Source organism: Streptomyces sp. SudanB52_2052 (assembly GCF_964272415.1).
GTDB lineage: Bacteria > Actinomycetota > Actinomycetes > Streptomycetales > Streptomycetaceae > Streptomyces > Streptomyces olindensis.
In genome coordinates, this window is record NZ_OZ186796.1 from 7,048,527 (window position 1) to 7,161,178 (window position 112,652).

102 protein-coding genes, 3 rRNA genes, 3 pseudogenes and 1 riboswitch (2 of these 109 cut by a window edge) are annotated in these 112,652 nt (G+C 71.6%); of the genes and pseudogenes, 53 read left to right on the forward strand and 55 right to left on the reverse strand.

Translation table 11 applies throughout. The features are described 5' to 3' along the window. On the reverse strand, positions 1 to 18 hold the 5' end (the start) of the coding sequence (locus ACSUPV_RS31570) for a GNAT family N-acetyltransferase (RefSeq protein ID WP_031117297.1). 453 nt of this gene lie to the left of the window's left edge; only the first 18 of its 471 coding nucleotides appear in the window; its start codon is at positions 16 to 18; its stop codon lies off the left edge, out of view. Positions 19 to 22: 4 nt separating this feature from the next. After that, entirely contained in the window at positions 23 to 796 is a 774-nt protein-coding gene (locus tag ACSUPV_RS31575; RefSeq protein ID WP_031117296.1) for an IclR family transcriptional regulator, read from the reverse strand. Positions 797 to 928: 132 nt separating this feature from the next. Between ACSUPV_RS31575 and ACSUPV_RS31580 the strand changes: the two genes are divergently transcribed. The 5 genes from ACSUPV_RS31580 (at position 929) to ACSUPV_RS31600 (ending at position 5,672) form a co-directional block, all read left to right on the forward strand. Continuing rightward, on the forward strand, positions 929 to 2,458 hold the full coding sequence (locus ACSUPV_RS31580; protein ID WP_359794382.1) for an aldehyde dehydrogenase (NADP(+)): 1,530 nt from the start codon (positions 929 to 931) through the stop codon (positions 2,456 to 2,458). A 100-nt stretch (positions 2,459 to 2,558) separates the two neighbouring features. Beyond that, entirely contained in the window at positions 2,559 to 3,167 is a 609-nt protein-coding gene (locus ACSUPV_RS31585) for a DUF1349 domain-containing protein (RefSeq protein WP_031117295.1), read from the forward strand. A gap of 65 nt (positions 3,168 to 3,232) precedes the next feature. Beyond that, a complete protein-coding gene (locus tag ACSUPV_RS31590; RefSeq protein WP_031117294.1) occupies positions 3,233 to 3,727 on the forward strand; it encodes a GNAT family N-acetyltransferase in 495 nt (164 codons plus the stop codon). Between the two features lie 73 nt (positions 3,728 to 3,800). Then, positions 3,801 to 4,523: a DsbA family oxidoreductase gene (locus tag ACSUPV_RS31595; protein WP_037756951.1), complete on the forward strand. Its 723-nt coding sequence runs from the start codon at positions 3,801 to 3,803 to the stop codon at positions 4,521 to 4,523. Between the two features lie 96 nt (positions 4,524 to 4,619). Then, positions 4,620 to 5,672 (forward strand): aminotransferase class V-fold PLP-dependent enzyme, encoded by a 1,053-nt coding sequence (locus ACSUPV_RS31600; protein ID WP_436949018.1) that lies wholly within the window; start codon positions 4,620 to 4,622, stop codon positions 5,670 to 5,672. A gap of 330 nt (positions 5,673 to 6,002) precedes the next feature. Here the strand turns inward: ACSUPV_RS31600 and thpD are convergent, their stop codons facing one another. From thpD to ACSUPV_RS31630, 6 genes are all read right to left on the reverse strand, one after another. After that, positions 6,003 to 6,902: an ectoine hydroxylase gene (thpD, locus tag ACSUPV_RS31605; RefSeq protein ID WP_382616465.1), complete on the reverse strand. Its 900-nt coding sequence runs from the start codon at positions 6,900 to 6,902 to the stop codon at positions 6,003 to 6,005. A 16-nt stretch (positions 6,903 to 6,918) separates the two neighbouring features. Continuing rightward, positions 6,919 to 7,317: an ectoine synthase gene (locus ACSUPV_RS31610; RefSeq protein WP_031118884.1), complete on the reverse strand. Its 399-nt coding sequence runs from the start codon at positions 7,315 to 7,317 to the stop codon at positions 6,919 to 6,921. 43 nt (positions 7,318 to 7,360) lie between these two features. After that, positions 7,361 to 8,632, reverse strand: a complete 1,272-nt coding sequence (gene ectB / locus ACSUPV_RS31615) for a diaminobutyrate--2-oxoglutarate transaminase (protein ID WP_031118885.1) — start codon at positions 8,630 to 8,632, stop codon at positions 7,361 to 7,363. 66 nt (positions 8,633 to 8,698) lie between these two features. Continuing rightward, entirely contained in the window at positions 8,699 to 9,205 is a 507-nt protein-coding gene (gene ectA / locus ACSUPV_RS31620) for a diaminobutyrate acetyltransferase (protein ID WP_190049214.1), read from the reverse strand. Between the two features lie 340 nt (positions 9,206 to 9,545). Then, positions 9,546 to 10,079 carry a DinB family protein gene (locus ACSUPV_RS31625; RefSeq protein WP_436949019.1) on the reverse strand — a complete coding sequence of 178 codons (534 nt, stop codon included), beginning with the start codon at positions 10,077 to 10,079 and terminating at the stop codon, positions 9,546 to 9,548. A 59-nt stretch (positions 10,080 to 10,138) separates the two neighbouring features. Further along, entirely contained in the window at positions 10,139 to 11,239 is a 1,101-nt protein-coding gene (locus ACSUPV_RS31630; protein WP_436949020.1) for a pyridoxal-phosphate-dependent aminotransferase family protein, read from the reverse strand. A 131-nt stretch (positions 11,240 to 11,370) separates the two neighbouring features. On the opposite strand from ACSUPV_RS31630, the gene ACSUPV_RS31635 reads away from it, so the two are divergent. Both ACSUPV_RS31635 and ACSUPV_RS31640 read left to right on the forward strand, forming a co-directional pair. Then, on the forward strand, positions 11,371 to 12,462 hold the full coding sequence (locus ACSUPV_RS31635) for an amidohydrolase family protein (RefSeq protein WP_436949021.1): 1,092 nt from the start codon (positions 11,371 to 11,373) through the stop codon (positions 12,460 to 12,462). Between the two features lie 123 nt (positions 12,463 to 12,585). After that, positions 12,586 to 13,093 (forward strand): annotated as a pseudogene (locus ACSUPV_RS31640) (LAETG motif-containing sortase-dependent surface protein); the annotation flags it as partial. A gap of 26 nt (positions 13,094 to 13,119) precedes the next feature. Here ACSUPV_RS31640 and cobC read toward each other — a convergent pair. Genes cobC through ACSUPV_RS31705 form a run of 13 tightly spaced genes read right to left on the reverse strand, consistent with a single transcriptional unit; the run spans position 13,120 to position 30,410 of the window. Beyond that, a complete protein-coding gene (gene cobC, locus ACSUPV_RS31645) occupies positions 13,120 to 14,175 on the reverse strand; it encodes an Rv2231c family pyridoxal phosphate-dependent protein CobC (RefSeq protein ID WP_359795231.1) in 1,056 nt (351 codons plus the stop codon). Beyond that, entirely contained in the window at positions 14,165 to 15,103 is a 939-nt protein-coding gene (locus ACSUPV_RS31650) for a sirohydrochlorin chelatase (RefSeq protein ID WP_037756943.1), read from the reverse strand. The genes cobC and ACSUPV_RS31650 overlap by 11 nt, the downstream gene beginning before the upstream one ends. Next, positions 15,100 to 15,687 (reverse strand): precorrin-8X methylmutase, encoded by a 588-nt coding sequence (locus ACSUPV_RS31655; RefSeq protein WP_037756942.1) that lies wholly within the window; start codon positions 15,685 to 15,687, stop codon positions 15,100 to 15,102. Before ACSUPV_RS31655 ends, ACSUPV_RS31650 begins: the two co-directional genes overlap by 4 nt. Further along, entirely contained in the window at positions 15,684 to 17,384 is a 1,701-nt protein-coding gene (gene cobJ / locus ACSUPV_RS31660; protein WP_436949022.1) for a precorrin-3B C(17)-methyltransferase, read from the reverse strand. Before cobJ ends, ACSUPV_RS31655 begins: the two co-directional genes overlap by 4 nt. Further along, positions 17,381 to 18,640 carry a bifunctional cobalt-precorrin-7 (C(5))-methyltransferase/cobalt-precorrin-6B (C(15))-methyltransferase gene (locus ACSUPV_RS31665; RefSeq protein WP_031118896.1) on the reverse strand — a complete coding sequence of 420 codons (1,260 nt, stop codon included), beginning with the start codon at positions 18,638 to 18,640 and terminating at the stop codon, positions 17,381 to 17,383. Before ACSUPV_RS31665 ends, cobJ begins: the two co-directional genes overlap by 4 nt. Beyond that, on the reverse strand, positions 18,637 to 19,455 hold the full coding sequence (gene cobM, locus ACSUPV_RS31670) for a precorrin-4 C(11)-methyltransferase (protein WP_031118897.1): 819 nt from the start codon (positions 19,453 to 19,455) through the stop codon (positions 18,637 to 18,639). Before cobM ends, ACSUPV_RS31665 begins: the two co-directional genes overlap by 4 nt. A 53-nt stretch (positions 19,456 to 19,508) precedes the next feature. Next, positions 19,509 to 20,240 carry a precorrin-2 C(20)-methyltransferase gene (cobI, locus tag ACSUPV_RS31675; RefSeq protein ID WP_031118898.1) on the reverse strand — a complete coding sequence of 244 codons (732 nt, stop codon included), beginning with the start codon at positions 20,238 to 20,240 and terminating at the stop codon, positions 19,509 to 19,511. Next, a complete protein-coding gene (locus ACSUPV_RS31680) occupies positions 20,237 to 21,715 on the reverse strand; it encodes a cobyrinate a,c-diamide synthase (RefSeq protein WP_436949023.1) in 1,479 nt (492 codons plus the stop codon). The genes cobI and ACSUPV_RS31680 overlap by 4 nt, the downstream gene beginning before the upstream one ends. Beyond that, complete coding sequence (cobO, locus tag ACSUPV_RS31685) at positions 21,712 to 22,320, reverse strand: cob(I)yrinic acid a,c-diamide adenosyltransferase (RefSeq protein WP_037756937.1); 609 nt, start codon at positions 22,318 to 22,320, stop codon at positions 21,712 to 21,714. The genes ACSUPV_RS31680 and cobO overlap by 4 nt, the downstream gene beginning before the upstream one ends. Continuing rightward, entirely contained in the window at positions 22,320 to 24,314 is a 1,995-nt protein-coding gene (locus ACSUPV_RS31690) for a putative cobaltochelatase (protein WP_436949024.1), read from the reverse strand. The genes cobO and ACSUPV_RS31690 overlap by 1 nt, the downstream gene beginning before the upstream one ends. Further along, positions 24,311 to 27,967: a cobaltochelatase subunit CobN gene (gene cobN, locus ACSUPV_RS31695; RefSeq protein ID WP_436949025.1), complete on the reverse strand. Its 3,657-nt coding sequence runs from the start codon at positions 27,965 to 27,967 to the stop codon at positions 24,311 to 24,313. Before cobN ends, ACSUPV_RS31690 begins: the two co-directional genes overlap by 4 nt. Next, complete coding sequence (locus ACSUPV_RS31700) at positions 27,964 to 29,472, reverse strand: cobyric acid synthase (RefSeq protein WP_436949026.1); 1,509 nt, start codon at positions 29,470 to 29,472, stop codon at positions 27,964 to 27,966. Before ACSUPV_RS31700 ends, cobN begins: the two co-directional genes overlap by 4 nt. A gap of 2 nt (positions 29,473 to 29,474) precedes the next feature. Beyond that, positions 29,475 to 30,410, reverse strand: a complete 936-nt coding sequence (locus ACSUPV_RS31705) for a cobalamin biosynthesis protein (protein WP_037756929.1) — start codon at positions 30,408 to 30,410, stop codon at positions 29,475 to 29,477. 98 nt (positions 30,411 to 30,508) lie between these two features. Beyond that, a riboswitch (cobalamin riboswitch) is annotated at positions 30,509 to 30,629 on the reverse strand. A 277-nt stretch (positions 30,630 to 30,906) separates the two neighbouring features. On the opposite strand from ACSUPV_RS31705, the gene ACSUPV_RS31710 reads away from it, so the two are divergent. Further along, entirely contained in the window at positions 30,907 to 35,133 is a 4,227-nt protein-coding gene (locus ACSUPV_RS31710; RefSeq protein ID WP_436949027.1) for an nSTAND1 domain-containing NTPase, read from the forward strand. A gap of 61 nt (positions 35,134 to 35,194) precedes the next feature. On the opposite strand, the gene ACSUPV_RS31715 is transcribed toward ACSUPV_RS31710, so the two are convergent. The 3 genes from ACSUPV_RS31715 to ACSUPV_RS31725 all read right to left on the reverse strand — a co-directional run bounded on the left by ACSUPV_RS31715 (position 35,195) and on the right by ACSUPV_RS31725 (position 37,586). Beyond that, on the reverse strand, positions 35,195 to 35,416 hold the full coding sequence (locus ACSUPV_RS31715) for a hypothetical protein (RefSeq protein WP_031108151.1): 222 nt from the start codon (positions 35,414 to 35,416) through the stop codon (positions 35,195 to 35,197). A gap of 31 nt (positions 35,417 to 35,447) precedes the next feature. Beyond that, positions 35,448 to 36,689 carry an inorganic phosphate transporter gene (locus ACSUPV_RS31720; RefSeq protein WP_359794928.1) on the reverse strand — a complete coding sequence of 414 codons (1,242 nt, stop codon included), beginning with the start codon at positions 36,687 to 36,689 and terminating at the stop codon, positions 35,448 to 35,450. Between the two features lie 144 nt (positions 36,690 to 36,833). Beyond that, positions 36,834 to 37,586: a lysozyme gene (locus ACSUPV_RS31725; RefSeq protein WP_436949028.1), complete on the reverse strand. Its 753-nt coding sequence runs from the start codon at positions 37,584 to 37,586 to the stop codon at positions 36,834 to 36,836. Between the two features lie 196 nt (positions 37,587 to 37,782). Between ACSUPV_RS31725 and ACSUPV_RS31730 the strand changes: the two genes are divergently transcribed. The 3 genes from ACSUPV_RS31730 (at position 37,783) to ACSUPV_RS31740 (ending at position 41,650) form a co-directional block, all read left to right on the forward strand. Continuing rightward, entirely contained in the window at positions 37,783 to 38,514 is a 732-nt protein-coding gene (locus ACSUPV_RS31730) for a class II aldolase/adducin family protein (RefSeq protein ID WP_359794929.1), read from the forward strand. A 373-nt stretch (positions 38,515 to 38,887) separates the two neighbouring features. After that, a complete protein-coding gene (locus tag ACSUPV_RS31735) occupies positions 38,888 to 40,015 on the forward strand; it encodes an alpha/beta hydrolase family protein (protein WP_436949029.1) in 1,128 nt (375 codons plus the stop codon). A 234-nt stretch (positions 40,016 to 40,249) separates the two neighbouring features. Next, complete coding sequence (locus tag ACSUPV_RS31740; RefSeq protein WP_359791763.1) at positions 40,250 to 41,650, forward strand: hypothetical protein; 1,401 nt, start codon at positions 40,250 to 40,252, stop codon at positions 41,648 to 41,650. A gap of 25 nt (positions 41,651 to 41,675) precedes the next feature. On the opposite strand, the gene ACSUPV_RS31745 is transcribed toward ACSUPV_RS31740, so the two are convergent. Then, positions 41,676 to 42,089: a VOC family protein gene (locus tag ACSUPV_RS31745; protein ID WP_436949030.1), complete on the reverse strand. Its 414-nt coding sequence runs from the start codon at positions 42,087 to 42,089 to the stop codon at positions 41,676 to 41,678. 257 nt (positions 42,090 to 42,346) lie between these two features. Between ACSUPV_RS31745 and ACSUPV_RS31750 the strand changes: the two genes are divergently transcribed. From ACSUPV_RS31750 to ACSUPV_RS31760, 3 genes are all read left to right on the forward strand, one after another. Continuing rightward, positions 42,347 to 43,945 (forward strand): ABC-F family ATP-binding cassette domain-containing protein, encoded by a 1,599-nt coding sequence (locus ACSUPV_RS31750; protein ID WP_031118914.1) that lies wholly within the window; start codon positions 42,347 to 42,349, stop codon positions 43,943 to 43,945. Positions 43,946 to 44,280: 335 nt separating this feature from the next. Continuing rightward, positions 44,281 to 44,499 (forward strand): helix-turn-helix domain-containing protein, encoded by a 219-nt coding sequence (locus ACSUPV_RS31755; RefSeq protein ID WP_010037790.1) that lies wholly within the window; start codon positions 44,281 to 44,283, stop codon positions 44,497 to 44,499. 153 nt (positions 44,500 to 44,652) lie between these two features. Further along, entirely contained in the window at positions 44,653 to 45,456 is an 804-nt protein-coding gene (locus ACSUPV_RS31760; RefSeq protein WP_037770253.1) for an enoyl-CoA hydratase/isomerase family protein, read from the forward strand. A 22-nt stretch (positions 45,457 to 45,478) separates the two neighbouring features. On the opposite strand, the gene ACSUPV_RS31765 is transcribed toward ACSUPV_RS31760, so the two are convergent. Further along, complete coding sequence (locus tag ACSUPV_RS31765) at positions 45,479 to 46,192, reverse strand: nucleopolyhedrovirus P10 family protein (protein WP_436949031.1); 714 nt, start codon at positions 46,190 to 46,192, stop codon at positions 45,479 to 45,481. Positions 46,193 to 46,279: 87 nt separating this feature from the next. On the opposite strand from ACSUPV_RS31765, the gene ACSUPV_RS31770 reads away from it, so the two are divergent. Genes ACSUPV_RS31770 through amaP form a run of 5 tightly spaced genes read left to right on the forward strand, consistent with a single transcriptional unit; the run spans position 46,280 to position 48,650 of the window. Then, positions 46,280 to 46,753, forward strand: a complete 474-nt coding sequence (locus ACSUPV_RS31770) for an Asp23/Gls24 family envelope stress response protein (protein WP_031118917.1) — start codon at positions 46,280 to 46,282, stop codon at positions 46,751 to 46,753. 55 nt (positions 46,754 to 46,808) lie between these two features. Further along, the gene (locus ACSUPV_RS31775; RefSeq protein WP_031118918.1) at positions 46,809 to 46,994 is read left to right on the forward strand and encodes a hypothetical protein; all 186 of its coding nucleotides are present in this window, start codon (positions 46,809 to 46,811) and stop codon (positions 46,992 to 46,994) included. Then, positions 46,991 to 47,374, forward strand: a complete 384-nt coding sequence (locus ACSUPV_RS31780) for an Asp23/Gls24 family envelope stress response protein (protein WP_031118919.1) — start codon at positions 46,991 to 46,993, stop codon at positions 47,372 to 47,374. The genes ACSUPV_RS31775 and ACSUPV_RS31780 overlap by 4 nt, the downstream gene beginning before the upstream one ends. Beyond that, complete coding sequence (locus tag ACSUPV_RS31785) at positions 47,371 to 48,066, forward strand: DUF6286 domain-containing protein (protein ID WP_359791769.1); 696 nt, start codon at positions 47,371 to 47,373, stop codon at positions 48,064 to 48,066. The genes ACSUPV_RS31780 and ACSUPV_RS31785 overlap by 4 nt, the downstream gene beginning before the upstream one ends. Continuing rightward, the gene (amaP, locus tag ACSUPV_RS31790; RefSeq protein ID WP_359791772.1) at positions 48,063 to 48,650 is read left to right on the forward strand and encodes an alkaline shock response membrane anchor protein AmaP; all 588 of its coding nucleotides are present in this window, start codon (positions 48,063 to 48,065) and stop codon (positions 48,648 to 48,650) included. Before ACSUPV_RS31785 ends, amaP begins: the two co-directional genes overlap by 4 nt. A 62-nt stretch (positions 48,651 to 48,712) precedes the next feature. On the opposite strand, the gene ACSUPV_RS31795 is transcribed toward amaP, so the two are convergent. The 5 genes and pseudogenes from ACSUPV_RS31795 to ACSUPV_RS31815 all read right to left on the reverse strand — a co-directional run bounded on the left by ACSUPV_RS31795 (position 48,713) and on the right by ACSUPV_RS31815 (position 53,729). Beyond that, positions 48,713 to 49,468, reverse strand: a complete 756-nt coding sequence (locus ACSUPV_RS31795) for an SDR family oxidoreductase (protein ID WP_436949032.1) — start codon at positions 49,466 to 49,468, stop codon at positions 48,713 to 48,715. 5 nt (positions 49,469 to 49,473) lie between these two features. Continuing rightward, positions 49,474 to 51,267 (reverse strand): glycoside hydrolase family 15 protein, encoded by a 1,794-nt coding sequence (locus tag ACSUPV_RS31800; protein WP_382616429.1) that lies wholly within the window; start codon positions 51,265 to 51,267, stop codon positions 49,474 to 49,476. Positions 51,268 to 51,300: 33 nt separating this feature from the next. After that, on the reverse strand, positions 51,301 to 51,612 hold the full coding sequence (locus ACSUPV_RS31805) for a hypothetical protein (protein ID WP_031118925.1): 312 nt from the start codon (positions 51,610 to 51,612) through the stop codon (positions 51,301 to 51,303). Continuing rightward, positions 51,609 to 52,187: a sigma-70 family RNA polymerase sigma factor gene (locus ACSUPV_RS31810; protein WP_031118926.1), complete on the reverse strand. Its 579-nt coding sequence runs from the start codon at positions 52,185 to 52,187 to the stop codon at positions 51,609 to 51,611. Before ACSUPV_RS31810 ends, ACSUPV_RS31805 begins: the two co-directional genes overlap by 4 nt. Further along, positions 52,184 to 53,729, reverse strand: a pseudogene (locus ACSUPV_RS31815) (sodium:solute symporter family protein). The gene ACSUPV_RS31810 and the pseudogene ACSUPV_RS31815 overlap by 4 nt, the downstream one beginning before the upstream one ends. Before the next feature lie 168 nt (positions 53,730 to 53,897). On the opposite strand from ACSUPV_RS31815, the gene ACSUPV_RS31820 reads away from it, so the two are divergent. Both ACSUPV_RS31820 and ACSUPV_RS31825 read left to right on the forward strand, forming a co-directional pair. Beyond that, the gene (locus ACSUPV_RS31820) at positions 53,898 to 54,110 is read left to right on the forward strand and encodes a DUF3311 domain-containing protein (RefSeq protein ID WP_031118928.1); all 213 of its coding nucleotides are present in this window, start codon (positions 53,898 to 53,900) and stop codon (positions 54,108 to 54,110) included. 65 nt (positions 54,111 to 54,175) lie between these two features. Then, positions 54,176 to 56,314 (forward strand): carbon starvation CstA family protein, encoded by a 2,139-nt coding sequence (locus tag ACSUPV_RS31825; protein ID WP_436949033.1) that lies wholly within the window; start codon positions 54,176 to 54,178, stop codon positions 56,312 to 56,314. 137 nt (positions 56,315 to 56,451) lie between these two features. On the opposite strand, the gene ACSUPV_RS31830 is transcribed toward ACSUPV_RS31825, so the two are convergent. The 3 genes from ACSUPV_RS31830 to ACSUPV_RS31840 all read right to left on the reverse strand — a co-directional run bounded on the left by ACSUPV_RS31830 (position 56,452) and on the right by ACSUPV_RS31840 (position 58,626). Further along, a complete protein-coding gene (locus ACSUPV_RS31830; protein ID WP_031118930.1) occupies positions 56,452 to 57,249 on the reverse strand; it encodes an SURF1 family cytochrome oxidase biogenesis protein in 798 nt (265 codons plus the stop codon). Positions 57,250 to 57,298: 49 nt separating this feature from the next. Further along, a complete protein-coding gene (locus tag ACSUPV_RS31835; protein WP_114251243.1) occupies positions 57,299 to 57,532 on the reverse strand; it encodes a hypothetical protein in 234 nt (77 codons plus the stop codon). 101 nt (positions 57,533 to 57,633) lie between these two features. Next, entirely contained in the window at positions 57,634 to 58,626 is a 993-nt protein-coding gene (locus ACSUPV_RS31840) for a DEDDh family exonuclease (RefSeq protein WP_037770276.1), read from the reverse strand. Between the two features lie 235 nt (positions 58,627 to 58,861). On the opposite strand from ACSUPV_RS31840, the pseudogene ACSUPV_RS31845 reads away from it, so the two are divergent. Next, positions 58,862 to 59,713, forward strand: a pseudogene (locus ACSUPV_RS31845) (sterol desaturase family protein); the annotation flags it as partial. A gap of 461 nt (positions 59,714 to 60,174) precedes the next feature. Continuing rightward, complete coding sequence (locus ACSUPV_RS31850) at positions 60,175 to 60,855, forward strand: lysoplasmalogenase (RefSeq protein ID WP_436949034.1); 681 nt, start codon at positions 60,175 to 60,177, stop codon at positions 60,853 to 60,855. Between the two features lie 12 nt (positions 60,856 to 60,867). On the opposite strand, the gene ACSUPV_RS31855 is transcribed toward ACSUPV_RS31850, so the two are convergent. From ACSUPV_RS31855 to ACSUPV_RS31870, 4 genes are all read right to left on the reverse strand, one after another. Next, on the reverse strand, positions 60,868 to 61,836 hold the full coding sequence (locus ACSUPV_RS31855; RefSeq protein WP_436949035.1) for a CopD family protein: 969 nt from the start codon (positions 61,834 to 61,836) through the stop codon (positions 60,868 to 60,870). 51 nt (positions 61,837 to 61,887) lie between these two features. Further along, positions 61,888 to 62,412: a hypothetical protein gene (locus tag ACSUPV_RS31860; RefSeq protein WP_436949036.1), complete on the reverse strand. Its 525-nt coding sequence runs from the start codon at positions 62,410 to 62,412 to the stop codon at positions 61,888 to 61,890. A 101-nt stretch (positions 62,413 to 62,513) separates the two neighbouring features. Then, complete coding sequence (locus ACSUPV_RS31865) at positions 62,514 to 64,040, reverse strand: S8 family peptidase (protein WP_031118939.1); 1,527 nt, start codon at positions 64,038 to 64,040, stop codon at positions 62,514 to 62,516. Between the two features lie 58 nt (positions 64,041 to 64,098). Continuing rightward, on the reverse strand, positions 64,099 to 65,628 hold the full coding sequence (locus ACSUPV_RS31870; protein ID WP_436949037.1) for a S8 family peptidase: 1,530 nt from the start codon (positions 65,626 to 65,628) through the stop codon (positions 64,099 to 64,101). A 253-nt stretch (positions 65,629 to 65,881) separates the two neighbouring features. On the opposite strand from ACSUPV_RS31870, the gene ACSUPV_RS31875 reads away from it, so the two are divergent. From ACSUPV_RS31875 to moaA, 3 genes are all read left to right on the forward strand, one after another. Further along, positions 65,882 to 66,238 (forward strand): DUF485 domain-containing protein, encoded by a 357-nt coding sequence (locus tag ACSUPV_RS31875; protein ID WP_031118941.1) that lies wholly within the window; start codon positions 65,882 to 65,884, stop codon positions 66,236 to 66,238. Next, positions 66,235 to 67,860, forward strand: coding sequence for a solute symporter family protein (locus tag ACSUPV_RS31880; protein ID WP_031118942.1), 1,626 nt, complete (start codon positions 66,235 to 66,237; stop codon positions 67,858 to 67,860). Before ACSUPV_RS31875 ends, ACSUPV_RS31880 begins: the two co-directional genes overlap by 4 nt. Before the next feature lie 171 nt (positions 67,861 to 68,031). Beyond that, positions 68,032 to 69,021 carry a GTP 3',8-cyclase MoaA gene (gene moaA, locus ACSUPV_RS31885; RefSeq protein ID WP_436949038.1) on the forward strand — a complete coding sequence of 330 codons (990 nt, stop codon included), beginning with the start codon at positions 68,032 to 68,034 and terminating at the stop codon, positions 69,019 to 69,021. A gap of 9 nt (positions 69,022 to 69,030) precedes the next feature. Here moaA and ACSUPV_RS31890 read toward each other — a convergent pair whose 3' ends face one another. Together ACSUPV_RS31890 and ACSUPV_RS31895 are read right to left on the reverse strand one after the other, a co-directional pair. Beyond that, positions 69,031 to 69,243, reverse strand: a complete 213-nt coding sequence (locus ACSUPV_RS31890) for a hypothetical protein (protein WP_037770286.1) — start codon at positions 69,241 to 69,243, stop codon at positions 69,031 to 69,033. Between the two features lie 216 nt (positions 69,244 to 69,459). Further along, entirely contained in the window at positions 69,460 to 69,855 is a 396-nt protein-coding gene (locus ACSUPV_RS31895) for a DUF3099 domain-containing protein (protein ID WP_031118945.1), read from the reverse strand. A 244-nt stretch (positions 69,856 to 70,099) separates the two neighbouring features. Between ACSUPV_RS31895 and ACSUPV_RS31900 the strand changes: the two genes are divergently transcribed. Further along, the gene (locus ACSUPV_RS31900; RefSeq protein ID WP_031118946.1) at positions 70,100 to 70,375 is read left to right on the forward strand and encodes a GlsB/YeaQ/YmgE family stress response membrane protein; all 276 of its coding nucleotides are present in this window, start codon (positions 70,100 to 70,102) and stop codon (positions 70,373 to 70,375) included. A gap of 79 nt (positions 70,376 to 70,454) precedes the next feature. Here ACSUPV_RS31900 and tyrS read toward each other — a convergent pair whose 3' ends face one another. From tyrS to ACSUPV_RS31915, 3 genes are read right to left on the reverse strand one after another with little or no spacing between them, the layout of a single operon-like run. Continuing rightward, a complete protein-coding gene (gene tyrS / locus ACSUPV_RS31905) occupies positions 70,455 to 71,723 on the reverse strand; it encodes a tyrosine--tRNA ligase (protein WP_031118947.1) in 1,269 nt (422 codons plus the stop codon). A gap of 43 nt (positions 71,724 to 71,766) precedes the next feature. Continuing rightward, positions 71,767 to 73,161, reverse strand: coding sequence for a metallopeptidase TldD-related protein (locus ACSUPV_RS31910; protein WP_436949039.1), 1,395 nt, complete (start codon positions 73,159 to 73,161; stop codon positions 71,767 to 71,769). After that, on the reverse strand, positions 73,158 to 74,714 hold the full coding sequence (locus tag ACSUPV_RS31915; protein ID WP_031118949.1) for a TldD/PmbA family protein: 1,557 nt from the start codon (positions 74,712 to 74,714) through the stop codon (positions 73,158 to 73,160). The genes ACSUPV_RS31910 and ACSUPV_RS31915 overlap by 4 nt, the downstream gene beginning before the upstream one ends. Positions 74,715 to 74,985: 271 nt before the next feature. Between ACSUPV_RS31915 and fabG the strand changes: the two genes are divergently transcribed. The 3 genes from fabG (at position 74,986) to ACSUPV_RS31930 (ending at position 76,990) form a co-directional block, all read left to right on the forward strand. After that, the gene (gene fabG / locus ACSUPV_RS31920; RefSeq protein ID WP_031118950.1) at positions 74,986 to 75,705 is read left to right on the forward strand and encodes a 3-oxoacyl-[acyl-carrier-protein] reductase; all 720 of its coding nucleotides are present in this window, start codon (positions 74,986 to 74,988) and stop codon (positions 75,703 to 75,705) included. A gap of 5 nt (positions 75,706 to 75,710) precedes the next feature. Next, complete coding sequence (fabI, locus tag ACSUPV_RS31925; RefSeq protein WP_031118951.1) at positions 75,711 to 76,478, forward strand: enoyl-ACP reductase FabI; 768 nt, start codon at positions 75,711 to 75,713, stop codon at positions 76,476 to 76,478. A gap of 161 nt (positions 76,479 to 76,639) precedes the next feature. After that, the gene (locus ACSUPV_RS31930) at positions 76,640 to 76,990 is read left to right on the forward strand and encodes a hypothetical protein (protein WP_037770295.1); all 351 of its coding nucleotides are present in this window, start codon (positions 76,640 to 76,642) and stop codon (positions 76,988 to 76,990) included. Here ACSUPV_RS31930 and ACSUPV_RS31935 read toward each other — a convergent pair. Then, a complete protein-coding gene (locus ACSUPV_RS31935; RefSeq protein ID WP_031118953.1) occupies positions 76,968 to 77,660 on the reverse strand; it encodes a FadR/GntR family transcriptional regulator in 693 nt (230 codons plus the stop codon). The two genes, ACSUPV_RS31930 and ACSUPV_RS31935, sit on opposite strands and share 23 nt — an antisense overlap. Positions 77,661 to 77,730: 70 nt before the next feature. Between ACSUPV_RS31935 and ACSUPV_RS31940 the strand changes: the two genes are divergently transcribed. From ACSUPV_RS31940 to ACSUPV_RS31955, 4 genes are all read left to right on the forward strand, one after another. Next, complete coding sequence (locus ACSUPV_RS31940; RefSeq protein WP_359791802.1) at positions 77,731 to 79,092, forward strand: CynX/NimT family MFS transporter; 1,362 nt, start codon at positions 77,731 to 77,733, stop codon at positions 79,090 to 79,092. A 75-nt stretch (positions 79,093 to 79,167) separates the two neighbouring features. After that, complete coding sequence (locus ACSUPV_RS31945) at positions 79,168 to 79,284, forward strand: SGM_5486 family transporter-associated protein (RefSeq protein WP_104779641.1); 117 nt, start codon at positions 79,168 to 79,170, stop codon at positions 79,282 to 79,284. A 166-nt stretch (positions 79,285 to 79,450) separates the two neighbouring features. Beyond that, positions 79,451 to 79,657 carry a hypothetical protein gene (locus tag ACSUPV_RS31950; RefSeq protein ID WP_031118956.1) on the forward strand — a complete coding sequence of 69 codons (207 nt, stop codon included), beginning with the start codon at positions 79,451 to 79,453 and terminating at the stop codon, positions 79,655 to 79,657. Between the two features lie 65 nt (positions 79,658 to 79,722). Continuing rightward, on the forward strand, positions 79,723 to 80,241 hold the full coding sequence (locus tag ACSUPV_RS31955; RefSeq protein ID WP_031118957.1) for a SixA phosphatase family protein: 519 nt from the start codon (positions 79,723 to 79,725) through the stop codon (positions 80,239 to 80,241). Positions 80,242 to 80,300: 59 nt separating this feature from the next. On the opposite strand, the gene serB is transcribed toward ACSUPV_RS31955, so the two are convergent. Both serB and ACSUPV_RS31965 read right to left on the reverse strand, forming a co-directional pair. Next, the gene (gene serB, locus ACSUPV_RS31960; RefSeq protein ID WP_031118958.1) at positions 80,301 to 81,515 is read right to left on the reverse strand and encodes a phosphoserine phosphatase SerB; all 1,215 of its coding nucleotides are present in this window, start codon (positions 81,513 to 81,515) and stop codon (positions 80,301 to 80,303) included. 129 nt (positions 81,516 to 81,644) lie between these two features. Then, the gene (locus ACSUPV_RS31965; RefSeq protein WP_436949040.1) at positions 81,645 to 83,855 is read right to left on the reverse strand and encodes a streptophobe family protein; all 2,211 of its coding nucleotides are present in this window, start codon (positions 83,853 to 83,855) and stop codon (positions 81,645 to 81,647) included. Positions 83,856 to 84,098: 243 nt separating this feature from the next. Here ACSUPV_RS31965 and ACSUPV_RS31970 point away from each other — a divergent pair, with 243 nt between their 5' ends. Continuing rightward, positions 84,099 to 86,663, forward strand: coding sequence for an FHA domain-containing protein (locus ACSUPV_RS31970; RefSeq protein ID WP_436949041.1), 2,565 nt, complete (start codon positions 84,099 to 84,101; stop codon positions 86,661 to 86,663). A gap of 91 nt (positions 86,664 to 86,754) precedes the next feature. Here the strand turns inward: ACSUPV_RS31970 and ACSUPV_RS31975 are convergent, their stop codons facing one another. The 3 genes from ACSUPV_RS31975 to ACSUPV_RS31985 all read right to left on the reverse strand — a co-directional run bounded on the left by ACSUPV_RS31975 (position 86,755) and on the right by ACSUPV_RS31985 (position 89,598). After that, on the reverse strand, positions 86,755 to 87,483 hold the full coding sequence (locus ACSUPV_RS31975) for a transglycosylase SLT domain-containing protein (protein WP_031118960.1): 729 nt from the start codon (positions 87,481 to 87,483) through the stop codon (positions 86,755 to 86,757). Between the two features lie 370 nt (positions 87,484 to 87,853). Continuing rightward, entirely contained in the window at positions 87,854 to 88,903 is a 1,050-nt protein-coding gene (locus tag ACSUPV_RS31980) for an S-adenosylmethionine:tRNA ribosyltransferase-isomerase (protein WP_382616457.1), read from the reverse strand. Further along, on the reverse strand, positions 88,900 to 89,598 hold the full coding sequence (locus tag ACSUPV_RS31985; RefSeq protein WP_037770310.1) for an SDR family NAD(P)-dependent oxidoreductase: 699 nt from the start codon (positions 89,596 to 89,598) through the stop codon (positions 88,900 to 88,902). The genes ACSUPV_RS31980 and ACSUPV_RS31985 overlap by 4 nt, the downstream gene beginning before the upstream one ends. Before the next feature lie 264 nt (positions 89,599 to 89,862). Between ACSUPV_RS31985 and ACSUPV_RS31990 the strand changes: the two genes are divergently transcribed. The 3 genes from ACSUPV_RS31990 (at position 89,863) to ACSUPV_RS32000 (ending at position 92,072) form a co-directional block, all read left to right on the forward strand. Further along, the gene (locus ACSUPV_RS31990) at positions 89,863 to 91,041 is read left to right on the forward strand and encodes a GAF domain-containing sensor histidine kinase (RefSeq protein ID WP_436949042.1); all 1,179 of its coding nucleotides are present in this window, start codon (positions 89,863 to 89,865) and stop codon (positions 91,039 to 91,041) included. After that, positions 91,034 to 91,675 carry a response regulator gene (locus tag ACSUPV_RS31995; RefSeq protein WP_031118965.1) on the forward strand — a complete coding sequence of 214 codons (642 nt, stop codon included), beginning with the start codon at positions 91,034 to 91,036 and terminating at the stop codon, positions 91,673 to 91,675. The genes ACSUPV_RS31990 and ACSUPV_RS31995 overlap by 8 nt, the downstream gene beginning before the upstream one ends. Before the next feature lie 154 nt (positions 91,676 to 91,829). Next, positions 91,830 to 92,072: a chaplin gene (locus tag ACSUPV_RS32000; protein WP_031118966.1), complete on the forward strand. Its 243-nt coding sequence runs from the start codon at positions 91,830 to 91,832 to the stop codon at positions 92,070 to 92,072. Positions 92,073 to 92,275: 203 nt separating this feature from the next. Here ACSUPV_RS32000 and ACSUPV_RS32005 read toward each other — a convergent pair whose 3' ends face one another. Then, entirely contained in the window at positions 92,276 to 93,064 is a 789-nt protein-coding gene (locus tag ACSUPV_RS32005) for a hypothetical protein (protein WP_078651154.1), read from the reverse strand. A 161-nt stretch (positions 93,065 to 93,225) separates the two neighbouring features. Between ACSUPV_RS32005 and ACSUPV_RS32010 the strand changes: the two genes are divergently transcribed. From ACSUPV_RS32010 to ACSUPV_RS32020, 3 genes are all read left to right on the forward strand, one after another. Further along, entirely contained in the window at positions 93,226 to 94,023 is a 798-nt protein-coding gene (locus tag ACSUPV_RS32010; RefSeq protein ID WP_031118968.1) for an ABC transporter ATP-binding protein, read from the forward strand. 95 nt (positions 94,024 to 94,118) lie between these two features. After that, positions 94,119 to 94,550 (forward strand): NfeD family protein, encoded by a 432-nt coding sequence (locus ACSUPV_RS32015; RefSeq protein WP_037770316.1) that lies wholly within the window; start codon positions 94,119 to 94,121, stop codon positions 94,548 to 94,550. A gap of 131 nt (positions 94,551 to 94,681) precedes the next feature. After that, the gene (locus ACSUPV_RS32020) at positions 94,682 to 95,641 is read left to right on the forward strand and encodes an SPFH domain-containing protein (RefSeq protein WP_031118970.1); all 960 of its coding nucleotides are present in this window, start codon (positions 94,682 to 94,684) and stop codon (positions 95,639 to 95,641) included. A gap of 58 nt (positions 95,642 to 95,699) precedes the next feature. Here the strand turns inward: ACSUPV_RS32020 and ACSUPV_RS32025 are convergent, their stop codons facing one another. From ACSUPV_RS32025 to ACSUPV_RS32035, 3 genes are all read right to left on the reverse strand, one after another. Beyond that, entirely contained in the window at positions 95,700 to 96,206 is a 507-nt protein-coding gene (locus ACSUPV_RS32025) for an HNH endonuclease (RefSeq protein WP_031118971.1), read from the reverse strand. A 211-nt stretch (positions 96,207 to 96,417) separates the two neighbouring features. Further along, on the reverse strand, positions 96,418 to 96,957 hold the full coding sequence (locus tag ACSUPV_RS32030; protein ID WP_031118972.1) for a YbhB/YbcL family Raf kinase inhibitor-like protein: 540 nt from the start codon (positions 96,955 to 96,957) through the stop codon (positions 96,418 to 96,420). Between the two features lie 51 nt (positions 96,958 to 97,008). After that, positions 97,009 to 97,791, reverse strand: a complete 783-nt coding sequence (locus ACSUPV_RS32035) for a sporulation protein (RefSeq protein WP_031118973.1) — start codon at positions 97,789 to 97,791, stop codon at positions 97,009 to 97,011. A 145-nt stretch (positions 97,792 to 97,936) separates the two neighbouring features. Here ACSUPV_RS32035 and ACSUPV_RS32040 point away from each other — a divergent pair, with 145 nt between their 5' ends. The 6 genes from ACSUPV_RS32040 to ACSUPV_RS32065 all read left to right on the forward strand — a co-directional run bounded on the left by ACSUPV_RS32040 (position 97,937) and on the right by ACSUPV_RS32065 (position 106,212). Further along, positions 97,937 to 98,578: a DNA-3-methyladenine glycosylase gene (locus tag ACSUPV_RS32040; RefSeq protein WP_031118974.1), complete on the forward strand. Its 642-nt coding sequence runs from the start codon at positions 97,937 to 97,939 to the stop codon at positions 98,576 to 98,578. Positions 98,579 to 99,105: 527 nt separating this feature from the next. After that, positions 99,106 to 100,630, forward strand: a 16S ribosomal RNA gene (locus tag ACSUPV_RS32045). 310 nt (positions 100,631 to 100,940) lie between these two features. After that, positions 100,941 to 104,062, forward strand: a 23S ribosomal RNA gene (locus tag ACSUPV_RS32050). A 105-nt stretch (positions 104,063 to 104,167) separates the two neighbouring features. Beyond that, a 5S ribosomal RNA gene (gene rrf / locus ACSUPV_RS32055) occupies positions 104,168 to 104,284 on the forward strand. The 16S, 23S and 5S rRNA genes sit together here, the layout of an rRNA operon. A 429-nt stretch (positions 104,285 to 104,713) precedes the next feature. After that, complete coding sequence (locus tag ACSUPV_RS32060; protein WP_436950003.1) at positions 104,714 to 105,517, forward strand: hypothetical protein; 804 nt, start codon at positions 104,714 to 104,716, stop codon at positions 105,515 to 105,517. Beyond that, positions 105,469 to 106,212 carry a tetratricopeptide repeat protein gene (locus tag ACSUPV_RS32065; RefSeq protein ID WP_037770018.1) on the forward strand — a complete coding sequence of 248 codons (744 nt, stop codon included), beginning with the start codon at positions 105,469 to 105,471 and terminating at the stop codon, positions 106,210 to 106,212. The genes ACSUPV_RS32060 and ACSUPV_RS32065 overlap by 49 nt, the downstream gene beginning before the upstream one ends. Before the next feature lie 76 nt (positions 106,213 to 106,288). Here the strand turns inward: ACSUPV_RS32065 and ACSUPV_RS32070 are convergent, their stop codons facing one another. Next, entirely contained in the window at positions 106,289 to 107,581 is a 1,293-nt protein-coding gene (locus ACSUPV_RS32070) for a DUF1015 domain-containing protein (protein WP_037769954.1), read from the reverse strand. 72 nt (positions 107,582 to 107,653) lie between these two features. Between ACSUPV_RS32070 and ACSUPV_RS32075 the strand changes: the two genes are divergently transcribed. The 4 genes from ACSUPV_RS32075 to ACSUPV_RS32090 all read left to right on the forward strand — a co-directional run bounded on the left by ACSUPV_RS32075 (position 107,654) and on the right by ACSUPV_RS32090 (position 111,798). Next, complete coding sequence (locus ACSUPV_RS32075) at positions 107,654 to 108,685, forward strand: HAD hydrolase-like protein (protein WP_436949043.1); 1,032 nt, start codon at positions 107,654 to 107,656, stop codon at positions 108,683 to 108,685. A gap of 106 nt (positions 108,686 to 108,791) precedes the next feature. Continuing rightward, the gene (locus ACSUPV_RS32080) at positions 108,792 to 109,835 is read left to right on the forward strand and encodes a FecCD family ABC transporter permease (RefSeq protein ID WP_031121106.1); all 1,044 of its coding nucleotides are present in this window, start codon (positions 108,792 to 108,794) and stop codon (positions 109,833 to 109,835) included. Next, positions 109,832 to 110,872 carry a FecCD family ABC transporter permease gene (locus ACSUPV_RS32085; protein ID WP_436949044.1) on the forward strand — a complete coding sequence of 347 codons (1,041 nt, stop codon included), beginning with the start codon at positions 109,832 to 109,834 and terminating at the stop codon, positions 110,870 to 110,872. Before ACSUPV_RS32080 ends, ACSUPV_RS32085 begins: the two co-directional genes overlap by 4 nt. Beyond that, entirely contained in the window at positions 110,869 to 111,798 is a 930-nt protein-coding gene (locus ACSUPV_RS32090) for an ABC transporter ATP-binding protein (protein WP_436949045.1), read from the forward strand. The genes ACSUPV_RS32085 and ACSUPV_RS32090 overlap by 4 nt, the downstream gene beginning before the upstream one ends. Positions 111,799 to 111,917: 119 nt before the next feature. Here the strand turns inward: ACSUPV_RS32090 and ACSUPV_RS32095 are convergent, their stop codons facing one another. Beyond that, positions 111,918 to 112,265 carry an SCP2 sterol-binding domain-containing protein gene (locus ACSUPV_RS32095; RefSeq protein ID WP_031121109.1) on the reverse strand — a complete coding sequence of 116 codons (348 nt, stop codon included), beginning with the start codon at positions 112,263 to 112,265 and terminating at the stop codon, positions 111,918 to 111,920. Between the two features lie 42 nt (positions 112,266 to 112,307). Here ACSUPV_RS32095 and ACSUPV_RS32100 point away from each other — a divergent pair, with 42 nt between their 5' ends. Both ACSUPV_RS32100 and ACSUPV_RS32105 read left to right on the forward strand, forming a co-directional pair. Beyond that, positions 112,308 to 112,583 (forward strand): hypothetical protein, encoded by a 276-nt coding sequence (locus tag ACSUPV_RS32100; protein ID WP_037769960.1) that lies wholly within the window; start codon positions 112,308 to 112,310, stop codon positions 112,581 to 112,583. 7 nt (positions 112,584 to 112,590) lie between these two features. Further along, positions 112,591 to 112,652, forward strand: partial view of a TlyA family RNA methyltransferase gene (locus tag ACSUPV_RS32105; protein WP_436949046.1) — the 5' portion only. Its footprint extends 754 nt past the window's final position; 62 of the gene's 816 nt are visible here — the first part of the coding sequence; it begins with the start codon at positions 112,591 to 112,593; its stop codon lies off the right edge, out of view.

The window sequence follows — 112,652 nt, forward strand, 5'->3', positions numbered from 1 at the left end:
TCGGAGTGCGACCTCCATGGATTCAGAGCCTCCGGGTCGCGAGGGTCAGCCGGTCCCTCGCGTCGAACAGCGCGTCCTTCACCAGCTGCTCGTGCGCCGGCGTGAGCCGGGCCACCGGCACGGAGCAGCTGATCGCGTCGCGCGCGGGCGTGCGGTACGGGATCGCCACGCCGAAGCAGCGCAGCCCCAGCGTGTTCTCCTCCCGGTCCACGGCGAAGCCCTGCTCGCGCACCTGGTGCAGCTCCTCGATGAGCTTCTCCCGGTCGGTGATCGTGTTCTCCGTCAGCGCCGGCAGCGTCTCCGGGAGCATCTTGCGGACCTGCTCGTCCGAGTACGTGCTCAGCAGCGCCTTGCCGAGGGACGTGGAGTGCGCGGGCAGCCGGCGGCCGACCCGGGTGAACGGGCGCAGGTAGTGCTGCGACTGGCGGGTGGCGAGGTAGACGACGTTCGTGCCGTCCAGCCGGGCCAGGTGGATCGTCTCGGTCGTGTCGTCCGAGAGCCGGTCCAGCGTCGGCCGGGCCGCCGCGACGACCTCGTCGCCGTCGATGTACGACGTGCCCACCAGCAGGGCCCGCACCCCGATGCCGTACCGGGTGCCCGTCGCGTCCGTCTCCACCCAGCCCAGCTCCACCAGGGTGCGCAGCAGCATGTAGAGACTGGACTTGGGGTACCCGACGGCCTCCTGGACCGAGGCCAGGGAGTGCATACCGGGACGCCCGGCGAAGTATTCGAGCAGTTCAACCGTTCTTACCGCGGACTTGACCTGCGCCCCGCCGCCCGTCTCGCCAGCCGACATCGCCCTTGACCCCTTCGTTCGACGGGAAATAGTCTCCACAGCATATTCATCATCAGAGACAGCGTTCAGTATATCGAACGTGCCTGGTGGATGACCCAGTACTGCGGCATTACATGTGTGGAGGGACCCGCGGTGGCAGCAGCACCAGTCTGGAGTGTCGACCCCCGAACCGGGAAGCAGCGTGAACAGGTTGCGGTGGAGGCCACAGCCCAGGAGGTGGACGCCGCCGTCCGCGCCGCGCACGAGGTGCGCGGCGCACTCGCGGACCGTACCGTCCGCGCGGCCTTCCTGCGCAGCGCCGCCGAGGAACTGGAGGCGGCCAAGGACGGACTCGTCGAGACCGCCGACGCCGAGACCGCGCTCGGCCCGGTCCGCCTGACCGGCGAGCTCGCCCGCACCTGCTACCAGCTGCGGGCCTTCGCCGACATCGTCGACGAGGGCGCCTTCCTCGACGTCGTCATCAACCACCCCGACGACACCGCGACCCCGCCGATCCCCGACCTGCGCCGCTACAAGGTGCCCCTGGGCGTCGTCGCCGTCTACTCGGCGTCGAACTTCCCCTTCGCCTTCTCCGTCGCCGGCGGCGACACCGCGAGCGCCCTCGCGGCCGGCTGCCCCGTCGTCGTCAAGGCCCACCCGGACCACCCGGCCCTGTCCGAGTACGTCGCCAAGGTGCTGCGCCGCGCCGCCGCCCGGCACGACATCCCCGAGGGCGTCGTGGGCCTGGTCCACGGCTTCGAGGCCGGTGTCGAGCTGATCAAGCACCCGCTGGTCGCGGCGGCCGGCTTCACCGGGTCGGTGCGCGGCGGTCGCGCGCTGTTCGACGCGGCGGCGGCGCGTCCGGTGCCGATCCCCTTCCACGGCGAGCTGGGCTCCCTGAACCCGGTCGTCGTCACCGAGGCCGCCGCCGCCGAGCGCGCCGAGGCGATCGGCTCCGGCCTCGCCGGTTCCATGACACTCGGCGTCGGCCAGTTCTGCGTGAAGCCGGGCCTGGTCCTCGCGCCGTCCGGCGCCGCCGGTGACGCCCTGCTGAAGTCGCTGACCGACGCCGTCAGCGACACCGACGCCGGGGTCCTGCTCGACCACCGCATGCGCGACAACTTCGTCGCGGGCGTCGCCGAGCGGGCCGAGCTGCCCGACGTCGACTCCCCGGTCACGCCGGGCGCGGGCGGCGAGCACACCGTCAGCGCGGGCTTCCTCACGGTCCCGGCGAGCAGGCTGGCCCAGGAGGGCGAGCACGACCTGCTCCTGGAGGAGTGCTTCGGGCCGGTCACCGTCGTGGCCCGCTACGAGGACGAGGCCGAGGTGAAGGCGGTGCTGTCGCGGCTGCCGGGCAACCTGACGGCGACGGTGCAGCTGTCCGAGGAGGAGGCGGCGGGCGAGGGCCGCGGCGCGGAGCTGCTGCAGGAGCTGACGCCGCTGGCCGGGCGCGTGCTGGTCAACGGCTGGCCGACGGGTGTCGCCGTCGCGCCGGCGCAGCACCACGGGGGGCCGTACCCGGCTACGACGTCGACGTCCACGTCGGTGGGCGGTACGGCGATCGAGCGGTGGCTGCGGCCGGTGGTTTATCAGAACGCGCCGGAGGCGCTGCTGCCGGCCGAGCTGCGGGACGAGAACCCGCTGGGGCTGCCTCGCAGGTTCAACGGGCAGTTGGAGCGGTAAGCGCCGTAGGGGTGCGGGTGGACTGCCGGCCGCGGGTTCGTTGTGGTTGATCGCGCAGTTCCCCGCGCCCCTTGAGGTCGGAGCTGGGAGACTCGGTCGAATGGAACTGGAACTTCCCGAACTTCCTTTCGCCCTGCGTGCTTACGGGCCCGAGGCGCAGTGGTCCTACGAGGACGGTGTGCTCACCGGGTGGGCCGGTCCGCGGCAGGACCGGTTCGTGCCGCCGACCGGGGAGGGGCTGGACCCCGCCTCCGACGCGCCGCGGCTGCTGGGGGCGCCCGAAGGGGACTTCCAGCTGATCGCCAAGGTCACGGTCGGTTTCGGCGCGGCCTTCGACGCCGGGGTGCTCTACGTGCACGTGGGGGAACGGGCCTGGGCGAAACTCTGCCTGGAGTACTCCCCGGACGTCCCCACCGTCTGCACGGTCGTCACCCGGGGGCACTCCGACGACGCCAACTCCTTCACCGTCGACGGCAGTTCCGTCTGGCTCCGGGTGAGCCGCACCGGCCGCGCGTTCGCCTTCCACGCCTCCCGCGACGGTGAACGCTGGACCTTCGTCCGCCTCTTCACCCTCGGCGACGAGAAGGAGACGGGCGCGGCCCTGGTCGGCTTCATGACCCAGTCGCCGATGGGGGAGGGCTGTGTGGTGACGTACGACCACATCGAGTTCCGGCCGGACTGGCCGAAGGACCTGAGGGACGGCAGCTGAGGGCGGACCGGGAACCGCCCTCGGGACCGGGAACCGCCCTCCGGACCGGGCGCGTCCTCCGTTCCATGATCAAGGACAGAGTGACCTCCGGCCGTGTGATCCGTACGGTGCTGCCCGCCGAGGTGGAGCACGTCGTCGCGCTGCACGCCCGGGCCAGGGCGACGTACTACCCCGACGGGCTGCCGCAGGACGGCACCGACTGGGGCGCCGCCTGGCGGAGCGCCCTCACGCGACCGGACGGCCGGGTGCTGTGCGTCGTCGAGGCGGGGCGGATCGTCGGCGTGGCGTCCTTCCGTACCCCCGACGACGCTCCGCCGGACGTGGTGAAGCTGTTCCAGTTCCACGTCGACCCCGACCACTGGCGCCGTGGTGTCGGAACCGCCCTGCACGCCGCCTGCGTCGAGGAGTGGCAGGCCGACCGCAGGCGGACGGCCGTCCTCGACGTGCACGTGGACAACCGGCGGGCCCAGGGCTTCTACCGGCGGCAGGGCTGGGTGGCAGAACCGGCGGAGCCGGGGGACCATCACCAGCGCATGCGGCTCGGCCTGCCCGGGGAATGAACCAAGCTGCTTGAACGTTCATGCACTCGGCGGAGGGAGTCTCCGTACCGTACGACCTGGAGAGAGCCGACACATGCGCGTCGAGATCTGGAGCGACATCGCCTGCCCCTGGTGCTACGTGGGCAAGGCCCGCTTCGAGAAGGCGCTGCGGGACTTCCCGCACCGTGATGACATCGAGGTGGTGCACCGCTCCTTCGAGCTGGACCCGGGCCGCGCCAAGGACGACATCCAGCCCGTGATCACGATGCTCACCAGGAAGTACGGGATGAGCGCGGCCCAGGCCGAGGCGGGCGAGGACAACCTGGGCGCGCAGGCCGCCGCCGAGGGACTCGACTACCGCACCCGCGGCCGCGACCACGGCAGCACCTTCGACATGCACCGCCTGCTCCACTTCGCCAAGGAGCACGGCCGCCAGGAGCAGCTGCTGGACCTGCTGTACCGGGCCAACTTCGCCGAGGAGCGCTCGGTCTTCAACGACGACGAGCGGCTGGTGGAGCTCGCCGTGGCCGCCGGACTGGAGGCGGAGGCCGCTCGCGCGGTGCTCGCCGACCCGGAGGCGTACGCCGCCGAGGTGCGGGCCGACGAGCGCGAGGCCGCGCAGCTCGGCGCGAGCGGTGTGCCGTTCTTCGTGCTCGACCGCAGGTACGGCGTCTCCGGCGCCCAGCCCGCCGAGGTCTTCGCCCAGGCCCTGACCCAGGCGTACGGCGAGCACGCGCCCCTGAAGATCGTCGACAGCGGCGAGGCCGGCGGCGCCGACGTCTGCGGCCCGGACGGCTGCGCGGTGCCCCAGCGCTGAACGCGCAGCTCGGAGCGCATGTATAAGCGCTCCTTAGCGACATCACGCAGAAATCGGCAATGGACGGGGAGATCCGGGGGGCCGCAGAGTGGTCCCATGGAGACCTTCGAGAACCTCGTCCGTGCCGAGTTCGCCCCGAAGCACACCTACCTCAACACCGCGAGCAACGGGCTCCTGCCCGCCCGTACCGTCACCGCCCTGCACGAGGCGGCGCGGATGCGTGCCGACGGCACGCCCATCGGTCCCCTGTACGAGAACGTGGAGCTCGTCCGCGCCTCCTTCGCCCGGCTCGCCGGGGTGCCGGCCGAGCGCGTCGCGACCGGGGCCTCGATCGCCGAGTACGGCGGGCTGATCGCCGCCGCCCTGCCCGCCGGCGCCGAAGTCCTCACGGCGGAGGGCGACTTCGCCTCCCTGGTGAACCCGTTCCACGCGCGCGGCGACCTCAAGGTGCGGGCCGTCCCCCTGGAGCGGCTCGCCGAGTCCGTCCGGCCCGGCACCGCGCTCGTCGCGGTCAGCACGGCCCAGTCCGCCGACGGCCGCCTCGCCGACCTGCCCGCCGTGCGCGAGGCCGCCCGGGCGCACGGTGCCCGCACCTACGTCGACGCCTCCCAGTCCGCGGGCTGGCTGCCGATGGAGGCCGACGCCGACGACTTCCTCGCCGCCGTCGGCTTCAAATGGCTGCTGGGGCCGCACGGGGCCGCGTTCTTCGTCGCCCCGCAGGACTTCGGCGGGCTGACGCCGCTGCTCGCCGGATGGGTGGCCGGTGAGGTCCCCTGGGAGAGCTGCTACGGCCCCGTCGAGCAACTCGCCCACTCGGCACGGCGGTTCGACATCAGCCCGGCCCTGTTCACCTACGCCGGGCTGCGCGCGTCCCTCGAGCTGGTCGAGGAGATCGGCGTCGACGTCGTCCACGCCCACGACGTCGGCCTCGCGGACCGCTTCCGCGCCGGGCTCGCCGAGCTGGGCCACGAGCCGGTGCCCTCGCCGGGGTCGGCGATCGTGAGCGTGCCGGGGCTCGGCCACCGGCAGGGGGAGCTGAGCCGGGCGGGCATCCAGGTGTCCGACCGGGCGGGGAACCTGCGGGCCGCGTTCCACCTGTACAACACGGCGGCGGACGTGGACCGGCTCCTGGACGCCCTGAAGGCATGAAGGCATGCAAAACCGGGTGGGGCCTCCCGTCCCACACGAGGAGGCCCCACCAGGCAGCTGTGTCACACGGTCACTTCACCGAGGGACCGGTCACCGCACCGGCGTGAAGTCCCGCGCCCCGATGCTGTGTCCCCCGGGGGCAACCCCCGGGCCCCCGGCCGAGGGACCGGTCACCGCACCGGCGTGAAGTCCCGCGCCCCGATGCTGTGTCCCCCGGGGGCAACCCCCGGACCCCCGGCCGAGGGACCGGTCACCGCACCGGCGTGAAGTCCCGCGCCCCGATGCTGTGTCCCCCGGGGGCAACCCCCGGACCCCCGGCCGAGGGACCGGTCACCGCACCGGCGTGAAGTCCCGCGCCCCGATGAACTCCGGTCGGCGCACCGGTGCCGCGAACGGCTCCGCCGCCGGGTTCTCCACGCTGTTGAACACGATGAACACGTTGCTGCGCGGGAACGGCGTGATGTTGTCGCCGGAGCCGTGCATGCAGTTGCAGTCGAACCAGGTCGCCGAACCGGCCTTGCCCGTGAACAACTTGATGCCGTGCTGCGAGGCCAGCTGGGTCAGCGCCTCGTCGGAGGGCGTCCCGGCGTCCTGCATCTGCAGCGACTTCTTGTAGTTGTCCTTCGGCGTGGCCCCCGCGCACCCGAGGAACGTCTTGTGCGACCCCGGCATGATCATGAGCCCGCCGTTGGTGTCGTAGTTCTCGGTCAGCGCGATGGAGACCGACACCGTGCGCATCCGCGGCAGACCGTCCTCGGCGTGCCACGTCTCGAAGTCCGAGTGCCAGTAGAAGCCACTCGCCCCGAAGCCCGGCTTGACGTTGATCCGCGACTGGTGGACGTAGACGTCCGAGCCGAGGATCTGCCGTGCCCGGCCGACGACCCGCTCGTCACGGACCAGGTCGGCGAAGATCTTGCTGATCTTGTGGACCTCGAAGACCGAGCGGATCTCCTTGGACTTCGGCTCGACGATCGACCGCTCGTCGGCACGGATGTCCGGGTCGGTCACCAGCCGGTTCAGCTCGTTGCGGTAGACGGCGACCTCGTCGTCCGTGATGAGCTGGTCGATGGCGAGGAAGCCGTCGCGCTCGTAGGACAGCAGGTCGGCCGGCGCGATCGGGCCCGGGGCGTCCGGCGCGCCCCAGACGACCGGGTCCTGACGCGGGGTCAGCACCTCGGTGGCACCGCGGCTGGGGTAGAGGTCGGGAATACCGGTGGTGGTGTCGGTGATGGTCGTCATGGAAACGTCACACCTCCTCGGTGAGCAGCGGGTATACGCCGTTCTCGTCGTGGTCCTCCCGTCCGGTCACGGGCGGGTTGAACACGCAGAGGCAGCGGAAGTCCTGCTTGACCCGCAGCGTGTGCCTCTCGTGCCCGTCCAGGAGGTACATGGTGCCGGGCGTGATGGTGTACTTCTGCCCGGTCTCGTGGTCGGTCAGCTCGGCCTCGCCCTCCACGCAGACGACGGCCTCGATGTGGTTCGCGTACCACATCGACGTCTCCGTGCCCGCGTACAGGACCGTCTCGTGCAGGGAGAAGCCCACCTTCTCCTTGGCGAGGACGATGCGTTTGCTCTCCCACGTGCCGGACGCCGCCTTCACGTGCCGGTCGGTACCTTCGATCTCCTTGAACGAACGGACAATCACGGTGCTGCGATGCCTCCTAGGTGGGGTGGTGCCGGTTGGTTGGTCAGGCGGTCTCGCGGACGGCGCGGGCCAGCGTCGTCAGGCCCTCGTCCAGTTCCTCGGGCGTGATGGTGAGGGCGGGAAGCAGCTTCACGACCTCGCTCTCCGGGCCGGACGTCTCGATCAGCAGCCCGAGTTCGAAGGCGCGCTTGGCGACCTTGTTCGCGCGGGCCTTGTCGTGGAACTCCATGCCCCACACCAGGCCGCGGCCCCGGTACTCCTTCACGTCGGCCAGGTTCTCCTCCGTGATGGAGATCAGCGCCTGCTCGACCTGCTCACCGCGCTTGCGGGTCTGCTTCTCCATCGCTGACCCGTCCGCCCAGTACGTCTCCAGCGCGGCGGTGGCCGTGACGAAGGCGGGGTTGTTGCCGCGGAAGGTGCCGTTGTGCTCGCCGGGCTCCCAGACGTCGAGCTCGGGCTTGAACAGGCAGAGCGACATGGGCAGGCCGTAGCCGCTGATCGACTTGGAGACGGTGACGATGTCCGGCGTGATGCCGGCCTCCTCGAAGGAGAAGAACGCGCCGGTGCGGCCGCAGCCCATCTGGATGTCGTCGACGATGAGCAGCATGTCCTGCCGCTCGCACAGGTCGGCCAGCGCGCGCAGCCACTCGGGCCGCGCCACGTTGATGCCGCCCTCGCCCTGCACGGTCTCGACGATCACGGCGGCGGGCTTGTTCAGGCCGGAGCCCTGGTCCTCCAGGATCCGCTCGAACCACAGGAAGTCCGGGACCTGGCCGTCGAAGTAGTTGTCGAACGGCATCGGCGTGCCGTGCACCAGCGGGATGCCGGCGCCGGCCCGCTTGAAGGCGTTGCCGGTCACGGCCAGCGACCCCAGCGACATGCCGTGGAAGGCGTTGGTGAACGACACGATCGCCTCGCGCCCCTTCACCTTGCGCGCCAGCTTCAGCGCGGACTCCACGGCGTTGGTGCCGGTCGGGCCCGGGAACATGACCTTGTAGGGCAGGTCGCGCGGGCGCAGCAGCAGGTTCTGGAACGTCTCCAGGAAACGGCGCTTGGCGGTGGTCGACATGTCGAGCCCGTGCGTGACGCCGTCCCGCTCCAGGTAGTCGATCAGCGCACGTTTCAGGACCGGGTTGTTGTGCCCGTAGTTCAGTGACCCCGCTCCGGCGAAGAAGTCGAGGTACTCATGGCCGTCCTCGTCGTACATGCGGCTGCCCACCGCACGGTCGAAGACGGTGGGCCAGCCGCGGCAGTAGCTGCGCACCTCGGACTCCAGGGTCTCGAAGACGCTCAGGTCGGGCTGGGTGATGGTCACGACGAATCGCTCCTCGGTACGTGGGGGAAGTCTGGGGAGTCGGGTGGGACGTCAGGCGTGGGAAAGTCAGTGGGGCAGCGGGCCGATGCGGTACAGGACCTCGGGGTCGTGCGGTCCGTCGGGGAACAGGCCCGTGTCGAACAGCACCTCGCGCTCCAGCCGCGCGCCGTGACGCTCGGCGAAGGACGTGAACAGGCGCTCGGAGGCGGTGTTGCCCGGGGTGATGGTGGTCTCCACCGTCGTCACCCCGCGCTCGGCGACGGTCCGCGCGACCAGACCGTCGAGCAGCGCGGCTGCCAGCCCGCGCCCGCGGTGGGCCTCGTCCACCGCCACCTGCCAGACCAGCAGGGTGCGCGGGCTGTCCGGCCGCACGTACCCGGTGATGAAGCCCATCGGCTCGCCGTGCTCGTCACGCGCGACGGCCGACGTGGCCGCGAAGTCGCGGCACCACAGCAGATAGCTGTAGGACGAGTTCAGGTCGAGAACCTTCGAGTCCTTCGCCATCCGCCACAGCGCGGCTCCGTCAGCCACCGTGGGGCGGTCGATTTGCGGATCTGCTTGTACGGCAGTCATGCGAATTGAACTTACCCAGCGAAATTCAAAATTGCATCGCCGATCGGGGTTACGAATGAGGCTGGTCTGTGTTATCACGCGGGCGCGAGAGCGCGCAGGGGATGGCGGAGCTTTGCCCGGCATTGTCCGGATAATAACGGGCAAAGCTGTCACGGTGTGTAACGCGTCACAGCCGTGTAACCGCCACGAGATCTCCCCGAATTGCCTCGCCGAGTGTCCTCAAAACCTACGCGTTTAGGACCGGGAAAAGCGGGCAGAAGAGTACGGGAAGCTGTTCTTGGAAGAATTCTTAATTGTGTGCCAGCTTACATGCGGGGATGTTGCGGAAAGCACGTGTAATTCAAGCCCCGGTCACTCCGTCGATACGTTCCCGCAGGAGATCGGCGTGACCGTTGTGCCGCGCGTATTCCTCGATCATGTGAATGAGGACCCAGCGCAGACTGACCTCCATCCCGGGCACCGGCCCCTCGGCCACCCGCCCGATGTGGTCCAGCGGCAGCCCGGCGCACAGCTCCCGCCCCCGGGCGATCTCCCGCCGCCAGACGCCGAGCGCCTCGTCGAGTCCCCGCCCGGGATCCAGCGCGTAGCCGGTCTCGTCCTCGAACAGGGGCGGCACGTCGGCGCCGCAGGCCACCCGCTGGAACCAGTTCCGCTCGACCTCGGCGAGGTGCTGCACCAGCCCCAGCAGCGTCAGCCGCGATGGCGGGGCCGAGGGGACCCGTACCTGCGCGTCGTCCAGCCCGGCGCACTTCAGCTCCAGCGTGGCCCGGTGGAAGTCGAGCCAACTCTCGAGCATGGCCCGCTCGTCGCCGGTGAGGCGGGGGACGGGGCGGCCGTCGGGGAGGGTGGTGCCGTGAGGCGGGTCAGTGGTCATGCCGGGAGCATGGCACGGGCCACTGAGATCGCCGGCCCCCGGCGGACCTCAGCCGCGGACTACCGCCACGCTTCCTCGGCGGCCCGCAGTGCCCCCGCCACGTCCACCGACAGTCCCTTGTCCGACAAGGCGACCCCCAGCGCGGCCAGAGACGCCCGCACGGCTCCCGGCGTCGCGTCCGCCCCGTAGTGGTTGACCCGGATCATCTCCTTGGCCAGCGCACCCCCGCCGGCGGCCACCGGCACGGCCGGATCCGCCTCCAGGGCCCGCCCGACCAGCTCCGACGCCACCACCCCGGCCGGCGCCCGCAGCGTCGTCGCGACCGGGGCCGCGTCCCGCGCCTCGTAGACGTACGGCTCCAGCCCGCCCCCGAGCGCGAGCGCCCCGGCCCGGGTGGCCGCCGCGGCCGACGCGTGCCGGGCCATCACCGCGTCCAGCCCGGCCGCCTCGATCCGTTCCACGCACGCCTGGAGCGCCAGCATCTCCAGCTGCGCCGGCGCGTGCGGCAGCGCCTTGCGGCCGCCGTCGATCCACCGCTCCTTCCAGTCGAGGAGCGACAGGTACGACCGCCGCGGTGCCTTCGGGTTCGCCGCCATCCGGGCCCAGGCCCGCTCGCTCACCGACACCGCGGAGACGCCGGCCGGACCGCCCATCGCCTTCTGCGCGCCGATCACGCACAGGTCCACGCCCCACGCGTCGGGCAGCACCGGCTCGGCTCCGATCGACGCCACCGCGTCCAGGTAGAACAGCGCCCCGTGCGCCCGCACCACCTCGCCGATCTCGGCGACCGGGTTGGTGTTGCCGGTCGCGGCCTCCGCGTGCACCAGGGACACGAAGTCGATCTCCGGGTGCTCGGCGAAGGCCTGCCGGATCTGCTCGGCCGTGACCGCCGTGTGGAAGGGCACCGCCAGGTCGACCACCGTCGCGCCGCAGTCCCGCAGCCAGTCGCCGAACGTCTGCCCGTACGGGCCCGTGATGACGTTCAGCGCCGTCGTGCCCGGGCCGGCCGCTGCGCGGATCGCGCCCTCCAGCGGCAGCAGCGCCTCGCCCTGCATGATCACGACGTCCTGGTCGGTGCCCAGCAGCCGCGCCACGCTGTCCTCGATCGCGGCGAAGCGGTCGGCGCCGAGCGGGGCCAGGTCCAGAAACGGATGCGTCACGGCAATGCTCTCTTCACTCACAGGTTCGACGGCATCGAGGGTAACCGGCGTCCCACCCGCCCCTTCGCGGCGGAGCCCCCGCACACCGGGCCCCTTCAGGCCACGACCGGCGGCTCATTAAGGTGCCGTACATGAGCGATCACGCGGTGCTGCACGTGAAGGGACGGGTGCTCGTCGGGCCCGAGGACGTCCGGGACGAACTGTGGGTCGTCGACGGCCGCGTCTCCTACGACCGTCCCGCCGAAGCCCGTGACGTCCGCACGGTCGAGGGCTGGGCCCTGCCCGGCCTCGTCGACGCCCACTGCCACGTGGGACTCGACCGGCACGGCGCGGTCCCGCAGGACGTCGCCGAGAAGCAGGCGCTGATCGACCGGGACGCGGGCACCCTGCTGATCCGCGACGCGGGCTCGCCCTCCGACACCCGCTGGGTCGACGACCGCGAGGACCTGCCGAAGATCATCCGCGCCGGGCGGCACATCGCGCGCACCCGCCGCTACATCCGCAACTACGCCTGGGAGATCGAGCCCGAGGACCTGGTCGCCTACGTCGCCCAGGAGGCCCGGCGCGGCGACGGCTGGGTCAAGCTGGTCGGCGACTGGATCGACCGCGACCTCGGCGACCTGTCGGCCTGCTGGCCCCGCGGCGCGGTGGAGGCGGCGATCGCCGAGGCGCACCGCCTGGGCGCCCGGGTCACCGCGCACTGCTTCGCGGAGGACTCCCTGCGGGACCTCGTCGAGGCGGGCATCGACTGCATCGAGCACGCCACGGGCCTGACCGAGGACCTGGTCCCGCTGTTCGCCGAGCGGGGCGTCGCCATCGTGCCGACCCTGGTCAACATCGCGACCTTCCCGCGGCTCGCCGACGGCGGCGAGAGCAAGTTCCCGCGCTGGTCGGCCCATATGCGGCGGCTCCACGAACGGCGCTACGACACCGTCCGGGGCGCCTACGACGCCGGGATCCCCGTCTTCGTCGGCACCGACGCCGGCGGCGGCCTCGCCCACGGCCTGGCGGCGGCGGAGGTCGCCGAACTGGTCACCGCGGGCATCCCGCCCGTCGAGGCCCTGGCTGCGGGCACCTGGCGCGCTCGCACCTGGCTCGGCCGCCCCGGCCTCGACGAGGGCGCCCCCGCCGACCTGGTCGTCTACGACGAGGACCCGCGCGCGGACGTGCGCGTGCTGGCGGCGCCACGCCGGGTGGTGCTCAACGGGCGCGTGGTCGGGTAGCCATGGGGGTGACGGCGGGGAACGCCTGTGCCCGGGGATTCGAATACAGCGGCGATCTCGCCCCGTTGGGGTGAAGTGGGGCCCGTGGTCCTGGCCGGTGCGAGCCCGGCGCACGCCACCGGCGACGTGGCCCGGGCGACGGCCACCACGACCGCCACGAAGGCCGAGGGCAACGCCACCCCGGCCCACGCCCGCCTGCACGTCCCGAGCCTGCCGCTGCTGTCGCTGATCGAGATCGAGCAGGTCATTTCGACGGCCACCTGCGAGGTGGGCAGGAAGCCGGTCGCCACGACCGACCTGCCCGGCTCGGTCACCGTGCTCGGCAAGCGCGTGAAGCTGACCGCCGGAGGCCCGACCGACGTCACGGTGCCGGGCGTCGGCGCAGTGCGCCTGGACCTGTCGAACGCCCGGACGACGGCACGCTCACCCTGGCCGAGGCGACCTGCAAGACCCCCGGCCCCGCGGCCGAAGCCTCCGACCCGCCCGCCGACACCAAGCCCCAGGGCGCCCCCGCCGAGGCGAACCTGGCGGAGACGGGCGGCAGTTCGGCGACACCGTACCTGGTGGGCGGGCGGTGGCGTTGCTGGCCGGGGGCGGCGGAGCGGTGTTCCCGGCGGGGCTGACGCGCCGCGAAAGCGACCACCCGCGGCCGGGGCGTCAGCCGTGCAGCGCCTGTTCCAGCGCCCGCAGGAAGCCGTCCACGGTCGCGCGGTCCCGCACCGCCAGCCGCAGCCACTCCTCGCCCAGGCCGGGGAACGTGTCCCCGCGGCGCACGGCGTAGCCGAGGTCGCGCAGGCGCCGGCGTACGACGGACGCGTGCGGCAGGCGGACCAGGAGGAAGGGGCCCTCGGCGGGCCCGGCCACCCGCAGCCCGGCCGGGGCGAACCGGGCGAGACCCGCGAGGAGGTGGGCCCGGTCCGCGGCGACGCGGTGGGCGGCGTGCGCCGCCTCGGCCACCGCCCGGGGCCCCACGCACGCCTCGGCCGCCGCCAGCGCCGGCGTCGACACCGGCCACAGCGGCTGCGCCCGCTCCAGTTCCTCGACGCTCTCCGGCGCCGCCAGCACGTACCCGATCCGCAGCCCGGCCAGCCCCCAGGTCTTGGTCAGACTGCGCAACACCACGAGCCCGGGCACGTCGGTCCGTCCGGCCAGGGACTCCCGCTCGCCCGGCACCGCGTCCATGAACGCCTCGTCCACCACCAGCACCCGCCCGGGCCGGGCGAGGGAGGCGATCGCGTCCGCCGGATGCAGCACCGACGTCGGGTTCGTCGGGTTGCCGATCACGACCAGGTCCGCGTCCTCGGGGACGGCCGCCGGGTCCAGCCGGAAGCCGTCCTCCTCCCGCAGCAGCACCCGGTCGACCGTGTGCCCCGCGTCCCGCAGCGCCGCCTCCGGCTCCGTGAACTGCGGATGCACCACGACCGGCCGCCGCACCTTCAGCGCCCGCGCCAGCAGCACGAACGCCTCCGCCGCGCCCGCCGTCAGCAGCACCCGCTCCACGGGAAGCCCGTGCCGGGCCGCCACCGCCGCGCGCGCCGCCCGGCCGTCCGGATAGGCCGCGAGGCCGCCCAGCGACCCGGCGATGTGCTCCCGCAGCCAGGCGGGCGGTGTGTCCGCGCGGACGTTCACCGCCAGGTCCACGAGCGAGCCGCCGTCGTCCCGGACCTCCGCGTCCCCGTGGTGCCGCAGGTCGGGCCCGTCGTCAGTGGGCATGCGAGTGCGCGCCGTGGTGATGCCCGTGCCCGTGGCCATGACCGTGATGGTGCCCGTCGTCGTCCGGATGGAAGTGCGGCTGCTGCGGCATCCCCACCTTGTCCTCGAAGCCCGGCAGCGCGATGCGGTACACGCACGAGTCGCAGTTCATCCGCAGATCGCCCTTGAGGGCCTCCTCGTACCGCTCCCACACCAGGTCGAGCAGCTCCGGCTCCGGCCCGATGACTTCGGCCGAGCGCACCTCGACCTCCGGGTGCGCGGCCGCCCAGCCCTCCGTCTGCTGCCGCACCCGGTCCGGCAGGATGCCCGTGAACAGGAAGTAGGGCAGCACCACGATCCGGCGCGCGCCCAGCCGCACGCACCGGTCGAGCCCGCTCGGCACGTCCGGCGCCGCCAGCGACACGAACGCCGTCTCGACGCCCGCGTAGCCGCGCCCCTCCCACAGCAGCCGCGCCGCCTTGTGCACCTCGGCGTTGGCGTCCGGGTCCGTCGACCCACGCCCCACCAGCAGCACCGTCACGTCGGACCGGTCCCCGGGCGTGCGCCCCGGGCCGGCGCCCAGCGCCTCGTCAAGCCGCCGCTCCAGCACGTTCAGCAGCGCCGGGTGCGGGCCCAGCGGACGCCCGTACGTGTACGAGATGCCGGGGTGCCGCTCCTTCTCCCGGGCCAGCGCGGCCGGGATGTCGCCCTTGGCGTGCCCGGCCGACACCAGCATCAGCGGCACGGCGGCGAACCGCCGCACACCCCGCTCCACGAGTTCGGTCACGGCCTCGCCCAGCGGCGGCGGGGACAACTCGATGAAGCCGCCCGCGACGGGCAGTTCGGGGTGGCGGGCCCCCAGCTCCCGTACGAAGTCGCGGAACGCCTCGGCTCCGGCGTCGTCCCGGGTGCCGTGGCCGGCGATGAGCAGGGCGGGCGGGGTGGTCACAGTTTCTCCTCGGCGGAAGTGGGGTGGTACAGCAAGGCGTTGAGCGCGGCGGCGGCGACCGCCGAGCCGCCCTTCTCGGACACGTTGCTCACGGCGGGCAGCCCGCTCTCGCGCAGCGCGGCCTTCGATTCGACGGCGCCGACGAACCCGACGGGCAGCCCGATGACGAGCGCCGGGTCGGCGTCCAGGGTCAGCAGTTCCTCCAGCGCGGTCGGCGCGTTGCCGATCACCCACAGGGCGCCCGGGCCGACCTGCTCGTAGGCGAGCCGGATCGCGTGCGCGGAGCGGGTCAGCCCCGGACCGGCCTCGGCGTCCCGCAGCCGGCAGACGGTCTCACGGCGGGTGATGCCCGCCCCGACCATCTCCACGTCCACGACGACGGGCGCCCCGGCGTGCAGCGCGGCGTGCGCCTTCTCCAGGTCGGCCTCGGCCATCACGAGGTCGGTGGCGTAGTCGAGGTCGGCGGCGGAGTGGATGACCCGCTCCACGACCGCCCGGGTCAGCGGCGGGAAGTGCGAGGTGTCCAGCCGGGCGCGCAGCCGCCGGTAGGACTCCACCTCGATGGGATGCACGACACGGTTCACCGAGCGCCCTCCTGCGCGGTCTGCCAGCGGTAGCCGCGCGGCGTCACCATGCGCCCCGCGATGTCCCGGGTCGCCGTGTTGCCCACGGTCACGACCGTCATCATGTCGACCGTCGCCGGGTCGAGAGCACCCAGGGTCGTGAGTCGGCTCGCCTCGTCCGGCCGGGAGGCGTTGCGCACGACACCGACCGGGGTCCCGGGCGCGCGGTGCTCGGCGAGGATCGCGAGCGCCTTGGGCAGCTGCCAGTCGCGGCCGCGCGAACGGGGGTTGTAGAAGGTGACCACGATGTCCGCCTCGGCCGCCGCCCGCACCCGGCGCTCGATGACCTCCCACGGCGTGTGCAGGTCCGACAGGCTGATCGACACGTGGTCGTGGCCGAGCGGCGCACCCAGGATCGCGGCCGCCGCCAGGGCCGCCGTCACACCGGGCACACCGATCACGTCGATGTCGTCGGACGCCTCGGCGAGCGCGGGGGAGGCCATGGCGTACACGCCCGCGTCCCCGCTGCCGATCAGCGCGACGGCCTGCCCCTTGCGGGCCTCCTCGACGGCCGTACGGGCCCGCTCCTCCTCGGCCCCGAGCCCCGACTCCAGCACGCGCGTGCCGGGTCGCAGCAGGTCCCGGATCTGGTCGACGTACTGGTCGAGCCCCACGAGCACGGCGGCCCGCCGCAGTTCGGCCTTCGCACGCGGCGTCAGCAGGTCCCGGGCGCCCGGCCCGAGCCCCACCACCGCGAGCCGTCCACGTCCCGGCCGCCGTACGACGGCACAGGTCGCCATCGCCGCGGTGCCGTCGGCGCGCTCCGACTTCCGCTTCGGCACGAGCAGTTCACCGCCGCGCAGCAACGCCGAGGCCTCCGCCACCGAGGGTGTGCCGACGGCGGCGAGGGGCGCGTCGGAGGGGTTCGGCACCTCGACCCCGGACAGCTCCCCGGCCGGGTACGTCATCAGCGGCACCCCGAGCCGCCGCGCGGCCTCGACGATGCCCGGCTCCTCGGCCTTGGCGTCCACGGTGGTGAACTCGGCCAGGCTGCGGACCGACAGGCCCGCCTCCCGCAGCGCCGTCTCGACCAGCCCCAGCACCTCCTCGGCGGGAACGCCCGAGGAGGCGCCCACACCGACGACGAGGGACGGTGGCCGCAGCACCACTTCACGCTCGGCCGCCTCGACGAGCCGGTCGGTCAGCCGGATCGTGTACGCCCCCTCGGCCGCGACCGGGAGCGGCGGCAGCGGCCAGGCCACCTCGGCCCGCAGCGCCACCGGCTCACCGTCGAGCAGCGCCCGCGAGACGGCGGCGACGTCGCCCTCCACGGGCAGGCCGAGCGTGTCCAGCCCGGGCAGGTCCACGGCGTCCGTCGCCGTCGTCACGACGGGCTCGGCGCCCAGCACCTCACCCACCGCGCGGGCGAGTTCATTGGCGCCGCCCCCGTGCCCGCCGGCCAGCGACACGGCGAACCGCCCGCCCTCGTCGACGCACACCACCCCCGGGTCGCTCGCCTTGTCCGCCAGCAGCGGGGCGATGATCCGCACGACCGCGCCGGTCGCCAGGAAGCACACGAGCTGCTCGCACTCCGCGAACGCCCGCCGCACGGCGTCCGCCACGGGCCCTTCGTACAGGCGGGTGCGGTCCGGCCACGCCGCGGCCAGCCGGTCGCGTGCCGCCGCCCCCGCCGCGGTGGCGGAAATGAGGCCGATCACTGGGCAACTCCCTCACGATCCAGGGGTTCACGGACCCCCCACAACAGGAAAACCGGATTGGTCGCCGCCAGCCGGGTCACGTCACCCGGCAGCGGCGCGAGCCGGGACGACTGCAACAGCACCCCGTCGCAGGAGAACCCGGCGCCCGTCAGGGCCGCGCGCGCGGCGGGCACCCGGTCGAGCGCGGCCATCGCGACGACCACCGCGCGCCGGGCCCGCCGGGCGCACGCGGCGACGATCGCGGGCAGATCCCGCCCGCCGCCCCCGACGAACACGGCGTCCGGGTCGTCGGCGAGCCCGTCCAGCACGTCCGGCGCCGCGCCGTGCACCACACGCACGTCCACGCCGTGCGCGGCGGCGTTGGCGCGGATCCGCTCCACCCCGTCGGGCGCCTTCTCCACGGCGACGGCCGCCGCCCCGAGCCGGGCGCACTCCACGGCCACCGAACCGGACCCCGCGCCCACGTCCCACACCAGGTCACCCGGCCGCGGACCCAGCCGGGCCAGGGCCAGTGCCCGCACCTCGAACTTGGTGATCATCGAGTCGCGGTGGGCGAACTCCGCCTCGTCCAGGGCCCAGCAGGCCGGCCGCTCCCCGGGCCCCGCGACCGTCCGCACGGGCCCGAGCGCCCGGCTCTCGTCCAGGCACAGCACCACGCTCACCGCCGCGCCCCAGTCCCGGGCGGCGGCCTCGGCGGGCGTCACCCGCTCCACGCGCTCGGCCGCGGAGCCGAGCCCGGACGCGACGACCAGCACCCGGTCCTCGCCCACCAGCGCGGCACCCAGCTCGGCCGGACCGGCCCCCGGCCCGGTCAGCACGGCCGTCTTCGCCCGAGCCCGGCACACGTTGACGGCCGTCCGCAGCTCCCGCCCGTGGGCGCTGACCACCACGGCGTCGTCCCACGGCAGCCCGATCCGCGCGAAGGCGGCGGCGACGGACGACACCCCGGGCCGCACGTCCAGCCGCTCGGGCCCGAACCGTTCGGCGAGCACGCGCACGATCCCGAAGAACCCCGGGTCGCCGGAGGCCAGCACCACCACCGGACGGTCCTTGCCGACGTACTCCTCGATGGTGTCGAGGGCGGGCGCGAGCGGCCCGAGCACGACCCGCTCGGCTCCGTCGGGCAGCGGTACGGCATCCAGATGCCGCCGTCCGCCGACGACCAGCTCGGCTCCGGCGAGGACGTCGGCGAGGACGTCGGCGGGGACGTCCTCGGTAGGCGATGCCCCCGTCCTCGTGCCGATGACCGTGATCACGTACTCGCCCCCCGCTCGCGCAGCGCCCGGCGGGCCTCAGGGTCGGCCTTGCGGTAGCCGTGGAAGTGCCCCGGGTGGTACAGGTGTGAGCGCGTGCCGTGCGCGTCGAGGGCCGGGCCGACCAGGAACAGCGTGTGCTTCCAGAGCTTGTGCTCCTTGACCGTCTCCTCCAGCGTGCCGATCGTGCACTTCACGACCAGCTCCTCCGGCCAGGTCGCCTGGTACGCCACCACGACCGGGGTCGTCGTCGGGTAGCCGCCCTCCAGCAGCTCCCGCACCAGCTGCCCGCTGCGGGCGGCGGACAGGAAGACGGCCATGGTGGTGCCGTGCTTGGCGAACTCGCGCACTTCCTCCCCCGGCGGCATGGGCGTCTTGCCCCCGCCCAGCCGGGTCAGCACCACGGACTGGGCGACCTCCGGGATGGTCAGCTCGCGCTGCGCCAGCGCCGCCACGGCCGAGAAGGACGACACACCGGGCACGATCTCGGTCGCGATGCCGATCTCGGCGCACCGGTCCAGCTGCTCCTGCGTACCGCCCCACAGGGCCGGGTCGCCGGAGTGGATACGGGCCACCCGCAGGCCCTCGCGCAGGGCACGCTCGTACACGGCGACGACGTCCTCCAGGGACATGGTCGCCGAGTCGAGGATCTCCGCGTCCTCGCGCGCGTGGTCGAGGACCTCGGCCTGGACCAGGCTGGCCGCCCAGATCACGACGTCGGCCTCGGCGATGGCGCGCGCGGCGCGGAACGTCAGCAGGTCGGCGGCGCCGGGGCCGGCACCGACGAAGGTCACTTTGCCGGCGGGGGCGTCGGCCATGGGGTGGGTCCTCTCGTACAGGGGGTGGACGGTGATGAACGGACGCGCTCGGGTCAGAGCTTTCCGCCGCGGCCGCCCTCGCGCCGGGCGGGCGCGATGAGCGTCGACAGATACGGCAGGGGAGCGCCGTCGAGGTCGGCGGCCGGGCGGATCGACTCCTCCGCCAGCCCCAGCGACGAACCCCACACCGCGCCCTCGATCCGCCCGGTCTCGCGCAGCGCCTCGGCGACCTCGTGGGCCTGCCGGCCGAACTTGTAGGCGACGACCGTGCCCGGCCCGGCGAGGGCCTCCTTCAGCACGGTCGCCCCCGCGGTGACGGGCACCAGCGTGAGCGGCTCGGTCCCCTCGGTCAGCACGGCACCCGACCGGGCGGCGAGGTCCTGCATCGCGGTGATGCCGGGCACGGTCCGAACGACGGTCCCCGGCACCAGCTCGGCGATGGTCTGCGCGAGGTAGGTGAAGGTCGAGTACACGTTGGGGTCACCGATGGTCGCGAAGGCCACGGCGTCGTGCGCCCGCAGCAGTTCGGCGACGCGTGCGCCCGCCGCGTCCCAGGCGGCCTCGCGCCGGCCCCGGTCACTGCGCTCGTTCAGCGCGAACACCACCCGGACGACCTTCTCCTCGGGCACGTAGTGCACCACGGTCGCCTCGGCCCGCCCGCGCTCACCCGTGTCCATCACGGGCACGACGACGACGTCGGCCTCCCGCAGGGCGTTGACGCCCTTGACGGTCACCAGCTCCGGATCCCCGGGTCCGACCCCGACTCCGATCAGCCTGCTGCTCATGACGTCCGGCACCTCTCCACGAACCGACGGGCGACACCGGGCTCGGACGCCCAGTGCGTGTGCAGATAACTCGCGTGCACACCGCGCTGTACGAAACCTTCGACCCGGGGCCGGGGGGTGCGCACGCCCCAGGCGGGCTCCGCCCCCGACTCGGGCTCCACGACGGTCCGGTGGAACTCGTGCCCGCGCATCCGCGTCCCGGCCACCGCGAGCACACTGTCGCCGACCGCGACGGCGTCCCGGTAGCCCAGCGTGAGCCGCTCGCTCATCCGCGCCGAGGCGTCCAGCACCCCGCACATCGGCAGCCCGTCCAGCTCCCGGCACAGATACAGCAGTCCGGCGCACTCGGCGGCCACGGGAGCGCCGCTGTTCGCCAGCTCGGCGACGGCCTTCCGCAACGGCTCGTTGGCGGACAGCTCGGCGGCGTACACCTCCGGGAACCCGCCCCCGATCACCAATCCCCGGGTCCCTTCGGGCAGTTCCTCGTCCCGCAGCGGATCGAAGACCACGACGTCGGCCCCGGCGGCGGAGAGCAGCTCGGCGTGCTCGGCGTAGGAGAAGGTGAAGGCGGGGCCACCGGCAACGACGACCCTCGGCCCGCCACCGGCGCCCTTCGGCCCGTCACCGGGGTCCTTCGGCCCGTCACCGGGGTCCTTCGGCCCGGCACCGGCGGCGCCGTCACCGGGCTGTCGGCCCGGCGTCTCGTCCGACCGTGTCGGGTGGTGGGTGGGCGAGGCGACGGCCTCAGCCGCATCCCAAGCCGCACCCGGCACCGCACCCGCACTCCGCGCCAGCGCGGCCAACGCCTCCAGATCACACCCGCCGGCGACCTGCGCCCCCATCGCCGCCACGGCCTCCACCGCAGCGGCCCGCCGCTCGGCGACCGGCACCAACCCCAGATGCCGCGACGGCGTCTCCACCTGCCCGACCCGCCGCAGCACACCCAGCACCGGCACTCCGGCCGAATCCAGTGCCTCCCGCAACAGCTCCTCGTGCCGGTCGGACCCGACCTTGTTAAGGATCACGCCCCCGACCCGCACCTCCGGATCCCAGGACGCGAACCCGTGCACCAACGCCGCAACGGACCGCGACTGCGACGACGCGTCGACGACCAGCACCACCGGCGCCCGCAGCAACTTCGCGACATGGGCGGTGGAGGCCAGCTCCCCTTCCCCCGCCGCCCCGTCGTACAGCCCCATCACGCCCTCGACGACGGCGATGTCACACCCCCGCGCCCCGTGCAGGAACAACGGCCCGACCAGCTCGGGCCCGCACAGGTACGCGTCCAGGTTCCGCCCCACGCGCCCGGTCGCGAGCGCGTGATACCCGGGGTCGATGTAGTCGGGCCCGACCTTGTGCGGGGACACGGCAAGCCCCCGCGCGGCGAACGCGGCCATCAACCCCGTGGCGACGGTGGTCTTGCCGCTGCCCGAGGAGGGCGCGGCGACGACCAGCCGAGGGACGGAAGCACTCACCACTCGATGCCCCTCTGCCCCTTCTGCCCGACGTCCATGGGGTGCTTGACCTTGGACATGTCGGTCACGAGGTCGGCGAAGTCCACGAGCTTCTCGGGGGCGTTGCGCCCGGTGATCACCACGTGCTGGGTGCCGGGCCGGTCGCGCAGGACGTCGACGACCTCGTCGGTGTCGACCCATCCCCAGTGCATCGGGTACGCGAACTCGTCGAGCACGTACAGCTTGTACGTCTCGGCCGCCAGGTCCCGCTTGACCTGCTCCCAGCCCTCGCGGGCCTTCTCCTCGTTGGTCGAGTTGTCACCCTGGATGTCGCGCTGCACCCACGACCAGCCCTCGCCCATCTTGTGCCAGTCGACGGTGCCGCCCTCGCCGGAGTCGCCGAGCACGCGCAGCGCCCGCTCCTCGCCGACCTTCCACTTCGCCGACTTGACGAACTGGAACACCCCGATCGGCCACCCCTGGTTCCAGGCCCGCAGCGCGAGCCCGAACGCGGCGGTGGACTTGCCCTTGCCGACGCCCGTGTGCACCACGACCAGCGGCCGGTTCCGGCGCTGCCGGGTCGTCAGCCCGTCGTCCGGCACCACACTCGGCTGTCCCTGCGGCATTACGCGGCCCTCCTCTGCACGTCCTTCACCAACCCGGCGATCGAGTCCGCCCGCAACTCGTCCAGCGTCACCGCAGTACCGCCCAGCTCACCCGCGAGCTGCCCGGCGAGCCCCAGCCGCACGGGCCCCGACTCACAGTCCACGACCACGGAGGCGACCCCGTCGGCCGCGAACAGCCGCGCCGCACGCCCGGCCAGGGCGACGGGCTCCGGACCACCGGTGGCCCGCCCGTCCGTCACCACCACGACCAGCGGCCGCCGCGCCGGGTCCCGCAGCCGCTCCACGCGCAGCACGTCGTGCGCCCGCAGCAGCCCCGCCGCGAGCGGCGTCCGTCCGCCGGTCGGCAGCGACTCCAGGCGGGCCGCCGCCGCGTCCACCGACGACGTCGGCGGCAGCGCCACGTCCGCGCCCGTGCCCCGGAAGGTCACCAGACCCACCTTGTCCCGACGCTGGTAGGCGTCCAGCAGCAGCGACAGCACGGCACCCTTCACGGCGCTCATCCGCTGCCGGGCCGCCATCGACCCGGAGGCGTCCACCACGAACAGCACGAGATTGCCCTCGCGCCCCTCGCGGGTGGCCTGCCGCAGATCGTCCCGGCGCACCACCAGACCCGGCCCGGACCGCCCGCGTGCCCGCTGGTGCGGCGCCGCGGCCAGCACGGTCGCCGCGAGGTGCAGCTTGGTGAGCGCGCCCTGCGGCCGCCGCGCCCCGGTGGTCCTCCCGTGCTCGGTCCGCGCCCGCGAACGCCGCCCGGCGACGCCCTCACCGATCCCGGGCACGCTCAGCACCTTCGCCCTGAACGGCTCGGAAGCCCGTACGGCCGACTGCTCGCCGCCTCCGGACGGCTGCGGCTGCCCGCCTTCCCCGGCCTCGGGCGAGGCACCGGTGTCACCGCCCTCGGGGCCCTCGCCGGGGTCCGGCTGGCCGCCGCCCCCGCCGGGCCCGTCCGGCCCGGGGCCCGGATCCGGGTCGTCCTCCTCCGAGCCGCCGAACTCCTCCAGCGTCTCGTCGAGCTTGTCCTCGTCCAGCCCGGGCGCGTCGAACGGGTTGCGCCGCCGCCGGTGCGGCAGTGCGAGCAGTGCCGCCTGCCGGACGTCCTCGGCGAGCACGTCCGTCCGCCCGGCCCAGGCCGCCAGCGCGGTCGCGGTCCGGGCCATCACGATGTCGGCGCGCATGCCGTCCACCTCGAAGGCCGCGCAGGTCGCCGCGATCTGCCGCAGCGCCCCGTCGCCGAGCCGCACCGACGGCAGCAGCTCGCGCGCCGCCACGATCCGCGCCCGTACCTCGGCCTCGTCCTCCGCCCACCGGGCCGCGAAGGCGGCCGGGTCGTCGTCGTAGGCCAGCCGCCTGCGCACGACCTCCACCCGCTGGTCCGGCTCCCGGGAGGCCGCGACCTCGACGGTCAGCCCGAACCGGTCGAGCAACTGCGGCCGCAGCTCGCCCTCCTCGGGGTTCATCGTGCCGACGAGCAGGAAGCGGGCCGCGTGGCGCACGGATACGCCCTCGCGCTCGACGTACGAGGCGCCCATCGCGGCGGCGTCCAGGAGCAGGTCGACCAGGTGGTCGTGGAGGAGGTTGACCTCGTCGACGTAGAGGATCCCGCGGTGCGCGTCGGCGAGCAGGCCGGGCTCGAAGGCCTTCACGCCCTCCGACAGCGCCCGCTCGATGTCCAACGCGCCGACGAGGCGGTCCTCGGAGGCGCCGACCGGCAGCTCCACCATGCGGGCGGGCCGTTCGACACCGCCGCCGGTCTCGTGGGGCCCGTCCGGGCACCCCGGGTCGGGGGAGGCGGGGTCGCAGGAGAAACGGCAGCCGGGGACGACCGGCACCTCAGGCAGCAGTTCCGACAGGGCCCGCACCGCCGTCGACTTGGCCGTGCCCTTCTCGCCCCGCACCAGCACACCGCCGACCGCCGGTGACACGGCGTTCAGCAGCAGCGCGAGCCGCAGGTCGTCCTGGCCGACGACGGCCGTGAACGGAAACGGGATGGTCACTTGTCGTCGCCCTCCAAATCGCCTTCGAGCTCCAGGTAGGTGGCGCGCAGCCGCTCCAGCGTCTCGGCGTCCGGCTCGGCCCACAGCCCACGCTCCGCGGCCTCCAGCAGCCGTTCGGTGATGCCGCGCAGCGCCCAGGGGTTGGACTTCTTCATGAAGTCCCGGTTCTCCGGGTCGAAGACGTACTCGGCGCTGAGCTTCTCGTACATCCAGTCGTCCACGACCCCGGCCGTGGCGTCGTACCCGAACAGGTAGTCCACGGTCGCCGCCATCTCGAAGGCGCCCTTGTAGCCGTGCCGCCGCATGGCCGCCATCCAGCGCGGGTTGACCACCCGGGCCCGGAACACGCGGTGCGTCTCCTCGCCCAGCGTGCGGGTCTTCACCTGGTCCGGGGTGGCCGAGTCGCCCACGTACGCCTCGGGGCTGGCGCCCGTGAGGTGACGGACCATGGCGACCATGCCGCCGTGGTACTGGAAGTAGTCGTCGGCGTCGACCAGGTCGTGCTCGCGGGTGTCGACGTTCTTCGCGGCGACCGCGATCCGCCTGAACGCCGTCTCCATGTCCCCGCGCGCGGCCCGCCCGTCGAGCCCCCGCCCGTAGGCGTAGCCGCCCCACACCGCGTACACCTCGGCGAGGTCCGCGTCCGAGCGCCAGTTGCGGGCGTCGATCAGCGGCAGCAGACCGGCCCCGTACGCCCCCGGCTTGGAGCCGAAGATGCGGGCGGTGGCGCGGCGCCGGTCACCGTGCTCGGCGGTGTCCTCGTCGGCGTGGGCGCGGACGTAGTTGGACTCGGCCGGCTCGTCCAGTTCGGCCACCGCCCGCACGGCGTCGTCGATCAACCCCACCACGTGCGGGAACGCGTCCCGGAAGAATCCGGAGATACGGACGGTCACGTCGATGCGCGGCCGGCCCAGTTCCGCCAGGGGAATGACCTCGAAGCCGGTCACCCGGCGCGAGGCGTCGTCCCACACGGGCCGGCAGCCCAGCAGCGCCAGGATCTCGGCGATGTCGTCGCCCTGGGTGCGCATGGCGGAGGTGCCCCACACCGTCAGGCCGACGGACTTCGGGTACTCCCCGGTGTCCTGGAGGTACCGCTGCACCAGCGAGTCCGCGAGCGACTGCCCGACCTCCCAGCTGAGCCGGGACGGGATGGCCTTGGGGTCGACGGAGTAGAAGTTCCGGCCCGTCGGCAGCACGTTGACCAGACCGCGGGTCGGCGAGCCGGAGGGGCCGGCCGGGACGTACCCGCCGTCCAGGGCGCGCAGGATGTGCCCGATCTCGTCGGTGGTCCGCTCCAGCCGGGGCACGACCTCGGCGCAGGCGAACTCCAGCACGGCGACGGCGTCGGGCAGTTCGGTGCCGAGCACCTCGCGGACCAGCGCGGGAACCGCGGCCGCGTTCCAGCCGCGCTCCTCCATGCCCTCCGCGATCCGCCGGCACAGCTGCTCCAGCAGGTCGATCGCGTCGGCGGCGCTGCGGGACGGGCCGTCGACCAGGTCCGTCAGCTCGACGGGCACCTTCACCGGGGCGCCCGGCTCGGCCAGCAGCTCCTTCTCCACGAGCCCGAAGTGCTCCGCCAGCGCGGCCCGCAGACCCGGCAGCGCGTTGGCCTGCCCGCCCCACACCTGCGAGGCGCGCAGCACGGCCAGCACCAGGTTGACGCGCGGCTCACCGACCGGGCCACCGCCCAGGATGTGCAGGCCGTCGCGGATCTGCACGTCCTTGATCTCGCACAGGTAGCCGTCGATGTGCATGACGAACTCGTCGAACTCCTCGTCGTCCGGCTGTTCGTCGACGTGCAGGTCGTGGTGGAGCTCGGCGGCCTTCACCAGCGTCCAGATCTGCGCCCGCACGGCCGGGGCCTTGGCCGGGTCCAGGTCGGAGACGAGCGCGTACTCGTCGAGGAGCTGCTCCAGCTTGGCCAGATCGCCGTAGGTGTCGGCGCGGGCCATCGGCGGCACGAGGTGGTCGACGACCGTGGCGTGCCCGCGGCGCTTGGCCTGGGTGCCCTCGCCCGGGTCGTTGACGATGAACGGGTAGACCAGCGGCAGGTCACCGAGCACGGCGTCCGGGGCGCAGCCGCCGCTGAGCCCGAGGCCCTTGCCGGGCAGCCACTCCATGGTGCCGTGCTTGCCCATGTGGACGACGGCGTCGGCGCCGAAACTGTTCTCCAGCCACCGGTAGGCCGCCATGTAGTGGTGCGAGGGCGGCATGTCCGGGTCGTGGTAGATCGCGATCGGGTTCTCGCCGAAGCCGCGCGGCGGCTGGATCATCACCACGACGTTCCCGAACTGCAGGGACGCCAGCACGATGTCGTCCCCGTCGACGTAGAGGCTCCCCGGCGGCTCGCCCCACGCCTCGGTCATGGCGTCCTTGAGCTCCGGGTCGAGCTTGTCGAACCAGGCCCGGTAGTCGGCCAGTGGCACCCGCGCGGGCGCCGAAGCGAGCTGCTCCTCCGTCAGCCACTCCACGTCGTGCCCACCGGCCTCGATCAGCCGGTGGATCAGCTCGTCGCCGTTGTCGGGGTACCCCTCGACGGCGTACCCGGCGTCCCGCAGGGCGTCCAGCACCCGCACCGCCGAGGCGGGCGTATCCAGTCCGACCGCGTTGCCGACGCGCGAGTGCTTGGTCGGGTACGCGGTGAAGACCAGCGCGAGCTTCTTCTCGCCGTTCTCCTTGTGCTTCAGCCGGGCGTGCCGTGCGGCGATGCCGGCGACCCGCGCCGCCCGCTCCGGGTCGGCCACGTACACGGGCACGTCGTCCGGGCCTTGCTCCTTGAAGGAGAACGGCACGGTGATCAGCCGCCCGTCGAACTCCGGGATCGCCACCTGCATCGCGGCGTCCATGGGGGAGAGGGCGGCGTCCGACTCCTCCCACGCCTGCCGCGAGGACGTCAGGCACAGCCCCTGCAGGACCGGGACGTTCATCTCGGCGAGGGCGCCGATGTCCCAGGCCTCCTCGTCGCCGCCCGCCGAGGCCTGCGAGGCGTGTGTGCCGCCGGCGGCCAGGACGGTGGCGACCAGGGCGTCCGCGCGGCCCAGGATCTCGTACAGCCCCTCGTCCGCGCCGCGCAGCGAACCGCAGTAGACGGGCAGGGCGTTGGCGCCGTGAGCCTCGATCGCGTCGCACAGGGTGTCCACGAAGGCGGTGTTGCCGCTCAGCTCGTGGGCCCGGTAGAAGAGCACGCCGACGGTCGGGCGGCCCGCGTGGTGCGGCCGCTCGCCGTGGACGCCGTACTCGGGCATCTTGCGCGGCGCGGCGAAGCCCTCGCCGGTGAGCAGCACCGTGTCGGACAGGAACCGGGCCAGCTCGGTGAGGTTCTCCGGCCCGCCCTCCACGAGGTACTTCAGCGCCTCCGCGACGACACCGGCCGGCACCGACGACTCGGCCATCAGCTCCGCGTCCGGCACGGCCTCGCCGCCCAGCAGCACGGTCGGGATCCCGGAGGCCTTCAGCGCCGCGAGCCCGTCCTCCCAGGCCCGCTTGCCGCCGAGCAGCCGCACCACGGCGAGGTCGGCGCCGTCGAGCAGCGCCGGCAGCTCCTCGCGCACGTCCACGCGGGTCGGATTGCCGATCCGGTACGAGGCACCGGTGGCGGCCCGGGCCGCCAGCAGGTCCGTGTCGGCGGTCGACAACAACAACACAGTGCTCATGCGGGTGCTCCCGGTGGAATGAAGGGCAGTCCTTGCGGCGCGCCGGACTCGATGAGTCGCCACAGCGCGTCGGTGTCCGCGTGCTGTTCGATCAGGTCGCCGAGCCGGTCGAGCTGCTCCTCGCGCAGCGCGGCGAACGAGGTGTCCGGCGCCGGCACGAAACGGCGGCCCGCGGCGGCCGCCACCTCGCGCAGGAACGCCCGCCGGAACCCGTCGGACTCCAGCGAGCCGTGCCAGTGCGTGCCCCAGGTCTGGCCGACCCGGCAGCCGTCCAGGAAGGCTTCACCGCCCGTGACGTCGGCGACCCCGTGGTGGATCTCGTAACCCTCGACCCGCTCGCCGAGGGCCTCGCCCTCCGGCCGGGTGAGGGTCTTCTCGCGGGCGAACCGCACCCGCACGGGCAGGATCCCGAGCCCGTCGACATGGCCGCGGCGGCTCTCGACGTCGTCCTCGATGTGCTCGCCGAGGAGTTGGAAGCCGCCGCAGACGCCGAGCACCGGCCGCTGCTCGGCGGCCCTGCGCACCAGGGCGTCGGCGAGCCCCCGCTCGCGCAGCCAGTCCAGCGCGCGGACCGTGCCACGGGTGCCGGGCACGACGACGAGGTCGGCGTCGGCCAGCTCCTCGGGCCGGTCCACGAACCGCACCACGACGCCCGGTTCGGCGGCCAGGGCGTCCACGTCGGTGAAGTTGGACATCAGCGGCACGGCGCACACGGCGACGCGCAGCACGTCCTCGCCGAGCGGCGGCGCGACGACGGACTCCCGCACGGCTCCCCGCAGGGAGACGCGCAGCCCGTCCTCCTCGTCGATCCCGAGTCCGTGCCGAAACGGCAGCACGCCGTACGTCTTCCTCCCCGTCAACCCGTGCAGCATGTCCAGGCCCGGCTCCAGCAGGGAGACGTCCCCGCGGAACTTGTTGACCAGGAACCCGGCGACGCACTCCTGGTCCTCGCGGGACAGCAGCGCCACCGTCCCGAAGAACGAGGCGAAGACACCGCCCCGGTCGATGTCGCCGACGACGAGCACCGGAAGCCCGGCGTTGCGGGCGATGCCCATGTTGACGATGTCGGTCCGCCGCAGGTTGATCTCGGCGGGAGAACCGGCCCCCTCACAGATCACCGCGTCATACGTGCCCCGCAACTGCTCCAGGCAGTCCAGCACCGTCCCGAGCAGCTTCTGCTGCCGCCCGCCGTGGTAGCCGCGCGCGCTCAGCTCACCCACCGGCCTGCCCAGCAGCACGACCTGACTGCTCTGCTCGCCCCCGGGCTTGAGCAGCACGGGATTCATCAGCGCGGTCGGCTCGACGCGGCAGGCCTGGGCCTGCATGGCCTGCGCCCGCCCGATCTCGGCGCCCTCCCGCGTCACGAACGAGTTCAGGGACATGTTCTGCGCCTTGAAGGGCGCGACCTTGACGTCCTGCCGCACCAGCCACCGGCAGATCCCGGCCGTCACGACGCTCTTGCCCGCGTCGGAGGTGGTCCCGGCGACGAGAAGCCCACCGCTCATGCTCACTTCCCCCTCTTCAGCAACCGCACGCCGGCGCACACCCCGAGCGCCAGCCAGGTGACGCGCCGCGAGAGCCGCACGGCCCGTTCGACATCGCGCCGGACGACGGCCCGCCCGCCGGTGTTCAGCACGGGCCGGTGCTCCACCCGCCCGCCGTACGACAGGGTCCCGCCCAGCCGCACCCCGAGCGCCCCCGCGAACGAGGCCTCCACGGGCCCGGCGTTGGGACTGGGGTGCTTCGCCGCGTCGGCCCGCCAGGCGCGCACGGCCCCGCGCGGATCCGGCCCGGCCAGCACCGCGAGCACGGCGGTCAGCCGCGCCCCCGGCCAGCCCGCGAGGTCGTCGAGACGCGCGGAGGCCCACCCGTAGCGCCGGTAACGGGCCGACTTGTGCCCGACCATGGCGTCCAGGGTGTTGACGGCCCGGAACCCGAGCAGCCCCGGCACCCCGCCCACGGCCCCCCACACCAGCGCTCCCACGACCGCGTCGGAGGTGTTCTCGGCGACGGACTCGACCACGGCCCGGGCTATCCCGTCGGCGTCGAGGGCCTGCGGGTCCCTCCCGCACAGATGCGGCAGCCGCGCTCGGGCCGCCTCCACGTCCCCCGCCTCCAGGGCACGCCCGACGGCCCGCGCCTCACGGGCGAGTGAAGTCCCCCCGACGACGGCCCAGGTGGCCGCACCGGTGAGCGCGACGGAGGCGACGGCGGAGGACCGCACCGCACGCTCGGCGACGGCCCCCAGCGCGACGGCGCCTCCCGCGCACACCCCGGCGTGCAGCGCGCCCCACCCGCGGTGGTCCCGCCACAACACCCGCTCCACGGCACCCGCGGCCCGCCCGAACACGGCGACCGGATGCCCCCGGCGGGGGTCGCCGAGCAGCAGGTCACCGATCAGGCCGGCGGCGGCGCCGTACGCGAAGACGCGACCGGCACCCATGGGCTCAGCCGGCCAACAGGGCAGGCAGGGGTGGGGTACTGAACCTCGATCGGCAGCCGCGCATGGCGATATGTCCTCACTCAGGGTGTCCACGCCCTGGTTCGACGAGACCGGCGGTGAGAGTTCCTGGCTCCCGGGGGATGGCTACCCCGGTGACAGTGGCGGGACCGCGCCGGACTCACACCGGCTTCCTCTCCTGCCGCCGTACTGGCTCCGGAAGTCCACCACGGCCGCGAACCGCCGTCAACTTGCCCTTGACCTGCGCGGGGAGAGTGTGGAGAACCCCACACCACTAGCACCCCGCCTCGCTCCCGGGACCGAGTCGGGGCGAATTCCCCTGTGCGGGTCGTGTTCCGGCGACCGGCTTGCACCCGCCCGACCCGAACCCTCCAATACCTCGCACAGGGGGATACGCGTACGGAAAGGGCAGAGCAGTGCATGACGCGGCCGAGCCGGTCTTCGTGGACATCACCGACCGCCGTCCGGAGCCGGCCAGGTGACCCGCGGACGTTTCCCGGAGGGGCTCGGCCCCGCGGTGGCCCGCGTGCGGTCGGCCGACGGCACTCCTGTCGGCTCGGGATTCCTCGTCGCACCCGGCACGGTGGCCACCTGTGCCCACGTGGTGGCGCAGGCCCTGTGCAGCGACGAACGGGACACCTCCGCGCCGACCCGCCCCGTGACCGTCGAGTTCCCACTCCAACGGGGCGGCGTCGCCTACGAGGCCTCGGTATCGGCCTGGCGGCCGGTGGCCCCGGACGGCACGGGCGACATCGCACTGCTGCGCCTGCCCGAAAGCGCCACCACGCCGGTCCCGCTGGCAGGCGCGTGCGACGTCTGGGACCACCGCTTCCGCATCCTGGCGTTCCCCGCCACGGCCGAGCACGGTGCCTGGATCGGCGGGCGGCTGCTCGGCGCCGTCGGACAGGGCTGGATCTCCATGGAGGCGGACGGCACCGCACACCACATCTCCCCGGGGTGCAGCGGGGCACCCGTCTGGGACGAGGAACTCGGCGCCGTGGTCGGCATGACGGTCGCGACCGACCGAGGCCGTACGGCCGCCACCTCCTACCTCATTCCCGCAGCCGCCCTCTTGGACCTGCAACCGGGCCTGCGCCGCTGTCCGTACCGAGGGCTCGACGCCTTCCGGGAGGAGGACGCCGCGCTCTTCTTCGGCCGGGAGAAGGAGACGGCACGGCTGCTCGACGCGGTGGACCGGCACCTCGTCGTACCGGTGGCCGGCCCCTCCGGCAGCGGCAAGACCTCACTGGTGCGCGCCGGAGTGCTGCCGCACCTGCGCGCCCAGGGCCACACCGTCTCCGAGATCCGCCCGCTGCCAGGCACCCCTGCCGCGCTCACCCTGGCACGGGCGCTGGCGCCACTGCTGGAACCGGACCAGGGCGTGGCCGACCAGGAACGCGGCGCCCTGAAGCTCGCGGCCCTCCTGGACGCCGGGGGAGGCCGGGCGGCGGCCGGTCTCGGCCAGCGCCTGCTGAACCACTGCGGCCCGCGCGGCCACGTCTTCTTCCTCAACCAGCTCGAAGAGATCGTGGTGGCCGAACCCGCCACCGCACGCGCCTTGCTGGCCTTGGTCGTCGCCCTCGCCTCGGTCCCGGCCGAGGACAAACGCCTGCGCGTCCTCGCCACCCTCCGCTCCGCCTGCCTCGACGACCTCGTGGAGCCCGCCACCGCCGCCGTCCTCAGCGACTGCGCCCAGGTCGTCGCGCCACTGGGGCGCACCGGTCTGCTCCGCGCCGTCGAAGGCCCCGCGTCCCGCGTACCCGGCCTCACCCTCGACCCCGGCCTCGCGGAGCGCATCGTCGACGACGCGGAGGACGAGCCCGGCCACCTGCCCATGGTGGAGTTCGCCCTCACCGAACTCTGGTCCCACGAGCAGGGCATCCGACTCACCCACGCGGGCTACGAGGCCCTGGGCGGGGTCGCCGGCGCGCTGTCCGCCCATGCCGAGAAGCGGGTCGGCGAGATCATCGCGGAGTACGGCGAGAAGCCGGTCCGCAGCCTGTTCACGCAGCTGGCTCGCCCTCACGAAACGGACGGGTTCACCCGGAAGCCGGTACGGCTGTCCCCGTTGCCTCCCGAGGTTCGGTCCGCCGCCGAAGCACTGGCCACGCGCACCCGATTCGTGAGGATCACGCACGGTCCCGACGGCGAACCGATCGTGGACCTGGCGCACGAGGAACTGGTCCGGTCCTGGCCGCGGCTGCGGCGGTGGCTGGAGGACTCCCGGGACTTCCGCATGTGGCAGGAGCGGCTCCTGCAGTCCCTGACGCACTGGCAGGACACCGGTGAGGAGACAGGTGCGCTGCTGCGGGGGACGATGCTGGCCACATCGCTGGAAAGGGCGGCGGACCCGGCCCACCGCGATGGCATCACCCGGACCGAGCACGACTACATCCGGACCAGCCATCGCCACGAGCAGCGCGGCCTGCGACGCTGGCGGTTCGCCGCGGCGATGCTGGTCATCCTCGCGCTGCTCGCCGGTGGTCTGGCGGGGGAGGCGTGGCGCAGGGGTTCGGTGCTGGAGGCACGAGGACAGGCCATCGCCTCCCGCGCTCTGGCGGAGGAGGCGTCCCTTGTCGCCGAGGTGTCCCCGGTGTCGTCCGTGCGACTGGCCCTGGCGGCCTGGCGCAACGCGCGGGGCAAGGAGGCGAGGCAGGCGCTGCTGGACGCCTACCTGATGGGTGCCTCCGTGGTGCACGGGTACCGGGGGCAAGGGGCGGAACAGATCCACGGGTTCGACATGACACCGGACGGCTCCGTCGTGGTGACGACATCGCAGGGACCGGACGGCGCCGGACACGCGCAGGTCTGGAGCGGCGTCTTCGAGGGGCGTGCGCGACCGTGGCCGGTCCGGGGTATCCCCCCGGGCATCCCCCGAGGGGCGGAACTCAGTGACGACGGGCGACTGCTGGCGATCGCCTCCGAAGACGGCTCGATGGGGGTGTGGGACGTACGGCGGCGGACGCGGCTGTGGCTGCGCTCCAGCCCGGCGCTCGGCGCACTCGGGCGGGTCGAGACCTCCGCCTTGGACTTCTCCGCGGACGGCCGTCGGCTGCTGCGTCTCGCCGTCAACCGCACGCGCGGCACGGGACAGGGCAGGCAGCCCACTGCCCTGGTCCAGATCTGGGACGCCCGCAGCGGCCGGACGGTGCCGGCGTCCCAGAAGGGCGTTCCGCCCGGCCCCGAGGCGGCCGGCGCGGCGCTGGTGCGCGATGGCCGCGAGGTCGTCTACCTGAGACGTGACTTCGACGACCCGAGTGCTGTGCAGGAACCCGTCGCGGAACTGCGGCGGGTGGCGGACGGCGCCGTCCGCGAGAGGTTCCCGGAGGCCGAGTGGATCGCCGGGAGAGGCACGGATGTCATCGCGGACGGTGGCTACGGTCGGCACGTGGTGCAGGCGGTGAAAGAACCGGCCGACTCCTCGAAGCGGCGCCTGCTGGCGGTCGAGTCGGCCGGTCCGGATGTCACCGGACGCTACCTGGTGGAGCTCATCGGGTCGCTGTCCGTGACGGACCTCGACACGGGGCTGCGGTACAGCGTCCCCTGCAGCCCGCGTCTGGGCGAGCTCGTCTTCACGCGGGCCAAGAGTGCGGTGGCCGTCCTGCCGGGAGGGAACGGCACTCCGCTCGTGCTCTTGGCCCTGGGCTCCGACCTGTTGGTCCTGGAGACGACGGCCGACCGGGAGTCCCCCTTGCCCGACGTCTCGCCGTACAACTGGTCGAGCGACGACACCTATGTCCGCTCCGCCGACGGCACGTACCGCGCACACTTCGGTGAAACGGACGTCGGGCAAAGACTCGTTGTCGCCCGTCGCGGCCGCGAGCACGCTGCCGACCCTGTGCTGCTCTCCGAGTTCGACGGACCGCCCGCCGGGGCCGGGTTCACACGCGACAACCGCCACCTGGTCCTCTGGAACGGCAACCTGCTGTCGGCCAGGAGTGCGGACCGGCCGGGCGCAGCGGACACGGCGAAGTTCTCGGAGAGCATCAGCAAAGTGGTGCCCGTGTACGGCAGTTCCGTCGTCGTGCTGACGGACAACCAGTTGGTCCGCTACGACGTCGCCTCGAAGCGGCGTCGGGTGCTGGCGGACAACCCGTGCAGCGGGGACGGCATCGCCTGCCGCGACATCGCCGTCCGCCCCGGCCACAGAGAGGTCGCCGTCGCCGACGCTCGGGGCCGGGTTCGTCTCTGGAACGCCGAGACCGGTGACAAGCGCGAGGACACCGGCATCCTGCTGGCCGACGGAGGCGAGTTCCGCTCCAAGTCCATGGCGTTCGATCCACACGGCAAGACCGTCGCCACATCGATCGACAAGACCACCATCGTCCGCTGGGAGGTGGAGAGCGGCCGTCGCGTCGGGCGCACCGTCCGAGGGGGCGCCACCCTCTCGGCACTGCTCCTGGCGGCCGACGGAACGCTGGTGACCGAGGACGAGGAGCAGCTCGCCCTGTGGCGCCCCGAGGACACCCGGGAGCCGTTCCTGAGGTTCCCTTTCGACACGACGTCCGACGATCTCCGGCTGACCCCGCAGCGCCTCGGGCCACGCCACCTCATCGTCGAACAGGCCGACACCCGGATGCGTGTCCCGCTTGATCCCGACAGCTGGCACCAGACCCTGTGCCGGCGCTGGGACGGTGCCTACACGCGGGCCGAGAAGCGCCTCCTGGAACGGGCCGGGGGGACCTCGGAGCCCCCGTGCCCCTGACATGCGTTCGGGTGGGTACGGGACCGCGTCCCGCACCCACCCGGCACCGCTTGCTCGGAACTCAGGCCACGATCAGATAGATCCCGTACCCCACGGCCGCCGCGCACGCCGCGAAGCACGCGTACGCGCCCGTGACGGCGAGGCCCGCGGACCCGCCCTCGGCGACCGCGCGCTCGCGGCGCGACAGGCCGGTGATCCCGAGGGTGAACAGGCCCACGAGGGCCACGGTGACGACGAGGCTCACGCCGAAGACGGAGCCGAGGGCCGCCCAGTCGATCTTCATCTCTGCTTCCTTCTCGCTGCCGGTGGGCGGGTCAGACCGTGGTGGTCGTGGAGGGCGTGCGCTCGGCGGTGGCCTGGGCCGGTATCGGCGGCACGTCGGCGGCGGTGCCGCCCGCCGGCGGCGGCGTCACCGCGGCCATCGCCGTGGTCACCACACCGGCCGGCTCCGCGTCGTCGGTGTCGTTGACATTGGTGTGGTCGACGACCTCACGGCGGGAGATCTTCCAGATGACCGCCGAGGAGGCGACGAGGAAGACGGCCACCACGGCGGTGCCCCAGTCGCCGAAGCCGGTCACGTACTCGGCGAGCGCGGCCACCAGGGCCGCCGCCGGCAGGGTCAGGCCCCAGGCGACGAACATCCGCGTCGCCGTCGACCAGCGGACGACACCGCCCTTGCGGCCGAGACCCGCGCCCATCACCGCACCGGACACGGAGTGGGTCGTGGAGAGGGAGAAGCCCAGGTGCGAGGAGGCCAGGATGACCGTGGCCGCGCTGGTCTGGGCGGCGAAGCCCTGCTGCGGCTGGAGGTCGGTCAGGCCCTTGCCCATCGTGCGGATGATGCGCCAGCCGCCCAGGTAGGTGCCGAGCGCGATCGCGATGCCCGCGGAGAGGATGACCCACATGGGCGGGTCGGAGTCGGGCGCGACGGCGCCGCCGGCGACCAGGGCCAGGGTGATGACACCCATCGTCTTCTGCGCGTCGTTGGTGCCGTGCGCCAGGGAGACCAGGCCCGCGGAGGCGATCTGGCCGGCCCGGTAGCCCTTCTCGGAGGCCTTGCCGTCGGCCTTCCTGCCCAGGGAGTACGTCAGCCGCGTGGCGAGCATCGCCGCGACGCCCGCGACCAGCGGGGCGGCGATCGCCGGGATCAGCACCTTCGTGACCAGCACGTCGCCGTGCACCGCGCCGACGCCCGCCGAGGCGATGGTGGCGCCGATCAGGCCGCCCATCAGGGCGTGCGAGGAGCTGGACGGCAGACCGACCAGCCAGGTCAGCAGGTTCCAGAGGATCGCGCCGACCAGGGCGGCGAAGATGACCTCGGGACGGATACCGGCCTCGTCGACGAGGCCCTTGGAGATCGTGTTGGCGACTTCGACGGACAGGAAGGCGCCGACCAGGTTGAGGACCGCGGACATGGCCACCGCGACCTTGGGCCTCATGGCGCCCGTGGAAATGGTCGTGGCCATCGCGTTCGCGGTGTCGTGGAAACCGTTCGTGAAATCGAACGCGAGTGCGGTTACCACCACAATCGCGAGGATCAGCGAGAAGCTTTCCATTTACCCAGGCAATCGTTCGAGGTCGTTGGCGCGACGACCGTAAGTAACCTGAGTGAACGGAAGATGAACTGGGAGGGGCGCAGGGGTGTCCGCAACAGAAGGTCGGTGTTCCGCCCTGTCCTGGCAGGCCTTGCGCCCCAACGGCTAGGCGCCCCTTGCGAACCGCTTCAGTCGATCGAGTGACCCGCTGAAGAGATTCTGGTCACCCGGAAGGGTGCCGCTGCCGTTGTCGTACTGCCAGAAGGTCCACGACGACCATCCGGCCGGCAGCGTCCCCGCGCTCGCCGAGTCGTAGCGGGCGATCCACAACGGGTGGTCGGCGGCGAAGGCGGAGCTGTTGCCCGTGCACGTCTTCCACCAGTGGGTGGTCGTGTAGATCACCGGGCGGCGGCCGGTGAGCCGCTTGACCTCGTCGCTGAACGCCTTGATCCAGCCGACCATCGCCGCCTTGCTCAGGCCGTAGCACTTCCGCTTCTTGTCGTACGGGTTGTATTCGATGTCCAGCGCGGGCGGCAGCGTCCAGCCGTCCGCGCTCCAGCTGCCGCCGTTGCCCACGAAGTGCGCCGCCTGCGCCGTGCCCGACGACCGGTTCGGCAGGGCGAAGTGGTACGCGCCGCGGACGAGGCCCGCCGCGCGCGAGCCGTTGTACTGCTGACCGAAGTAGGGATTGCGGTAGGTGGTGGACTCGGTCGCCTTGACGTAGACGAACCGGGCGCCCTTCCGCTGCGCGCTCCGCCAGTCGACGTTCTTCTGGTGGGACGAGACGTCGTGCCCCTTCGGGCGGCTCGCCGCCGAGGCCGGCGCCTCGGCCAGCGCCGTCCCTCCCAGAGCGAGTGCCGCCGCGTACACCGCGAGCCATCGGCCGCGGCGTCGGGTCGGTGTGCGGTCACGGGCCATGTTTCCCCCCGGAATGGCAACGTGCACGGCAAATCCCCCAGAGCGTACTGGAAGATCGTTGAATGCCCGAAGATCTCCGGCCAAGAAAGATCGCGCGGCCTTTTGTACCGGTCTGCACTCTTACGGATGGTCGGCTTCCGGCCTAAAGTGCCCCCGCCCGGCGGCGGGTTGAGGAACCGGCTGGCAGGATCGCCGCATGGCTGAGCAGCGAGGTGACGAGCGGGGCGGGCGGGACGCCCGGGGTGACGGACAGGGTGTGGGGGAGCCGCGGCGGAGGAGTGTCCGACCCGAGGAGGCGCGCGCCTGGGAGGACCTCGTCGCCACGGCCCGCAGGACGGTCGCCGAGGGGCTCGTCGTCGGCACGTCGGGCAACGTCTCGGTGCGCGTCGGCGACACCGTGCTGGTCACGCCGTCGGGCGTCCCCTACGACCGGCTGACGCCCGGCGACGTGACCGGCGTCGACCTCGACGGCCGACAGGTCCTCGGCACGCTCGTCCCGACCAGCGAGCTGCCCATGCACCTCGCCGTCTACCGCACGGCCGACGCCCACGCCGTCGTCCACACCCACGCCGTGCACGCGACGGCCGTCTCCACGCTCGTCGGCGAGCTCCCGCTGATCCACTACATGGCCGCCGCGCTCGGCGGGCCGGTCCGGGTCGCCCCGTATGCCACGTACGGCACCGACGAGTTGGCCGAGAACATGCTCCGCGCCCTCGCCGACCGCTCCGGCTGCCTCCTCCAGAACCACGGCACCATCACCTACGGCGCCACCCTCGACCAGGCCTACGACCGCACCGCACAGCTGGAATGGATGTGCCGCCTCTGGCTGACCGCCACGTCGGTGCCGGGCCTGTCCCCGAGCCTGCTGTCCCGCGAACAGCTGACGGAGGTGGAACACCGCCTGCGCGGCTACGGCCAGCGCCGGTGACCGGGCCGCCCGGGCCCAGGAAACGCGGCATCACCGGCCGCTGCCGCCCTCAGGACCCCAGCCGCTCCGCCACAGCCCCTGCGGCCTCCGACCGCACGCCGCTGAAGGTCGGCACCGCGGCCCCGCCTGGATGCCGCCGGAGCCGCGGCTCGGCGTGCACGCCGCTGGGCCGCGGCACCGCGGCCGGCCTGGGCGCCGCCGGGCTCGGCACCGCGGCACCCAGGCGGGGCGCCGCCGGGCGTCGGCCCTGCGCCCCGCCCGCCCACGCGCCCCCCGGACGCCGCACCCCGCCCCACTCGCACGCCGCCTCCACCCCTCACCCCACCGCCGCCCCCCACTGGTCGCGGACCAGGTCCGCCAGGACACTGGACGGGTGCGCACTGTCAAAGCGACGGCCGCTGCCGTCACCGCTGTGATCGGGGCCGGGGCCGCCGCGGTGGCCGCCGGCCGGTTCGCCAGCGACGCCGCGCTGAAGGCGCCTCCCGGCAGGCCCCTGCCCACCGAACCCCGGCTCACCGTGCACGGCACCGCCGCCGGGCAGATCAGCCTCACCCGGGACCTGGCCGCCCTGCGGCCCGGCCGCTACGGTCTGGCCGGCGACGGCTCCCACGCGGTCGTCGGCCCCGTCCTGGCCGACGCCCCGCACGCCGCCGACACCGTCGTACGCCGCCTCGAGAGCGTCACCCACGGCACCCTGCGCCCCGGCGACAAGGCCTGGCTCACCCCCAACGTGTACGTCGGCAACCCCGGCACCGCCCTCGGCCTCGAACACGCCGACGTCGACATCCCCGGCGAACTCGGCCCGCTGCCCGCGTGGTTCGTGCCCGGCGCCCGGGACACCTGGGTGATCGCCGTGCACGGCCTGGGCACCACCCGGGAAATCGCCATGAACGTCATAGAGTTCCTGCACCGCAACCGCTTCCCGGTCCTCGCCCTCGCCTACCGCGGCGACCTCGGCGCACCCCGCCCGCCCGACGGCCTGAACCACCTCGGCGAGACCGAGTGGCGCGACCTCGACGCGGCCATCCGCCACGCCGAGAGCCACGGAGCCCGCCAGGTCGTCCTGCACGGCTGGTCCACCGGCGCCACCATGGCCCTGCGCGCCGCCGAGCACTCGGGGCTCCGCGACCGCGTCTCCGGGCTCGTCCTGGACTCCCCGGTCCTCTCCTGGGAGACCACGCTGCGCGCCCTGGCCGCGGCCCGCCGCACCCCGGGCCCCCTGCTGCCCCTCGCGGTCCGCGCCGCCCAGGGCCGCACCGGCCTGTACGGCGACCGCGCCACGGGGACCGCCCCGTACGACGGAGTCCGCGTCCCCACCCTCCTCTTCCACGGCCCGGACGACACGGTCGCCCCCTGGCGGCTCTCCCGACGCCTCGCCGACGTCCGCCCCGACCTGGTCGCCCTCCACACCGTCCGCGGCGCCCCCCACGGAGCGATGTGGAACGCCGACCCCCAGGCGTACGAGGAGGCCCTGCGGCGCTTCATGACCCCGCTCATGTGACCCCTCCGGCGGTGCCGGCACCTCACGCACCCCCCGTTCACGCCCCCTTCGCCCCCCTGCAACCACGTCCCGCCCGGCTCCCTACCGACCGGTCGTGATGATTCCGTTTAGCGTCGTACCACTGGCCTGTTCCCGGCCCTCGACCACTCCCGGGGACCGGTGCGTTGGCCATCCCCGTCGCCCGCCGTGACATTCCGTTTGGGTTTTCGGACCGTCAACCGGAAGACTGCCCCCGTGACGTCCCGTATCCCGCGCGACTCCAGGCTTCGACTCGTCCGCCCGCGACCCCTGGCCGCCGCCCCCAGAGCGATGAACCAGCAGCGCTCGCGCCGCCCCGCGCCGCGCCCCCCGGAGGGCACCCCGGCACCGGCGGAGCTGGCCAGAATGGCACGCTCCGGCCTGGCCGGCGCCGCCCGCGTCGCCCGCTGGGCCGACGCCGCCCTCGGCCCCGGCGGGGACAGCGCCACCGCCGACGGCAAGGCCACCCTCTCCGACGCGACCGCCGAACGGGCCGCCTCGGACCTGAACCTGACCCCGGCTCAGGTCAGAGCCGACTGGGACACCGCCCGCCTCGCCGGCCTGGTCGAGGTGCACGGCGACAGTGCCCGCCCCGGCTGGCGGCTGCGCGCCTGGAACCGCGACGACAGCGCCGTCCTGCGCGGCTGGGTCGCCCTCTTCGACGCCTGGTCGCTCGCCCATCCGGAACCCGAGGACCACGAGCCCGCCGCCGTCGCCGAGGTCGTCTCGGCCATGCCGCAGGTGCTCTCCTTCCTCCAACTGTCCGCCGGCCCCGTCCCCGTCGAGCAGCTCCTGGACCTCCTGGAGCAGCGCGTCACCGAACTGCGCACCGCCCGCTGCGAGATCCCCTATGGCCCCCAGCCCGAGCCGGCGGCCGAACCGGAGCCCACCGACGCCCCGCTCGCCCCGCTCCTCGACTGGGCCCTGCGCGCCCTCGCCTCCGTCGGCGCCCTCACCTACGGCGACGGCCAGGCCACGCTCACCCCGCTCGGCAGCTGGGCCGTCTGGGTCAAGCTGGAGCAGATCTGCGTCGCCGCGCAGAGCCCCGCCGGGAACATCGAGCAGTCCGCCGAGGACATGCTCCGCGGCTGTGCCCAGCTGCGCCCGAACGCGGCCCGCGCCGAGTACCGCGCCTGGCTCGCCGCCCGGCCCGTCGGCAGCGCCGTCACCGAGCTCCTCGGCGCCGCCCGCGGCGAGGACGCCCTGCTGCGCGGCCTCGCCTTCGAGGCGCTGCGCGTGGTCGGCGCCCCCGCCGAGCCGGATGTCCGCGCCGTGCTGGACGAGCCCACGCTCCGGCCGTACGCCCTGCTGTGGCTCGCGGAGCACGACGGCACCGACCCGGAGGACGCCCACACGGTCCTCACCCGCGAGGAGGCGACCTGGCTGTGGGTGGACACCGCCGCCGCCGTCGCCGACCACGGGGAGGCCCCGCTGCTCGTCCGCCACCTGGAGTCCGCCGTGCAGCCGACCGTCCCGATGCTCCTGGACGAGGTCCGGGCCGTGGGCCACCCGCGCACCGTGCAGGTCCTGGTCGCCCTGGCCGCGGCCCACCCCGACCCGGCTCTGGCCAAGGCCGTGCGCCGGGCTGCCTTCCAGGTGCACACCGGCGGCAGCTAGGACCGGCGCCCGACCCTGGGCGGGATCAGCCCGCCATCTCGGGCGCGTACGTGCCGAAACTCCACACATTGCCCTCGAGGTCCCGGGCCATGTAGTCCCGCGAGCCGTAGTCCTGGTCCGTCGGGGGCATGAGGATCTCCGCGCCGTGGCCGACGGCGCGGCGGTGGTGCGCGTCCACGTCGTCCACCACCACGTACACCCCCGTGGTGCCCGCGTCCTTCATGGCCGCGTCGAACACGCCGCCGCGGCCCTTGCTGCCGACCATCACCGCGCCGTTGCCCTGCGCCAGCTCCGCGTGCAGCACCGAGCCGTCCTCGCCCTCGTACACCGACAGCTCCGTGAAGCCGAAGGCCTCCGTGAGCTGCCGGATCGCCGCCTTCGCGTCGGCGTACAGCAGCGTCGGGTAGACGCTGGGACGCCCGCCGGACGTGCCTGCCATACCGATCACTCCCTTGTGCTCGGTCTTGTGTTCGGTCTTGTGCTTGATCGCCGAAATCCGATGATCCGGTCCTGCCGCTCAGTCTGGCACCCGCCACTGACAACGACCCGGCGAGACGAACCGAACACCCGCGCGCAGAAAAAGTGGTTGCACGGCCCCGTTAGACTGTCCCCCATGGCCTTTCTCCTCGCGCATTAGACGGCGGGAACGTCCTCAGCCGCCCACCCCGCCCCCGCTATCCGCCCTGGAGTCTGTCCGTGATCTCCGCCTCCGGTATCGAGCTGCGCGCCGGTGCCCGCGTCCTCATCGAAAGCGCCACCTTCCGAGTCGCCAAGGGCGACCGCATCGGCCTGGTCGGCCGCAACGGCGCGGGCAAGACCACCCTCACCAAGTGCCTGGCCGGCGAGGCACAGCCCGCCGGCGGCACCATCACCCGCTCCGGCGAGGTCGGCTACCTGCCGCAGGACCCGCGCACGGGCGACCTCGACGTCCTCGCCCGCGACCGCATCCTCTCCGCGCGCGGCCTGGACGTCCTGATCCGCAAGATGCGCGACAACGAACAGCGCATCGCCAACGGCAAGGGCGCCACCCGCGAGAAGGCCCTCAAGCAGTACGAGCGCCAGGAGACGGAGTTCCTCACCAAGGGCGGGTACGCCGCCGAGGCCGAGGCCGCCACCATCGCCGCCGCGCTCAACCTGCCCGACCGCGTGCTCGGCCAGCCCCTGCACACGCTCTCCGGCGGTCAGCGCCGCCGCATCGAGCTGGCCCGGATCCTGTTCTCCGACGCGGACACGCTGCTGCTCGACGAGCCGACCAACCACCTCGACGCCGACTCGATCATCTGGCTGCGCGACTACCTGAAGACCTACCGCGGCGGCTTCATCGTGATCTCCCACGACGTCGACCTGGTCGAGACGGTCGTGAACAAGGTGTTCTACCTGGACGCCAACCGCGCCCAGATCGACGTCTACAACATGGGCTGGAAGCTCTACCAGCAGCAGCGCGAGGCCGACGAGAAGCGCCGCAAGCGCGAGCGCGCCAACGCCGAGAAGAAGGCCGCCGCGCTCCATTCGCAGGCCGACAAGATGCGCGCCAAGGCCACCAAGACCGTCGCCGCGCAGAACATGGCCCGCCGCGCCGACAAGCTGCTCTCCGGCCTGGAGGCGGTCCGCCAGTCCGACAAGGTCGCCAAGCTGCGCTTCCCCGAGCCCGCGCCCTGCGGCAAGACCCCGCTGATGGCCGAGGGCCTGTCGAAGTCCTACGGCTCGCTGGAGATCTTCACCGACGTCGACCTCGCCATCGACAAGGGCTCCCGCGTGGTCATCCTGGGCCTCAACGGCGCCGGCAAGACCACCCTGCTGCGGCTGCTCGGCGGCGTCGAGCAGCCCGACACGGGCGCGGTCGTCCCCGGCCACGGCCTGAAGCTCGGCTACTACGCCCAGGAGCACGAGACCCTCGACCCCGACCGCACGGTCCTGGAGAACATGCGCTCCGCCGCGCCCGACATGGACCTCGTCGAGGTCCGCAAGGTGCTCGGCTCGTTCCTGTTCTCCGGCGACGACGTCGACAAGCCCGCCGGCGTCCTCTCCGGCGGCGAGAAGACCCGCCTCGCCCTCGCCACCCTCGTGGTGTCCTCGGCGAACGTGCTGCTCCTCGACGAGCCCACCAACAACCTCGACCCGGCCAGCCGCGAGGAGATCCTCGGCGCGCTGCGCACCTACAAGGGCGCGGTCGTCCTCGTCACGCACGACGAGGGCGCCGTCGAGGCGCTCCAGCCGGAGCGGATCATCCTGCTGCCGGACGGCGTCGAGGACCTGTGGGGCGCGGACTACGCGGACCTCGTCGCGCTCGCTTGATCGAATGCGTGATCAACGGCGTATGGATCATTCGGCCTAGCGGTGATCCATCATCTGTGTGAGATCTCCTCGTACCGAGGTGTGTCCTACATCGATTTCGCGGCCGAGTCCCCGATTCTTCCGAGCTCGGCCGCGCCGCCTTTCTGACCTGGTATTTCCCGGGGCAATCCGTTCGGCCGTACGGACACTCCTCTTCGGAATTTCCTATTCCGCATGTGGGGATGTGCTCCCGTCGTCACAACCTTGTCTCACGGACCTTGCCGAATGGGTGGCCATCAAGGCCCGGAGGGGTGATCATGAGGAGACCAGAGCGCACTTCCCATGAGGAGGCACGGGTGGCCGAGACTCTGAAGAAGGGCAGCCGGGTGACCGGCGCCGCGCGCGACAAGCTCGCGGCAGACCTGAAGAAGAAGTACGACGCCGGTGCGAGCATCCGGGCGTTGGCCGAGGAGACCGGCCGCTCGTATGGCTTCGTGCACCGCATGCTCAGTGAGTCGGGCGTCACGCTGCGAGGGCGTGGCGGGGCGACACGGGGCAAAAAGGCCACGGCCTGACCCCGGGTGGCCCCACGGCTTCGATGGTGGCCACCCGGTCGGCAGGCTGAGCGGCCGGGTGGTTACTGTGCAGTCACTTAGCTGTGCCGTGGTACGGCGGGACATCCGCCGTCGCACGGTACGGAAGACGACCGCACGCATCGGAGGCGTCCCATGGCTTCGTCCGACCAGGACCTCGTTCCCGTACTCGACAAGGACGGCGTACGGCTCACCGTCGACGACGCGATCGCCACGGTGACGCTGACCAACCCGGCCAAGCGCAACGCGCAGAGCCCCGCTCTGTGGCGGGCGCTGACCGAGGCCGGGCGGCTGCTGCCGGGCTCCGTCCGCGTCGTGGTGCTGCGGGCCGAGGGCAAGTCCTTCTCGGCCGGCCTCGACCGGCAGGCGTTCACGCCCGAGGGCTTCGACGGCGAACCGTCGTTCGTCGACCTCGCGCGGGGCGGCGACGCCGAGTTGGACGCGACCATCGCCGAATACCAGGAGGCGTTCACCTGGTGGCGGCGCAGCGACATCGTCTCCGTCGCCGCTGTCCAGGGGCATGCCATCGGGGCGGGCTTCCAGCTCGCCCTCGCCTGCGACCTGCGCGTCGTCGCCGACGACGTGCAGTTCGCCATGCGCGAGACCAGCCTCGGACTCGTGCCCGACCTGACGGGCACCCATCCGCTGGTGGGGCTCGTCGGATACGCCCGCGCGCTGGAGATCTGCGTGACCGGGCGCTTCGTCACGGCCGAGGAGGCCGTCAGCACCGGGCTCGCCAACGTGGCCGTGCCCGCCGACCAGCTCGACGACACGGTCCGCGACCTCACCGCGGCCGTCCTCGCCGCGCCCCGCGACGCCGTCGTCGAGACCAAGGCCCTGCTGCGCGGCGCCCAGGACCGCACCTACGAGGAGCAGCGCGCCGCGGAACGCCAGTCCCAGGCGCGCAGGCTGCGGGACCTCGCGGGCGTCGGCGACTGAGACCGCCGGACCGGCCCGGCGGTCAGCCGATCGCGCTCACCAGCACCGCCACCGTCGGGTGGTCCGGCAGCGACGTCCTGACCGCCGTACGGACCGCGCGGGCCACGTCCCGGGCCCGGTGGTCCGCGCCCACCGCCAGCTCCACCCGGACATGGCGGTGGGACAGCGCGGCGTCGCCCGGCAGTTCCTCGATGTGCACGGGGTGGCCCAGCGCGCCGGTCAGGTCGAGCACGCCCGGGACCGCGAGGGCCGTCGCCGCCACGCGAGCCTCGTCGCCCTCCTCCGGGCGCGCGGCCCGGGACGGTTCGGGCAGACGTACGGCGGGCCCGGGCTCCGCCTCCTCGTCCAGCAGCCCCGTCACCCGCAGATCCACCTCTCGCACCGCCAGGCCGATCCGCTGTGTCGCGGCGGTCGCCAGCGTCGCCCGCAGCAGGGACGCCGTCGTCGGCAGCGGTTCCGAGGCCGTGGCCGCGAACTCGGCCGTCACCCGCAGCGGGCCGGGCGGCAGCGCGCTCGGCGGAGCGGGCACGGCCGGCTCCCGCGTGTCCGCCGAGTCGGCGAGCACGATGCGCAGCGCGTCGACGCGCACGCCCGGGGCGTCCTCGGCCGCGCGCCGCAGCACCGCCTCGGCCGCCTGCTCGGCGATCCACGCGCCGTCGCGCGCCTCACCCAACGGCAGGAGCCTGCCGAATCCCAGCTGATGTCTCACTGCCCGTGTCCACCGGTCGGCCGTCATTCCTCCAGCCTGCCGCATCAGAGGCGCGCCACCATGTAACCGTGCTTACGGTGGTCCCAGGACGACAACCGAAAAGGACGAACGGCGATGACTGACATGACCGAGAACCGGGGCGGGGACACCGAGAGTCCGGCGGCACGCAGGAGTCCACTGGCCAAGCGCGGCGGCGCGGACCCGGGCTCCCGGGGCCGGACCACCATCGCGGACGGCGTCGTGGAGAAGATCGCCGGGCTCGCCGCACGCGACGTGGACGGCGTACACGCCATGGGCAGCGGACTGTCCCGCACGTTCGGAGCAGTGCGCGACCGCGTGCCCGGCGGCCAGAAGTCGGTGACCCGCGGGGTGAAGGCCGAGGTCGGCGAGGTGCAGGCCGCCCTCGACCTGGAGATCGTCGTGGAGTACGGCGTGTCGATCGCCGACGTGGCCAGGGACGTACGGGAGAACGTCATCACCGCCGTCGAGCGGATGACGGGCCTGGAGGTCGTCGAGGTCAACATCGCGGTGAGCGACGTGAAGCTGCCGGACGAAGAGGAAGAGGAACCGGAGCGCCGGATCCAGTGAGGCCCAGGGGCACCGGACAACACAGCGTCTGCGGAGCTGAGGAGCTGAGGAGCGCATGAGCATGGCCGTGGTCGGCATGATCGCCGGCATGGCGCTGGGCTTCGCCGGGTATTTCGGCGGATTCGGTGCCTTCCTGCTGGTCGCGGCGCTCGGCGCCGTCGGCTTCGTCGTCGGCCGGTTCCTGGAGGGGGACATGGACCTGGGCGACTTCTTCCGCACCCGTGGCGAACGGCGGCGGTGACGTCCGTGAGCACGGGGGCCGGTGAGCTCGACAGACCTCTGACCGTCGTCCCGGCGGAGGAGCGCGGCGCGACCCGGATCGCCGACCGGGTCGTCGCGAAGATCGCCTCCCAGGCGGCCCGCGAGGCCGTCGGGACGCTGCCCCCCGACGCGGGGCGGCCGTCCGCGTCGGTCGTCGTCCACCACCACGTGGTCCACGTCCGCGTGCACGTCGAACTCGACTACCCCTGCGACATCGGCGACCGCTGCCGCCGGGTGCGTCGCCAAGTCGTCGAGCGGGTGGGCGCCCTGGTGGGCATGCAGGTGCCGGAGGTCGTCGTCCACGTGGAGCGGCTGCACCTGAGCGCGGCGCCCGGCGCGGCACACGGGAGGACGCGATGAGCGAACCCCAGGACAGGGAACCCCACGAGTCCGAGGGCACCACACAGCGCCTGCCGGTCCTGGAGAAGTCGCAGGCCGGCACCGGCCCCGACCAGTCCGCGCCGTCGGCCGCCCACGGACCGCCGCCCGCGCTCGACGGCGAGGGCGGCCGCGCGGGCCGCTTCTGGTCGACGCGCCGCATCCCCGCGGGCATCGTCGCCCTGCTGCTCCTGGCCCTCGCCGGGCTGTTCCTCTACGACATCGTCTCCGTGCGCGCCGACCGGCCCGGCATGAGCTGGCGCCGGGAGCTGGCCCGGCAGCTCGCCGAACGGCCCCTCGACGACACCTGGGTGCTCGTCGGGGCGGGGGTCGCCGCCGCCCTCGGGCTCTGGCTGCTGGTCCTGGCCGCCACACCCGGCCTGCGGCACGTGCTCCCGATGCGCCGCACGCACGCCGACGTCCGCGCGGGACTGGACCGGGACGCCGCCGCGACCGCGCTGCGCGACCGGGCCATGGAGGTCGCCGGCGTGCAGTCGGCACGGGTACGGGTGCGTCGGCGCCGCGCGGACGTCCGCGCCCTGTCCCACTTCCGTGAACTGGACGACGTACGAACCGACCTGGACGCCGTGCTCGCCGACGCGGTCCGCGGACTGGGACTGTCCCGGCCGCCCTCGCTGTCCGTGCGCGTCCGGCGCCCCGGCCGGAAGGGGTGAGGCCGGTGCTCAGGATCGTCAACCGCGTGTTCCTCGGTCTGGTGGGCCTCGTCCTGCTGGTGCTGGGCGGCTCCGTCCTGGCCGTCGGCCTCGGCGCCCCGGCGCCCTCCTGGTGGATCCACCACGACCGGCACGACGTGCTGCTGAGCGAGGCCGAACGCACCCGCTGGCGCGACGCCGGCTGGTGGTGGCCGGTCGTCATCGCCGTGCTCGCCGTCCTCCTGCTGCTCGCCCTGTGGTGGCTCGTCTCGGTGCTGCGCCGGCGCCGCCTGGCCGAGGTCCTCGTCGACACCGGCGACGGCGAGGGCGCGCTGCTGCGCGGCCGGGCCCTGGAGAACGTCCTCGCCGGGGAGGCGGCCCGGATCGACGGCGTCGACCGGTCCCGCGCCCACCTGAGGGGCCGCCGCAGCGCCCCGGAGGCCCGCGTACGCCTCGCACTGGAGCCGCACGTCGACCCCGGGGCCGCGTTGGACGACTTCACGGGTCAGGCACTGGCTCACGCCCGGGAGTCCGCCGGGCTGGCGTCACTTCCGGCGGAGGTGCGGCTGAGCGGCGTCCGGCACCACGCGGAGCGGGTGAGCTGAGCGAGGGCCCGGGGCCGCGGGGAACCGCGCGAGCGATCCCCGCGAACCCGCGGCCGGGCCGCTCAGAACCCGTGCCGCGCTCCTCCGTCGACGGGCACCATGACCCCGGTCAGATAGGACGCGGCCGGCGACAGCAGGAACGCGGCCACCCGCCCGAACTCCTCGGGCGACCCGTACCGCCGCAGCGGAATCTTGGACTCCGCCGCCGCCCTGGTCGCCTCCGGGTCCGCCGACAGCCCGTCCAGCTCGCGCACGCGGTCCGTGTCGATCCGCCCGGGCAGCACGCCCACCACCCGGACGCCCCGCGGCCCCAGTTCGTCGGAGAGCGACTTGGCGAAGCCCGCCAGGCCCGGCCGCAGCCCGTTCGAGATCGTCAGCCCCGGGATCGGCTCGTACACCGACCCGGACAGCACGAACCCGATGACACCCCCGGACTCCAGCTCGGCGGCCGCGGCGCGAGCCAGCCGCACCGCGCCGAGGAACACCGACTCGAACGCCGTCTGCCACTGCTCGTCCGTGTTGTCCGCGACGAACCCGGCCGGCGGCCCGCCCACGCTGACCAGGACACCGTCGATCCGCCCGAAGTGCTCCCGCGCGGCCCCGATCAGCCGGCCCGCCGCCTCGGGGTCGGCGTTGTCGGCGGCCACCCCGACCGCGTTCGGGCCCAGCGCGGCCGCCGCTTCGGCGACACCCTTCTCGTCCCGCCCCGAGACGACCACCTTCGCCCCGTTCGCGACGAGCTCACGCGCGGAGGCGTTGCCCAGGCCCCGCGTGGCCCCCGTGACGACGTACACCCGGTCCTTCAGTCCAAGATCCATGGCCCCTATCCTGCCCCGTCCTCCCGGGACAGGGCGAGGGCCGTGTTCACCAGGCCGATGTGGCTGAACGCCTGCGGGAAGTTGCCGAGCTGCCGACCGGTCACCGGGTCGAACTCCTCGGCCAGCAGGCCGACGTCGTTGGCGAGCCCCATCAGCCGTTCGAACAGCTGCCGGGCCTCCCGCGTACGGCCCGTCATGTGCAGGGCGTCCGCGAGCCAGAACGAGCACACCAGGAAGGTGCCCTCGCTGCCGGGCAGTCCGTCGACGTCCGCCTGGTCCGAGTCGGTGGTGCTGTAGCGGCGCAGGAAGCCGCCGTGGTCCAGCTCCTTGCGGACCGCGTCGATGGTGCCGATCACCCGCGGATCGTCGGGCGGCAGGAAACCGACGCGCGGGATGAGCAGCAGCGCGGCGTCCAGCTCGCGCGAGCCGTAGGACTGGGTGAAGGTGTTGCGTTCCGGGTCGTAGCCCTTCTCGCACACCTCGCGGTGCACCTCCTCGCGCAGCGCGCGCCAGCCGTCCAGGTCGCCGTCCAGCTCCGGGTGGAGCTCCAGCGTCCGCACGGCACGGTCGGCGGCCACCCACACCATCACCTTCGAGTGCACGAACTGGCGCCGGCCGCCGCGCACCTCCCACAGTCCCTCGTCCGGCTGCCGCCAGTGCGTGCGCAGGAAGTCCAGCAGGGCCGTCTGCAGCGCCCACACGTCCGGCTGCGGGGACAGGCCCGACTCGCGGGCCAGGGACAGGGAGTCCATGACCTCGCCGTAGACGTCCAGCTGGAGCTGGTTGACGGCGTCGTTCCCGATGCGGACGGGGGTGGACTCGGCGAAGCCGGACAGCCACGGCAGCTCGAACTCGGGCAGCCGTCGCTCGCCCGCCAGGCCGTACATGATCTGCAGGTCCGCCGGGTCGCCCGCGACCGCGCGCAGCAGCCAGTTCCGCCAGGCCTCCGCCTCCTCCTGGTAGCCCGCCGCCAGCAGCGCGCCCAGGGTGAGGGTGGAGTCGCGCAGCCAGCAGTAGCGGTAGTCCCAGTTGCGCACCCCGCCCGGCTCCTCGGGCAGGGAGGTCGTGGCGGCGGCGACGATGCCGCCGGTCGGCGCGTACGTGAGCGCCTTGAGGGTGATCAGGGAGCGGACGACGGCGTCCCGGTACGGCCCGTCGTAGCGGCAGCGCGACACCCAGGCCCGCCAGTCCTCGACGCTGTGGCGCAGCGCGTCGAAGGGGTCGACGAGCGGGGGGCGCGGTTCGTGGGAGGGGTGCCAGGTCAGGACGAAGGCGACCGTGTCCCCCTTCCGGACCGTGAACTCCGCGTGTGTGCCGAAGTCCTCGCCCCAACTGCGCACCTCCGGCTCGCTGCGCAGCCACGTGGAGTCCGGTCCGGCGACGGCGACGCGGTGGCCGTCGGACCGGCGCACCCACGGCACGATCGAGCCGTAGTCGAAGCGCAGCTTGAGGACGCTGTGGAGCGTCACCTCGCCGTCGAGGCCCTCGACGATGCGTACGAGGTCGGGGGCGCGGTCGCGTTGGGGCATCAGGTCGGTGACCCGGACCGCACCCTGCTCGGTCTCCCAGTCGGTGTCCAGGACGAGGGTGTCGCGGCGGTAGGCGCGGCGGGTGCACCGGTCCGCCCCCACGGGGGCGATGCGCCAGTAGCCGTTGTCCTCGTCACCGAGCAGTTTGGCGAAGCAGGCGGCGGAGTCGAAGCGGGGCAGGCACAGCCAGTCGACGGATCCGTCCGTGCCGACCAGGGCAGCGGTCTGCTCGTCGCCGACGATCGCGTAGTCCTCGATGCTGGGATGCACGCAGTGCGGGTTCCCGGCAACTCGGCGTGGCAATCAGGGCAGGGGCCGGGGGAGTGACAGCCCGTCGGCGGCCGCGGCGCCGGTGCCCGAGAAGATCACCCCCGGGTCCGACGGGGCCTGGTTGAGCACCCACAGGCCGATCAGCACCGCCAGCGCGAAGACGACGGTGATCAGCACGGCCAGCACGAGCCGCCGCCGGCGCTCGCGCCGCAGCCACTCCCCGCGTGCCGTGCGGTACGCGTCGGGATCGGGGAGCACCCCGCCCGCCAGTGCCCGCAGCGCCTCGCGCAGTTCCTGCTCGGTCCGGTCGGTGCCGTGCGACGGGGTCGCGTCTCGGTGCGTCATCGCCGGGCCTCCATCGCCTGGGTCAGGGCGGCGATGCCGCGTGCCGTGTGCGTCTTGACGGAGCCGCCGGAGATGCCCATCGCGGCGGCTATCTCGCTCTCCTTGAGCCCGAGCCAGTGCCGCAGCACCAGCGCCTCGCGCTGTCGGGGCGGCAGCTGCTGGAGCGCGTCGATCAGCACGCGCTGGTCCTCGCGGAGCAGGGCGGCGTGCTCGGCGGAGGCGACCGTCTCGTCCGGCGGGTTCTCCTCGTGCCGCCGGGCGACCTGGAGGTGGCGTATCCGCATTCGCGTCAGATTGCAGACGGTGGACCGCAGATAGGCCTCCGCCGCGGCCACGTCCCGCAGGCGCCGCCACTTGCGGTAGATCTGGTAGTACGCCTCGGCCACCACGTTCTCCGGGTCGTCGGCGCCGAGCAGCACGGCCAGGCGCAGCATCGAGGAGTAGTGCAGCTCGAAGAGGTGGGCGACGCCGGCCTCCCGCTCCAGGTCGGCGGGGTCGCCGGCCGGGGAGGCGAGCGGCTCGGCCGGTGCCGGTGCCGCCGCCGGGGGCAGCGTGGGGTTCTCTCTGCGTCTCACGGGTTGTTCGCTCCCGTCTCCGGGCGGCGCCGGACGGTCAGGCGGGACGGCAGGTCGGTGGCGTCGGCGCCGCGCGGGACGCCGAGGCGTTCGAGGGCCGCGGTGCCGCCCACCGCGACGGTCAGGTTGAGCAGCAGGGCGGCGAGCCCGGCGTAGATCTCCAGCGGCCCGGCGCCGGTGCCGAGCGGCACGATCGAGGAGAACCCCTCGCGCACCACCAGGTACGTCCCCGACGCCATGCCCACGGCCCACCCGGCGAGCAGCGCCCGCGGGTGCAGTCGCCCGGTGAACAGCCCGACGGCGACGGCCGGGAAGATCTGCAGGATCCACACGCCGCCGAGCAGCTGGAGGTTGACGGCGTCCTGGTCGCGCAGCCCGAACACGAACGCCACGGCACCCACCTTCGCGGTGAGGGACACGGCCTTGGCGATCCGCACCTGCCGCTTGGGCGTGGCCGTCGGATGGACGTACTCGACGTACACGTTGCGGACGAAGCTCGTGGCCGCGGCGATCGACATCACCGCCGCCGGGACCAGCGCCCCGACGGCGATCGCGGCGAACACCAGCCCGGCGAGCGGCGCCGGCATCAGCCGGTCGACCAGCATCGGCACGGCCGCCTCGGCGCCTCCGCGCGGTGCCCGCACCCCCGCCGCGAGGGCGGCGACGCCGAGGAAGCCGAACAGCGCGAGCAGGCCGGTCCAGGCGGGCAGCGCCACCGAGACCCTGCGCAGGGTGCGTGGCCCGTCGGCGGCGAAACCGGCGGTGAGCACGTGCGGGTACATCAGCAGGGCGAGCGCGGAGCCGAGGGCGAGGGTGGCGTAGGCCGGCTGCTGCTCGGGGGAGAGCAGCAGCGCCGGACCGCCCAGCCGCTCCGCCGCGCCGTCGAAGACCGGGCCCGGGCCGCCGAAGCGTTCCAGCACCAGCCAGGTCACCGCGGTCAGTGACACGAACACGGCCACCGCCTTCAGCGCCGAGATGACCGCCGGCGCCCGCAGTCCGTGCCGGTAGGTGGCCACCGCGAGCCCCGCGAACAGCGCCACCAGCACCAGGTCCCCGGCGGCGCCCCTCGGATACACGCCCCCGGCCGTCAGCACCGCCCGGATGCCGAGCAGTTGCAGCGCCAGGTACGGCATGGTGGCGAGGATCCCGGTCAGGGCCACCACCAGCGCCAGCGGGGACGATCCGTAGCGGCCCCGCACGAAGTCGGCGGCGGTGATGTAGCCGTGCCGCCGGGCCACGCTCCCCAGCCGGCTCAGCAGCACGAAGGCGAGCGGGCAGACGATCACCGTGTACGGCACCGCGGAAGGCGGGAGCGCCGTTGCCGTACGCCAGCCCCGGTACGGCGGTGAACGTGTACGCGGTGAAGATCGTGCCGCCGAGCAGCAGCCAGGTCCAGCCGGGGCCGAGGCCGCGGTCGGCCAGCGCCCAGCCCTCCAGCGAGGGCAGCCGGTCGACCGGACGCAGCCGCCGCGCGGTGACGGCGAGCAGCGACGCCCCGCCGATCACGGCGAGGAACGTCGCGGTCATGGCGCCGTCAGCCATGGGTCACCGTCCTTGGTGTGCCTGTGCCCTCGCGCGTAAGTTGCGCGGACGGCCCGTCCGGAGGACAGGGAACCGGGGAGAAATCTTCTGGAAACGCCGTGTCAACCACTTCCGGCGGGTGCGCAACTCTTGCACAGACCGACAGTGAGCGGGAGAGGAGCGCAGGGCATGGCACGGACCGGGCATCCCCGGCTACGGCGCGTCGCCGTCGCCCTGCTGCTCCTCGCACCCGCGGCCGGGTTGCTGTGGGTCCCGCTGTACGCCGGGGCGGATCCGCGGCTCGCGGGGACGCCGTTCTTCTACTGGTACCAGCTGGCCTGGGTACCGGGCTGCGGTCTGTGCCTGCTCGCCGCGTACGCGCTGACCGAACGACATCGCTGAACGACACCGCACACCGCTGATCCGCACCCCCTGTTTTCACCCACCTGTTGAGGCGAGGAGCCGCCATGCCTACATCAACCCTGCCCGAAACCGGCCCCGAGGTGCCGGAAAAGTCCCGAATGCGGTCGTTCGTGGTGTGGACCGCCGTCTCTCTGCTCGGCGCGGTCGCCTGGGGCGTCCTCGCCCTGGCCCGCGGCGAGCGGATCTCCGCGGTCTGGCTGGTGGTCGCCGCCCTGGGCTCGTACGCCATCGCCTACCGCTTCTACTCCCGGTTCATCGCCCGCCGCGTCCTGAAGCCGGACGACCGACGGGCCACCCCGGCCGAACGCCTGGAGGACGGTGTCGACTTCCAGCCCACCGACCGCCGGGTGCTGCTCGGCCACCACTTCGCCGCCATCGCCGGCGCCGGCCCGCTGGTCGGCCCGGTGCTCGCGGCACAGATGGGCTATCTCCCCGGGACCCTGTGGATCGTGGCGGGGGTGATCTTCGCGGGCGCCGTGCAGGACATGGTCGTGCTGTTCCTGTCGATGCGGCGGGACGGCACCTCGCTCGGACAGATGGCCCGCGACGAGATCGGGCGGCTGGGCGGTGCCGCTGCCCTGATCGCCGTGTTCGCCATCATGATCATCCTGCTGGGCGTGCTCGCGCTGGTCGTCGTCAACGCCCTCGCCCACAGCCCGTGGGGCACCTTCTCCGTCGCGATGACCATCCCCATCGCCCTGTTCATGGGCTTCTGGCTGCACGTCATCCGCCCGGGCCGGGTCGTCGAGACCAGCCTGATCGGCGTCGTCCTGCTGTTCCTCGCCATCGTCGGCGGCAGCTGGATCCAGGAGTCCTCGCTGGCCTCCGCCTTCACCCTGAGCCCGACGACCCTCGTGTTCTGCCTGGTCGGCTACGGCTTCGTCGCCTCCGTGCTGCCGGTGTGGATGCTGCTCGCGCCGCGCGACTACCTCTCCACCTTCATGAAGATCGGCACCATCGCCCTGCTCGCGGTCGGCGTGGTCGTCGCCGCACCCGTGATGCGCGCGGACGCGGTGACCGACTTCGCCTCCTCCGGCGCCGGGCCCGTCTTCGCCGGCGGGCTCTTCCCCTTCCTCTTCATCACCATCGCCTGCGGCGCGCTGTCCGGCTTCCACGCGCTGGTCGCCTCGGGCACCACCCCGAAGCTGATCCGGAAGGAGTCCCAGGTCCGGATGATCGGCTACGGCGCCATGCTGATGGAGTCGTTCGTCGCGATCATGGCGCTGATCGCCGCGGCGACCCTGGAGCCGGGCCTGTACTACGCCATGAACGCCCCGGCGGCCCTCCTCGGCACCACGGCCGAGTCCGCCTCCCACGCCGTCGCCGGCCTCGGGTTCACCATCACGCCCGACCAGCTCACCCAGGCCGCCAAGGCCGTGGAGGAGCAGACGCTCATCGCCCGCTCCGGCGGAGCGCCGACCCTGGCGGTCGGCATGTCGGAGATCTTCTCCGGGGTCTCCGGGGGCGCCGGGATGAAGGCCTTCTGGTACCACTTCGCGATCATGTTCGAGGCGCTGTTCATCCTGACGACGGTGGACGCCGGCACCCGCGTGGGCCGCTTCATGCTCCAGGACATGCTCGGCAACGTCTTCAAGCCCCTCGGCCGGGTCACCTGGAAGCCGGGCATCTGGCTCTGCAGCGCCCTCGTCGTGGCGGCCTGGGGCTACTTCCTCCACACCGGCGCCACCGACCCGCTCGGCGGGATCAACCAGCTCTTCCCGCTGTTCGGCATCGCCAACCAACTCCTCGCCGCGATCGCCCTGGCCGTCTGCACCACGATCCTGATCAAGTCCGGCCGGCTGCGCTGGGCCTGGGTCACGGGCGTCCCCCTCGCCTGGGTCGTCGCGATCACCTTCACCGCGGGCTGGCAGAAGATCTTCTCCGACGACCCGAAGATCGGCTTCTTCGCCCAGCGGGCGCGGTACGCCGACGCCCTCGACGCGGGCCAGGTCCTGCCGCCCGCCAAGAACCTCGACGACATGCACACCGTGGTCACCAACTCCACCGTGGACGGCGTGCTGATCGCCCTGTTCCTGCTGCTCGTCGCCGTCGTGATCGGCAACGCGGCGGTGGTCTGCGTGCGGGCGATCAGGTCCCCGGGCTCCCTGCCGGTGACCGAGGCGCCGTACGTGGAGTCCCGCCTCGACGTGCCGGAGGAGCCGTTGGCGGGGGCGCGGTCGTGAGGGCGACTCGGGTATTGAGCTGGGTGCGGACGGTGCGCTGGTATGTCCGGGAGCTCGCGGAGGTGCTCGACCGGTCGCACCGGGAGGAGTGCCGGCAGGGTCGCTGCTGCTGACGCGGCCGGGGCGACCGGCGGTGGTCACACCGTCGCCGGTTCCGCCTCACTGGCGTCCTGCTCCTTGGTCGCCGCCTGCGCCCGGTCCCGGGCCTCGCGGCGGGCCAGGACCACCCAGCCCACCGGGACGGCCGCGGCGAACAGCCACCACTGGATCGCGTACGCGTAGTTCAGCGCCGCGTCCTCCTTGCCCGGGTTGCCGAGCAGCTCGGGAATGTCGCCCTTGGGCTCGGGGGCCGTCTGGGCGATGTAGCCGCCGAGCACCCGCGCGTCCAGGCGGCGGGCCTCCTGCTCGCTGTTGATCAGCATGATCTGACGGTCGGGCAGGCCCTTGAGGTCCTTGATGCCGCTCGCCGCGGTCGTCTCACTGGGCATCAGCCGGCCCTGGACGGTGACCTCGCCGCTCGGCGGGGCGGGGACCTTGGGGAACGTGGTCTGGCTCGGGCCGTCGGAGGGGATCCAGCCCCGGTTGACCAGCAGGACCTTGCCGTCGTCGAGGACGAAGGGGGTCAGGACGTGGTAGCCGACCTCGTCGTCGGAGTTGGTGCGGCGGCGGACGACGACCTCGTCCTCCGTGTCGAACCGGCCCGTCGCGGTCACGGTCCGGTACCGCTCGGCGCTGGTGACCGTGTGCCCCGGGGCGGTGAGCTTCTCCACGGGCACCGGCTTGGCGGCCAGCGCGTCGGTGACCAGCTGATTCCGGGCGGTGCGCTCCTCGTAGCGGTGCATCTGCCAGATGCCCAGCCTGATCATCGTGGGGATGAGAAGCAGGGCGATCAGCGTGAGGATCACCCACTGCCGGGACATCAGGAAGCGGTACACCCCACGACCGTACAACTCGGTCGTGGGGTGCATTCAGGCGGGTACGGGTTTACACCTTGTCGACAATTCCCACCTTTCCCTCCGCGCGGGCGCAGTGGGCGCCGCAGTACCAGTGGCCCTCGACCTCCACGCCCTGGCCGATGATCTGGACCCGGCAGTGCTCGCAGATGGGGGCCATGCGGTGGATCGCGCAGGCAAAGCAGTCGAAGACGTGCACCGCGCCCTGCGCGTGCACCTCGAAGGTCATTCCGTACTGATTGCCACATACCTCACAGGTCGCCATGCGCCACAGGGTGGGCCGTCACTCCGGCCCGGGCGAGCGGCCGCCGGGCGAGTCGCCCGGCAATCACCCGTCCGTACGGTCGCCCCGCGCCCCGCCCGCGCTCACCCCTCGGACGCCGGCTCCACGTCCGCGAGGAGCTGCCCGAACGCCGCCTCGTCCACCACCGGGGTGCCGAACTGGCGGGCCTTGACCACCTTGGACGTGCCCGAGTCCGGGTCGTTCGTGACGAGCAGGCTCGTCAGCCGGGACAGGCTCGACGCCACGTGCAGCCCGGCCTCGGTGGCGCGGTCCTCCAGCAGCTCCCGCTCGACCGAGGTGTCACCCGAGAAGGCGACCCGCATGCCCTGCTTGAGCCGCCCGCCCGGCTCGTAGCGCCCCGGGTTGGGGTAGGGGCAGGCGGGCCGTTTCCGGGAGGGGCGCCAACTGCCCGCCCGGGACCCGCCGTAGCCCGCCTGCTGCCCGATGCGGGGCGCGGCCGGACGGTCCGACCACTCGGTCAGCGGCCGGCACTCGTGCAGCGGCAGCCGTACGCCGCTCGCCGCCGCGGCCTTGAGGCTCGGCCGGAACGCCTCCGCCAGCACGCGCGCGTCGTCCAGCGCGTGGTGCGCCCGCCGCTGGACCACGCCGAAGTGTGCCGCGAGGGACTCCAGCTTGTGGTTGGGCAGCGGCAGCCCGAGCTCCTTGGAGAGCGCGATGGTGCACAGCCGTTGGCGCACCGGCGCCTCGCGCTCCGCGCGCGCGTACTCCCGGGCGATCATCTGCCAGTCGAAGACGGCGTTGTGCGCGACGAGCACCCGCCCCGCCAGCCGGGCCGTGAACTCCTCGGCGATGTCCTGGAAGAGGGGTGCGCCCTCGAGCGCCTCGCTCGTCAGGCCGTGGATCCACACGGGGCCCGGGTCACGCTCCGGGTTGACCATCGTGTACCAGTGGTCCTCGACCTCGCCGCGCGCGTCCAGCCGGTAGACGGCCGCGGAGATGATGCGGTCGTCCCGGGCCAGGCCCGTGGTCTCCACGTCAACGACCGCGTACCCCTTGGGATACGCGGTCGGCCACGACGTGGGAGAGAAGGCGGCGGTCGTCAGGTCTTCCAGCATGGTCCCTGAGGATACGGGCCGGGACTGACACTCCCGTCCGCCAGGTGCGTCCGACCGGTTCTTCCGACGATCCCTCAGGCGCGTTGTCCGTTCTGTCCGTTCACGAGGCGTACGTCTGAGCGAGGTCCGGCACTCCGTATTGGTGGAGATCGCCAAGAAGCAAGCGCGTACCGTCGGTAATACTTGTCGGTAACAACGTCTGGTGGGAGCCGGACGGCGGTCCTACGGTGCAGACATGCCGAACCTGCCCGATGTCGTGCTGTGGTCGATACCCGCGTTTGTGCTGCTCACCGTGGTCGAGATGGTGAGCTACCGCCTCCATCCCGACGAGGACGCGGAGGGCTACGAGGCGAAGGACGCCGCGACGAGCATCGGCATGGGGCTCGGCAGCCTCGCCTTCGACTTCCTGTGGAAGATCCCGATCGTCGCCGTCTACACGGCCCTGTACGAACTCACGCCCCTGCGCGTCCCCGTCCTGTGGTGGACCGTCCCGTTGATGCTGCTCGCGCAGGACTTCTTCTACTACTGGTCCCACCGCGGCCACCACGTCGTCCGCATCCTGTGGGCCTGTCACGTCGTCCACCACTCCAGCCGGAAGTTCAACTTCACCACCGCGCTGCGCCAGCCCTGGACGTCCCTGACCGTGTGGCCGTTCTACGTGCCCCTCATCGTCGCCGGGGTGCACCCGGCCGCGCTGGCGTTCTGCTCCTCCGCGAACCTCGTCTACCAGTTCTGGATCCACACCGAGCGCATCGACAAGATGCCCCGCTGGTTCGAGTTCGTCTTCAACACCCCCTCGCACCACCGGGTCCACCATGCCTCCCAGGGCGGTTACCTCGACCGCAACTTCGGCGGCATCCTCATCGTCTGGGACCGGCTGTTCGGATCGTTCGTCGCCGAGACCGAACGGCCCCGGTACGGACTCACCAAGAACATCGACACGTACAACCTGCTGAAGGTGGCGACGCACGAGTACGTGTCCATCGCCAAGGACCTGAGGGCGGCGGGGAGTTGGAGCGAGCGCGCCGGACGGGTGTTCCGGGGGCCGGGGTGGGGGCCGGCGCGGCCGCAGACTTCGGCGGCTGGGGCGGGTACGGCGGTGCTACTGGGGACTGACATGGCCGCATCGCCGGTCGGCGAGAACGCGCCGGGTGGGGAGCGCCTGCCGGTTGGGGAGCGCCTGCGGGTCGGTGAGGGTACGCCAGACGCCGAGAGCATGCCCGTGGGTGAGAGCGTGCCGGTCGGTGAGGGCACGCCGGTCGCGCAGGACGCGCCCGTCGGGCAGGACCCGCCCGTGGGCCGGAGCACGCCGGTTGGAGAACGCGGGCCCCTCGGTGAAGGCACGCCAGGTGGCGAGAGCATGCCCGTAGAGAAGAGCGCGCCCGTAGGGGAGAGCGCTCCTGTCGGCGGGAGCAAGCGGGCGGAAGAGCGCATGCCCGTCGACGAGACCATCCCGGCCGGGAAGGGAGCAGCCGCCGCGAAGGGCGTGTCCGCCGGGAATGGCGTGTCCGTCGGGAACGGCGTGTCCGCCGGTGAGGGCGCGTCGGCGTGACCCCCTCGCGCCTTCTCCTCGCCGCCTTCGGTCTCGCCGTCGCCGCCGATCTCCTCTCCCTCGTGGCCGGTTTCGACACCGGGCACGCCGTCGCCAAGCCCCTCCTGATGCCGCTCCTGGCCCTCTGGGCCGCCCGGCGCCGGGCGCCCCGGCCGCTGGTGGCCGCCCTGCTGTTCGGCTGGGGCGGCGACATCCTGCTGCTGTCCGACGCCGAGCCGGCCTTCCTCGCCGGCATGGGCAGCTTCGCCGCCGGACACGTCTGCTACCTCGTCCTCTTCGCGACGCACGGCAGCCGGAACGCGGTCCCACGCGCGCGTGCCGGTCTCCTCGCCCTCGGCTACGCCACCGCCCTCGTCACGACCGTCACGCTGCTGTGGCCGGACCTGCCCGGGGACCTGCGCGTGCCCGTCGCCGCGTACAGCCTCCTGCTGACGGCCATGGCGTACCGCGCCGCCACCCGGCTCGGCCTCTTCGCCGGGCTCGGCGGGGCGCTCTTCCTGCTCTCCGACACACTCATCGCGACCGGCGTCGCCGACTGGCCGCAGCCGCCCGCCCCCGACTTCTGGATCATGCTCACATACGCCGCCGCGCAGGCCCTGCTGGCCGGCGGCACGCTCGGGGCGCTCGACGCGCGCCGGGCACCGGCCGCGACGTACGGCGAGATGCGAGCCGCCTGAGGCCCGCCGGTGTCACCAGCGGATGGGCACCGGAAGCGCCGTCAGCAGCCCGGACACCGCGACCACCAGGCCCAGGACGACGACCTCCGCCCGCGCCGGCACGCACGCCGTCAGCGGGTCGGCCGCCCGGCGCAGCCGGCGCCGCGCCCACAGGGCGAGAGCGGCGACGGCCGCCACGAGGAGCACCTTGGCGAGCAGGGCCCGCCCGTACCCCGTCGCCGTGAGCTGCTCCAGGACCGTCTCCGGCGGCATCCGGCGCAGTGAACTCCACACGCCCGTCGCGGTGATGGCGGCCAGCAGGACGGCCGCCACGCGCGCGTAGCGGCCCAGCAGGGCCGCACCCGCCTCCGTGCCCTGCCGGCCGCGCCACAGCCGCAGGGTGCGCAGCGCGTGCAGCAGCCCGCCCGCCCACAGCGCCGCGCAGGTCAGGTGGACGAGCGTCAGCCCGGACCCGGTCAGCGGGGTGTGCTCGGTCGCGGGGTGTGCGCGCAGGGCCTCGGCGACGATCACGGCGGCGAGCGGCCACACCTGCGTGACCGGCCGGGCGGACACCGCGCACAGCCACGCCACGAGGAACGCGTTGACCTCCAGCAGGGCGAGCTTGCCGTCCCGGGACGCGTAGAGCCCGCCGACGTCGATGTCCGACAGCGCGTCCGGCACGAGATTGCCCGTGGCCACGACCGAGGCGAGCCCCAGGGCGGCGACGAAACCGGCGGCGGCCGCGAAGGGCGACCAACTCCGGGGCACTCCCCACGGCCCGGCCTCCGCGCCCGGCACGGACCGCGCCAGCCGGTTCACGAACAACTCGCCGACCGGTATGCACAGCGCCGCGAACAGCACCGTGCGCAGCAGGGCTATGCCCCCGGCGCCGGGCGCCCGTGCCTCCCCGGTGCCGTGCAGCGCGGTGGCCGGGCCGAGCAGCGGGATCAGCCCGGCCAGCGCCACGAGCACCAGGACGGCGACGGATCTTGTCAGGGTCACCCCGAGATCTTCACCAGCCTTCACATGGCTGGCAAATCCACGAGAACGAACTCAGGCGGCCCCGGACGCGGTCGACCACCACAGCCGCACTTCCGTGCGCGGGTCCGTCGGCCGCAGCTCCCACCCCTGCGCGAGCGCGACCTCGGCGACGTACCAGCCGCCGACACCGCGGTAGTCCCGCAGCGGTATCGCACACTCGACAGAGGGTCTCGACTTCTTCGGATGGCGCGGCGCCGCGGCCCGGGCCGTCCAGTCCCGGACCACCCTGTCCACGCGCGCCTTGTAGTAGTCGGCGTCGCCCTCGTGGAGCAGCTCCGGCCAGGTCACACACCACGAGGCCAGCCCCTTGACGCGCCGCAGGGTCGCGCCCACGAAGTCGACGTAGGCACGCTCGAAGCGGCTGCTGACGACCGCGTCGGCGAACAGTCCGACGACGAAGCCCGCGACAGCGACCGCCACCCACAGCACGCCGACCACCGGGAACCACACCACGCCCCCGGCGAACCGCAGGGCCAGCCGCCACCGCGGCCGGACCGGTTCGGCGGTCCAGGTGGACGGGTCCTCGTACACGTTCATGACCAGGCATCCTGCCGCACAGACGCATCCGCGCCCACTCATGCACACGAGCCGGGCCGGGCAGGTGTCCCCGCCCGGCCCGGCCCGTCTTCACCTCAGCTCTACTTGGTCACCGCGTCCAGCGCGTCCGCGATGCCCCAGCCGTAGAAGCCGTTGCGGTTCTTCGGGCCCTCGCACACCGCGTCGATCTTGCCGTCGGCGTCGATGTCGTACGGGTCCGTGCACGCCTTGGCGTCGGCCTGCGCGTACAGCAGGGCCTTCACCAGGGCGGGGGAGGCGTACGGGTGCGTCGACTTGATGAGGGCGGCGACGCCCGCGACGTGCGGGGACGCCATCGACGTACCGGCCATGTAGCCCCACTTGCCGCCCGGCAGCGTGCCCAGGATCAGCCCGCTCGTGGCCGGCGGCTCCGGCTTCTGGTAGGCCGTCGAGTCGCCGCCCGGGGCGGCTATGTCGGCGACGCCCAGCCCGTAGTTGGAGAAGGACGACTTGATGCCCTTCGCGCCCGTGGCGGCGACCGTGACGACACCCGGCAGCTGCGTCGGGATGTCCAGGCACTTCGAGGGGTCGATGACCCGGTCGCCCGGCGTGGAGTCGTTCGGCGAGGCCGGGTCGGTGATCTCGTCGGAGGCGAGGTCGTAGTTCTCGTTGCCGGCCGCCGCGACGTTGACGGCGCCCTTCTTCTCCGCATACCGCGACGCCCGGGTGACGGCCTCCACGAGCGCCTTCTGGTCCGGGTCGTTCTTGCAGTTGAAGTACCAGGGGTCGGTGTAATAGCTGTTGTTCGTCACGTCGACCCCGTGCTCGGCCGCCCACACGAAGCCGCACACCACGGCCTCCGTGTAGAAGAAGCCGGCCGTGGTCGACACCTTGATGCCCGAGACCTTCACGCCCGGCGCCACACCGGTCATGCCGACGCCGTTCTTGGCGGCGGCGATCTCACCGGCGACGTGCGTGCCGTGCGGGCTCTCCTCGGCGCTCGGCCGCCAGGCCCCGTCGGACGTGTCCGGCTTGCCCGTCACGCAGTTGACCGACGCCTCGCGGTCGAAGTTGGGCGCGATGTCGGGGTGGGTGTCGTCCACACCGGTGTCGATCACGGCGACCGTGACGTCCTTGCTGCCCAGCGACTTCTCGTGCGCCTTGTCCGCCTTGATGGCCGGCAGGTCCCACTGCAGGGACTCCAGCGGGTCCTGCCCGGCCGCCGCCTCCGCCTTCGCGACCTCGGCCGCGCTCAGCACCTTCGGCGCGCCCAGGTCGCCCGTCGACGCCGCGGGCAGCGGCGCGGTGCGGGTGGCCCCGGCCGACTGCACCCCGCGCACCGTACGGATGGTCTTGGCGAAGTCGGGGTTCGAGGAGTGGACGACGATGACGCCGATCTGGTCGTACGACGTCACGATCGTGCCGCCGGCCTTGGCGACGGCCTTCTTCACGTACGCCGAAGTGCCGTGGCCCGGCTTGACGTTGACGACGTAGCTGAGCGAGGTCGCGTCGGCCGATGCCGCGGCGGGGGCCGGGGCGTCCTCGGCGGCCGTGGCCGCGGTGTTCGGCAGGAACGCGAGGGCCGTGGCCATGGCCATCCCGGCCGGGATCGCGACGGCGCGGCGGTGGCGCGCGTGCGGCGCTGTCATGCTGTCTCCAGTTCGTTCGCGGTACGAGCGGGCTGTGCGGAAAGTCGTGAGGACGCGGTCACTTGACCGCGCGCAGCGCGTTGACGATGCCGTGCCCGTAGAAGCCGTTGACGCGCTTGCCGCCCTCGCACACCGCGTCCTGCGTGCCGTCGCCGTCCTGGTCGTAGGACTCGGGGCAGGCGGTCCGGTCGGCCTGGGCCTTCAGCATCATCTGGAGCTGGGCCGGAGACGCCCAGGGGTACTTGGACTTCAGCAGCGCGGCGACGCCCGAGGCGTGCGGCGAGGCCATCGAGGTGCCCTGCAGGAAGGCCCACGCGCCGTTCGGCATGGTGGACAGGATGCGGCCGTCCTTGGAGGGTGTGTCCGGTATCTGGTAGCGGCGGTCACCACCCGGCGCGGCGACGTCCACGACACCCTCGCCGTACGTCGAGTAGTACGACTTGAGGTTGTTGACGCCGGTCGCGCTGACGGTGACGACACCCGGCAGCTGGGTCGGTATGTCGAAGCACTCGTGCGGGTCGACGGTGCGCTCGACGGGCGTGGTGTCGTTCGGGCTGGAGTCGTCGACGATCGCGTCCGCGTCCAGGTCGTGGTTGGAGTTGCCCGCCGCCGCGACGTGCAGCGTGCCCTTCTTCTGGGCGTACAGCTGCGCCCGGTTGACGGCGTCCACGATCGCGCGCTGGTCCGGGTCGTCCATGCAGTTGTAGAGCCACGGATCGACGTAGTAGCTGTTGTTCGTGATCTCGACGCCGTGGTCGGCGGCGAACACGAACGCGCAGACGACGCTCTCCGGGTAGAAGAGGCCGCTCGCCCGGTCGGTCACGTTGATGCTGGACACCTTCACACCGGGAGCGACGCCCGCGACGCCCACTCCGTTGCGGGCGGCGGCGATCGAGCCGGCGACGTGCGTGCCGTGGTAGTCCTCGGGCGTGTACGGCCGCCAGGCGCCCTCGCTGGTGTCGGCCTTGCCGCCGGCGCAGTTGGCGGACTGGGACGCGGAGAAGTTCGGGGCGATGTCGGGGTGGGTGTCGTCCACTCCGGTGTCGATCACGGCGACCGTCACCTTGCGGCTGCCCGGGTTGATCTGCGCGGCCTTGTCGGCGCCGATCGCGCGCAGGTCCCACTGGTCCGCTTCGAGGGGCTCGCTCTCGGGCGTCTGCGCGGAGGCGGCCTCGACCCGCTCGGCCTGCGCGGCCGTCAGGTACTGGGCGGCCCCCTCCTCCTTCGTGCCCGCGGCGGTCAGCGGCGCCGTGCGCGTCGCACCGGCCGACTGGACGCCGCGCACCGAGCGGATGCTCTTGGCGAAGTCGGCGTTCGAGGAGTGGACGACGATCACGCCGATCCGCTCGTAGGTGGCCACGACCGAGCCGCCGGCCTTCCCGATCGCCTTCTTCACCGACGCGATCGTGTGCCGGTCCACCTTGGTGTTGACGACGTACGACAGCCGCGGCGCGTCCGCCGGCCGGGTGGCCGACTCCGCCTGCGGGGCCGCCGACGCGGCGGCCGGCAGGAAGCCCAGCGAGGCCGTCAGGGACAGCACGACGGGCACGGCGAGGGCGAGCCGGCGTCTGGAACGCAGATGAGACATGGGGTCTCCACATCCTCCGGAAACGAAACCGGCCCGAGGCACAGGTGGTGCTCGGGCAGGTACATGACGGGTGGTGCAGGGTGAAGCTATCCCGGCCTCTCGCTGGCCAGCAACGTTTTGTCGAAACGACTTCGGAAAGAACGCGACGCCGTTGAACCGCTCCTCGCGTGCCGCCGTGACGTTGGACAGGGAGCGCGAGGACACTCGCCTCCGTCCCCGTTCACAACCGCTTCCGTCATTGCGAGGAGACTCCGTGGCCACCGACGCACCGCCCCCCTCGAAAGAGCAACACAAACTCCCCTCACCCGAGGAGTTCAGCGAGGTGCAGGAGAGCGCGGAGTTCGGTGAACTGCGCCGCTCCTACCGCTCCTTCGCCTTCCCGCTGACCGTCGCCTTCATCGCCTGGTACCTGCTGTACGTCCTGCTGTCGAACTACGCGGGCGGCCTCATGGGCACCAAGCTGTTCGGCAACATCAACGTCGCCTTCGTCCTCGGCGTCGCCCAGTTCGTCACCACGTTCCTCATCGCCTGGTGGTACTCGAAGCACGCCGCCGCGAAGCTCGACCCCAAGGCCGAGGCCATCAAGTCCCGGATGGAGGGCGGCGCATGAGCACCGCACAGCAGACCCTTCTCGCCGCGAACGAGGCCAGCGAGCACCGCCCGCTGATCATCACCCTGTTCGCGCTGTTCGTCCTCGCCACCCTCGGCATCACGATCTGGGCGGGCCGCCAGACCAAGGACGCCGCCGACTTCTACGCGGGCGGCCGCCAGTTCAGCGCCTTCCAGAACGGCCTTGCCGTCTCCGGCGACTACATGTCCGCGGCCTCGTTCCTCGGCATCGCGGGCGCGATCGCCCTCTTCGGTTACGACGGCTTCCTGTACTCCATCGGCTTCCTGGTCGCCTGGCTGGTCGCCCTGCTCCTGGTGGCGGAGCCGCTCAGGAACTCCGGCCGCTACACCATGGGCGACGTCCTCGCCTACCGCATGCGCCAGCGCCCGGTCCGCACCGCCGCAGGCACCTCCACGATCGTCGTGTCGATCTTCTACCTGCTGGCCCAGATGGCCGGCGCCGGCGTCCTCGTCTCGCTGCTGCTCGGCATCACCTCCGACGCGGGCAAGATCCTCATCGTCGCCCTGGTCGGCATCCTGATGATCGTCTACGTCTCCATCGGCGGCATGAAGGGCACCACCTGGGTCCAGATGGTCAAGGCCGTGCTGCTCATCGGCGGCACCCTTCTGATCACCTTCCTGGTGCTGCTGAAGTTCAACTTCAACATCTCCGACCTGCTCGGCACCGCCGCCGAGAACAGCGGCAAGGGCGCCGCCTTCCTGGAGCCCGGCCTCCAGTACGGCGCGACCGGCACCTCCAAGCTGGACTTCATCTCCCTGGGCATCGCCCTGGTCCTCGGCACCGCCGGCCTGCCGCACATCCTGATCCGCTTCTACACCGTGCCCAACGCCAAGGCCGCCCGTAAGTCCGTGAACTGGGCCATCGGCATCATCGGCGCCTTCTACCTGATGACCATCGCCCTCGGCTTCGGCGCCGCCGCGCTGATCTCCCAGGACGAGATCATCGCCTCCAACCCGTCCGGCAACACGGCAGCGCCGCTGCTCGCCCTGCACCTCGGCGGCGTCGACTCGGCCTGGGGCGCGATCCTGCTCGCCACGATCTCGGCGGTCGCCTTCGCGACGATCCTCGCCGTGGTCGCCGGCCTCACCCTCGCCTCGTCGTCCTCCTTCGCGCACGACATCTACGCCAACGTCATCCGCAAGGGGCAGGCCTCCGGCGCCGAGGAGGTGCGCGCGGCCCGCTGGGCGACCGTCTTCATCGGCGTCATCTCCATCGGCCTCGGCGCCCTGGCCCGCGACCTGAACGTGGCCGGCCTGGTCGCCCTCGCCTTCGCGGTCGCGGCCTCCGCCAACCTGCCGACGATCCTCTACAGCCTGTTCTGGAAGCGGTTCACCACCCAGGGCGCGCTGTGGTCGATCTACGGCGGCCTGATCGTCGCCGTCGGCCTGGTGCTGTTCTCGCCCGTCGTCTCCGGCGACCCCAAGGCGATGTTCCCCGAGGTGGACTTCGCCTGGTTCCCGCTGAAGAACCCGGGCATCATCTCCATCCCCTTCGGCTTCCTCATGGGCTGGCTCGGCACGGTCCTGTCCAAGGAGGAGCCGGACGTCAAGAAGTACGCCGAGCTGGAGGTCAGGTCCCTGACCGGCACCGGCGCCCACTGAGCACGACGGTCCACCCGCGGCCGCGTCGTAGGAACCTCCAGGTTCCCGCGGCGCGGCCGCGTCCCACGTCGTGGGATCGGGCCTGTGGAGTTGTCAGTGGGGTCACGTAGGCTCACAGGTGTCGGAGAACCAGTGCTCCGGGCACGATCCGCGTCTAGGGAGGGGGCCCACGTGCTCATCGACACCTACGGCCGAGTGGCCACCGACCTGAGGGTCTCGCTGACCGACCGCTGCAATCTGCGGTGCACGTACTGCATGCCCGAGGAGGGCCTGCAGTGGCTGGCCAAGCCCGACCTGCTGACGGACGACGAGATCGTCCGCCTGATCGACATAGCGGTCACGTCCCTCGGGATCGAGGAGGTCCGCTTCACCGGCGGCGAGCCCCTGCTGCGCCCCGGGCTGGTCGGCATCGTCGAGCGCGTCGCGGCCCTGGAACCCCGCCCGCAGATGTCGTTGACCACCAACGGCATCGGCCTCAAGCGCACGGCGGCGGCCCTGAAGGCGGCTGGCCTGGACCGGGTCAACGTCTCCCTCGACACGCTCCGGCCGGACGTCTTCAAGACCCTCACCCGCCGCGACCGCCACAAGGACGTCATCGAGGGCCTGCACGCCGCCCGCGACGCCGGCCTCACCCCGGTCAAGGTCAACTCGGTCCTGATGCCGGGGCTCAACGGCGACGAGGCCCCGGACCTCCTCGCCTGGGCCGTGGAGCACGAGTACGAGCTGCGCTTCATCGAGCAGATGCCCCTGGACGCCCAGCACGGCTGGAAGCGCGACGGCATGATCACGGCAGGGGACATCCTGACCTCTCTGCGTACGCGCTTCGACCTGACCCCCGAGGGCGAGGAGAAGCGCGGCTCGGCCCCGGCGGAGCGCTGGCTGGTCGACGGCGGCCCGCACGTGGTCGGTGTCATCGCCTCGGTCACCCGCCCCTTCTGCGCGGCCTGCGACCGTACGCGCCTCACGGCCGACGGCCAGATACGCACCTGCCTGTTCGCCCGGGAGGAGACGGACCTGCGCGCCGCCCTCCGCTCCGGCGCCCCCGACGAGGAGATCGCCCGCATCTGGCGCCTCGCGATGTGGGGCAAGAAGGCGGGAGCGGGCCTGGACGACCCGACGTTCGTCCAGCCGGACCGCCCGATGTCGGCGATCGGCGGTTGACGCACCCCGTTAGGCGCTCTCTTCCCACTCCTCGAGAAGAACGACGTCCTTCAGGAACCCCCGCACACCGAGGAACTGCGACAGATGCTCGCGATGCTCCTCACAGGCCAGCCACGTCTTGCGCCGCTCCGGCGTGTGGATCTTCGGGTTGTTCCAGGCAAGTACCCACACCGCGTCGGCGCGGCAGCCCTTCGCGGAACAGATGGGCGTCTCGTCACTCACAGCTTCGTCTCACCACTGCACACAGAAAAGGCGACGCCGAGCAGCCACGGGGGGAGCTGCCCGGCGTCGGTCCGTCGCTCCGACGGGGGATGCGGAGCGCGTACGAAGTATGTCACGGGTAACCCCGGGCCCGGCACCGGAACAACATGATTGATCTGAGCTTTTCTTGAGCTTGGCGGGAAGATGACTTCCGTTTGTGATCACCCGCGGACGGCCCTACCGCTCGTGCGACTCGGTCCGCGCACCCGGCACCGTCCCGGACACGGCGTCTTCCGCGACGGATTCCGCCGGCCCGTCCTGGGCCTCCGGCGGCGCGATCATCGGACGCACCGGCGGCGCCACGAACGTCGACGGCAGGGACGGCGCGTTCTCGCGCCCGGCGTTCGCGATCACCACCGCGATGTACGGCAGGACCAGCCCGAGCACCAACGCCACGATGGCCACGTGCCGTTCGACATTCCACAGGGTGGCCGCGAGGATCACGGAGATCGTGCGGATCGTCATCGAGATCACGTACCGGCGCTGCCGCCCGCGTACGTCCTCCTGGAGCCCCGCCCGGGCGCCGGTGATCCGGAAAACCTGGACGTTGCCGCCGCCATGCTGCTTCCGCATCGCATTCCACCATCCGCCCGTATCGGACTCTCCCCGCCCCGTAGCCGTCCCCGGCCGGTCGGGGAACCTGACCAGGACAGCTCCCACGTTACGCCGCGTCTGCGTCCGCTACGAGACCGGGGCCGGTCCGGCCGGTGCGACCGGCCTGCGCCCTACCACGTACGGCCCGCGTCGTAATGCGGCGTACCGCGGCTGGGCCGACACTGGCCGTAGTGCTCACGTCGAGCCGTACGAGGAGGCAGCGATGGGCTGGTTGTGGGCGATCATCGTGGGACTGGTACTCGGCCTGATCGCCAAGGCGATCATTCCGGGCAAGCAGCATGTGCCGCTGTGGCTGACCGTCATCCTGGGCATGATCGGCGCTATCGCCGGCAACGCCATCGCCCGGGCGGCCGGTGTCGACGCCACGGCCGGCATCGACTGGTGGCGGCACGTCTTCCAGCTGGTGATGGCGGTCATCCTCGTCGGTCTCGGCGACCGGGCCTGGACGGCGGCCAGGGGAAGCAGACGAAGGGCCTAACGGGGTGCACGGCCCCTAACGGGGTGCACGGCGAAGGGGGGCGGCCTCCGGCTTCGGAGACCGCCCCCCTTCCACGCGCTCAGCCGCTCGTGACCTCGACCGCCGCCAGATTCTTCTTGCCCCGGCGCAGCACCAGCCAGCGGCCGTGCAGCAGGTCCTCCTTGGCGGGGACGGCGTCCTCGCCGGCGACCTTGACGTTGTTGACGTACGCGCCGCCCTCCTTCACCGTGCGGCGCGCGGCCGACTTGCTGGCCACCAGGCCGACCTCGGCGAACAGGTCGACGACCGGACCGAGCTCGGCGACCTGGATGTGCGGCAGCTCCGACAGGGCCGCGGCCAGCGTCCTGTCGTCCAGCTCCGCCAGCTCGCCCTGCCCGAAGAGGGCCCTGGACGCGGCGATCACGGCGGCCGTCTGGTCGGCGCCGTGCACCAGCGTCGTCAGCTCCTCGGCCAGCGCGCGCTGCGCGGCCCGGGCCTGCGGACGCTCCTCCGTCTGCTTCTCCAGCTCCTCCAGCTCCTCGCGGGAACGGAAGGACAGGATGCGCATGTACCGGGAGATGTCCCGGTCGTCCACGTTCAGCCAGAACTGGTAGAACGCGTACGGCGTCGTCATCTCCGGGTCGAGCCAGACGGCGCCGCCCTCGGTCTTGCCGAACTTGGTGCCGTCCGCCTTGGTCATCAGCGGCGTCGCCAGCGCGTGCACGGTGGCGTCCGGCTCCAGCCGGTGGATCAGGTCCAGGCCGGCCGTCAGGTTGCCCCACTGGTCGCTGCCGCCCTGCTGGAGGGTGCAGCCGTAGCGCCGGTAGAGCTGGAGGAAGTCCATGCCCTGGAGGAGCTGGTAGCTGAACTCCGTGTAGCTGATGCCCTCGGAGGACTCCAGGCGGCGGGCCACCGAGTCCTTCGTCAGCATCTTGTTGACGCGGAAGTGCTTGCCGATGTCCCTCAGGAACTCGATCGCGGAGAGGTTCTGCGTCCAGTCGAGGTTGTTGACCATGACGGCCGCGTTCTCGCCCTCGAAGTCGAGGAAGGGCTCGATCTGGGCGCGCAGCTTGTCGACCCAGCCACCGACCGTCTCCGGGTCGTTCAGCGTGCGCTCCGCCGTCGGGCGCGGGTCGCCGATCAGGCCCGTGGCACCGCCGACCAGCGCCAGCGGACGGTGACCGGCCTGCTGGAGCCGGCGCACGGTGAGCACCTGCACCAGATGCCCCACGTGCAACGACGGCGCCGTCGGGTCGAAGCCGCAATAGAACGTGACGGGACCGTCCGCGAGCGCCTTGCGCAAAGCGTCCTCGTCAGTGGACAGGGCGAACAGCCCGCGCCACTTCAGCTCGTCGACGATGTCCGTCACGGTTCTCGTATCTCCTTGAGTGGGCTCGTAATCAGGTACGAGGTTATACGCCCTGGCTGACAGAGCTCATATTGAAGTCCGGCACCCTCAGGGCCGGCATCGCAGCCCTAGTGAACCAGTCGCTCCATTCCCTCGGCAGCGTCTTTTCCGTCCGCCCGGCCTCCGTGGCCCGCCCCAGCAGACCCACCGGCGACTCGTTGAACCGGAAGTTGTTCACCTCGCCCGTCACCTCGCCGTTCTCGACGAGGTAGACGCCGTCCCGGGTCAGACCCGTCAGCAGCAGCGTCGCCGGATCGACCTCGCGGATGTACCACAGGCAGGTCAGCAGCAGCCCGCGCTCGGTGTCCGCGACCATCTCGTCCAGGGAGCGGTCGGCACCGCCGTCGAGGATCAGGTTCTCGATGCCGGGCGCCACCGGCAGCCCGGTCAGGCCCGCGCTGTGGCGGCTGGTCGTCAGATGCCGCAGCTCGCCCTCGCGCATCCACTCGGTGGCCGCGAGCGGCAGCCCGTTGTCGAACACCGACTGGTCGCCGCCGGAGGAGTGCGCGATCACGAAGGGCGCGGACTCCAGGCCCGGCTCGTTCGGGTCGCTGCGCAGGGTCAGCGGCAGGTCGGTCAGCTTCTCGCCGACCCGCGTGCCCCCGCCCGGCTTGGAGAAGACCGTGCGGCCCTCGACCGCGTCCCGGCCCGAAGCCGACCACATCTGGTAGATGAGCAGGTCCGCAACGGCCGTCGGCGGCAGCAGCGTCTCGTAGCGTCCCGCGGGCAGCTCCACGCGCCGCTCGGCCCAGCCGAGGCGCACGGCCAGTTCGGCGTCCATGGCGGCCGGGTCGACGTCCTTGAAGTCCCGCGTGGAGCGCCCGGCCCACGCGGACCGGGTCCGGTCCGGGGACTTGGCGTTCAGCTCCAGCGTCCCGTTCGGCTGGTCGTGCCGCAGCCGCAGCCCCGTGGAGGTGCCCACGTACGACGACACCAGCTCGTGGTTGGCGAAGCCGTACAGCTCCCGGCCCCCGGCACGCGCGCGTGCGAAGGCCTCGCCGAGCGCCGGCGCGAAGTCGGCGAACACCGCCGAGGACGTCTCCGCGGGTGCCTCCGTGAACTCCGGCGACCGCGGCACACCGGTGACCAGCGGCTGCGCGTCCTCGGCGGGCCCGGCGCCGCGCGCGGCGGCCTCGGCGGCCCGCACCAGGGGCTCCAGCTCGTCGGCGGTCACGGCGGACCGGGACACGACCCCCGAGGCCGTGCCCTCCTTGCCGTCGACCGTGGCGACGACCGTGAGCGTCCGCCCACGGGTGACACCGTTCGTCGTCAGCGCGTTGCCCGCCCAGCGCAGGTTGGCGGTGGACCGCTCGTCGGCGATGACGACACAGCCGTCCGCCCGGGACAGTTCGAGGGCGCGCTCGACGACCTCGTGCGGCTTGCTGGTGTGCCCGCTCATCGACCGGCCTCCTGGGTCGTGTTCAGAATGTTGACGCCCTTGAAGAGGGCCGAGGGGCAGCCGTGCGACACGGCGGCGACCTGGCCCGGCTGGGCCTTGCCGCAGTTGAAGGCGCCGCCCAGCACATACGTCTGCGGGCCGCCCACCGCGGCCATCGAGCCCCAGAAGTCGGTGGTCGTCGCCTGGTAGGCCACGTCCCGCAGCTGACCGGTCAGCCGCCCGTTCTCGATGCGGTAGAAGCGCTGCCCGGTGAACTGGAAGTTGTACCGCTGCATGTCGATCGACCAGGACCGGTCCCCGACGACGTAGATGCCGCGCTCCACGCCCCCGATCAGGTCCTCGGTCGACATCCCGGCCGGGTCCGGCCGCAACGACACGTTGGCCATGCGCTGCACCGGCACGTGTCCGGGGGAGTCGGCGTAGGCGCACCCGTTGGACCGCTCGAAGCCGGTCAGCCTCGCGATCCGCCGGTCCAGCTGGTAGCCGACGAGCGTGCCGTTCTTCACCAGGTCCCAGGACTGCGCCTGGACGCCCTCGTCGTCGTAGCCGATCGTGGCGAGGCCGTGCTCGGCGGTGCGGTCGCCGGTGACGTTCATCAGCTCCGAGCCGTAGCGCAGCCTGCCCAGCTGGTCGAAGGTCGCGAAGGAGGTGCCGGCGTAGGCGGCCTCGTAGCCCAGCGCCCGGTCGAGCTCGGTGGCGTGCCCGATGGACTCGTGGATGGTCAGCCACAGGTTGGACGGGTCGACCACCAGGTCGTACAGGCCCGGCTCGACGCTCGGCGCGCGCATCTTCTCGGCGAGCAGCTCCGGGATCCGCTCCAGCTCGCCCTCCCAGTCCCAGCCGGTGCCTCGCAGGTACTCCCAGCCGCGTCCGGCGGGCGGCGCGAGCGTGCGCATCGAGTCGAACTCGCCGCTCGACTCGTCCACCGCCACGGCGTTGAACACCGGGTGCAGCCGCACCCGCTGCTGCGTGGTCACGGTCCCGGCGGTGTCGGCGTAGAACTTGTTCTCATGGACCGTGAGCAGCGAGGCGTCCACGTGGTCGACCCCGTCGGCCGCCAGCAGCCGTGCGCTCCACTCCGCGATCAGCCCGGCCTTCTCCTCGTCGGGCACGGTGAACGGATCGATCTCGTACGACGAGACCCACGTCTTCTCCGCGTGCACCGGCTCGTCGGCCAGCTCCACCCTCCCCCACTGCCCGAAAGGCGTGGGAGGTGCCCCCACGTCCGAACCGGCCGCCTTGATCACCTGCGCGGACAGCTTGGCCATGGCCACCGCCTGCCCGGCGACCTTGGCGGCGGCGTCCATGCTGAGATCGACGCCTGAGGCGAATCCCCAGGTGCCGCCGTGCACCACCCGCACCGCGTAGCCGAGGTCGGTGGTGTCCGACGACCCGGCGGGCTTGGCGTCCCGGAACCTCCAGGACGCGTTGCGCACCCGCTCGAACCGGAAGTCCGCGTGCTCGGCACCCAGCGCACGCGCGCGTGCCAGGGCCGCGTCGGCGAGGGCGCGTAGGGGGAGGGCCGTGAAGGCCTCGTCGATGGTATGAGGCACCGCCGTCTCTTTCTGTCGAGGTGACCGTGGTTGCCGTGCTCTGTGACTGCTCCGATCATGTCGCCCATCCCGCGCGCGGGCCATGAGTTTCCGAACCGGTGACCGGGGCTTTCTGTAGGGACCCGACAGTCAGTCCGGTACGCCACTGTCGGTGCCCGATTGTCCGCGGGCGTGCCGGGACCGATAGGTTTTCGGGGAAGCCGCCTGTCATCGTCGCCTGTCGTCCAGGCGCCCGGGCGGGGTATCAGACCGCTACCGAAAGGGTGATCCGTTGAGCCGCTCGGTTCTCGTCACCGGAGGCAACCGGGGCATCGGCCTCGCCATCGCCCGTGCTTTCGCCGATGCCGGCGACAAGGTCGCCATCACGTACCGCTCGGGTGAGCCGCCCGCCGCCCTGACAGATCTGGGCTGCCTGGCCGTCAAGTGCGACATCACCGACCCGGAGCAGGTGGAGCAGGCCTACAAGGAGATCGAGGAGAACCACGGCCCCGTCGAGGTCCTCGTCGCCAACGCCGGCATCACCAAGGACCAGCTCCTGATGCGCATGTCCGAGGAGGACTTCACCTCGGTCATCGACACGAACCTCACCGGCACCTTCCGCGTCGTCAAGCGCGCCAACCGCGGCATGCTGCGCGCCAAGAAGGGCCGCGTCGTCCTCATCTCGTCGGTGGTGGGTCTGTACGGCTCGCCGGGGCAGGCCAACTACGCCGCCTCCAAGGCCGCCCTGGTCGGCTTCGCGCGCTCCCTCGCCCGGGAACTGGGCTCGCGCAACATCACCTTCAACGTCGTCGCACCCGGCTTCGTCGACACCGACATGACCAAGGTGCTCACCGACGAGCAGCGTGCCGGCATCGTGTCGCAGGTGCCGCTCGGCCGGTACGCCCAGCCGGAGGAGATCGCCGCGACGGTGCGGTTCCTCGCCTCGGACGACGCCTCGTACATCACTGGAGCCGTCATCCCCGTTGACGGCGGACTGGGAATGGGTCACTGATCACCATGAGCGGAATTCTCGAGGGCAAGCGCGTCCTGATCACCGGTGTGCTGACGGAGGCCTCCATCGCCTTCCACGCCGCCAAGCTGGCCCAGGAGCAGGGCGCCGAGGTCATCCTCACGGCGTTCCCGCGGCCCACGCTGACCGAGCGCATCGCCAAGAAGCTGCCCAAGCCCGTCAAGGTCATCGAGCTCGACGTCACCAACGACGAGCACCTCGCGCGCCTGGCCGACATCGTCGGCGAGGAGCTCGGCGGCCTCGACGGTGTCGTGCACTCCATCGGCTTCGCCCCGCAGGACGCCCTCGGCGGCAACTTCCTCAACACGCCGTTCGAGTCGGTCGCCACGGCCATGCACGTCTCGGCGTACTCCCTGAAGTCGCTGACCATGGCCTGCCTGCCCCTGATGCAGAACGGCGGCTCCGTCGTCGGTCTGACCTTCGACGCGCAGTTCGCCTGGCCGCAGTACGACTGGATGGGCCCGGCCAAGGCCGCCCTGGAGGCCACCAGCCGCTACATGGCCCGTGACCTGGGCAAGCAGAACATCCGCTGCAACCTGGTCTCGGCCGGCCCGCTCGGCTCCATGGCCGCCAAGTCCATCCCGGGCTTCAGCGAGCTGGCCTCCGTGTGGGACTCCCGCTCCCCGCTGGAGTGGGACCTGAAGGACCCGGAGCCGGCCGGCCGCGGCATCGTCGCACTGCTGAGCGACTGGTTCCCGAAGACCACCGGCGAGATCATCCACGTGGACGGCGGTCTGCACGCCATCGGCGCCTGATCCGCCGTACGCCGTCGACGCCCCGTTCCCCGCACCGCGCGGGGAGCGGGGCGTCACCCGTTCGGCCCATCCGGCCGGGCGGGGGAGCGCTGCAACTGGGCACTCTGGAGTACGCGTTCACCACGCGATCCCCTCCCCAGCACGGCCGAGGAGGTCCCCTTGTGCGCTTGTCCCGCCGAACGGCCTCACTGTCCCTCGCCGTCGCTCTCGTGATGACCCTGGCGCACGAGGCGGTGCCCCACGCGCGCGTGCCCGCCGGAGACCAGGAGTCGGCGGAGCCGTTCGGCGCCGCCTGCCGGATCCGCGTCACCGGATCGACGGTGACCGCCCACTGCCACAACCCGTACCCGGAGACCGACCGCGTGAGCCTGCACGTCGAGTGCGCCCGCTGGTGGGACATCGACACCGACAGCTCCCCGGTCGAGGCCGGGCCCGCACAGACCGTGCGGCTGAGCGGACGCTGCTGGAAGGAAGTCGACGAGGTGTGGATCAGTCACCGGCGGGGGAACTGACCCCGCCCAGGCGGCACAGGAACGGATAGCGGGCGGCCTCCGCGGCCGCCTCCGCCGCGTCGCCGGCGCGGATCGCGTCCAGCAGCCGCCCGTGGTCCATGTACGTCTCCGGCGTCAGCTCCTCGCCGACGTCCTCGCGCAGCCAGTCCCGCAGCACCTCGCCCAGGTCCGCGTACATCGCGGTCATCACGTCGTTGTGGGAGGCGGACACCACCGCCAGGTGGAAGGTCGCGTCCGCGGTCACGAACGCCTCCGCGTCACCCGACTCCCACGCCTCCTCACGCCGCAGCAGCAGCGCGTCGAGCTGCTTGAGGTCCTTCTCCGTGCGCCGCTCGGCGGCCAGCCGGGCGGCGGCCGACTCCAGCGTGGAGCGCAGCTCGGCGATGTGCCGGGGGTCGGCGTCGGCGAACCGCCGCTGCATCACGCCCGCCAGCTCGCTCGTCGCCACGACGTACGTGCCGGAGCCCTGGCGGATGTCCAGCAGGCCGTTGTGTGAGAGCGCGCGGACGGCCTCACGGACCGTGTTGCGGGCGACACCCAGCTGCTCGACCAGCTCCGGCTCGGTCGGGATGCGGGAGCCGACCGGCCACTCGCCCGAGGTGATCTGGGCCCGCAGCGCGGCGATGACCTGCTCGGACAGCGCCGAACGACGGGGATGGCTCAGAGGCATGGCACACCTTCCCACGATCGGGGCGCCGGAGCGCAGCCGGGAACTGGACAGCCAATCATCCCATGATTCTATGATGGGCCTCATGGCTGTGGAGGAAACCCGGACGATGACGCCCCCGACCGTACGCGGCTCGGCCGCGCACGACGCCCGGGAACCGGGCGGGACGACCACGCGCGCGTGGACGATGCGACTGCTCGTCCTCGGCATCGTGCTGTCCGCGCTCAACCTCCGCCCCGCCATCACCAGCCTCGGCGCCCTCCTGGAAGAGGTCCGCGACGGGCTCGGCATGAGCGGCAGCGTGGCCGGGCTGCTCACGTCCGTGCCGCCGCTGTGCTTCGCCGTCTTCGGCGTCACGGCCCCGCGGCTCGCCCGCCGCTTCGGCGCGGGCGCCGTCGTGTGCGCCGGCATGGTCGCCATCGCCGCCGGCCTGCTGCTCCGGCCCTACACCGGCGGCACGGCCGGGTTCCTGGCCGCCAGCGCCCTCGCCCTCATGGGCATCGCCGTCAGCAACGTCCTGATGCCGGTCATCGTCAAGCACTGGTTCCCCGACCGCGTCGGCTCCATGACCGGCCTGTACTCGATGGCGCTCGCCCTGGGCACCTCGCTCGCGGCGGCGGTGACGGTGCCCCTCACCGACGCCCTCGGCGGGAGCTGGCAGTCGGGCCTGGCCCTGTGGGCGGGTCTGGCCGTGGCGGCGGTACTGCCGTGGCTGCCGTTCGTACGACGACGCGTGACGGCGCCCGGGGCCGGGGTCCGGGACGCTGCCGGGACAGCGACCGACGGGCGGTCCGCGACGCACGCGCAGGACTCCGCCGGGACGGAACCCGCGCGCGAGGAGCCGCCGACGCTGCGGATCACCCGGAGCCGTACCGCCTGGGCCCTGGCCGTCTTCTTCGGACTCCAGGCCACCGCCGCCTACATCACCATGGGCTGGATGGCGCAGATCTTCCGGGACGCCGGTGTGCCCGCCGGCACCGCGGGACTGCTGCTCGCGGTCACCATGGTCATGGGCGTACCCCTCGCCTTCGTCATACCGCGCCTGGCCACGCGACTGCCCCACCAGGGCCCGATCGTGCTCGCCCTGGGCGTCTGCGGCCTCGCCGGCTACGCCGGGCTGTACCTCGCGCCGGCTGCCGGAGCCTGGGCCTGGGCCCTGCTGATCGGCGTCGCCAACTGTGCCTTCCCGCTCGCCCTGACCATGGTCGGAATGCGGGCCAGGACCGGGCCGGGCGTCGCCCAGCTGTCGGCGTTCGCGCAGAGCACCGGCTACCTGATCTCCATCCCGGGCCCGCTCCTGGTGGGTGTCCTGTACCAGCACAGCGGAGGCTGGGGGCTGCCGATCGCGCTGATGAGCGCCCTGATGATCCCGCAGATGGTGGTCGGCTTCCTGGCGGGCCGCGACCGCACGGTGGAGGACGAGGCGGCCCGCTGAGCCCCCGCGGCCGACGCGGGTCCGTAGGGCCACCCCGGGGCGTCCGGCGCCCGGGGAGGGTGCGAGACTTGGCCCATGCCAGTGCTCGACCCGAATCCCCAGCACGGTCAGAAGAAGATGCTGCTCGTGTTCGGCGCCTTCTTCGCGATCTTCATCGTCATCGCCGTCATCGCGACGCTCGCCTCGCCCTGACCCGGCCCTGCCCGGCCCATGGTGGGGCTAGCCCCCTGTCCCCTAGGGGGCGAGGGTCAGGGTCAAGTGGGTGGATCACCGGATGGGGCGGCGGCAGCGGATTCCGTACCTTCGAGGTGTGGCCACGAATAGCGGGTCACCGACCGTCCGAAGAGCGGAGGCACGCATGTCGGCTCCCACGCACACCCGGCCCCACCCGGCGACCCGCGCCGGCGCCGACAGCCGGCTGCCCTGGTGGGCGCTCGCCCTGCCGATGCTCGCCTTCACCGCACTGCTCGCCCTGATCCTGAACCCGTCCGACGCCCACGCGGCCACCGGCGACCCCGCGCTCACGCACCTCTTCGAGCGGGCGCAGCAGCTGATAACCCGCTGAGCACGGCCGGATCCGCTGGTCAACTCCCTGCGCCCTGTGGCGTGTTTCATGCGAAGCTGGATCTCATGAGCGTCGCAGAACCCCGCAGGATTGTCCTCTTCCGCCATGCGAAAGCCGACTGGCCACAGGTGACCGATCACGAGCGCCCGCTCGCTGACCGGGGCCGAATGGACGCGGCGGAGGCCGGGCGCCGGCTCGCCGACACCGGCATCCCCTTCGACCTGGCCCTGTGCTCCACCGCGGTCCGGACCCGGGAGACCTGGAAGCTCGCCGTCCAGGAGTTCCCGCAGCGGCCGAAAACCGTCTACGAGGAGCGGATCTACGAGGCCTCGCCAGGCGAACTGATCGCCGTGCTCAACGAGACCCCCGACGACGCGCAGAACATCCTCATGATCGGCCACAACCCGGGCATCCAGGGCCTCGCCGACATCCTGGCGGGCTCGGCCGAGGGCGACGCCCGCGAGCGGATGGGCCGCCGCGGGTTCCCGGCCGCCGCCTTCGCCGTCCTGACCTACACCGGCGAGTGGAAGAGCCTGGAGCCGGGCGTGGCCACGCTGCGGGACTACTGGGCGCCCGCCGAGTGACCCCCTCCGCGTGACGAGGGGCCCGGCGCCGGTGCGGTGCCGGGCCCTTCCCGCTCGATTCAGACCGTGTCGACGGTGTCCGCCGCCTCGACCTCTTCGCGCGTGATGCCCAGCAGGTACAGGACCGTGTCCAGGAAGGGGAAGTTCACCGCGGTGTGCGCGGCCTGGCGCACCACCGGCTTGGCATTGAAGGCGACGCCCAGACCGGCCGCGTTCAGCATGTCGAGGTCGTTCGCCCCGTCACCGATCGCCACCGTCTGCGACAGCGGCACACCCGCCTCCGCGGCGAACCGGCGCAGCAGCCTGGCCTTGCCCGCGCGGTCGACGATCTCGCCGGTGACCTTGCCCGTCAGCCTGCCGTCGACGATCTCCAGCGTGTTGGCCTGGGCGAAGTCCAGCCCGAGCCGCTCCTTCAGATCGTCGGTGACCTGGGTGAACCCACCGGAGACGACGCCGACTTGGTAGCCGAGACGCTTCAGCGTACGGATCAGGGTGCGGGCGCCCGGCGTCAGCCGCACCTCGCTGCGCACCTTGTCCACGACCGAGGCGTCCAGTCCCTCCAGCAGCGCCACGCGCGCGTGCAGGGACTGCTCGAAGTCCAGTTCCCCGCGCATCGCGGCCGCCGTCACCTCGGCGACCTCGTCCTCGCAGCCGGCGTGCGCGGCGAACAGCTCGATGACCTCGTCCTGGATGAGCGTCGAGTCGACGTCCATGACGACCAGGCGCTGCGCGCGCCGGTGCAGACCGGCGGCGACGACCGCCACGTCGATGCCGAGCTTCGCCGCGTCGATCGCCAGGGCGGTGCGCAGCGGCTCGGTCTCCACGCCGGAGACGGCGAACTCGACGGCGGTCACGGGGTACTTGGCGAGCCGGAAGATACGGTCGATGTTTCCGCCGGTCTTCGTGATCCGCGCGGCGATCGCCGCCGTCGCCTCGGCGGTAAGCGGGTGCCCCAGCACGGTGACCAGCGAGCGGCCCAGGCCACGCGGCCGGTTGTCACCGAGGCCGGAGATGATCTCCGCCTGCATCTTCATCGACTCGGCCCAGCTGTGGACGGTCGCCCGCAGATCTCCCTCGAGCCCGGGGGGCGGCTCGGTCACGAGCGCGCACAGCACCATTCGGCCACGCGTGACGACCTGCTCGATGTCGACGACGTCGACGGAGTAGGCGGCGAGGGTGTCGAAGAGGCCGGCCGTGATGCCCGGCCTGTCCTTGCCGAAGATCTTCACAAGGAGGGTGGGGACGTCGGAGGACGAGGTCTGCGAAGCGCTCATGGTGGTTCCACCGTATCCGGCAGCCAGCGCATACCGCCCGTGAGGTCCGCCTGGCGGACAGCGAACACTGGGTGTCGCGCCGATGGCGTGAACCTTACGTACCGGTACGGCGTCCCCGTGCCTCCGGGATCACCTCCCGCCGCGTGGTTTCCGCGGCGGCGGGGGAGGGGGCGGCGGAGGCGGCGGCCCGTCGTCCGGCCGGGCCGGCGGCCCGTTCCCGCCCCTGGGCCCGGGCGGCTGCCGGGGACGACGCGGAGGCGGCCCGACCGGACGTGCCACGGTGGGTGCGCCGTAGATGTCGCCGGCGGCCGTGGGGTCGCCGGTCCGGGCGGAGTCATTGGCTTGCGCGGAGGCATTGGCTTGAGCGGAGTCACCGGCCCCCGCGGAGTCACCGGCCCCCGCGGAGTCACCGGCCCCCGCGGAGTCACCGGCCCCCGCGGAGTCGCCGGTCCGCGCGGAGCCACCGTCCCTCACGGAGCCACCGTCCCTCGCGAGGCCACCGCCCGGCCGCGCGGCATCCGAGGGCCTGGACACACCGGGGCGCGGAGCTTCGCCCGGCTGCCGGGGCCGGTCAGGGTCTTCGCCCGGCCGCGGGGGCCGGGCGTGCCGGGCGGCGCCGCCGGGGGGCCGTGCGTCCTCCGGCTCGCGCAGTTCCTCCGGCACCCGGAGGTACGGATTGGTGGCCGGGTTCGGCGGCCGGTGCGGCGCACCCGGCGCGTAGGGGCCGGGCTCCTCCCTGTGCGACGCCGGTGGGTTGCCCGATCCGGGCGAGGCCTGATGCGGCCCGGCGCCGATGCCGTAACCGGCGGGCCCTGCATCAGCCCTGAGCCCCACCCCCCGGGCCAACGGCGCCGCCGCCCGCCCCGCTGCCCCGCTCGCCCACGCCAGCAGCGCCCCGACGGCCCCGGCCCCCGCGCCCCACACCGCGCCCAGCAGCAGTGCCATGCCGAGGTGCCCTTGCAGTTCGATGCCCGCGCCGAACGCGTCGAAGCCGAGCACGGACAGGGACGCGGTCACGGACACCTCCGTCAGCCACGCCAGCAAGGGCAGGGCGAGCGCGGTCGCGATCCCCAGCCGCAGCGCACACCGCCCCGTGAAACCGAGGGCACCCGAACCCCGTACACCCGAGGCACTCCCGGAGCCCACAGCATCCCCGGAACTCTCTGAGCCCCATGAGCCCCCTGAGCCCTCAGAACCCCCGGAGCCCGTCGCCGCCGCCCGCCCCACCGCTCCTACCCCGCCGCCCCCGACCGGCGTCCGCGCCGCCGTCAGCACCCCGGCCAGCAGCATCATCAGGGCCGCCGCCACCCCGAGCAGCCACACCCGGCCGTCCAACTCGGCGAGTCGCCCCAGCGTCACGGGTTGGTCGGAGCCGACCGAGAGCAGGTCGTCCAGCGGGTCCGGCAGGAAGCGGGTCAGCTCCCCGGTCGCCCGCCCGTCCCACGGCACGAGCAGGCCGATCGGGATGCCCAGCCACACCCCGTTCGGCGCCCCGAGCAGCGCCGCCCCGGCGATGCGCCGCGGATGGTCGTCGCCGATCGCCGCGTACACCGCTGCGGCGAGCCCTGCCGCCACCGCCACCAGCAGCACGGTCACCACCGCGGACACGGCCGGCCGTACCACCTGGTGCACGGCTTCCCAGCCCCGCGGCAGCGGCGTGCGGCGCGAGGCCAGCAGAGCGATGACGAGGATCCCGGCCGACCAGCACAGCCCGCCGAGCAGTGTGGGCACGGTGTCGACCGTGAAACCGACCGAGGCCCGCGCGTCGACCAGATCGCCGAGCCGGTCCGGCAGCAGTCCCCCGAGGTCCCCCAGCCCCGGAACCTCGACGCCCCCGCCTCCTCCGGTCACGTCATCCAGCCCCAGCGCACCGCCGTCGATCGTGATGACGTCATGCCCCGCCCAGGCCAGCCCGCCCAGCATCGCCACGAACAGTGCGACCAACGCACCGACGCGCGCGAGGAGTTCGGCGGGCGATACCACAACTCCCGCCGCCCGCAGGGACCGTAGGAAGAAGTACGCCAGCAGCACCGCCCCGACCAGGCTCACGCCCAGTGGCGTGATCTCGATGGCCGTGTCCGCCTCGGCGCTCGTGAGGCCGAACGCCGACACGTCACCGGACGGCGTGACCGAACCCCCCGCGGCGAGAGCCACCACCGCCGCGGTCATCGGCCCCAACGAGCCCGCCGCGTCCGCCTCCAGCAGCCGCAGGCCCAACGCCGCCGTGCCCGCCATGCCGATCAACGCCCAGCTCACGGCGGCCACGGCGGACATCAGCACGTCCCCCCACGGCACGCGCGCGTCGTCCCTCGCCCCGCCCACACCTGTGGCACCACCCATGGCAGACCCCCCGATCCGCTGCGCGGCGGGGAACACCGCGCATGTCCCCCTCGCGTCGAAATACCACTCTCCGGCCCGTTTTCAACCCCGTCAACGGAATCGGCTGATGCGTCCGAACGCGGGCTTCACAAGGCCCGACTTTCGGTCAGGGGGCCGCTCCTGAAATAGTTCCCCCCGATGTTCGACATCCCTAGACTCCCCATGTCGGGGGATAACTCGGGGGACAACTCAGTGGGGCATGGAGTGCCGGAACTCGTACTGGAATCAAACGGACGTACCTGGACGCTCGATCCGTCCAGGGCATACACCCTCGGACGTGATCCGCAGGGGGACGTCGTCTTCGACGACGCCAGGGTCTCCTGGCGCCACGCCACGGTCAGCTTCAACGGCCGCAGTTGGGTCATCGAGGACCACGGCAGCACCAACGGCACGTTCGTGCAGGGGCAGCGGATCCATCACATGGAGCTCGGCCCCGGCTCGGCCGTCAACCTGGGCAACGCGACCGACGGACCGCGCCTGAACCTCTCCGGCGCCGCGGCCTCCGTCGCAACGCCCCAGGCCCAGCCCCAGCAGCAGCCGTACGCCGCGCAGGGCGCGAACCCCGGCTGGGCGCAGCAGGCCCCCGCCCAGCAGGCGCAGCAACAGGCGCCCCACCAGCAGGCGGCACCGCAGCAGCAGGCCCCGCAGGCCGGCTGGCAGCAGCCGCAGCAGTCGCAACAGCCCGCGGCGCACATCCCGCAGCAGCAGGGCCCCGGCGGTGTCGCGGGGGCACCGCCGGTCTACGGCGACCGCAGCCCGACCACGTTCCACCAGTTCTCGCTCGGCCGCGTGATGCGCATCGGTCGTGCCCTGGAGAACGAACTGGTCGTCTCCGACCTCCAGGTCTCGCGGCACCACGCCGAGTTCCACGCCATGCCCGACGGGCGCATGGAGATCCGCGACCTCGGCTCGCACAACGGCACGTACGTCAACGGCCAGCCGATCCCCAAGGGTGGCTCGCAGCTGCTCGGTCCGAGCGACGTCGTCGGCGTCGGCCACTCGACGTTCCGGATCGTCGGCGACCGGCTGGAGGAGTTCGTCGACACCGGTGAGGTGTCCTTCTCCGCGCGCCACCTGACCGTCACGGTCGACGGCGGCAAGCAGATCCTCAAGGACGTCTCCTTCGGCGTCCCGGAGAAGTCGCTGATCGCGGTCATCGGCCCGTCCGGTTCCGGCAAGTCGACCCTGCTCAAGGCGCTGACCGGCTACCGGCCGGCCAACCAGGGCGAGGTGCTGTACGACAACCGCAACCTCTACAAGCAGTTCGCCGAACTGCGCCAGCGCATCGGTCTGGTCCCGCAGGACGACATCCTGCACAAGGAGCTGACCGTCAAGAAGGCCCTGAAGTACGCGGCCAAGCTCCGCTTCCCGGCCGACACCACCGGCGCCGAGCGCGAGGCCCGCATCGACGAGGTGCTGCGCGAGCTGAAGCTCGACATCCACAAGGACAAGAAGGTCACCTCCCTCTCCGGCGGCCAGCGCAAGCGCGTCTCGGTCGCCCTGGAGCTGCTCACCAAGCCGTCGCTGATCTTCCTGGACGAGCCGACCTCCGGCCTCGACCCGGGCATGGACCGCGACGTCATGCAGCTGCTGCGCGGCCTCGCCGACGACGGGCGCACGGTCCTCGTCGTCACCCACTCCGTGGCCGAGCTGGCCCTGTGCGACAAGCTCCTGGTGATGGCGCCCGGCGGTTCCGTGGCCTACTTCGGCCCGCCGGAGGAGGCGCTGAACTTCTTCGGCTACGACACCTGGGCCGACGTCTTCTCCGCCTTCGAGAACTACCGCGACTACGACTGGGCGGGCCGCTGGAAGGGCTCGCAGCACTACCAGATGTACGCCGCGGACATCGACGCCGTCGCGCCGCAGTCCGTACAGGTTCCGCCGATGCAGGCGATGAAGCCGCCGAAGCCGCAGGGCTGGATGTCCCAGTTCGTCACGCTCGTCCGGCGGTACGTCTCGGTGATCGCGTCCGACAAGGGCTTCCTGGCGCTGATGGTGATCCTGCCGGCCGTGCTCGGTGCGGTGAGCCTGCTCATCGACCCCGACCGGGGCCTGCTGCCGAACCCGGAGAACCCGCAGACCGGCCGGATCATCCCCAACGGCACGGCCACCACGGTCCTGTTGATCCTCGCGGTCGGCGCCTGCTTCGCCGGCGCGGCGAACTCCGTCCGCGAGCTGATCAAGGAACGGGTCATCTACGAGCGGGAGCGCGCGACCGGCCTGTCCCGCTCGGCGTACCTGATGTCGAAGGTGTTCGTGCTCGGCATGATCACCGTGCTGCAGGGCCTGCTGGTCGGGGTCATCGGCTTCTCCAGCCGGGAGATCCCGGAGGAGGGGCTCGTCCTCGGCAGCGCGACCCTCGTCGAGCTCTCCATCCCGATCATGGCGCTGGGCTTCACGTCGATGATGTTCGGCCTGATCATCTCGTCGCTGGTGAAGACCGCCGAGAAGACCATGCCGCTGCTGGTGATGTTCGCGATCATCCAGGTCGTCTTCACGGGCTGCCTGTTCACACTGCACGGCTCGATCGGCGTCAACCAGTTCTCGTTCCTGATGCCGTCGCGCTGGGCGGTCGCCGCGTCCGGTGCCACGCTGGACTTCAACAAGATCAGTCCGCCCGAGACGGCCGGCGACAACGACCCGCTGTGGGAGCACACGGTCGGGGCCTGGGCCATGGACATGGGCGCGCTCCTGGCGCTCGGCGTGATCTGCGGCTTCTTCGTGGCCCGCTTCCTGCGCCGCCACGAGCCCGAGGTCATGCGCAAGTAGTCACCAGTCCACCGCGCCCGAAGGGCGGCACCCCGTCAGTGGGGCGCCGCCCTTCGGCGTTCGGTTCAGCGAGCAGAGGTCCGCGCCAGCCTCAGTACGCGCCGAAGACGTTGTCCATGGAGCCGTACTTGTCGGCCGCGTAGTTGCAGGCGGCGGTGATGTTGGCGACCGGGTCGTAGATGTCCCAGGAGGTGCCGGGGACGTGGTAGGCCTTGAAGGTCGGCGGGATGACCTGCAGCAGGCCCTTCGACGGGACGCCGTTGATGGCGTTGATGTCCCAGTTGTTGATCGCCTTCGGGTTGCCCGAGGACTCCCGGATGATGTTGCGCTTGATGCCGTCGTAGGAGCCGGGGATGCCGTGCTTCTTCATGACGTCGAGCGACTCGCGGATCCAGCCGTCGAGGTTGTTCGGGTAGCTCTTCGCCGCGGCCTTCTTGACCTGGGCGCGCTTGGCGTCGCGGCTCGCGGCCTCCTTGGCCTTGCGCGCGGCCTCGGCCTTCTTCTTCGCCGCCTCGGCGGCGGCCTTCTTCTTGGCGGCGGCCGCGGCGTCGGCCTTCTTCTTCGCCGCGATCTGCTCGGCCTTCAGGCTGGCACCGGCCATCTGGTCGGTGACGCTCGCCTTGACGTCCTTGATCTGCTCGGTGCTGAACGCCACCGCAGCCGGCTGAGCGGCCTCGGTCGTGGTCTTGGTCGACGCGCCGCTCGGCACCGCGGAGAAACCGATGGCGGCGGCACCGAGGGTGGCGACACCCGCCATGGCGATCTTGTGGTGACGGGTCAGGGTACGACTGGGGCCACGGCTGAAGATGTTCTTGGGCATGGTGGTGGGACCTCTTCGAATAGCGCGGGAGTCGCTCGGCGTCCGGCGTTGGACGGGTGTGTTTCCGACACGAACGCCGCGGGGGAGAACCCACGGCGCTGAGCGACGCCAGCAATTCTTAGCGGCCGCAAAATGGCGTGGCAAAGGTGTGACGTACGATGCCCGATAGTGGATCAGGGAAGGGCAAATCGGGGCAGATTGGACTGTATGCGCCGCTCAATAGGTGGGGCTTTGTCTCCTACGCACTTTCGTACGTGACGTGCGTCCTATGCGCGGGCTCACATCGGACGACGCACGGTCTCACGGCTAGTTGCACAAGCGATGCTCTGCGTGAGGGTGTGTACGGCTACGGCTACGGCTACGGCTACGGCTACGGCAGGAGGAGGTGCACGTCCCCGAACTCGTGCCACAGGTACCGGCCCCGGAGGGCGGCCTCATAACCCCGCTCGATCGCCGCCCGCCCCGCGACCGCCTCCAGCATCAGCAGATGCGAGGCCTCCGGCTCGTGCAGCCCGGTCAGCAGCCCGTCCACCACGCGGACCCCGCGCTCCGGTGTCACCACCAGATCGGTCCACCCCGCCCGTGGCCGCACGACCCCGTCACCCTCCACCGCCGACTCCACGGCGCGTACCGCCGTCGTGCCGACCGCGATGACCCGGCCGCCCCCGGCCCGCGTGGCGTCGATCAGCCCCGCGGACGCCTCCGGCACCGCGAAACGCTCCGGATACGGCGGCTCGTGCGCCTCCGCCGAGGCCACCCCCGTGTGCAGGGTGACCGGCGCGAACCGCACTCCCCGGCTCACCAGCTCCGTCACCAGCCGCGTCGTGAAGGGCCGTGCCGCACTCGGCATCTCCGCACTGCCCTCTCCGTCCCCGGACGGCAGCGCGAACACCGTCTGGTAGACGGACAGCGGCTGGTCCCGCTCCGTATAGGCGTACCGAATGGGCCGCCCGTGCTCCCGCAGCAGCCCCGGCACTCCGCCCCCGGACACCCGCGCCCACCGCAGCCGCTCGCTCCGCCCGCTCAGCGGCTCCTCCAGGAGCAGCCGTACACCCCCCGGCAGGCGCACCCACACCTCCCTCCCCGCAGGCGTGGCCGCACGCGCGCGCGTGGTGCCCCGCCCGTCCGGTTCCCGCAGCTCCACCGCCCAGCGGCCGTCGTCCCCACGGGTGGAGAAGTGCACCACCACGCGCGCGTGCCCGATCCATCCGTCGACGGCCGCCGCCAGCGTGGCCGAGGTGTTGACCACGAGCAGATCCCCGGCCCGCAGCAGCCGCGGCAGCTCCGAGAACCGGTGGTGCGCCACCTCGGCCCCCCGGGACACCAGCATCCGTACGGCGTCCCGGTCCAGCCCGGGCCCCCGCTGCTCGACGGGAACCCGGGCCGACAACTCCTCCGGCACGCGCAGGGCCAGGGTCATCGGGCCCCGTCCACCAGCGCCGGAGCCCCGTACCGCCCACTCGCCGGCCGCTCGTCCAGCAGCCGCAGGAACCCCGGCACCACGGCGGCGGGCTCCGACCGCGGCTCGCGATCGTCCGGTACGGCCGCCGCATACAGGTCCGTGGCCATGTCCCCGGGATCCACCGCCCAGACCCGCAGCCCCGGCTCCTCCACGGCGAGCACCGCCACCAGGTGGTCCAGTGCCGCTTTGGAGGCCCCGTAGCCGCCCCACGTCTCGTACGCCTCGGCGGCCGCGTCCGAACTGACCGCCAGCACCGCCCCCGCCTGTGAAGCCCGCAGCAGCGGCAACGCCTCCTGGACCAGGCCCAGCCCCGCCACCAGGTTCACCTCCAGCGCCCGCCGGAGTCCGTCGAGGGGCAGCTCCTCCAGCCGCACCAGTGGCTCGGCGCCCAGCGCGCTCGCGTTGTGCACCAGCAGGTCGACCCCGCCCAGCCGCCACCCCGCCGCCACCAGCTCTGCCCGGTGCGCGGCGTCCGTGACGTCCCCGGGCAGGGCCGTCACGCGCGTGCCGTGCGCGGAAACGGCCTCGGCGGCGTCCGCCAGGGCCTCGGCGCCCCGGGCGTCGAGCACCAGATCCCAGCCGCGCCCGGCCAGGGCCTCGGCCAGCGCCCGGCCCAGCCCCTTCGAGGCCCCCGTGATGATCGCAACCGGCATGATCAGCTCCCTCGTCGTGATCGCGTGCCCTCAACGTAGGAACGGGACCGCCAAGGCCGCCTCGGCCCCGGGCCGCAACCCACCAGGTCCCTTCGCCCTACGCCACGGGCCCGCCGCCCTTGGACCTAGGGCCTGTCATTCGGATCACGCCGCGAACGCGGGGTCCGGGACTCCGCCTCGGCCCCGCGACCTAGGTCCACCGGCCGGGCCTCCACCGTCACCGGTCCGATCCGCGCTGTCACAGCCCGCCGGTACCGTGAGGACATGAGCCACGGTCCCCGGTCCGGCCTCGCCGCGGTGAGCTCCGCGTTGCTGGCCATGAGCAGGCATCTCGAGGTGCGCGACGTCCTCAAGACGATCGTCACCTCGGCCCGCGAGCTGCTCGACGCGCAGTACGCCGCGCTCGGCGTCCCGGACGACCACGGCGGCTTCGCCCAGTTCGTGGTCGACGGCGTCAGCGAGGAGCAGTGGAAGGCCATCGGCCCCCTGCCGCGCCAGCACGGCATCCTCGCCGCGATGCTGCACGAGGCCAGGTCCGAGCGCCTCGCCGACGTCCGCAAGGACCCCCGCTTCGAGGGCTGGCCCAAGGCCCACCCGGACCTGGTCGACTTCCTGGGCCTGCCGATCAGGGACGGCGACGAGGTCATCGGCGCGCTGTTCCTCGCCAACAAGCTGCGTCCTGTGGGGGGACACCCCCCACACCCCCCGGGCCCGAAGCCCGAGGGCGGCTGCGGCTTCACCCAGGACGACGAGGAACTGCTCGGCATCCTCGCCCAGCACGCCGCGATCGCCCTCACCAACGCCCGCCTGTACGAACGCAGCCGCGAACTGACCATCGCCGAGGAGCGCTCCCGCCTGGCCCACGAACTGCACGACGCGGTCAGCCAGAAGCTCTTCTCCCTCCGCCTGACGGCCCAGGCGGCGGCCCGCCTGGTGGACCGCGACCCCTCCCGCGCCAAGGGCGAACTCCAGCAGGTGGCGGCCCTCGCCGCCGAGGCCGCAGACGAACTTCGCGCGGCGGTCGTCGAGTTGCGCCCCGCAGCCCTGGACGAGGACGGCCTGGTCGCCACTCTGCGCACGCAGATACAGGTCCTCGACCGCGCCCACAGCGCCCGCGTGACCTTCTCCGGCCACGGCGTGAAGGCCCTGCCCGCCTCCCAGGAGGAGGCCCTCCTGCGCGTCGCCCAGGAAGCCCTGCACAACGCCCTGCGGCATTCCGGCGCCGACCACGTCGACGTGACCCTGGACCGCCGCGGCGGCGGAGCCGTCCTGCGGGTCACGGACGACGGCAGCGGCTTCGACCCGCAGGCGGTCCGCCGCGCGGGGCGCCACCTCGGCCTGGTCTCGATGCGGGACCGGGCCAGCGGGGCCGGAGGCACGCTGACCGTGGAATCGGTGCCCGGCAAGGGCACCACGATCGAGATGGAGGTCCCCGGTGGCTGACGCGATCAAGGTGCTGCTCGTCGACGACCACCAGGTCGTCCGCCGGGGCCTGCGCACGTTCCTCGAGGTGCAGGACGACATCGAGGTCGTCGGCGAGGCGGCCGACGGTGCCGAAGGAGTCGACCGCGCCGAGGAGTTGCGGCCCGACGTCATCCTCATGGACGTCAAGATGCCGGGCATGGACGGCGTCGACGCCCTGCGCAGACTCCGCGAACTCGACAACCCAGCGCGGGTGCTGGTCGTCACCAGCTTCACCGAGCAGCGCACGGTGGTCCCCGCCCTGCGCGCGGGCGCCGCCGGCTACGTCTACAAGGACGTCGACCCCGACGCCCTCGCCGGAGCCATCCGCTCGGTCCACGCCGGGCACATCCTCCTCCAGCCGGAGGTCGCGGGCGCCCTGCTCTCCCAGGAGGAAGCCAACTCCGGTCCCGGCAGGGGCGGTTCACTCACCGAGCGGGAGCGCGAGGTGCTCGGCCTGATAGCGGACGGCCGCTCCAACCGGGAGATCGCCCGCGCACTCGTCCTCTCCGAGAAGACCGTCAAGACCCACGTCTCGAACATCCTCATGAAACTCGACCTGGCCGACCGAACGCAGGCCGCGCTGTGGGCCGTACGCCATGGCGTGACCGGCTGACACGCTCACCACGACAACGCGGAGGGTTCCATTCCGGACCGAGATTCATACTGTCGTGGGAACGTCCCTCACATGGCGCATCCTCGGTGGATCTCCGCCGTTCTCCAGTGCGTGCTGCGGCGCCTGCCGCGGCAATCGCAAGGAGGGCTCAGAAGTGAAGAACCTGAAGAAGGCAGCGGCCGTGACGATGGTGACCGGTGGCCTGCTGGCCGCGGGCGCGGGCATGGCCTCCGCCACCAGCGCGCACGCCGACGGCCAGGCCGTGGGCTCCCCGGGTGTCGGCTCGGGCAACGTCGTCCAGGCCCCGGTGCACGTCCCGGTCAACGTCTCCGGCAACAGCGTGAACGTCGTGGGCATCCTGAACCCCGCCTTCGGCAACTCCGCCGTCAACCACTGACACCCCACCTCCGCCCCCGAGCCGGAGGTGACACCGGCCTCCCGGGCACGCCTGGGAGGCCGGTCAGGCCTTGAGTGCTGTGCAGCGCCGGTGAGTGTGATCCAGCGTCCGGCGCTTGAGGACGAGGCCGTTCAGGCCGACGGGGATCTGGGGGCGAAGCCCCCAGGTACCTCGCGGCAACGCCGGCTACGAGAAACCGACACTCACCGCACCCCCCGCTCCCGCTCCTCCACAACGGAGTTGTACGCCGCGACCTGCGCCCGCCGAGCCGTCCGCTCCACCGGCCGCAACGCCTCCCGCCGAGCGAAGATCTCAGCCGAACTCACCGCACCCCCGTGCCCACTCTCCGTGGCCACCCCGATCAGCGTCCCCACCCGCTGCGCCAGCTCCAGCACCCGCACCGCCCGCGGCGGATACCCCGGCGCCAGCACCTCCCGCCCCCGCTCGGCCCGCGCCCGGTACGCGTCGATCGCCGCCTCCGCCACCGGCCCCGACCCGGCGACATCCAGCCGCGTCAGCACCTCGGTCGCCTCCCGCAGGGCCTCCGCGAGCTCCCGCTCCGCCTCACCCAGCGATGGCACATCCGCAGGCGGCGCCTCCCGCACCGGCAGCACATGCCACACGACCTCGACGTGCACATCACCCTCGGGCCCGGCCTCGTGCACCTCCGGCACCAGCCCGAACGCGGCCCCGTAACAGACCACCGCCTCCTCGGCGTCCAGCGCCCGCGCGTTGAACTCCGGCGGCCCGCTCAGCCCCAGCGGATGCCCCGGCGCGGGCAGCGCCACCCGCAACCCGGTCACCCCGAGCGCCCGCAGCCGCCCCAGCGCCAACGTGAGCCCGACGGGCGCCGACTCCCCGGGCAGCCCCTCCACCCGGTGCACCGCGTCCTCGCCCACGATGGCGAGCACGGCGTCATCCGGCGAGACAAGTCCGGCCAAAAGGGCATTTCCCCAAGCTGCGAGACGTCCAGCGCGCGGTTCCGTGAGCATGCTCCCACCCTAGGACCCTCCAAGGACCGGACCGAGGGAATGTCCCGGCCGACCGGTGGCGTAGATTTCATGGAGGGCTGCGCCCACCGGCGCGGCGGACCGAGCCACAGGCGTACGCGACAGCCGAGACCGGCCACACTGCAAGGGGAGACAACGCGCTCATGAGCGATGTTCTGGAGCTTCAGGACGTATCCGTGGTCCGCGAGGGCCGGGCTCTGGTGGACCAGGTCTCCTGGTCGGTCAAGGAGGGCGAGCGCTGGGTCATCCTCGGCCCGAACGGCGCGGGCAAGACCACCCTCCTCAACCTCGCTTCCACCTACCTCTTCCCCAGCTCGGGCACCGCCGCCATCCTCGGCGAGACCCTCGGCAGGCCCGGCACCGACGTCTTCGAGCTGCGTCCGCGCATCGGCATGGCCGGCATCGCCATGACCGAGAAGCTCCCCAAGCGCCAGACGGTCCTGGAGACGGTCCTGACCGCCGCGTACGGCATGACCGCCACCTGGCACGAGGACTACGAGGAGATCGACGAGCAGCGCGCCCGCGCCTTCCTCGACCGCCTCGGCATGAGCGAGTACCTGGAGCGCAAGTTCGGCACGCTCTCCGAGGGCGAGCGCAAGCGCACCCTCATCGCCCGCGCCCTGATGACCGACCCCGAGCTGCTGCTCCTCGACGAGCCCGCCGCCGGCCTCGACCTCGGCGGCCGTGAGGACCTCGTCCGCCGCCTCGGCCGGCTCGCCCGCGACCCCATCGCCCCCTCGATGCTCATGGTCACCCATCACGTCGAGGAGATCCCCCCGGGCTTCACCCACGTCCTCATGATCCGCCAGGGCAAGGTCCTCGCCGCCGGCCCCCTGGAGCTCGAACTCACCTCCCGCAACCTCTCGCTCTGCTTCGGCCTCCCCCTCGTCGTCGAACAGGTGGGCGACCGCTGGACCGCGCAGGGCCTCCCGCTGTCCTGACCGGCCCTCGCGCCCCACAAATCCCAGGGTAAGAACGGCATTTCACACGCAGGGCGCCCTGTCCGCGACAGGGTCCGCGGACCTACCATGACCATGTGGAAATCGACGCATGGCTGTGGTGGCTGATCGGCGCGGCAGCGCTCGGCATCGCGCTCGTGGTCACCGCGATGCCCGAACTCGGCATGCTCGCGGTGGGCGCCATCGCCGCGGCGGTGGCCACCGGCGTCTTCGGCGGCGGGGCCGTCGCCCAGGTCGTCGTCTTCGCCGTCGTCTCGACCGCGGGCATCGCGGTCGTACGCCCCATCGCGAACCGACATCGCGCCCAACGACCCCAACTCGCCACCGGCGTGGACGCGCTGAAGGGCAGACAAGCCGTCGTCCTGGAACGCGTCGACGCCTCCGGAGGCCGGATCAAGCTGGCCGGAGAGGTCTGGTCGGCCCGCGCCCTCGCCACCGACCGCGCCTACGAAGTAGGCCAGGAAGTGGATGTCGTGGACATCGAGGGAGCGACTGCGATCGTCATGTGACCTCGCACGACGTAACTGGTGAGAACTCCTCGCGAGGTACGCGACGGTCTGTCAGACTCGACCAGCAAGATCTTCAACAACCATAAGATCTGCCGAAGGCGCCGAGGCGGAGAAGGGTACGGGGAACGACGATGGAACCGGTCATCATCGTCCTGATCATTCTGGTGGTGTTGGTCTTCATCGCCCTGATCAAGACGATCCAAGTCATCCCACAGGCCAGCGCGGCCATCGTGGAGCGGTTCGGCCGCTACACCCGGACCCTGAACGCGGGCCTCAACATCGTCGTCCCGTTCATCGACACCATCCGCAACCGCATCGACCTGCGCGAACAGGTCGTCCCGTTCCCGCCGCAGCCGGTGATCACCCAGGACAACCTGGTCGTCAACATCGACACCGTCATCTACTACCAGGTGACCGACGCCCGGGCCGCGACCTACGAAGTCGCCAGCTACATCCAGGCGATCGAGCAGCTCACCGTCACCACCCTCCGCAACATCATCGGCGGCATGGACCTGGAGCGGACCCTGACCTCCCGCGAGGAGATCAACGCGGCCCTGCGCGGCGTCCTCGACGAGGCCACCGGCAAATGGGGCATCCGCGTCAACCGCGTCGAGCTGAAGGCCATCGAGCCGCCCACCTCCATCCAGGACTCGATGGAGAAGCAGATGCGCGCCGACCGCGACAAGCGCGCCGCGATCCTCCAGGCCGAAGGTGTCCGGCAGTCCGAGATCCTGCGCGCCGAGGGTGAGAAGCAGTCCCAGATCCTGCGCGCCGAAGGTGAGGCCAAGGCCGCCGCCCTGCGCGCCGAGGGCGAGGCCCAGGCCGTCCGCACGGTCTTCGAGGCCATCCACGCCGGCGACCCGGACCAGAAGCTCCTCTCCTACCAGTACCTCCAGATGCTCCCCAAGATCGCCGAGGGCGACGCCAACAAGCTCTGGATCGTCCCCAGCGAAATCGGCGACGCCCTCAAGGGCCTGTCCGGAGCGATGGGCAACTTCGGCGGCATCGGCGGCGGTTCCGGCGGCAACGGCGGCGCGACCGGAGCCCAGGTCCCCGCCCAGGAACGCCGCGAGAAGCCGTCCATCGACTGACGCGACCCATACGAAAAGGGGCCCGCTTCCCGGAGAAGCGGGCCCCTTCACACGTCCGCTAGGCCGCGTCCAGCGCCAGCCAGTCCGGCAGCGCGGCGAAGTCCTCCTGCCCGAGCGCCAGCAGCATCGCGTCCGCCGGAGTCGGCTCGAACGGCTCCCGGAGCAGCGGCATCCCCGCCTCCTCCGGAGTCCGATTGGCCTTCCGGTGATTGTCCTGAGCGCACGAGGCCACCGTGTTCAGCCACGTGTCCTGCCCACCCTGCGACCGCGGCACCACGTGGTCGACGGTTGTCGCCCGCCTCCCGCAGTACGCGCACCTGTGCCGGTCCCTGACCAGCACACCCCGCCTCGACCACGGAGCTCGTCTTCGGAACGGCACCCGTACGTACTGGCAGAGCCTGATCACACGGGGCGCCGGTATGTCGACCGCGGCTCCCCGCATCCGCAGTTCGGGGTGGGCCTGCTCGACGACGGCCTTGTCCTGAAGCACCAGAACGACGGCTCGGTTCAGCGTCACCGTCGACAGCGGCTCGAAGCTCGCGTTGAGTACCAGCGTGTCCCGCATACCAGCCCACCTCCCGTGTGCACCGGCCCACCCCCTGGCGGGCTGGGATCAACTCTGGCCGGGCACGCCGAGATGGACAACGCAATATCTGCTGCTCCCACGGGGGGTGACCCCCGCGACCCCCGGCAACAAAAATGCCCGCTCCTGATCAATTCCAAGACCAGGAGCGGGCAAACGTTCCGTGAACGCTGGGATCGTCAGGACGGCTTGCTCAGCCTTCGGCGGGCACCTCGTACTCACCGATCAGCTGGGCCCGCGCGATGGTGTGGAAACGCAGGTTGAATCCGACGAAAGCCGGACTGGCGTCCGCGTCCGGACCCAGCTTCTCCTGGTCCACGGCGTACACCGTGAACACATACCGGTGTGACCCGTCGCCGGGCGGCGGCGCGGCCCCGCCGAAGTCCCTGCTGCCGTAGTCGTTACGAGCGTGGATCGCGCCCTCGGGCAGCCCCTCGAACGCGCCGCTGCCCGCACCCACCGGCAGCTCGGTCACCGACGCCGGGATGTCGAACAGCACCCAGTGCCAGAACCCGCTGCCCGTCGGGGCGTCAGGGTCGTAGCACGTCACGGCGAAGCTCTTGGTCTCCGGCGGGAAGCCCTCCCACCGCAGGTGCGGTGAGGTGTTGCCGGCCGCGTAGACCTGAGCGTCCTTGAGCGTCGCCCCTTCCCGGACGTCCTTGCTCTCGACCGTGAACGACGGCACGGGCGGATGGAAGTCGTGGGGGAGCGGCCGCCGCTTGAGCTCGGTCACCTCGGTACCTCCTGGTCGGTTCTTGCAGTCCCACCCGAGCCTAGGGCCTTCCTAGAACCAGTTGCGCTTGCTGCCGACCTCGGACAGCCACTGGTTCAGGTAGGCGACCCAGTCGGTCCCCTGGTAGTCGTTGAGACCCACCTGGAACGACCGGAAGGTGTCGCTGCCCTCGCTGAACAGGCCCGGCTTCTTGTCCATCTCCAGCACCACGTCCATGGCGTGCTGGTCGGCCACGAAGCTCAGCTCGACCTGGTTCAGCCCCCGGTACTGCTGCGGCGGGTGGAACTCGATCTCCTGGTAGAACGGCAGCTTCTGCCGCGTACCCCGGATGACCCCGCGCTCCATGTCCGCGTTCTTGAACCGGAAGCCCAGCTGGATGAACGCGTCCAGGATCGCCTTCTGCGCCGGCAGCGGGTGCACGTTGACGGGGTCCAGGTCACCGGAGTCCACGGCCCGAGCGATCTCCAGCTCCGTGGACACCCCGATGTTCATGCCGCGCAACGCCTGCCCGTCGATCATCGTGATCGGCGTCTCCCAGGGAATCTCCAGGCCGAACTGCACCGCGTGCACCGCGTTCGCCTGGAGCTCGAACGCGCCGCCCAGCCGCGACTTCGTGAACTCGATGTCCTGCTTGTACTCCTGGTCGCCGCTCTCCACCTCGACCTTGGCCTGCAGCCCGACCGAGAGCCCCTCGATCTGCTGGTTCACGGACCCGCCCTGGATCCGCACCTCACCCTGGACGACACCGCCCGGCACGACGTTGACCTCGTGCAGCACCGTCTCGACGGAAGCCCCGCCGGCCCCCAGGCTCGCGAGCAGCTTCTTGAACGCCATGACTCTCCCTCTCGCCCACTACGGGTGGATCCTTGATCCCTACAAACGCGATCCGGCCGTGGCCGGTTCCATGCCCTCACCCTGGCAAGGCCTGCGCCCTTCGGCCACCCCACCGTGCCACCCGTCTCCAGTACCCTCGGACGGCATGATCGCGACCCCCGACCGTACGCCCCTGCCCAGGGAGTTCTTCGACCGGCCCGTCCTCGATGTCGCCCCCGACCTCCTCGGCCGCATCCTGGTCCGCACCACCCCGGACGGTCCGATCGCCCTCCGCCTGACAGAGGTCGAGGCCTACGACGGCACCGCCGACCCCGGCTCCCACGCCTATCGCGGCCGCACGGCCCGCAACGAGGTGATGTTCGGTCCGCCCGGGCACGTCTACGTCTACTTCACCTACGGCATGTGGTTCTGCATGAACCTGGTGTGCGGCCCCGAGGGAAAGGCGAGCGCGGTCCTGCTCCGCGCCGGCGAGATCATCGAGGGCGCCGAACTCGCCCGCACCCGTCGACTCTCGGCCCGCAACGACAAGGAACTGGCCAAAGGCCCGGCCCGTCTGGCCACGGCCCTGGACGTGGACCGCTCCCTGGACGGCACGGACGCGTGCACCTCGCAGGAGACCCCCCTCCGCATGCTGACCGGCACGCCCGTGCCCTCCGACCAGGTACTCAATGGCCCCCGCACCGGTGTGGCCGGCGAAGGAGCCGTGCACCCCTGGCGCTTCTGGATCGCCAACGACCCGACGGTCAGCCCCTATCGGGCCCATGTCCCGAGGCGCCGCCGAAGTTGACGCGTCCAGGCAAGGTGCGTAATGTAGCCCGAGCCGCTTGAACCGGGTACGGCAATCGCCAGCAGCCGGAAGCGGCCAAACCACTACCTAGCGACTCCCCTCAGCAGGGGCGAATTCGGCGTGCGCGCATGCCTGAATTCGACGCCGACGGACTCGATTATGAGTTGGACGGGGAATCGGCTAACGTAGTGAATGTCGAAAGGCCGACGAGCGAAAGCCCGGGCCGGACGGCAAATCCCGCCGACAGGGAATCGGATCGAGAAAAGGATCTGATAGAGTCGGAAACGCAAGACCGAAGGGAAGCGCCCGGAGGAAAGCCCGAGAGGGTGAGTACAAAGGAAGCGACCGTTCCTTGAGAACTCAACAGCGTGCCAAAAGTCAACGCCAGATATGTTGATACCCCGTCCATCGGACAACCGATGGTCGAGGTTCCTTTGAAAAAACACAGCGAGGACGCTGTGAACGGTCGGGCTTATTCCGCCTGACTGTTCCGCTCTCGTGGTGTTGCACCGGATTACCGGTACACATTCACGGAGAGTTTGATCCTGGCTCAGGACGAACGCTGGCGGCGTGCTTAACACATGCAAGTCGAACGATGAACCACTTCGGTGGGGATTAGTGGCGAACGGGTGAGTAACACGTGGGCAATCTGCCCTGCACTCTGGGACAAGCCCTGGAAACGGGGTCTAATACCGGATATGACCATCTTGGGCATCCTTGATGGTGTAAAGCTCCGGCGGTGCAGGATGAGCCCGCGGCCTATCAGCTTGTTGGTGAGGTAACGGCTCACCAAGGCGACGACGGGTAGCCGGCCTGAGAGGGCGACCGGCCACACTGGGACTGAGACACGGCCCAGACTCCTACGGGAGGCAGCAGTGGGGAATATTGCACAATGGGCGCAAGCCTGATGCAGCGACGCCGCGTGAGGGATGACGGCCTTCGGGTTGTAAACCTCTTTCAGCAGGGAAGAAGCGAAAGTGACGGTACCTGCAGAAGAAGCGCCGGCTAACTACGTGCCAGCAGCCGCGGTAATACGTAGGGCGCGAGCGTTGTCCGGAATTATTGGGCGTAAAGAGCTCGTAGGCGGCTTGTCGCGTCGGTTGTGAAAGCCCGGGGCTTAACCCCGGGTCTGCAGTCGATACGGGCAGGCTAGAGTTCGGTAGGGGAGATCGGAATTCCTGGTGTAGCGGTGAAATGCGCAGATATCAGGAGGAACACCGGTGGCGAAGGCGGATCTCTGGGCCGATACTGACGCTGAGGAGCGAAAGCGTGGGGAGCGAACAGGATTAGATACCCTGGTAGTCCACGCCGTAAACGGTGGGCACTAGGTGTGGGCAACATTCCACGTTGTCCGTGCCGCAGCTAACGCATTAAGTGCCCCGCCTGGGGAGTACGGCCGCAAGGCTAAAACTCAAAGGAATTGACGGGGGCCCGCACAAGCGGCGGAGCATGTGGCTTAATTCGACGCAACGCGAAGAACCTTACCAAGGCTTGACATACACCGGAAAACCCTGGAGACAGGGTCCCCCTTGTGGTCGGTGTACAGGTGGTGCATGGCTGTCGTCAGCTCGTGTCGTGAGATGTTGGGTTAAGTCCCGCAACGAGCGCAACCCTTGTCCCGTGTTGCCAGCAGGCCCTTGTGGTGCTGGGGACTCACGGGAGACCGCCGGGGTCAACTCGGAGGAAGGTGGGGACGACGTCAAGTCATCATGCCCCTTATGTCTTGGGCTGCACACGTGCTACAATGGCCGGTACAATGAGCTGCGATACCGCGAGGTGGAGCGAATCTCAAAAAGCCGGTCTCAGTTCGGATTGGGGTCTGCAACTCGACCCCATGAAGTCGGAGTCGCTAGTAATCGCAGATCAGCATTGCTGCGGTGAATACGTTCCCGGGCCTTGTACACACCGCCCGTCACGTCACGAAAGTCGGTAACACCCGAAGCCGGTGGCCCAACCCCTTGTGGGAGGGAGCTGTCGAAGGTGGGACTGGCGATTGGGACGAAGTCGTAACAAGGTAGCCGTACCGGAAGGTGCGGCTGGATCACCTCCTTTCTAAGGAGCACTTCTTACCGATCCCCTTCGGGGTGAGGTCAGAGGCCAGTACATCAGCGAACGTCTGATGCTGGTTGCTCATGGGTGGAACGTTGACTACTCGGCATCTTCAGCCAACTCGGGCTGCTAGTACTGCTCTTCGGAGCGTGGAACGCAGATCACGAGGGGCGAGGGTGTCGGGCACGCTGTTGGGTGTCTGAGGGAATGAACTTTCCTCGGCGCCGGCCCCAGTGCACTCGGACCGTAAGGGTTCGGGGTGATGGGTGGCTGGTCGTTGTTTGAGAACTGCACAGTGGACGCGAGCATCTGTGGCCAAGTTTTTAAGGGCGCACGGTGGATGCCTTGGCACCAGGAACCGATGAAGGACGTGGGAGGCCGCGATAGGCCCCGGGGAGCTGTCAACCGAGCTTTGATCCGGGGGTGTCCGAATGGGGAAACCCGGCAGTCGTCATGGGCTGTCACCCGCTGCTGAACACATAGGCAGTGTGGAGGGAACGCGGGGAAGTGAAACATCTCAGTACCCGCAGGAAGAGAAAACAACCGTGATTCCGGGAGTAGTGGCGAGCGAAACTGGATGAGGCCAAACCGTATGCGTGTGAGACCCGGCAGGGGTTGCGTATACGGGGTTGTGGGATCTCTCTTTCATGGTCTGCCGGCCATGAGACGAGTCAGAAACCGTTGATGTAGGCGAAGGACATGCGAAAGGTCCGGCGTAGAGGGTAAGACCCCCGTAGTCGAAACGTCAGCGGCTCGTTTGAGAGACACCCAAGTAGCACGGGGCCCGAGAAATCCCGTGTGAATCTGGCGGGACCACCCGCTAAGCCTAAATATTCCCTGGTGACCGATAGCGGATAGTACCGTGAGGGAATGGTGAAAAGTACCCCGGGAGGGGAGTGAAATAGTACCTGAAACCGTGTGCCTACAAGCCGTGGGAGCGTCGGAGCAAGGCTTGCCTTGTTCTCGTGACTGCGTGCCTTTTGAAGAATGAGCCTGCGAGTTTGCGGTGTGTTGCGAGGTTAACCCGTGTGGGGAAGCCGTAGCGAAAGCGAGTCCGAATAGGGCGTCTGAGTAGCACGCTCAAGACCCGAAGCGGAGTGATCTAGCCATGGGCAGGTTGAAGCGGAGGTAAGACTTCGTGGAGGACCGAACCCACCAGGGTTGAAAACCTGGGGGATGACCTGTGGTTAGGGGTGAAAGGCCAATCAAACTCCGTGATAGCTGGTTCTCCCCGAAATGCATTTAGGTGCAGCGTCGTGTGTTTCTTGCCGGAGGTAGAGCACTGGATAGGCGATGGGCCCTACCGGGTTACTGACCTTAGCCAAACTCCGAATGCCGGTAAGTGAGAGCGCGGCAGTGAGACTGTGGGGGATAAGCTCCATGGTCGAGAGGGAAACAGCCCAGAGCATCGACTAAGGCCCCTAAGCGTACGCTAAGTGGGAAAGGATGTGGAGTCGCAGAGACAACCAGGAGGTTGGCTTAGAAGCAGCCACCCTTGAAAGAGTGCGTAATAGCTCACTGGTCTAGTGATTCCGCGCCGACAATGTAGCGGGGCTCAAGCGTACCGCCGAAGTCGTGTCATTGCGATATATACCCCCAACGGGGATCGTGATGGGTAGGGGAGCGTCGTCTGCCGGGTGAAGCAGCCGCGTAAGCGAGTTGTGGACGGTTGACGAGTGAGAATGCAGGCATGAGTAGCGATTCACACGTGAGAAACGTGTGCGCCGATTGACTAAGGGTTCCTGGGTCAAGCTGATCTGCCCAGGGTAAGTCGGGACCTAAGGCGAGGCCGACAGGCGTAGTCGATGGATAACCGGTTGATATTCCGGTACCCGCTGTGAAGCGTCAAACATCGAGCCCGCTAATGCTAAGGCCGTGAAGCCGCCCCGGAGCCTTCGGGCAAAGGGGAGTGGTGGAGCCGCTGAACCAAGGTGGTAGTAGGTGAGTGATGGGGTGACGCAGGAAGGTAGTCCAGCCCGGGCGGTGGTTGTCCCGGGGTAAGGGTGTAGGCCGGACGGTAGGTAAATCCGCCGTTCATTAAGGCTGAGACCTGATGCCGAGCCGATTGTGGTGAAGTGGATGATCCTATGCTGTCGAGAAAAGCCTCTAGCGAGTTTCATGGCGGCCCGTACCCTAAACCGACTCAGGTGGTCAGGTAGAGAATACCGAGGCGTTCGGGTGAACTATGGTTAAGGAACTCGGCAAAATGCCCCCGTAACTTCGGGAGAAGGGGGGCCACATCCGGTGACGGCACTTGCTGCCAGAGCTGGGGGTGGCCGCAGAGACCAGCGAGAAGCGACTGTTTACTAAAAACACAGGTCCGTGCGAAGCCGTAAGGCGATGTATACGGACTGACGCCTGCCCGGTGCTGGAACGTTAAGGGGACCGGTTAGCTCTGATTCGTCAGGGCGAAGCTGAGAACTTAAGCGCCAGTAAACGGCGGTGGTAACTATAACCATCCTAAGGTAGCGAAATTCCTTGTCGGGTAAGTTCCGACCTGCACGAATGGCGTAACGACTTCTCGACTGTCTCAACCATAGGCCCGGTGAAATTGCACTACGAGTAAAGATGCTCGTTTCGCGCAGCAGGACGGAAAGACCCCGGGACCTTTACTACAGTTTGATATTGGTGTTCGGTTCGGCTTGTGTAGGATAGCTGGGAGACTGTGAAGCGCTAACGCCAGTTAGTGTGGAGTCGTCGTTGAAATACCAGTCTGGTCGTGCTGGATGTCTAACCTGGGTCCGTGATCCGGATCAGGGACAGTGTCTGATGGGTAGTTTAACTGGGGCGGTTGCCTCCTAAAGGGTAACGGAGGCGCCCAAAGGTTCCCTCAGCCTGGTTGGCAATCAGGTGTTGAGTGTAAGTGCACAAGGGAGCTTGACTGTGAGACCGACGGGTCGAGCAGGGACGAAAGTCGGGACTAGTGATCCGGCGGTGGCTTGTGGAAGCGCCGTCGCTCAACGGATAAAAGGTACCCCGGGGATAACAGGCTGATCTTCCCCAAGAGTCCATATCGACGGGATGGTTTGGCACCTCGATGTCGGCTCGTCGCATCCTGGGGCTGGAGTCGGTCCCAAGGGTTGGGCTGTTCGCCCATTAAAGCGGTACGCGAGCTGGGTTTAGAACGTCGTGAGACAGTTCGGTCCCTATCCGCTGTGCGCGTAGGAGTCTTGAGAAGGGCTGTCCCTAGTACGAGAGGACCGGGACGGACGAACCTCTGGTGTGCCAGTTGTTCTGCCAAGGGCATGGCTGGTTGGCTACGTTCGGGAGGGATAACCGCTGAAAGCATCTAAGCGGGAAGCCTGCTTCGAGATGAGGACTCCCACCCACTTGATGGGGTAAGGCTCCCAGTAGACGACTGGGTTGATAGGCCGGATATGGAAGCACGGTAACGTGTGGAGTTGACCGGTACTAATAGGCCGAGGGCTTGTCCTCAGTTGCTCGCGTCCACTGTGTTAGTTCTGAGACAACGAACAGTTGTCGGCTTTGAGCAGAACAAACAATTGAAGAGTGTGCTTGTTCGCTCGAAACCATTAGGGTTTCGGTGGTTATAGCGTAGGGGAAACGCCCGGTTACATTCCGAACCCGGAAGCTAAGCCTTACAGCGCCGATGGTACTGCAGGGGGGACCCTGTGGGAGAGTAGGACGCCGCCGAACAATCTTTGGAAGGACCCCTGGTCACCAGCGTTCAGCTGGGACCAGGGGTCCTTTTTGTTTTTGCACTGCGCGCTGGGCACCCGACTGCGCGAGAATGACTTGCGGTACCGAAGACAGGAGTCACCATGTCCACCAACTCTCCCGACGACCGACCGGAGCGCGACCAGCGGCGACGGGAGGGGGCCCGGAGCGACCGCGGCGGACAGCGCGGGGACCGTGGAGACCGTGGCGGCTTCCGCCGCGACGACCGTGGCGACCGCGGTGGCTTCCGGCGTGACGACAACCGTGGTGGCGGGTACGGCCGGCGCGACGACCGCGACCGCGGGCCCCGCCGAGACGACCGCGACCGGGGCGGGTTCCGCCGCGACGACCGTGGCGACCGTCCCACCTTCCGGCGCGACGACCGCGGAGAGCGCCGTGACGACCGCCGTGACGATCGCCGTGACGATCGCCGTGATGACCGTGGCGGCTTCCGGCGTGACGACAACCGCCGTGACGACAACCGCGGCGGTGGCTACGGCCGGCGCGACGACCGCCGCGGCGATGTCCGCCGGGGAGACGACCGTGGACCGCGCGGTGGTTTCCGACGGGACGACCGTCGGGACGACAGGCGCGATGACCGCCGTGACGACAGGCGCGAGGGCGACCGCGGTGGATTCCCCCGCCGCGACGACCGTGGCGAGCGCCGCGACAACCGTGACCGTGGCTTCCGCGGTGACGACCGCGGCCGTGGCTTCCGTGGCGATGACCGTGACCGTGGCTTCCGTGGCGACGATCGCGGGGACCGTGGTGGATTCCGGCGTGACGACCGGCGTGATGATCGCCGTGACGACCGTCGTGACGACCGCGGCGGCTTCCGTGGGCGCGACGAGCGCCGCGCGGACGATCGTGGGGACCGCGGCGGCTTCCGGCGCGACGACAGCGGTCGGGGCGGGCGTACCGGCTACCGCCGCGATGACGGCCCTCGAAGCGATCGCAGCGAGTTCCGGCGCGACGACAACCGCGGCGAGCGCGGCGACCGCGGCGACCGCGGCGGCTTCCGAGGCCGGGACGACCGCGGCGGGCGCGGGCCCCGGCGCGATGACCGCGGCGGGCGGCCCGGGGGCTTCCGGGGCCGTGACGACAGGCGCGGTGCCGGGCGATTCCGTGAGGAGCGCGAGCGGGACAGGGAGCCGATCAAGCGGCTGCCGATCCCCGAGGACGTCACGGGCGACGAGATCGACAAGGACGTGAGGCAGGAACTGCAGAGCCTGCCCAAGACGCTCGCGGACGACGTCGCCAGGAACCTGGTGATGGTCGCGCGGCTCCTCGACGAGGACCCCGAGGGCGCCTACGCCTACTCCAGGATCGCGCTGCGGCTGGCCTCACGCGTCGCCGCCGTCCGCGAGGCCGCCGGGTTCGCCGCGTACGCCAACCAGAAGTACGGCGAGGCGCTGGCCGAGTTCCGGGCCGCCAAGCGGATGACCGGGAACATCGACCTGTGGCCCGTCATGGCCGACTGTGAGCGCGGGCTCGGGCGGCCGGAGAAGGCGCTCGACATGGCCGGGGCACCCGAGGTGCACAAGCTCGACAAGGCCGGGCAGGTCGAGATGCGGCTCGTCGCGGCCGGCGCGCGGCGGGACATGGGGCAGCTGGACGCGGCCATCGTGACGCTGCAGAGCCCGGAGCTGGCCGCCAACTCCGTGCAGCCCTGGACCGCGCGCCTGCGGTACGCCTACGCCGACGCGCTGCTGGCCGCCGGGCGGGAGAGCGAGGCCCGGGAGTGGTTCGCGAAGGCCGTCGAGGCCGACCGGGACGGCAGCACGGATGCATCGGACCGGCTCGCCGAGCTGGACGGCGTGGAGTTCGTCGACGCCCTCGCCGATGACGACGAGGAGGGCGAAGACGCTGCCTCTGAGGGGTCGGATGAGGCGGAGGAGAAGGACTGACGTCGGGTGACGTGAAGGGGGGCGGGTCCCGGCCGGGACCCGCCCCCCTTCACGTGTCAGGCGCCCTGTTCGGGCTTCAGAGGTCCAGGGCGCGCAGTACCAGGCCCGACGCCGGCTTCGGGCCGAACGACGTGGACTTGCGCGGCATCGTCACGCCCTGCCGGGCCAGGTCGCGGACGACCTCCTCGCGGACCGGGTGCATCAGGACCGCCGTACCGCCGTCGCGTTCCGCCTTCGCGACCGTGGCGGCCGTGTCGTGGATGTAGGCGATGTGGGCGGGGGAGTCCTCGGGGATCCGCCAGACGTGGTCGAGGAGCGTGGCGTGCAGGACCGTCGCGTCGAGAGTGCGCCACGCGGCGGGGCGGTCGGCGGGGACCGTGCGGGCCAGGAGGTCCGGATCCGGGTGGTCGACGAGGTGGAAGGAACCGTCGCCGGCCAGCAGGAACGCGTTGCCCGCGCAGGCCGCGTCCGCCAGCGCCTCCAGGGCCTCCGGCAGCGGGACGTCGAGGCGGCGGACGCGGAAGCGGCCGTCCAGAGCGGCCACGGCGGCGTCGACCGGCAGGCCGTGCAGGAGGCGGTGGATGGCGCGGACCCGGAGGGGGTAGCGGGCCGTGTCGACCAGCAGGACCAGGCCGTGGTCCCAGGGGCTGGGGGAGGGGTGTTCCGTGCGGAGGCGGCGGTAGGTCGCCCAGCGGTGGTGGCCGTCGGCGATGAGGGCCTGGTGACGGGCCAGGTCCGTCTGGATCGTGGCGACGTCGGCGGGGGCGGTGACCGACCACAGGCGGTGGCTGAAGCCGTCCTCCGTGGTGGTGGCGAGGAGGGGAGGCCGGTCGGCGGTGCGCTCGATCAGGTTCGCGGTGGCGGTCGCCGAGTCGTCGCCGCGGTAGGTCAGCAGCAGCGGTTCGAGGTTCGCGGAGGTGGCCCGCATGAGGTCGGCCCGGTCGGCGACGACGTGCGGCATGACGTCCTCGTGCGGCAGGACCACCTGCTCGTCCGGGTCCGACACGCGCAGCGCGCCGATGATGCCGCGTTGCAGCATCCCGTCGCCGTCGCGCTGCTCGTAGACGTAGAGGCCGGGTTCGGGGTCGGTGGTCAGGACGCCCTCGGAGAGCCAGCGGCGCAGGGTGACGGCGGCCTGTTCGTTGCGGGCGCTGGGTGTGGCGGCCTGGGGGAGGATCAGGCGGACGATGTTGTACGGGTCGGAGGACTCCAGGTGGTGCAGGCCGTCGGGGCGGACCACGACGTCGTACGGCGGGGATGTGACGGCGGCAAGGCTGCCGACCCGGTCGGGGTCGTAACGAAGGCCTCGGAACGGGGTGAGTTCCAGGCCTCGGTGCGCCGTTGCCGCCGAGTGACCTGCTGTGTTCATCCCGGCATCGTACGGGTGTCAGTGGCATGGGGGATGATCGGGGGAAAGCCGTCGAACGAGGAGCGATGCGGGATGAGCCGGAGCGTCAGGACGAGGCCCGAGGGCAGTGGGCAGGCCCTGAGCGAGGCGTATGACACGGCGCTGCTCGATCTGGACGGTGTGGTCTACGCGGGCGGGAGCGCGATCGCGCACGCGGTCGAGTCGCTGGCGGCGGCCCGGGCCGGCGGCATGCGGCTGGCGTACGTCACCAACAACGCGCTGCGCACTCCGGACACGGTGGCCGAGCATCTGACCGAGCTGGGGATACCCACGGGCGCGGACGACGTCATCACCTCGGCGCAGGCGGTCGCGCGGCTGATCAGTGAGCAGGTGCCGCAGGGCGCCCGGGTGCTGGTGGTCGGCGGGGAGGGGCTGCGGGTGGCCCTGCGCGAGCGCGGGCTGGTGCCCGTCGAGTCGGCGGACGACGATCCGGCGGCGGTGGTGCAGGGCTACGGCGGACCCGAGCTGCCCTGGGGCCGTTTCGCCGAGGCCTGCTACGCCGTCGCGCGCGGTGTGCCCTGGTTCGCGTCCAACACCGATCTGACGATTCCGAGCGGGCGTGGCATCGCGCCGGGCAACGGCGCGGCGGTCGAGGTCGTCCGGATCGCCACGGGCGCCGAGCCGCAGGTCGCCGGCAAGCCGCTGCCGCCGATGCACCGCGAGACCATCCTGCGGACCGGGGCCCAGCGGCCGCTGGTGGTGGGGGACCGGCTGGACACGGACATCGAGGGCGCGTTCAACGGCGACGTCGACTCGCTGCTCGTCCTGACCGGCGTGACCGACGGCGCGCAGCTGCTGGCCGCGCCGCCGCGGCACCGGCCGACGTACGTGGACGCCGATCTGCGCGGGCTGCTCGGCGGCCAGCCGGACGTGGTCGCGGCGGGCGACGGCGGGTTTTGGTGCGGAGGCTGGACGGCGACGGCCGGCACGGACCGCCTGCAGCTCGACGGCGACGGCGAAGCGCTGGACGGGCTGCGCGCCTTGTGCGCGGTGGCCTGGACGGCCGCCGGTGACGGCGGGTGCGAGCTGGACGGGGCCAAGGCGCTGGCCCGACTGGGGTTCTGACGGCCGGTTGGGAGCGGTGGTTGGCGGGCACGCTGGTACGAGGTGCCCGCGGAGCGGCCGGGATCCGACATCGTGATCCAATGCGAGGGTAGGCTAACCTAACTGCGTGTTGGTCGAGAGTCCCCCTGAACAGCGCGCGGAGACCGCCCCCGCGCCCCCGACCCGACGGGCGGTACGGGCCTTCGGGCTGCTCCTGTCCGTCGCGATCCTGGTGCTCGTCGCGCTGGCGAGTATCGCGATCGGAGCGAAAGAGCTGTCCCTCGGGCAGGTCTGGCACGGCTTGTTCGAGGATTCGGGGACGTACGGCGATGTCGTCGTCGCGGAGCGGCTGTCGCGGACCGTGCTCGGGCTGCTCGCCGGTGCCGCGCTCGGCCTGGCCGGGGCGGTCCTGCAGGCCCTCACCCGCAACCCGTTGGCCGATCCCGGACTGCTCGGCATCAACGCGGGCGCGTCCGCCGCGGTCGTCACGGCCATCACGTTCCTCGGGATCACCTCGCTCAGCGGCTACGTCTGGTTCGCGTTCTTCGGCGCGGCCGCGGTCGGGGCGCTCGTCTGGTTCCTCGGTGGCAGCCGGGGCGCGACTCCGGTACGGCTCGCGCTCGCCGGTACGGCCATCAGCGCCGCGCTCTACGGCTACCTCCAGGCCGTGATGATCATGGACGACGCGGCGCTCGGCAAGATGCGCTTCTGGACGATCGGTTCGCTGTCCGCGGCGACCGACTCGGTCATCACGCAGGTCCTGCCGTTCCTGCTGGCCGGCATGGTCCTCGCGCTGGCCCTCGCCCGGCCGCTCAACGCCATGGCCATGGGCGACGACACCGCCAAGGCGCTCGGCGCCAACCTCAACCGGACGCGGGCGCTGTCCATGCTGGCCGCGACCGTGCTCTGCGGGGCCGCGACCGCCGCCTGCGGGCCGATCGTGTTCGTCGGGCTGATGGTGCCGCACGTCGTGCGTTCCTTCACCGGGCCCGACCTGCGCTGGATCCTGCCGTACGCGGCGATCCTCTCGCCCGTGCTGCTGCTCGGCGCCGACGTCCTCGGCCGGATCGTGGCCCGGCCCTCGGAACTCCAGGTGGGCATCGTCACCGCGATCCTCGGCGGACCGGTGTTCATCTTTCTCGTACGACGGCGGAGGACGGCACAGCTGTGAAGACCACCAACCGTGCTCTGCGGACACCGGGCGGGCTCTCCGTACGCCTGGACGTACGGGCCCTCACCGTCGTGCTCCTGCTCCTGGGCGCGGCGCTCACGGCGAGTGTCGTGCTCATCGGCACCGGCGACTTCCCGATCCCGGCCGCCGACGTGCTCAGGACGCTCGTCGGCGACGGCAACGCGGGCCAGGAGTTCATCGTCAACGAACTGCGGCTGCCGCGGGTCCTGGTCGGGCTGCTGGTCGGCGCCTCGCTCGGACTCGGCGGTGCCCTGTTCCAGTCCATCTCCCGCAATCCGCTGGGCAGTCCGGACGTGCTCGGCCTCGGCCAGGGCGCGGCGGCCGGCGCGCTCACGGTGATCGTGCTGTTCTCCGGAAGCGCGAACCAGGTGGCTGTCGGCGCGCTCGTGGGCGGCCTGGTGACCGGGCTCGCCATCTACGTCCTCGCCTGGAAGCGGGGCGTGCACGGCTACCGGCTGGTGCTGGTCGGCATCGGCGTCTCCGCGATCGTCACAGCGGTCAACGGCTATCTGCTCACCAAGTCCGACCTGGTGGACGCGGCCCGCGCGGTCGTGTGGATGACCGGCTCCCTCGACGGCCGTGACTGGGCCCAGGTCTGGCCGCTGCTCGGGCTGTGCGCCGTGCTCGTGCCGCTGGTCCTCGTCAACGCGCGCGGGCTGCGGCTGATGGAGATGGGCGACGACGTGTCGTACGCCCTCGGCGTGCGGGTGGAGCGCGTCCGGCTGCTGCTGATGGTGGCGGCCGTGCTGCTCACCGCGTCGGCGACGGCCGCGGCCGGGCCCGTCAGCTTCGTCGCGCTCACCGCGCCGCAGCTCGCCCGGCGCCTGACCCGCTCGCCCGGCCCGAACCTGCTGCCGTCCCTGTGCATGGGCGCCGCCCTGCTGGTCACCGCCGACTGGGCCTCGCAGCGGGCGTTCGGCGCCGAACAGCTGCCCGTGGGCGTGGTCACCGGTGTGCTCGGCGGTGTCTACCTGCTGTGGCTGCTGGTCACCGAACGCAGGGCGGGCCGGATATGAGCACCGGCACCGGCGTGGGCACGACCGCCGAGCGCAGCATCAACAGCGGGCTGAACAACCAAAGGAGCACCGTGAACCGTCTGTCCGCCGAGAACGTCACCCTCGCCTACGACCAGCGGGTCATCGCCGAGCAGCTGTCGGTGGAGATACCCGAAAACTCCTTCACCGTGATCGTCGGCCCCAACGCGTGCGGCAAGTCGACGCTGCTGCGGGCGCTGTCGCGGATGCTCAAGCCGAGCGAGGGCCGGGTGCTGCTCGACGGGCAGGTCATCCAGTCGATGCCCGCGAAGAAGGTCGCGCGCACCCTCGGCCTGCTGCCCCAGTCGTCCATCGCGCCCGACGGCATCACCGTCGCCGACCTCGTCGGCCGGGGCCGCTACCCGCACCAGGGCATCCTGCGCCAGTGGTCCACCGAGGACGAGCGCGTCGTCCAGGAGTCCATGCGGCAGACCGGAGTCGCCGAGCTCGCCGACCGCTACGTCGACGAGCTGTCGGGCGGCCAGCGCCAGCGCGTGTGGATCGCCATGGCGCTCGCTCAGCAGACCCCGCTGCTGCTGCTCGACGAGCCGACGACGTACCTGGACATCCAGCACCAGATCGACGTGCTCGACCTGTGCGCGGAGCTGCACGAGGAGCAGGGGCGCACGCTCGTCGCGGTGCTGCACGACCTGAACCACGCCGCCCGCTACGCCACCCACCTCATCGCCCTGCGCGAGGGCAGTGTCATCGCCCAGGGCGCCCCGAACGACATCGTCACGGCCGAGCTGGTCGAGGAGGTCTTCGGGCTGCGCTGCCAGGTCATCGACGACCCGGAGACGGGCACGCCGCTGATCGTGCCGGCGGCGCGGAAGGCACGGATCAAGGACGCGGCAGGGCCGGAGTCCGGGGCGGGCGCGGAGAAGGTCGCCGCGACGGAAGCGTCCTGAGGGGGAGCGTCACGGAAGCTCCTGAGGGGAGCGTCACGGGGGCTTCTGGGGCCGGGCGCCACGGGTGCCACGGGCGCCTCTGAGGCCGGGCGCTACCGGGTGCTTCCTGACGCCGGGCGCTACAGGAGCTTCCTGAGGCGGAGCAGGTCCCGCAGGCCCGCGTGGAGTTTCACGCGGCCCGAGCCCCAGGCCGTGGCGAAGTTCAGCTCGCCGTCGACCAGGGCCACGAGGTCGTCACCGGTCATGGCCAGTCTGATCTCGGCCTTGCCGGGCGGCGGCCCCTGCACCGTGTCCTGCACCTCGATCCGCCCGCCCCGCATACGGCCGACGAAGGTGACGTCCAGGTCCGTGATGTGGCAGCTCACCGAGCGGTCCAGGGCCGCGGCCTCGCGGGCGTCCCCCTCGGCGCGCTGCATGTTGTCCGAGAGCTTGTCGAGTGCGCTGCGGCACTCCTCGATCGTGGCCATCGCGCTCGACGGTACCGCAGCGGTTCGCGGTAGCGTCGGGGCATGGACGACGCAGTTCCCGAGACCCCGGCGGTGGCGGAGGAAGAACCCGCGTACGACCCCGCCGCCCCCGCACCCCTGAACGTGCCCCGCGCCCCCACCGGCGACGCCGACGTGGACGCGGCCCTGGACCGGCTCGGTGACGCGGACCACCTCGCCACGGACGGACACCTCGAGGTGTACGAGGATGTACACCGGGGGCTGCGCGACGCGCTCACCGCGCTCGACGCCCGCCCGGGACCTCCGGCGCCCCCGTCGCAGCACGGACCTAGGAGCTGAACCGAACGTGGCAGGAGTCGCACGCCGCCGTCTGGACGCGGAGCTGGTCCGCCGGAAGCTCGCGCGCTC

Excerpts from the sequence above, each read along its gene's own strand:
- ACSUPV_RS31575 (WP_031117296.1), bottom strand. The coding sequence starts at position 796 with ATGTCGGCTGGCGAGACGGGCGGCGGGGCGCAGGTCAAGTCCGCGGTA.
- ACSUPV_RS31585 (WP_031117295.1), top strand. The coding sequence starts at position 2,559 with ATGGAACTGGAACTTCCCGAACTTCCTTTCGCCCTGCGTGCTTACGGG.
- ACSUPV_RS31590 (WP_031117294.1), top strand. The coding sequence starts at position 3,233 with ATGATCAAGGACAGAGTGACCTCCGGCCGTGTGATCCGTACGGTGCTG.
- ACSUPV_RS31595 (WP_037756951.1), top strand. The coding sequence starts at position 3,801 with ATGCGCGTCGAGATCTGGAGCGACATCGCCTGCCCCTGGTGCTACGTG.
- ACSUPV_RS31600 (WP_436949018.1), top strand. The coding sequence starts at position 4,620 with ATGGAGACCTTCGAGAACCTCGTCCGTGCCGAGTTCGCCCCGAAGCAC.
- ectA (WP_190049214.1), bottom strand. The coding sequence starts at position 9,205 with ATGACTGCCGTACAAGCAGATCCGCAAATCGACCGCCCCACGGTGGCT.
- ACSUPV_RS31625 (WP_436949019.1), bottom strand. The coding sequence starts at position 10,079 with ATGACCACTGACCCGCCTCACGGCACCACCCTCCCCGACGGCCGCCCC.
- ACSUPV_RS31635 (WP_436949021.1), top strand. The coding sequence starts at position 11,371 with ATGAGCGATCACGCGGTGCTGCACGTGAAGGGACGGGTGCTCGTCGGG.
- cobC (WP_359795231.1), bottom strand. The coding sequence starts at position 14,175 with ATGCCCACTGACGACGGGCCCGACCTGCGGCACCACGGGGACGCGGAG.
- cobM (WP_031118897.1), bottom strand. The coding sequence starts at position 19,455 with ATGGCCGACGCCCCCGCCGGCAAAGTGACCTTCGTCGGTGCCGGCCCC.
- cobI (WP_031118898.1), bottom strand. The coding sequence starts at position 20,240 with ATGAGCAGCAGGCTGATCGGAGTCGGGGTCGGACCCGGGGATCCGGAG.
- cobO (WP_037756937.1), bottom strand. The coding sequence starts at position 22,320 with ATGCCGCAGGGACAGCCGAGTGTGGTGCCGGACGACGGGCTGACGACC.
- cobN (WP_436949025.1), bottom strand. The coding sequence starts at position 27,967 with ATGAGCACTGTGTTGTTGTTGTCGACCGCCGACACGGACCTGCTGGCG.
- ACSUPV_RS31700 (WP_436949026.1), bottom strand. The coding sequence starts at position 29,472 with ATGAGCGGTGGGCTTCTCGTCGCCGGGACCACCTCCGACGCGGGCAAG.
- ACSUPV_RS31705 (WP_037756929.1), bottom strand. The coding sequence starts at position 30,410 with ATGGGTGCCGGTCGCGTCTTCGCGTACGGCGCCGCCGCCGGCCTGATC.
- ACSUPV_RS31715 (WP_031108151.1), bottom strand. The coding sequence starts at position 35,416 with ATGAAGATCGACTGGGCGGCCCTCGGCTCCGTCTTCGGCGTGAGCCTC.
- ACSUPV_RS31720 (WP_359794928.1), bottom strand. The coding sequence starts at position 36,689 with ATGGAAAGCTTCTCGCTGATCCTCGCGATTGTGGTGGTAACCGCACTC.
- ACSUPV_RS31725 (WP_436949028.1), bottom strand. The coding sequence starts at position 37,586 with ATGGCCCGTGACCGCACACCGACCCGACGCCGCGGCCGATGGCTCGCG.
- ACSUPV_RS31730 (WP_359794929.1), top strand. The coding sequence starts at position 37,783 with ATGGCTGAGCAGCGAGGTGACGAGCGGGGCGGGCGGGACGCCCGGGGT.
- ACSUPV_RS31745 (WP_436949030.1), bottom strand. The coding sequence starts at position 42,089 with ATGGCAGGCACGTCCGGCGGGCGTCCCAGCGTCTACCCGACGCTGCTG.
- ACSUPV_RS31760 (WP_037770253.1), top strand. The coding sequence starts at position 44,653 with ATGGCTTCGTCCGACCAGGACCTCGTTCCCGTACTCGACAAGGACGGC.
- ACSUPV_RS31765 (WP_436949031.1), bottom strand. The coding sequence starts at position 46,192 with ATGACGGCCGACCGGTGGACACGGGCAGTGAGACATCAGCTGGGATTC.
- ACSUPV_RS31770 (WP_031118917.1), top strand. The coding sequence starts at position 46,280 with ATGACTGACATGACCGAGAACCGGGGCGGGGACACCGAGAGTCCGGCG.
- ACSUPV_RS31775 (WP_031118918.1), top strand. The coding sequence starts at position 46,809 with ATGAGCATGGCCGTGGTCGGCATGATCGCCGGCATGGCGCTGGGCTTC.
- ACSUPV_RS31785 (WP_359791769.1), top strand. The coding sequence starts at position 47,371 with ATGAGCGAACCCCAGGACAGGGAACCCCACGAGTCCGAGGGCACCACA.
- ACSUPV_RS31795 (WP_436949032.1), bottom strand. The coding sequence starts at position 49,468 with ATGGATCTTGGACTGAAGGACCGGGTGTACGTCGTCACGGGGGCCACG.
- ACSUPV_RS31805 (WP_031118925.1), bottom strand. The coding sequence starts at position 51,612 with ATGACGCACCGAGACGCGACCCCGTCGCACGGCACCGACCGGACCGAG.
- ACSUPV_RS31820 (WP_031118928.1), top strand. The coding sequence starts at position 53,898 with ATGGCACGGACCGGGCATCCCCGGCTACGGCGCGTCGCCGTCGCCCTG.
- ACSUPV_RS31825 (WP_436949033.1), top strand. The coding sequence starts at position 54,176 with ATGCCTACATCAACCCTGCCCGAAACCGGCCCCGAGGTGCCGGAAAAG.
- ACSUPV_RS31835 (WP_114251243.1), bottom strand. The coding sequence starts at position 57,532 with ATGGCGACCTGTGAGGTATGTGGCAATCAGTACGGAATGACCTTCGAG.
- ACSUPV_RS31840 (WP_037770276.1), bottom strand. The coding sequence starts at position 58,626 with ATGCTGGAAGACCTGACGACCGCCGCCTTCTCTCCCACGTCGTGGCCG.
- ACSUPV_RS31860 (WP_436949036.1), bottom strand. The coding sequence starts at position 62,412 with ATGAACGTGTACGAGGACCCGTCCACCTGGACCGCCGAACCGGTCCGG.
- ACSUPV_RS31865 (WP_031118939.1), bottom strand. The coding sequence starts at position 64,040 with ATGACAGCGCCGCACGCGCGCCACCGCCGCGCCGTCGCGATCCCGGCC.
- ACSUPV_RS31870 (WP_436949037.1), bottom strand. The coding sequence starts at position 65,628 with ATGTCTCATCTGCGTTCCAGACGCCGGCTCGCCCTCGCCGTGCCCGTC.
- ACSUPV_RS31880 (WP_031118942.1), top strand. The coding sequence starts at position 66,235 with ATGAGCACCGCACAGCAGACCCTTCTCGCCGCGAACGAGGCCAGCGAG.
- ACSUPV_RS31895 (WP_031118945.1), bottom strand. The coding sequence starts at position 69,855 with ATGCGGAAGCAGCATGGCGGCGGCAACGTCCAGGTTTTCCGGATCACC.
- ACSUPV_RS31900 (WP_031118946.1), top strand. The coding sequence starts at position 70,100 with ATGGGCTGGTTGTGGGCGATCATCGTGGGACTGGTACTCGGCCTGATC.
- ACSUPV_RS31910 (WP_436949039.1), bottom strand. The coding sequence starts at position 73,161 with ATGAGCGGGCACACCAGCAAGCCGCACGAGGTCGTCGAGCGCGCCCTC.
- fabI (WP_031118951.1), top strand. The coding sequence starts at position 75,711 with ATGAGCGGAATTCTCGAGGGCAAGCGCGTCCTGATCACCGGTGTGCTG.
- ACSUPV_RS31935 (WP_031118953.1), bottom strand. The coding sequence starts at position 77,660 with ATGCCTCTGAGCCATCCCCGTCGTTCGGCGCTGTCCGAGCAGGTCATC.
- ACSUPV_RS31940 (WP_359791802.1), top strand. The coding sequence starts at position 77,731 with ATGATGGGCCTCATGGCTGTGGAGGAAACCCGGACGATGACGCCCCCG.
- ACSUPV_RS31945 (WP_104779641.1), top strand. The coding sequence starts at position 79,168 with ATGCCAGTGCTCGACCCGAATCCCCAGCACGGTCAGAAGAAGATGCTG.
- ACSUPV_RS31950 (WP_031118956.1), top strand. The coding sequence starts at position 79,451 with ATGTCGGCTCCCACGCACACCCGGCCCCACCCGGCGACCCGCGCCGGC.
- ACSUPV_RS31955 (WP_031118957.1), top strand. The coding sequence starts at position 79,723 with ATGAGCGTCGCAGAACCCCGCAGGATTGTCCTCTTCCGCCATGCGAAA.
- serB (WP_031118958.1), bottom strand. The coding sequence starts at position 81,515 with ATGAGCGCTTCGCAGACCTCGTCCTCCGACGTCCCCACCCTCCTTGTG.
- ACSUPV_RS31965 (WP_436949040.1), bottom strand. The coding sequence starts at position 83,855 with ATGGGTGGTGCCACAGGTGTGGGCGGGGCGAGGGACGACGCGCGCGTG.
- ACSUPV_RS31975 (WP_031118960.1), bottom strand. The coding sequence starts at position 87,483 with ATGCCCAAGAACATCTTCAGCCGTGGCCCCAGTCGTACCCTGACCCGT.
- ACSUPV_RS31980 (WP_382616457.1), bottom strand. The coding sequence starts at position 88,903 with ATGACCCTGGCCCTGCGCGTGCCGGAGGAGTTGTCGGCCCGGGTTCCC.
- ACSUPV_RS31985 (WP_037770310.1), bottom strand. The coding sequence starts at position 89,598 with ATGCCGGTTGCGATCATCACGGGGGCCTCGAAGGGGCTGGGCCGGGCG.
- ACSUPV_RS31990 (WP_436949042.1), top strand. The coding sequence starts at position 89,863 with ATGAGCCACGGTCCCCGGTCCGGCCTCGCCGCGGTGAGCTCCGCGTTG.
- ACSUPV_RS32005 (WP_078651154.1), bottom strand. The coding sequence starts at position 93,064 with ATGCTCACGGAACCGCGCGCTGGACGTCTCGCAGCTTGGGGAAATGCC.
- ACSUPV_RS32010 (WP_031118968.1), top strand. The coding sequence starts at position 93,226 with ATGAGCGATGTTCTGGAGCTTCAGGACGTATCCGTGGTCCGCGAGGGC.
- ACSUPV_RS32020 (WP_031118970.1), top strand. The coding sequence starts at position 94,682 with ATGGAACCGGTCATCATCGTCCTGATCATTCTGGTGGTGTTGGTCTTC.
- ACSUPV_RS32025 (WP_031118971.1), bottom strand. The coding sequence starts at position 96,206 with ATGCGGGACACGCTGGTACTCAACGCGAGCTTCGAGCCGCTGTCGACG.
- ACSUPV_RS32035 (WP_031118973.1), bottom strand. The coding sequence starts at position 97,791 with ATGGCGTTCAAGAAGCTGCTCGCGAGCCTGGGGGCCGGCGGGGCTTCC.
- ACSUPV_RS32040 (WP_031118974.1), top strand. The coding sequence starts at position 97,937 with ATGATCGCGACCCCCGACCGTACGCCCCTGCCCAGGGAGTTCTTCGAC.
- ACSUPV_RS32070 (WP_037769954.1), bottom strand. The coding sequence starts at position 107,581 with ATGAACACAGCAGGTCACTCGGCGGCAACGGCGCACCGAGGCCTGGAA.
- ACSUPV_RS32075 (WP_436949043.1), top strand. The coding sequence starts at position 107,654 with ATGAGCCGGAGCGTCAGGACGAGGCCCGAGGGCAGTGGGCAGGCCCTG.
- ACSUPV_RS32090 (WP_436949045.1), top strand. The coding sequence starts at position 110,869 with ATGAGCACCGGCACCGGCGTGGGCACGACCGCCGAGCGCAGCATCAAC.
- ACSUPV_RS32095 (WP_031121109.1), bottom strand. The coding sequence starts at position 112,265 with ATGGCCACGATCGAGGAGTGCCGCAGCGCACTCGACAAGCTCTCGGAC.
- ACSUPV_RS32100 (WP_037769960.1), top strand. The coding sequence starts at position 112,308 with ATGGACGACGCAGTTCCCGAGACCCCGGCGGTGGCGGAGGAAGAACCC.